At 68.5% G+C, this 115,343-nt stretch carries 97 protein-coding genes, 6 tRNA genes and 2 pseudogenes (2 of these 105 running past the window's edge); 54 read left to right on the forward strand and 51 right to left on the reverse strand.

What is annotated here, in order from left to right; all coding sequences use genetic code 11:
* A protein-coding gene (locus BCM27_RS10115) for a coiled-coil domain-containing protein (protein WP_004019510.1) crosses the window boundary here: on the reverse strand, nucleotides 1-266 show its 5' portion. It extends 703 nt beyond the left edge of the window; the window shows 266 of its 969 coding nt (coding positions 1-266); it begins with the start codon at nucleotides 264-266; the stop codon falls past the left edge of the window.
* A gap of 152 nt (nucleotides 267-418) precedes the next feature.
* Nucleotides 419-889 (reverse strand): methylmalonyl-CoA epimerase, encoded by a 471-nt coding sequence (mce, locus tag BCM27_RS10120; protein WP_004019511.1) that lies wholly within the window; start codon nucleotides 887-889, stop codon nucleotides 419-421.
* Between the two features lie 83 nt (nucleotides 890-972).
* Between mce and BCM27_RS10125 the strand changes: the two genes are divergently transcribed.
* The 4 genes from BCM27_RS10125 to BCM27_RS10140 all read left to right on the forward strand — a co-directional run bounded on the left by BCM27_RS10125 (nucleotide 973) and on the right by BCM27_RS10140 (nucleotide 4,916).
* Entirely contained in the window at nucleotides 973-2,175 is a 1,203-nt protein-coding gene (locus BCM27_RS10125) for an acetyl-CoA C-acetyltransferase (protein ID WP_004019512.1), read from the forward strand.
* A gap of 61 nt (nucleotides 2,176-2,236) precedes the next feature.
* On the forward strand, nucleotides 2,237-2,632 hold the full coding sequence (locus BCM27_RS10130; protein ID WP_004019513.1) for a DUF3817 domain-containing protein: 396 nt from the start codon (nucleotides 2,237-2,239) through the stop codon (nucleotides 2,630-2,632).
* Nucleotides 2,633-2,724: 92 nt separating this feature from the next.
* Complete coding sequence (locus tag BCM27_RS10135) at nucleotides 2,725-3,876, forward strand: MFS transporter (protein ID WP_004019514.1); 1,152 nt, start codon at nucleotides 2,725-2,727, stop codon at nucleotides 3,874-3,876.
* Nucleotides 3,877-3,971: 95 nt separating this feature from the next.
* Complete coding sequence (locus BCM27_RS10140) at nucleotides 3,972-4,916, forward strand: tetratricopeptide repeat protein (protein ID WP_004019515.1); 945 nt, start codon at nucleotides 3,972-3,974, stop codon at nucleotides 4,914-4,916.
* Here the strand turns inward: BCM27_RS10140 and glgB are convergent.
* The 5 genes from glgB to BCM27_RS10165 all read right to left on the reverse strand — a co-directional run bounded on the left by glgB (nucleotide 4,910) and on the right by BCM27_RS10165 (nucleotide 13,525).
* Entirely contained in the window at nucleotides 4,910-7,168 is a 2,259-nt protein-coding gene (glgB, locus tag BCM27_RS10145; RefSeq protein ID WP_004019516.1) for a 1,4-alpha-glucan branching protein GlgB, read from the reverse strand. The genes BCM27_RS10140 and glgB overlap by 7 nt on opposite strands.
* Nucleotides 7,169-7,175: 7 nt before the next feature.
* Nucleotides 7,176-9,176: a maltotransferase domain-containing protein gene (locus BCM27_RS10150; RefSeq protein WP_004019517.1), complete on the reverse strand. Its 2,001-nt coding sequence runs from the start codon at nucleotides 9,174-9,176 to the stop codon at nucleotides 7,176-7,178.
* Between the two features lie 165 nt (nucleotides 9,177-9,341).
* A complete protein-coding gene (locus tag BCM27_RS10155; RefSeq protein ID WP_004019518.1) occupies nucleotides 9,342-11,420 on the reverse strand; it encodes an ATP-dependent DNA helicase in 2,079 nt (692 codons plus the stop codon).
* 139 nt (nucleotides 11,421-11,559) lie between these two features.
* Complete coding sequence (locus BCM27_RS10160) at nucleotides 11,560-12,171, reverse strand: isochorismatase family protein (protein ID WP_004019519.1); 612 nt, start codon at nucleotides 12,169-12,171, stop codon at nucleotides 11,560-11,562.
* A gap of 49 nt (nucleotides 12,172-12,220) precedes the next feature.
* A complete protein-coding gene (locus tag BCM27_RS10165) occupies nucleotides 12,221-13,525 on the reverse strand; it encodes a nicotinate phosphoribosyltransferase (protein ID WP_004019520.1) in 1,305 nt (434 codons plus the stop codon).
* A gap of 19 nt (nucleotides 13,526-13,544) precedes the next feature.
* Between BCM27_RS10165 and clpS the strand changes: the two genes are divergently transcribed.
* Genes clpS through BCM27_RS10180 form a run of 3 tightly spaced genes read left to right on the forward strand, consistent with a single transcriptional unit; the run spans nucleotide 13,545 to nucleotide 15,639 of the window.
* The gene (gene clpS, locus BCM27_RS10170) at nucleotides 13,545-13,868 is read left to right on the forward strand and encodes an ATP-dependent Clp protease adapter ClpS (RefSeq protein WP_033203522.1); all 324 of its coding nucleotides are present in this window, start codon (nucleotides 13,545-13,547) and stop codon (nucleotides 13,866-13,868) included.
* Nucleotides 13,869-13,910: 42 nt separating this feature from the next.
* Nucleotides 13,911-14,486 (forward strand): oxidative stress transcriptional regulator AosR, encoded by a 576-nt coding sequence (gene aosR, locus BCM27_RS10175; RefSeq protein WP_004019522.1) that lies wholly within the window; start codon nucleotides 13,911-13,913, stop codon nucleotides 14,484-14,486.
* A gap of 52 nt (nucleotides 14,487-14,538) precedes the next feature.
* The gene (locus tag BCM27_RS10180; protein ID WP_004019523.1) at nucleotides 14,539-15,639 is read left to right on the forward strand and encodes a P1 family peptidase; all 1,101 of its coding nucleotides are present in this window, start codon (nucleotides 14,539-14,541) and stop codon (nucleotides 15,637-15,639) included.
* A gap of 28 nt (nucleotides 15,640-15,667) precedes the next feature.
* Here BCM27_RS10180 and BCM27_RS10185 read toward each other — a convergent pair whose 3' ends face one another.
* Together BCM27_RS10185 and BCM27_RS10190 are read right to left on the reverse strand one after the other, a co-directional pair.
* Nucleotides 15,668-16,075 (reverse strand): DUF4189 domain-containing protein, encoded by a 408-nt coding sequence (locus BCM27_RS10185; protein WP_004019524.1) that lies wholly within the window; start codon nucleotides 16,073-16,075, stop codon nucleotides 15,668-15,670.
* A 42-nt stretch (nucleotides 16,076-16,117) separates the two neighbouring features.
* A complete protein-coding gene (locus BCM27_RS10190) occupies nucleotides 16,118-16,948 on the reverse strand; it encodes an LppX_LprAFG lipoprotein (protein ID WP_004019525.1) in 831 nt (276 codons plus the stop codon).
* Between the two features lie 298 nt (nucleotides 16,949-17,246).
* Here BCM27_RS10190 and BCM27_RS10195 point away from each other — a divergent pair, with 298 nt between their 5' ends.
* The 8 genes from BCM27_RS10195 to rdgB all read left to right on the forward strand — a co-directional run bounded on the left by BCM27_RS10195 (nucleotide 17,247) and on the right by rdgB (nucleotide 22,645).
* Entirely contained in the window at nucleotides 17,247-17,654 is a 408-nt protein-coding gene (locus BCM27_RS10195; protein ID WP_004019526.1) for a M67 family metallopeptidase, read from the forward strand.
* 2 nt (nucleotides 17,655-17,656) lie between these two features.
* Nucleotides 17,657-17,944, forward strand: a complete 288-nt coding sequence (locus BCM27_RS10200) for a MoaD/ThiS family protein (RefSeq protein WP_004019527.1) — start codon at nucleotides 17,657-17,659, stop codon at nucleotides 17,942-17,944.
* A 2-nt stretch (nucleotides 17,945-17,946) separates the two neighbouring features.
* Nucleotides 17,947-18,918, forward strand: coding sequence for a PLP-dependent cysteine synthase family protein (locus tag BCM27_RS10205; protein ID WP_004019528.1), 972 nt, complete (start codon nucleotides 17,947-17,949; stop codon nucleotides 18,916-18,918).
* A 43-nt stretch (nucleotides 18,919-18,961) separates the two neighbouring features.
* A complete protein-coding gene (locus BCM27_RS10210; protein ID WP_004019529.1) occupies nucleotides 18,962-19,591 on the forward strand; it encodes a rhomboid family intramembrane serine protease in 630 nt (209 codons plus the stop codon).
* Nucleotides 19,591-20,397 (forward strand): glutamate racemase, encoded by an 807-nt coding sequence (murI, locus tag BCM27_RS10215; RefSeq protein ID WP_174316842.1) that lies wholly within the window; start codon nucleotides 19,591-19,593, stop codon nucleotides 20,395-20,397. The genes BCM27_RS10210 and murI overlap by 1 nt, the downstream gene beginning before the upstream one ends.
* 78 nt (nucleotides 20,398-20,475) lie before the next feature.
* Nucleotides 20,476-21,240, forward strand: coding sequence for a cyclic nucleotide-degrading phosphodiesterase (locus tag BCM27_RS10220; RefSeq protein WP_004019531.1), 765 nt, complete (start codon nucleotides 20,476-20,478; stop codon nucleotides 21,238-21,240).
* 35 nt (nucleotides 21,241-21,275) lie between these two features.
* Nucleotides 21,276-22,031 carry a ribonuclease PH gene (gene rph / locus BCM27_RS10225; protein ID WP_004019532.1) on the forward strand — a complete coding sequence of 252 codons (756 nt, stop codon included), beginning with the start codon at nucleotides 21,276-21,278 and terminating at the stop codon, nucleotides 22,029-22,031.
* Entirely contained in the window at nucleotides 22,031-22,645 is a 615-nt protein-coding gene (gene rdgB / locus BCM27_RS10230; RefSeq protein WP_004019533.1) for an RdgB/HAM1 family non-canonical purine NTP pyrophosphatase, read from the forward strand. The genes rph and rdgB overlap by 1 nt, the downstream gene beginning before the upstream one ends.
* Nucleotides 22,646-22,673: 28 nt before the next feature.
* Here rdgB and BCM27_RS10235 read toward each other — a convergent pair whose 3' ends face one another.
* The 5 genes from BCM27_RS10235 to BCM27_RS10255 all read right to left on the reverse strand — a co-directional run bounded on the left by BCM27_RS10235 (nucleotide 22,674) and on the right by BCM27_RS10255 (nucleotide 26,060).
* Nucleotides 22,674-23,312: a GNAT family N-acetyltransferase gene (locus BCM27_RS10235; RefSeq protein ID WP_004019534.1), complete on the reverse strand. Its 639-nt coding sequence runs from the start codon at nucleotides 23,310-23,312 to the stop codon at nucleotides 22,674-22,676.
* The gene (locus tag BCM27_RS10240) at nucleotides 23,309-23,926 is read right to left on the reverse strand and encodes a TetR/AcrR family transcriptional regulator (RefSeq protein ID WP_004019536.1); all 618 of its coding nucleotides are present in this window, start codon (nucleotides 23,924-23,926) and stop codon (nucleotides 23,309-23,311) included. Before BCM27_RS10240 ends, BCM27_RS10235 begins: the two co-directional genes overlap by 4 nt.
* Before the next feature lie 193 nt (nucleotides 23,927-24,119).
* Complete coding sequence (locus tag BCM27_RS10245) at nucleotides 24,120-25,226, reverse strand: glycosyltransferase (protein ID WP_004019537.1); 1,107 nt, start codon at nucleotides 25,224-25,226, stop codon at nucleotides 24,120-24,122.
* 49 nt (nucleotides 25,227-25,275) lie between these two features.
* Nucleotides 25,276-25,626 (reverse strand): DUF3817 domain-containing protein, encoded by a 351-nt coding sequence (locus tag BCM27_RS10250; protein ID WP_004019538.1) that lies wholly within the window; start codon nucleotides 25,624-25,626, stop codon nucleotides 25,276-25,278.
* Entirely contained in the window at nucleotides 25,623-26,060 is a 438-nt protein-coding gene (locus BCM27_RS10255; protein WP_004019539.1) for a hypothetical protein, read from the reverse strand. The genes BCM27_RS10250 and BCM27_RS10255 overlap by 4 nt, the downstream gene beginning before the upstream one ends.
* 100 nt (nucleotides 26,061-26,160) lie before the next feature.
* On the opposite strand from BCM27_RS10255, the gene BCM27_RS10260 reads away from it, so the two are divergent.
* From BCM27_RS10260 to BCM27_RS10270, 3 genes are all read left to right on the forward strand, one after another.
* Nucleotides 26,161-26,242 (forward strand) — tRNA-Leu (locus BCM27_RS10260).
* Between the two features lie 64 nt (nucleotides 26,243-26,306).
* Nucleotides 26,307-27,656, forward strand: coding sequence for a hypothetical protein (locus BCM27_RS10265; RefSeq protein ID WP_004019541.1), 1,350 nt, complete (start codon nucleotides 26,307-26,309; stop codon nucleotides 27,654-27,656).
* 2 nt (nucleotides 27,657-27,658) lie between these two features.
* Nucleotides 27,659-29,041: an outer membrane protein assembly factor BamB family protein gene (locus tag BCM27_RS10270; RefSeq protein WP_004019542.1), complete on the forward strand. Its 1,383-nt coding sequence runs from the start codon at nucleotides 27,659-27,661 to the stop codon at nucleotides 29,039-29,041.
* A 1-nt stretch (nucleotide 29,042) separates the two neighbouring features.
* On the opposite strand, the gene BCM27_RS10275 is transcribed toward BCM27_RS10270, so the two are convergent.
* From BCM27_RS10275 to BCM27_RS10285, 3 genes are all read right to left on the reverse strand, one after another.
* Entirely contained in the window at nucleotides 29,043-29,327 is a 285-nt protein-coding gene (locus BCM27_RS10275) for a hypothetical protein (RefSeq protein ID WP_004019543.1), read from the reverse strand.
* A 308-nt stretch (nucleotides 29,328-29,635) separates the two neighbouring features.
* A complete protein-coding gene (locus tag BCM27_RS10280) occupies nucleotides 29,636-30,031 on the reverse strand; it encodes a histone-like nucleoid-structuring protein Lsr2 (protein WP_172622052.1) in 396 nt (131 codons plus the stop codon).
* 75 nt (nucleotides 30,032-30,106) lie between these two features.
* Nucleotides 30,107-31,714, reverse strand: a complete 1,608-nt coding sequence (locus BCM27_RS10285; RefSeq protein ID WP_004019545.1) for a hypothetical protein — start codon at nucleotides 31,712-31,714, stop codon at nucleotides 30,107-30,109.
* Nucleotides 31,715-31,983: 269 nt separating this feature from the next.
* Here BCM27_RS10285 and BCM27_RS10290 point away from each other — a divergent pair, with 269 nt between their 5' ends.
* Together BCM27_RS10290 and BCM27_RS10295 are read left to right on the forward strand one after the other, a co-directional pair.
* The gene (locus BCM27_RS10290) at nucleotides 31,984-32,733 is read left to right on the forward strand and encodes an HNH endonuclease family protein (protein WP_231896011.1); all 750 of its coding nucleotides are present in this window, start codon (nucleotides 31,984-31,986) and stop codon (nucleotides 32,731-32,733) included.
* 47 nt (nucleotides 32,734-32,780) lie between these two features.
* Nucleotides 32,781-34,331 (forward strand): DUF7782 domain-containing protein, encoded by a 1,551-nt coding sequence (locus BCM27_RS10295; protein WP_081486979.1) that lies wholly within the window; start codon nucleotides 32,781-32,783, stop codon nucleotides 34,329-34,331.
* A 177-nt stretch (nucleotides 34,332-34,508) separates the two neighbouring features.
* Here the strand turns inward: BCM27_RS10295 and BCM27_RS10300 are convergent, their stop codons facing one another.
* The 3 genes from BCM27_RS10300 to BCM27_RS10310 form a co-directional block, all read right to left on the reverse strand.
* The gene (locus BCM27_RS10300) at nucleotides 34,509-35,681 is read right to left on the reverse strand and encodes a trans-sulfuration enzyme family protein (protein WP_051987037.1); all 1,173 of its coding nucleotides are present in this window, start codon (nucleotides 35,679-35,681) and stop codon (nucleotides 34,509-34,511) included.
* 8 nt (nucleotides 35,682-35,689) lie between these two features.
* Nucleotides 35,690-36,973 carry an OpgC domain-containing protein gene (gene opgC, locus BCM27_RS10305; protein ID WP_004019551.1) on the reverse strand — a complete coding sequence of 428 codons (1,284 nt, stop codon included), beginning with the start codon at nucleotides 36,971-36,973 and terminating at the stop codon, nucleotides 35,690-35,692.
* Nucleotides 36,974-37,045: 72 nt separating this feature from the next.
* A complete protein-coding gene (locus BCM27_RS10310) occupies nucleotides 37,046-38,833 on the reverse strand; it encodes an AMP-dependent synthetase/ligase (RefSeq protein WP_004019552.1) in 1,788 nt (595 codons plus the stop codon).
* A gap of 236 nt (nucleotides 38,834-39,069) precedes the next feature.
* Between BCM27_RS10310 and BCM27_RS10315 the strand changes: the two genes are divergently transcribed.
* From BCM27_RS10315 to BCM27_RS10325, 3 genes are all read left to right on the forward strand, one after another.
* Nucleotides 39,070-40,842, forward strand: coding sequence for a DEAD/DEAH box helicase (locus BCM27_RS10315; RefSeq protein WP_004019553.1), 1,773 nt, complete (start codon nucleotides 39,070-39,072; stop codon nucleotides 40,840-40,842).
* A 214-nt stretch (nucleotides 40,843-41,056) separates the two neighbouring features.
* Nucleotides 41,057-41,389, forward strand: coding sequence for a rhodanese-like domain-containing protein (locus BCM27_RS10320; protein ID WP_033203518.1), 333 nt, complete (start codon nucleotides 41,057-41,059; stop codon nucleotides 41,387-41,389).
* A gap of 104 nt (nucleotides 41,390-41,493) precedes the next feature.
* Complete coding sequence (locus BCM27_RS10325) at nucleotides 41,494-45,678, forward strand: AAA domain-containing protein (RefSeq protein WP_004019555.1); 4,185 nt, start codon at nucleotides 41,494-41,496, stop codon at nucleotides 45,676-45,678.
* Between the two features lie 24 nt (nucleotides 45,679-45,702).
* Here BCM27_RS10325 and BCM27_RS10330 read toward each other — a convergent pair whose 3' ends face one another.
* Together BCM27_RS10330 and BCM27_RS10335 are read right to left on the reverse strand one after the other, a co-directional pair.
* Nucleotides 45,703-46,512: an SIR2 family NAD-dependent protein deacylase gene (locus BCM27_RS10330; protein WP_004019556.1), complete on the reverse strand. Its 810-nt coding sequence runs from the start codon at nucleotides 46,510-46,512 to the stop codon at nucleotides 45,703-45,705.
* Nucleotides 46,509-46,934: an HIT family protein gene (locus BCM27_RS10335; RefSeq protein ID WP_004019557.1), complete on the reverse strand. Its 426-nt coding sequence runs from the start codon at nucleotides 46,932-46,934 to the stop codon at nucleotides 46,509-46,511. Before BCM27_RS10335 ends, BCM27_RS10330 begins: the two co-directional genes overlap by 4 nt.
* Nucleotides 46,935-47,511: 577 nt before the next feature.
* Here BCM27_RS10335 and BCM27_RS10340 point away from each other — a divergent pair.
* Both BCM27_RS10340 and acpS read left to right on the forward strand, forming a co-directional pair.
* The gene (locus BCM27_RS10340) at nucleotides 47,512-56,763 is read left to right on the forward strand and encodes a type I polyketide synthase (protein WP_004019558.1); all 9,252 of its coding nucleotides are present in this window, start codon (nucleotides 47,512-47,514) and stop codon (nucleotides 56,761-56,763) included.
* Nucleotides 56,764-56,801: 38 nt separating this feature from the next.
* Nucleotides 56,802-57,194 carry a holo-ACP synthase AcpS gene (gene acpS / locus BCM27_RS10345; RefSeq protein WP_033203568.1) on the forward strand — a complete coding sequence of 131 codons (393 nt, stop codon included), beginning with the start codon at nucleotides 56,802-56,804 and terminating at the stop codon, nucleotides 57,192-57,194.
* 12 nt (nucleotides 57,195-57,206) lie between these two features.
* Here acpS and BCM27_RS10350 read toward each other — a convergent pair whose 3' ends face one another.
* Together BCM27_RS10350 and bcp are read right to left on the reverse strand one after the other, a co-directional pair.
* Nucleotides 57,207-57,833, reverse strand: a complete 627-nt coding sequence (locus BCM27_RS10350; protein ID WP_033203516.1) for a TetR/AcrR family transcriptional regulator — start codon at nucleotides 57,831-57,833, stop codon at nucleotides 57,207-57,209.
* Nucleotides 57,834-57,841: 8 nt separating this feature from the next.
* Nucleotides 57,842-58,318, reverse strand: coding sequence for a thioredoxin-dependent thiol peroxidase (gene bcp / locus BCM27_RS10355; protein WP_004019561.1), 477 nt, complete (start codon nucleotides 58,316-58,318; stop codon nucleotides 57,842-57,844).
* A gap of 152 nt (nucleotides 58,319-58,470) precedes the next feature.
* On the opposite strand from bcp, the gene BCM27_RS10360 reads away from it, so the two are divergent.
* The 3 genes from BCM27_RS10360 (at nucleotide 58,471) to BCM27_RS10370 (ending at nucleotide 60,405) form a co-directional block, all read left to right on the forward strand.
* A complete protein-coding gene (locus tag BCM27_RS10360) occupies nucleotides 58,471-58,695 on the forward strand; it encodes a DUF3618 domain-containing protein (protein WP_004019562.1) in 225 nt (74 codons plus the stop codon).
* A 127-nt stretch (nucleotides 58,696-58,822) separates the two neighbouring features.
* A tRNA-Lys gene (locus BCM27_RS10365) sits at nucleotides 58,823-58,895 on the forward strand.
* 319 nt (nucleotides 58,896-59,214) lie between these two features.
* The gene (locus BCM27_RS10370) at nucleotides 59,215-60,405 is read left to right on the forward strand and encodes a L,D-transpeptidase (protein WP_004019563.1); all 1,191 of its coding nucleotides are present in this window, start codon (nucleotides 59,215-59,217) and stop codon (nucleotides 60,403-60,405) included.
* 3 nt (nucleotides 60,406-60,408) lie between these two features.
* On the opposite strand, the gene BCM27_RS10375 is transcribed toward BCM27_RS10370, so the two are convergent.
* The 5 genes from BCM27_RS10375 to orn all read right to left on the reverse strand — a co-directional run bounded on the left by BCM27_RS10375 (nucleotide 60,409) and on the right by orn (nucleotide 65,429).
* A complete protein-coding gene (locus tag BCM27_RS10375; RefSeq protein WP_004019564.1) occupies nucleotides 60,409-62,463 on the reverse strand; it encodes a neutral/alkaline ceramidase in 2,055 nt (684 codons plus the stop codon).
* A gap of 353 nt (nucleotides 62,464-62,816) precedes the next feature.
* Entirely contained in the window at nucleotides 62,817-64,085 is a 1,269-nt protein-coding gene (locus BCM27_RS10380) for an RNA polymerase sigma factor (RefSeq protein WP_004019566.1), read from the reverse strand.
* A 51-nt stretch (nucleotides 64,086-64,136) separates the two neighbouring features.
* Nucleotides 64,137-64,481, reverse strand: a complete 345-nt coding sequence (locus BCM27_RS10385; RefSeq protein ID WP_004019567.1) for a YciI family protein — start codon at nucleotides 64,479-64,481, stop codon at nucleotides 64,137-64,139.
* A gap of 173 nt (nucleotides 64,482-64,654) precedes the next feature.
* Nucleotides 64,655-64,727, reverse strand: a tRNA-His gene (locus tag BCM27_RS10390).
* A gap of 102 nt (nucleotides 64,728-64,829) precedes the next feature.
* A complete protein-coding gene (gene orn, locus BCM27_RS10395; RefSeq protein WP_004019568.1) occupies nucleotides 64,830-65,429 on the reverse strand; it encodes an oligoribonuclease in 600 nt (199 codons plus the stop codon).
* 61 nt (nucleotides 65,430-65,490) lie between these two features.
* On the opposite strand from orn, the gene BCM27_RS10400 reads away from it, so the two are divergent.
* Nucleotides 65,491-67,047 carry a helicase HerA-like domain-containing protein gene (locus BCM27_RS10400; RefSeq protein ID WP_004019569.1) on the forward strand — a complete coding sequence of 519 codons (1,557 nt, stop codon included), beginning with the start codon at nucleotides 65,491-65,493 and terminating at the stop codon, nucleotides 67,045-67,047.
* Nucleotides 67,048-67,062: 15 nt separating this feature from the next.
* Here BCM27_RS10400 and cmrA read toward each other — a convergent pair whose 3' ends face one another.
* From cmrA to BCM27_RS10415, 3 genes are all read right to left on the reverse strand, one after another.
* Nucleotides 67,063-67,869 (reverse strand): mycolate reductase, encoded by an 807-nt coding sequence (cmrA, locus tag BCM27_RS10405; RefSeq protein WP_033203513.1) that lies wholly within the window; start codon nucleotides 67,867-67,869, stop codon nucleotides 67,063-67,065.
* A 41-nt stretch (nucleotides 67,870-67,910) separates the two neighbouring features.
* The gene (locus BCM27_RS10410; RefSeq protein WP_004019571.1) at nucleotides 67,911-69,974 is read right to left on the reverse strand and encodes an NADPH-dependent 2,4-dienoyl-CoA reductase; all 2,064 of its coding nucleotides are present in this window, start codon (nucleotides 69,972-69,974) and stop codon (nucleotides 67,911-67,913) included.
* 65 nt (nucleotides 69,975-70,039) lie between these two features.
* A complete protein-coding gene (locus tag BCM27_RS10415; RefSeq protein WP_004019572.1) occupies nucleotides 70,040-70,588 on the reverse strand; it encodes a PadR family transcriptional regulator in 549 nt (182 codons plus the stop codon).
* A gap of 136 nt (nucleotides 70,589-70,724) precedes the next feature.
* Here BCM27_RS10415 and BCM27_RS10420 point away from each other — a divergent pair, with 136 nt between their 5' ends.
* Nucleotides 70,725-72,044 (forward strand): uracil-xanthine permease family protein, encoded by a 1,320-nt coding sequence (locus BCM27_RS10420; RefSeq protein ID WP_004019573.1) that lies wholly within the window; start codon nucleotides 70,725-70,727, stop codon nucleotides 72,042-72,044.
* Here BCM27_RS10420 and BCM27_RS10425 read toward each other — a convergent pair.
* The 3 genes from BCM27_RS10425 to BCM27_RS10435 form a co-directional block, all read right to left on the reverse strand.
* On the reverse strand, nucleotides 72,027-73,760 hold the full coding sequence (locus tag BCM27_RS10425; RefSeq protein WP_004019574.1) for a hypothetical protein: 1,734 nt from the start codon (nucleotides 73,758-73,760) through the stop codon (nucleotides 72,027-72,029). The two genes, BCM27_RS10420 and BCM27_RS10425, sit on opposite strands and share 18 nt — an antisense overlap.
* A complete protein-coding gene (locus BCM27_RS10430; protein ID WP_004019575.1) occupies nucleotides 73,760-74,119 on the reverse strand; it encodes a hypothetical protein in 360 nt (119 codons plus the stop codon). Before BCM27_RS10430 ends, BCM27_RS10425 begins: the two co-directional genes overlap by 1 nt.
* Nucleotides 74,120-74,232: 113 nt before the next feature.
* A tRNA-Arg gene (locus BCM27_RS10435) sits at nucleotides 74,233-74,306 on the reverse strand.
* A 133-nt stretch (nucleotides 74,307-74,439) separates the two neighbouring features.
* Between BCM27_RS10435 and BCM27_RS10440 the strand changes: the two genes are divergently transcribed.
* Nucleotides 74,440-76,464: a bifunctional copper resistance protein CopD/cytochrome c oxidase assembly protein gene (locus tag BCM27_RS10440; RefSeq protein WP_004019576.1), complete on the forward strand. Its 2,025-nt coding sequence runs from the start codon at nucleotides 74,440-74,442 to the stop codon at nucleotides 76,462-76,464.
* A gap of 12 nt (nucleotides 76,465-76,476) precedes the next feature.
* Here BCM27_RS10440 and aroQ read toward each other — a convergent pair whose 3' ends face one another.
* Complete coding sequence (gene aroQ, locus BCM27_RS10445; protein WP_004019577.1) at nucleotides 76,477-77,061, reverse strand: gamma subclass chorismate mutase AroQ; 585 nt, start codon at nucleotides 77,059-77,061, stop codon at nucleotides 76,477-76,479.
* A 157-nt stretch (nucleotides 77,062-77,218) separates the two neighbouring features.
* Here aroQ and BCM27_RS10450 point away from each other — a divergent pair, with 157 nt between their 5' ends.
* Nucleotides 77,219-77,647: a single-stranded DNA-binding protein gene (locus tag BCM27_RS10450; protein WP_004019578.1), complete on the forward strand. Its 429-nt coding sequence runs from the start codon at nucleotides 77,219-77,221 to the stop codon at nucleotides 77,645-77,647.
* A gap of 42 nt (nucleotides 77,648-77,689) precedes the next feature.
* On the opposite strand, the pseudogene BCM27_RS26300 reads toward BCM27_RS10450, so the two are convergent.
* The 6 genes and pseudogenes from BCM27_RS26300 to BCM27_RS10475 all read right to left on the reverse strand — a co-directional run.
* Nucleotides 77,690-77,863: pseudogene (locus tag BCM27_RS26300) on the reverse strand (three-helix bundle dimerization domain-containing protein); the annotation flags it as partial.
* A gap of 96 nt (nucleotides 77,864-77,959) precedes the next feature.
* Nucleotides 77,960-78,373: an ATP-binding protein gene (locus tag BCM27_RS10455; protein WP_004019579.1), complete on the reverse strand. Its 414-nt coding sequence runs from the start codon at nucleotides 78,371-78,373 to the stop codon at nucleotides 77,960-77,962.
* Between the two features lie 39 nt (nucleotides 78,374-78,412).
* Entirely contained in the window at nucleotides 78,413-78,751 is a 339-nt protein-coding gene (locus tag BCM27_RS10460) for an STAS domain-containing protein (protein ID WP_004019580.1), read from the reverse strand.
* Nucleotides 78,751-80,727, reverse strand: a complete 1,977-nt coding sequence (locus BCM27_RS10465) for a glycosyltransferase family 2 protein (protein WP_004019581.1) — start codon at nucleotides 80,725-80,727, stop codon at nucleotides 78,751-78,753. Before BCM27_RS10465 ends, BCM27_RS10460 begins: the two co-directional genes overlap by 1 nt.
* A complete protein-coding gene (locus tag BCM27_RS10470) occupies nucleotides 80,724-81,956 on the reverse strand; it encodes a PP2C family protein-serine/threonine phosphatase (protein ID WP_004019583.1) in 1,233 nt (410 codons plus the stop codon). The genes BCM27_RS10465 and BCM27_RS10470 overlap by 4 nt, the downstream gene beginning before the upstream one ends.
* Nucleotides 81,953-82,945: a glycoside hydrolase family 26 protein gene (locus tag BCM27_RS10475; protein ID WP_004019584.1), complete on the reverse strand. Its 993-nt coding sequence runs from the start codon at nucleotides 82,943-82,945 to the stop codon at nucleotides 81,953-81,955. The genes BCM27_RS10470 and BCM27_RS10475 overlap by 4 nt, the downstream gene beginning before the upstream one ends.
* A 274-nt stretch (nucleotides 82,946-83,219) precedes the next feature.
* On the opposite strand from BCM27_RS10475, the gene ettA reads away from it, so the two are divergent.
* The 5 genes from ettA to BCM27_RS10500 all read left to right on the forward strand — a co-directional run bounded on the left by ettA (nucleotide 83,220) and on the right by BCM27_RS10500 (nucleotide 93,260).
* On the forward strand, nucleotides 83,220-84,893 hold the full coding sequence (ettA, locus tag BCM27_RS10480; RefSeq protein WP_004019585.1) for an energy-dependent translational throttle protein EttA: 1,674 nt from the start codon (nucleotides 83,220-83,222) through the stop codon (nucleotides 84,891-84,893).
* A 40-nt stretch (nucleotides 84,894-84,933) separates the two neighbouring features.
* The gene (locus tag BCM27_RS10485; protein WP_004019586.1) at nucleotides 84,934-89,664 is read left to right on the forward strand and encodes an NAD-glutamate dehydrogenase; all 4,731 of its coding nucleotides are present in this window, start codon (nucleotides 84,934-84,936) and stop codon (nucleotides 89,662-89,664) included.
* Nucleotides 89,665-89,734: 70 nt separating this feature from the next.
* Nucleotides 89,735-92,005: a molybdopterin-dependent oxidoreductase gene (locus BCM27_RS10490; RefSeq protein WP_004019587.1), complete on the forward strand. Its 2,271-nt coding sequence runs from the start codon at nucleotides 89,735-89,737 to the stop codon at nucleotides 92,003-92,005.
* A 74-nt stretch (nucleotides 92,006-92,079) separates the two neighbouring features.
* The gene (locus BCM27_RS10495) at nucleotides 92,080-92,571 is read left to right on the forward strand and encodes an acyl-CoA thioesterase (protein WP_004019588.1); all 492 of its coding nucleotides are present in this window, start codon (nucleotides 92,080-92,082) and stop codon (nucleotides 92,569-92,571) included.
* The gene (locus BCM27_RS10500; RefSeq protein ID WP_004019589.1) at nucleotides 92,571-93,260 is read left to right on the forward strand and encodes a DUF8010 domain-containing protein; all 690 of its coding nucleotides are present in this window, start codon (nucleotides 92,571-92,573) and stop codon (nucleotides 93,258-93,260) included. Before BCM27_RS10495 ends, BCM27_RS10500 begins: the two co-directional genes overlap by 1 nt.
* Nucleotides 93,261-93,273: 13 nt before the next feature.
* Here BCM27_RS10500 and BCM27_RS10505 read toward each other — a convergent pair whose 3' ends face one another.
* Nucleotides 93,274-95,079 (reverse strand): glycoside hydrolase family 13 protein, encoded by a 1,806-nt coding sequence (locus BCM27_RS10505; protein ID WP_004019590.1) that lies wholly within the window; start codon nucleotides 95,077-95,079, stop codon nucleotides 93,274-93,276.
* 77 nt (nucleotides 95,080-95,156) lie between these two features.
* Nucleotides 95,157-95,603 (reverse strand): globin, encoded by a 447-nt coding sequence (locus BCM27_RS10510; RefSeq protein ID WP_004019591.1) that lies wholly within the window; start codon nucleotides 95,601-95,603, stop codon nucleotides 95,157-95,159.
* A gap of 133 nt (nucleotides 95,604-95,736) precedes the next feature.
* On the opposite strand from BCM27_RS10510, the pseudogene BCM27_RS10515 reads away from it, so the two are divergent.
* From BCM27_RS10515 to BCM27_RS10525, 3 genes and pseudogenes are all read left to right on the forward strand, one after another.
* Nucleotides 95,737-96,343: pseudogene (locus BCM27_RS10515) on the forward strand (HNH endonuclease).
* Nucleotides 96,344-96,491: 148 nt separating this feature from the next.
* Nucleotides 96,492-96,746 (forward strand): aa3-type cytochrome oxidase subunit CtaJ, encoded by a 255-nt coding sequence (gene ctaJ, locus BCM27_RS10520; protein WP_004019594.1) that lies wholly within the window; start codon nucleotides 96,492-96,494, stop codon nucleotides 96,744-96,746.
* Nucleotides 96,733-97,227, forward strand: a complete 495-nt coding sequence (locus BCM27_RS10525; protein WP_167550897.1) for a DUF5130 family protein — start codon at nucleotides 96,733-96,735, stop codon at nucleotides 97,225-97,227. Before ctaJ ends, BCM27_RS10525 begins: the two co-directional genes overlap by 14 nt.
* Before the next feature lie 91 nt (nucleotides 97,228-97,318).
* On the opposite strand, the gene BCM27_RS10530 is transcribed toward BCM27_RS10525, so the two are convergent.
* Nucleotides 97,319-98,752, reverse strand: coding sequence for a C4-dicarboxylate transporter DctA (locus tag BCM27_RS10530; protein WP_004019596.1), 1,434 nt, complete (start codon nucleotides 98,750-98,752; stop codon nucleotides 97,319-97,321).
* Nucleotides 98,753-98,867: 115 nt separating this feature from the next.
* On the opposite strand from BCM27_RS10530, the gene BCM27_RS10535 reads away from it, so the two are divergent.
* Both BCM27_RS10535 and BCM27_RS10540 read left to right on the forward strand, forming a co-directional pair.
* Nucleotides 98,868-100,427 (forward strand): sensor histidine kinase, encoded by a 1,560-nt coding sequence (locus tag BCM27_RS10535; protein ID WP_004019597.1) that lies wholly within the window; start codon nucleotides 98,868-98,870, stop codon nucleotides 100,425-100,427.
* Complete coding sequence (locus BCM27_RS10540; protein ID WP_004019598.1) at nucleotides 100,424-101,104, forward strand: response regulator; 681 nt, start codon at nucleotides 100,424-100,426, stop codon at nucleotides 101,102-101,104. The genes BCM27_RS10535 and BCM27_RS10540 overlap by 4 nt, the downstream gene beginning before the upstream one ends.
* Before the next feature lie 12 nt (nucleotides 101,105-101,116).
* Here BCM27_RS10540 and BCM27_RS10545 read toward each other — a convergent pair whose 3' ends face one another.
* Nucleotides 101,117-102,181, reverse strand: coding sequence for a fatty acid desaturase family protein (locus tag BCM27_RS10545; protein ID WP_004019599.1), 1,065 nt, complete (start codon nucleotides 102,179-102,181; stop codon nucleotides 101,117-101,119).
* A 304-nt stretch (nucleotides 102,182-102,485) separates the two neighbouring features.
* On the opposite strand from BCM27_RS10545, the gene BCM27_RS25765 reads away from it, so the two are divergent.
* Genes BCM27_RS25765 through BCM27_RS10555 form a run of 3 tightly spaced genes read left to right on the forward strand, consistent with a single transcriptional unit; the run spans nucleotide 102,486 to nucleotide 103,600 of the window.
* The gene (locus BCM27_RS25765) at nucleotides 102,486-102,671 is read left to right on the forward strand and encodes a hypothetical protein (protein ID WP_004019600.1); all 186 of its coding nucleotides are present in this window, start codon (nucleotides 102,486-102,488) and stop codon (nucleotides 102,669-102,671) included.
* A 60-nt stretch (nucleotides 102,672-102,731) separates the two neighbouring features.
* The gene (locus BCM27_RS10550) at nucleotides 102,732-103,136 is read left to right on the forward strand and encodes a hypothetical protein (protein WP_004019601.1); all 405 of its coding nucleotides are present in this window, start codon (nucleotides 102,732-102,734) and stop codon (nucleotides 103,134-103,136) included.
* Entirely contained in the window at nucleotides 103,133-103,600 is a 468-nt protein-coding gene (locus tag BCM27_RS10555) for a DUF5994 family protein (protein ID WP_004019602.1), read from the forward strand. Before BCM27_RS10550 ends, BCM27_RS10555 begins: the two co-directional genes overlap by 4 nt.
* A 3-nt stretch (nucleotides 103,601-103,603) precedes the next feature.
* On the opposite strand, the gene pepN is transcribed toward BCM27_RS10555, so the two are convergent.
* Nucleotides 103,604-106,204: an aminopeptidase N gene (gene pepN, locus BCM27_RS10560; protein WP_004019603.1), complete on the reverse strand. Its 2,601-nt coding sequence runs from the start codon at nucleotides 106,202-106,204 to the stop codon at nucleotides 103,604-103,606.
* A 198-nt stretch (nucleotides 106,205-106,402) separates the two neighbouring features.
* Between pepN and BCM27_RS10565 the strand changes: the two genes are divergently transcribed.
* Nucleotides 106,403-107,023 (forward strand): mycothiol-dependent nitroreductase Rv2466c family protein, encoded by a 621-nt coding sequence (locus tag BCM27_RS10565; RefSeq protein WP_004019604.1) that lies wholly within the window; start codon nucleotides 106,403-106,405, stop codon nucleotides 107,021-107,023.
* Nucleotides 107,024-107,056: 33 nt separating this feature from the next.
* On the opposite strand, the gene BCM27_RS10570 is transcribed toward BCM27_RS10565, so the two are convergent.
* Nucleotides 107,057-108,103: a M48 family metallopeptidase gene (locus tag BCM27_RS10570; protein ID WP_004019605.1), complete on the reverse strand. Its 1,047-nt coding sequence runs from the start codon at nucleotides 108,101-108,103 to the stop codon at nucleotides 107,057-107,059.
* A 22-nt stretch (nucleotides 108,104-108,125) separates the two neighbouring features.
* Between BCM27_RS10570 and BCM27_RS10575 the strand changes: the two genes are divergently transcribed.
* From BCM27_RS10575 to BCM27_RS10590, 4 genes are all read left to right on the forward strand, one after another.
* Entirely contained in the window at nucleotides 108,126-108,608 is a 483-nt protein-coding gene (locus BCM27_RS10575) for a ribose-5-phosphate isomerase (protein ID WP_004019606.1), read from the forward strand.
* 15 nt (nucleotides 108,609-108,623) lie between these two features.
* Nucleotides 108,624-109,427: an Fpg/Nei family DNA glycosylase gene (locus BCM27_RS10580; RefSeq protein WP_004019607.1), complete on the forward strand. Its 804-nt coding sequence runs from the start codon at nucleotides 108,624-108,626 to the stop codon at nucleotides 109,425-109,427.
* Nucleotides 109,428-109,514: 87 nt separating this feature from the next.
* Nucleotides 109,515-109,970 carry a cupin domain-containing protein gene (locus BCM27_RS10585; protein WP_275447830.1) on the forward strand — a complete coding sequence of 152 codons (456 nt, stop codon included), beginning with the start codon at nucleotides 109,515-109,517 and terminating at the stop codon, nucleotides 109,968-109,970.
* 77 nt (nucleotides 109,971-110,047) lie between these two features.
* Nucleotides 110,048-110,965: a PE-PPE domain-containing protein gene (locus tag BCM27_RS10590; protein WP_004019609.1), complete on the forward strand. Its 918-nt coding sequence runs from the start codon at nucleotides 110,048-110,050 to the stop codon at nucleotides 110,963-110,965.
* Nucleotides 110,966-111,025: 60 nt separating this feature from the next.
* Here BCM27_RS10590 and BCM27_RS10595 read toward each other — a convergent pair whose 3' ends face one another.
* Both BCM27_RS10595 and BCM27_RS10600 read right to left on the reverse strand, forming a co-directional pair.
* Nucleotides 111,026-111,787, reverse strand: coding sequence for a L,D-transpeptidase family protein (locus BCM27_RS10595; protein WP_081486976.1), 762 nt, complete (start codon nucleotides 111,785-111,787; stop codon nucleotides 111,026-111,028).
* A 254-nt stretch (nucleotides 111,788-112,041) separates the two neighbouring features.
* Nucleotides 112,042-112,227 carry a hypothetical protein gene (locus BCM27_RS10600; protein ID WP_039865834.1) on the reverse strand — a complete coding sequence of 62 codons (186 nt, stop codon included), beginning with the start codon at nucleotides 112,225-112,227 and terminating at the stop codon, nucleotides 112,042-112,044.
* A gap of 248 nt (nucleotides 112,228-112,475) precedes the next feature.
* Here BCM27_RS10600 and BCM27_RS10605 point away from each other — a divergent pair, with 248 nt between their 5' ends.
* Complete coding sequence (locus BCM27_RS10605; protein ID WP_004019612.1) at nucleotides 112,476-112,742, forward strand: hypothetical protein; 267 nt, start codon at nucleotides 112,476-112,478, stop codon at nucleotides 112,740-112,742.
* A gap of 39 nt (nucleotides 112,743-112,781) precedes the next feature.
* Here the strand turns inward: BCM27_RS10605 and BCM27_RS10610 are convergent.
* Nucleotides 112,782-112,855: transfer RNA gene (locus BCM27_RS10610), tRNA-Gly, on the reverse strand.
* A 231-nt stretch (nucleotides 112,856-113,086) separates the two neighbouring features.
* Here BCM27_RS10610 and BCM27_RS10615 point away from each other — a divergent pair.
* The 3 genes from BCM27_RS10615 to BCM27_RS10625 form a co-directional block, all read left to right on the forward strand.
* A tRNA-Pro gene (locus BCM27_RS10615) sits at nucleotides 113,087-113,160 on the forward strand.
* Between the two features lie 87 nt (nucleotides 113,161-113,247).
* Nucleotides 113,248-114,615, forward strand: a complete 1,368-nt coding sequence (gene tig / locus BCM27_RS10620; protein ID WP_004019613.1) for a trigger factor — start codon at nucleotides 113,248-113,250, stop codon at nucleotides 114,613-114,615.
* A gap of 329 nt (nucleotides 114,616-114,944) precedes the next feature.
* Nucleotides 114,945-115,343: the 5' portion of an ATP-dependent Clp protease proteolytic subunit gene (locus BCM27_RS10625; protein ID WP_004019614.1), read on the forward strand. 201 nt of this gene lie beyond the right edge of the window; only the first 399 of its 600 coding nucleotides appear in the window; its start codon is at nucleotides 114,945-114,947; the stop codon falls past the right edge of the window.

The following is a 115,343-nucleotide window of genomic DNA, read 5'->3' on the forward strand; positions in this document are numbered from 1 at the left end:
AGCATCCGGGACAGTCGCTCGCTCATGCCCTGCGCGGTGGTCGGCGGGACCGAGAGCTTGTCGACCTCGCGACGGAGCTCGGCGATCTCGTCGCGGGCGTCCTCGAGATGCGCGGCGAGTTCGTGCGCGTTGGCGGTGGCGGCGTCGCGATCCGCGGCGAGGACGCGCAGATCGGCGTCGAGCCGCTGGAGGTGGTCGGCGACCTGCTCACGGTCATAACCGCGCATCACGATCGCGAAGGGCAATTGCCGTGCGGGACCTGGCATGGCGGCCAGTGTATCGGAGAGCGCGCGGGATCTCCCCGGCCTCGGCGACGCCGCACGCGGACGTGCCGAGCGGGTCGGGCCGCCGGCGGGCCCGACCGGCTCGGCACGGTGAGTCGGTCAGTGACGCAACGGTTTTCGACCGTTGCGGGATATCAGTGCGCGGTGGCGGCGGGCTCCACGAGTTCGAGCAGGACGCCACCGGCGTCCTTGGGGTGGACGAAGTTGATCCGCGAGTCGGCGGTGCCTCGCTTGGCTGCCGGGTAGAGGACCCGGACGCCGGCTTCGGTGAGCCGCGCCGTCACCGCGTCGACGTCGGTGACGCGCACGGCGAGCTGCTGCAGACCCGGGCCGTTCCGGTCGATGAACTTGGCGATCGTCGAGGACTCGTCGAGCGGCGCGAGCAACTGGATCACCGCGCCGGTGCCGCCGGCCGGCCCGACCATGGCCTCTTCGACACCCTGTTCGGCATTCGTCTCCTGGTGCAGCGTCTCGAACCCGAGGTGGGTGGCGTACCACTCCTTGGCGGCCTCGAGATCGGGGACGGCGATGCCGACGTGATCGATGGCGATGATCAGGTCGGAGATCAGTGCGGTGGTGCTGGGGTCCGTTGCAGAGGAAGACATGGGACAACGGTAGCGTTGAGGTGTTGAGCGCACAGAGCGGGCGCTCGGTTGGCCCCCTTTTCGACACCCCCGGAGGTTCCTTCATGACTTCGACTGCCGACACGACAACGGTCATCGTCGCCGGTGCACGCACACCCTTCGGCCGCCTGCTGGGCTCGCTGAAGGACTTCAGCGGAGTGGACCTCGGCGCAGTCGCCATCAAGGGCGCGCTGGAGCGGTCCGGCGTACCCGCCTCGGAGGTCCAGTACGTGATCATGGGCCAGGTGCTGACCGCGGGGGCCGGTCAGATGCCTGCTCGCCAGGCGGCGATCAAGGCGGGCATCGGCTGGGACGTCCCGACCCTGACCATCAACAAGATGTGCCTGTCGGGCGTCGACGCGATCGCGCTGGCCGATCAGCTCATCCGGGCCGGGGAGTTCGACGTCGTCGTCGCCGGTGGCCAGGAGTCGATGACGCAGGCACCGCACCTCCTGCCCAACAGCCGCGGCGGCTTCAAGTACGGCAACACCGAACTCGTCGACCACATGGCCTTCGACGGACTGTTCGACGCCTTCACCGATCAGCCGATGGGGGCGCTGACCGAGCAGGGCAACGACGCCGACGGCTTCACCCGTGAGCAGCAGGACGAGTTCGCCGCGCGCAGCCACCGGCTCGCCGCCGCCGCATGGAAGAACGGTGTCTTCGACGACGAGGTCGTCCCGGTGTCCATCCCGCAGCGCAAGGGCGACCCGATCGAGTTCGCCGAGGACGAGGGCATCCGGGCCAACACGACCACCGAGTCGCTGTCCGGCCTGCGGCCGGCCTTCCGCAAGGACGGCACCATCACCGCGGGCAACTCGTCGCAGATCTCGGACGGCGCGGCCGCCGTGGTCGTGATGAGCAAGGCCAAGGCCGAGGAGCTCGGTGTCACGTGGCTGGCCGAGATCGGCGCCCACGGGGTCGTCGCCGGACCGGACTCGAGCCTGCAGGCGCAGCCGGCCAACGCCATCGTCAAGGCCTGTGACCGCGAGGGCATCGCGCCGGCGGACCTCGACCTCATCGAGATCAACGAGGCGTTCGCGGCCGTCGGACTCTCCTCGACCAAGCAACTCGGCATCGACCCCGAGATCGTCAACGTCAACGGCGGCGCGATCGCGGTCGGGCACCCGATCGGCACCTCCGGCGCGCGGATCGCGCTGCATGTGGCGCTCGAGCTGAAGCGACGCGGCGGTGGTGTCGGGGCGGCTGCGCTGTGCGGAGCCGGCGGCCAGGGCGACGCCCTGATCATCCGGGTTCCGAAGGCGTGAGGAACGAGACGTCTACGACACCTTGTAGTAGTTTTCTGTCCGATTCGGCACAATGAGGGCCATGCTGTCATTCTTCGACCTGACCACACCCGCCAAGCGCTTCCGGTTCGTCGCCGTCGCCGAGGCGATCACCTGGGCGATACTGCTGGTCGCCATGGTCGTCAAGCGGGTGAACGACGACGACGAGGCGATCGCCAAGCCGGGAATGATCCACGGGATCGTCTTCGTGCTCTTCGTGGTCGTCGCCCTCGTCACGGCTGTCCAGCTCAAGTGGAACTCCGTGAAGTGGGAGCTGCCTGTGGGCTCGCGCCGGATCGGGATCCCGATCGTGACCCTGCTCGCGCTGGTGTCGAGCCTGCCGCCGTTCGGCACGATCGTGTTCGAGTGGTGGGCGCGCCGAAACGGCCATCTCGCCGAGCTGTCCACCGATCGCGCACCGAGGCAGGCCACAGCCTGACCGCCCCGACCGCACCTTCGATCGCCCCGACGCTACGCCGGTCACGCCGCAGCGTCGGGGCGATCTTTGCGCTCAACGGGTTCCTCGCGGCGATGTGGGTGGCGCACATCCCGGTCATCAGCGAGCACACCGGAGTCGGCCACGATCAACTCGGCGGGCTGCTCCTGCTGCTCGGCGCCTCGGCGTTCGTGGGCATGCAGGTCTGCGGCCGCCTGATCGACCGTCGGGGTTCCCGCCCGGTGACCATCGGGGCCGCCGTGTTGCTGTCGGCGGTGATCATCGCGCCGGTGCTCGCCGTCGACGCACTGACCCTCGCCGCCGCACTCGTCGCCTTCGGCTTCGCCAACGGTTGTCTCGATGTGTCGATGAACGCGCAGGCAGTCGTGGTGGAACGGGCCTACCGCCGTCCCATCATGTCGTCGTTCCACGGCTTCTTCTCCGCGGGCAGCCTGGTGGGATCCGGAGTGGTCGCCGCGACGCTGTGGGCCGACGTCGGAGTCATCCTCACGGTAGCCTGCGCCGCGGTGGCCGGTGTCGGCGTCGTCGCGTGGAACGCCCGTGGACTGGCCGGCCGCGAGGTCGGCTCCGACGAGACGGGCGCACGAGGCGGTCGGACCGCGGACACCGAGTCCGCGAAGTGGTGGCACACCGTGGACCGGCGGCGCCTCGTGCTCCTGGCGGTGGTCGCCTTCGCGCTGATGCTGGCCGAGGGAACCGCCTACGACTGGAGTGCACTGCACGTGGTGGAGACCTTCGGCTCCGCCGAGGCGGTCGGCGCCATCGCGTTCGGCGCATTCAGCGCGACGATGACCGTGACGCGGTTCGTGATCGACCCGGTGGTCGCGTCGGTGGGCCCGGTGGCCGTCGTTCGCTACGGCGGTCTGCTCGGCACCGCCGGCATCGTGATCGCGGTGCTCTCGCCCGTACCCGCGCTCGCGATCGTCGGGTGGGGCGTGTTCGGGCTCGGCCTGGCGGGCCTGATCCCGCAGATCTTCACCGCGGCGGGCAATCTGTCGGGTGAGTCGAGCGGTCGGACGATCTCCGCGGTCGTCGGATGCGGATACCTCGGCATGCTCGCCGGCCCCGCGGTCGTCGGCTTCATCAGCAGCCGGACCTCGCTGAACACCGGACTGCTCGCCGCGGTGGTGGCGCTCGCACTCGCCGTCGCACTCGCGCCCGTCGTTCGTCCCGACGGTGCCCGCGCGGCAACCCCGGACGGGGCCGGTTCACGCGACGCCGACTGATTCCGCGTCGCGGGTCGTGACACACTGGAGGGGTGACGCGACCAACCAATCGTCAGCAGGCCGCCGCCGCGGCCCGACAGCAGGCGGCAGCAGCCATGGCCATGTCCGGCGCGGTGGATCTCGGCGGCCTCAAGGAGCGCGCCGAAGCCGAACGCGCGCAGGCACAACGGGCACAGTCCCAGGCGGCCCAGCCCGGTCAGGCGCCTGCCCCGGGCGGACAACCGGCGGCCGCCGGCGCGGGACCCGCGTCGGCGGCGGTCCTCGACGTCACCGAGGAGACGTTCGAGGCAGAGGTCCTCAACCGGTCGATGCAGCAGCTCGTCGTCATCGACCTGTGGGCGGAGTGGTGCGGTCCGTGTAAGCAGCTGTCGCCGGTCCTGGAGCGTCTGGCCGCCGAGTCGGGCGGGCGCTGGATGCTGGCGAAAGTCGACGTCGATGCGAATCCGCGTATCGCACAGGCGTTCCGGGTGCAGTCGATCCCCATGGTCGTCGCGATCGTGCAGGGTCAGCCGGTGACCGCCTTCAACGGTGTCCGCTCCGAGGCCGAGATCACCCAGTGGATCGACGACATCTTCGCTCAGGTCGGCGACGTCCTGCCCGGTGTGCCGGACGGGCCCGCTCCCGAACCGGAACCCGAGGACCCGAGGTTGGTCGCGGCCGAGGCGAAGCTGAACGACGGTGACTTCGACGGTGCCCTCGCAGACTATCGGGCCATCGCCGAGGCGGAGCCGGAGAACCTCGAAGCGGCATCTGCCGCACGCAATCTCGAGTTCATCCTGCGTGCGCAGGCGCACGATCCCGCGATCGTGGAGACGGCCTCCCCGCGTGACGTCGACGCGCAACTCGCGGCCGCGGATGTCCTGCTGCTGTCGCAGCAACCCGAGGCCGCGTTCGACCGCATCATCGACGTGGTCCGGGTGACCGCGGGCGAGGAGCGCACCCGTGCGCGCACGCGACTGCTCGAGCTGTTCGAACTCTTCGATCCCGCCGAACAGTTCGTCGTGAGCGCCCGTCGCAAGCTCGCCAGCGCGCTCTACTGACGGGGTGAGGCGGCGGGCTGGTCCCGCCGCGGCACCAGCCAGATCGCCGAGTTGGCGGGCAGCATGACCCGCGCCGACACGGGACGTCCGTGATATGACGGACCGTCCGCCGTGACCGACCCCATGTTGCCGCGTCCGGCGCCGCTGTAGGCGTCGGCGTCGGTGTTGAGGATCTCGTCCCAGACGCCCGCCGACGGCAGCCCGACCTGATAGTCGGAGCGATCGGAACCGCTGAGGTTGAACAGGCAGGCGACGACCGAGCCGTCGGTGCCGTATCGCAGGAAGCTGATCACGTTGTTCGCGGTGTCGTTGGCGTCGATCCACTCGTAGCCGAGTGGGTCGGTGTCCTGCGAGTACAGCGCGGGTCGCGAGCGGTAGATTCGGTTCAGGTCGGTGACGAGAGCCGAGATGCCGGAATGCAGTTCGCCCTCCCAGCCCTCCAGCTGATGCCAGTCCAGACTGCGGTTGTCGGCCCACTCGCCGGTCTGCCCGAACTCTTGTCCCATGAACAGCAACTGCTTACCCGGGTGCGACCACATGTAGGCGAGGTACACCCGCACACCCGCGGCCTTGGCGAACGAGTCGCCCGGCATCCGCGTCCACAGCGTGCCCTTGCCGTGCACGACCTCGTCGTGGGAGAGGGGCAGCACGAAGTTCTCGCTCCACGCGTACACCAGCGAGAAGGTGATCTCGTGGTGGTGGAAGCTCCGGTGGATCTGGTCGCGCGACAGATAGTCGAGGGTGTCGTGCATCCAGCCCATGTTCCATTTGAAGCTGAAACCCAACCCGCCGAGATCGGTCATGCGGGTCACGCCCGGCCAGGCGGTCGACTCCTCGGCGACCGTGATCACGCCCGGAAAGTGTTTGTGGACGGTCGCATTCGTCTCCTGGAGGAACTGCACGGCCTCCAGGTTCTCGCGGCCGCCGTGGACGTTGGGGCGCCACTGCCCGGCCGGGCGCGAGTAGTCCAGGTACAGCATCGAGGCGACGGCGTCGACGCGCAGACCGTCGATGTGGAATTCGCTGAACCAGAACAGGGCGTTCGCGACGAGGAAGTTGCGGACCTCATGGCGACCGAAGTCGAAGACGTAGGTGCCCCAGTCGAGCTGCTCACCGCGCATCGGATCGGCGTGCTCGTAGAGCGGGGTGCCGTCGAAACGGGCCAGCGCCCAGTCGTCCTTGGGGAAGTGGGCCGGCACCCAGTCGACGATGACGGCGATGTCGCGGGAGTGGAGATGGTCGACCAGGTAGCGGAAGTCGTCGGGCGTCCCGAAGCGGGCCGTCGGCGCGTAGTAGGACGTGACCTGATAGCCCCACGAGCCGCCGAACGGATGCTCGGCGACGGGTAGGAACTCGACGTGGGTGAAGCCCTTCTCGACCGCGTACTCGGCCAGTTCGTGGGCGAGTTCGCGGTACCCGAGGCCCTGACGCCACGACGCGAGGTGGACCTCGTAGACGCTCATCGGCTCACGTTCGGGTGCCGACCGCTCCCGGCGCGCGATCCAGGCGTCGTCGGACCACACGTGTTCGGACACGGTGACCCGCGACGCGGTCGCCGGCGGGGTACTGGTGCGGAAGGCCATGGGATCGGCCTTGTCGCGGATGACGCCGTCGGCTCCGTGGACGCGGAACTTGTAGTGGGTGCCGTCGCCGACGTCGGGGACGAAGACCTCCCACACGCCGCTGACCCCGACCTTGCGCATGGGCGCGACCCGTCCGGTCCAGGCGTCGAAGTCGCCGATCACGGTGACGCCGTGGGCATTCGGTGCCCACACGGAGAAGGCGGTGCCGTTCACCTCGCCGTCGGTGGTCGTGTACGACGTCACGCGCGCACCGAGGGCGTTCCACAGTGACTCGTGACGGCCCTCGCTGAACAGGTGGATGTCGATCTCGCCGAGGCTCGGCAGGAAGCGGTAGCCGTCGGCGACGACGAATTCCGCGGTGCCGCCGGCGGAATCGGGATAGACGACGCGGTACCGGTAGTCCATCAGGTCGGCCATCGGCACGGTGACCACCCAGAGGTCGTCGGTCTGGCGGGTCATCGGGTGATCGACGCCGCCGATGACCGCGGACACCGAGAGTGCGTCCGGGCGCAACGTACGCAGGATGGTGGTGCCGCCGGGGGCGTCGTGGGCACCGAGGAACGCGTGCGGGTCGGGATGGGTCTGCGCGGCCAACCGACGGAGGTCGTGGTCGGTGGCATCGGGGTCCGGCAGGTCCGGCAGGCCCGGCGGATCAGGGCGATCGGTCACGAATACCTCACTGGATCCGAAGGGCGAGTTGCTGTGCGACGGCGGGGTCGAGGGGCGGCAGGGCGAGGATGTGCGCCACCGCGCGCCAGGGCTCGAGGCGGACGTAGTTGTCCTGGCCCCACCAATACTCCTCGCCCGAGACCTCGTCCCGGACGGAGAAGTGGTCGTACCACTCGAAACCGAGCTTCGGCAGGTCGAGCCAGACCGTGGAGTCCTCCGCGCCGAACGGATTCAGGTTGATGATCACGACCACGCGGTCGCCCGAGACGGGATCGATCTTCGAGTAGGCGATGAGCGACGGGTTGTCGACGTGGTGGAAGTGGATGTTGCGAAGTTGCTGCAGCGCCGGGTGGCGTCGGCGGATCTCGTTGAGCGAGGTGATCCACGGCTCGAGTGACTCGCCACGACTCGCCGCGGCCTTGTAGTCGCGGGGCCGCAGCTCGTACTTCTCCGAGTTCAGGTATTCCTCGCTGCCCTCGGTGACGGCGACGTGCTCGTAGAGTTCGTACCCGCTGTAGACGCCCCACGTCGGGGCGAGGGTGGCGGCGAGGGCAGCGCGTAGGGCGAACATGCCCGGTCCGCCGTGCTGCAAGCTCGCGTGGAGGATGTCGGGGGTGTTCACGAACAGATTGGGACGGGCCTCGTCGGCGTGGTCGGCGATCTCCCGGCCGAACTGTTCGAGCTCCCACTTCAGCGTCTTCCAGGTGAAGTAGGTGTAGCTCTGGGTGAAGCCGAGTCGTGCGAGGCCGTAGAGCCGGGCCGGCCGGGTGAACGACTCGGACAGGAACAGCACGTCCGGGTGCCTCTTCTTGACCTCGCTGATCAGCCATTCCCAGAAGTTCGGCGGTTTGGTGTGGGGATTGTCGACGCGGAAGATGTCGACGCCGAGCCCGACCCAGTGCAGGACGACCTTCAGCACCGCGCGGTAGATGCCGTTGCGGTCGTTGTCGAAGTTCAGCGGGTAGATGTCCTGGTACTTCTTCGGCGGGTTCTCCGCGAACGCGATGGTGCCGTCGGGCTGGGTGGTGAACCACTCGGGGTGTTCGATCGCCCACGGATGGTCCGGCGCGCACTGCAGTGCCAGATCGAGCGCGACCTCCAATCCGAGTTCCCGAGCCCGGCCGACGAAATACTCGAAGTCCTCCTCGCTGCCGAGGAGGGGATGGATCGCGTCGTGACCGCCGTCCGCCGACCCGATGGCCCACGGCGAACCGACGTCGTCGGGTCCCGCGACGAGCGTGTTGTTGGGGCCCTTGCGGTTGACCTCGCCGATGGGGTGGATCGGCGGCAGGTAGACGACGTCGAATCCCATGTCGGCCACGCGCGGCAGGTCCTGGGCGGCGGTGAGGAACGTGCCGTGGACGGGATTGCCCTCGCCGTCCCAGCCGCCGGTGGAGCGGGGGAACAGCTCGTACCACGAGCCGAACAGCGCCCGGGTGCGGTCGACCCACACCCGGTAGGTGCGGCTCTTGGTGACGAGTTCGCGAACGGGGTGCGCGGAGAGCAACTCGACCACCTCGTCGGAGATGGCCAGACCCACCCGGTTCTCGACGCGGCGCCGGCGCGCCCGGAGCTGACGAGCGGCGTCGAGCAGCAACTCGCGGTCCTCGCCGGAGACGAGCCCGGCGGCTGTGTCGAGCACCCGCGCGCCGGTCTCGATGTCGTTGGCGAGGTCGGCCGCGCCCTGTCCGGCGTCGAGTTTCTTGATGACGGCCGACCGCCACGTGGCGTAGGGGTCGCTCCAGGCCTCGATGCGGTAGGACCAGAACCCGACGGCGTCGGGCACGAAGGCCGCGTTGAAGGTGTCCGGTTCCGGGGCCGGGACCATCCGGATGTCGAATGCCTCGCGGCGGGGCGCTTCGACGTGCAGTGTGACACCCAGGGCGTCGTGCCCCTCGCGCCAGGCCGTGGTGCTGACCGGGAAGTACTCTCCCACAACGGCTTTGGCTGGCTGCTGGCCCGCCGACACCAGGGGTGCGATGTCGTCGATACCCATGCGCCCGATCACGTGGAGCCTCCTGTCGTCAGCTCCCGTGACTGGCCGGGGTGCGCTGTCGGTCTCGCCTTCGTTGGTATCACCGGTACCCAACCTAGTGCCCCGCGGACGGGATTGTCTTGTCCTGGACCGCGCGGCCGTGTCGGCCCCGTCGGGTGCTCTCCGGGTCGGTCGAGGTCAGCCCACCGAACGAGCGGGATCGGTCAGCCGGGCGAGCGCCGACCGGACCACCGCGGGATCGGTGGTGCGCCACATCGGTGGCAACGACGCGAGCAGATAGCCGCCGTAACCGGCCGTCGCCAGCCGGGAGTCGAGGACCGCCACGACACCGCGGTCGTCGACCGAACGCAGCAACCGGCCGGCGCCCTGGGCGAGGAGCAGGGCGGCGTGGTTGGCCGCCACCGACAGGAACCCGTTGCCGCCGCGGGCGTCGACCGCGCGCTGTCGAGCGGTCAGCAACGGGTCGTCGGGACGCGGGAAGGGGATGCGGTCGATCAGGACCAGGCTCAGCGACGGGCCGGGCACGTCGACCCCCTGCCACAGGGACAGCGTGCCGAACAGGCAGGTCGCGGGATCGTCCGCGAACCGCCGGACCAGGGTCGAGGTGGTGTCGTCGCCCTGACACAGCACGGGATGGTCGGTGCGGTCGCGGATCGCGTCGGTGGCTTCGCGGGCCGCGCGCATGGAGGAGAACAGGCCCAGCGTGCGACCGCCGGCGGAGTTCACGAGTTCGGCGATCTCGTCCATCGTCCGCGACGCGATGCCCGAGCGGTCGGGCCGGGGGAGGTGGCGCGCGACGTAGAGGATCGCCGACCGCGGATAGTCGAAGGGCGAGCCGGCGTCGAGACCGGTCCAGCGGGCCGAACCCGAATCCGAGGGGACCGCCTTCCCGCTCGCGGTGACGTCGGAGACGTTCGTCTCGTCCGTCACCGGACGGTCGGTCCCGCGCCCGGACGCCGGGAGTCCCCAGGTCGCGGCGAGGGCGTCGAAGGAGCCGCCGATGGTGAGAGTCGCCGACGTGAGGATGACCGTGGCGTCGGCGAACAGCGAGGCCCGCAGGAGGCCGCCGACCGACAGTGGCGCGATGTGCAGGATCGGCCGGGGTTCGGCGCCGCGGCGCGAGGTGTCCAGCGACGCCCACACGACGTCGCGTCGTTTGGCCTCGTCGGGTTCGTCGAACGCACCCAGGATCCGCACGACGGTGTCGTGCATGTCCTCCAGTGAGGTCAGCGCGGCCGATCGGGCGGCCGCCGCACCGTCGTCGGCGCCGGCCATCCGGACGGGACCGATGGCGGTACGGGCCTGCCACAGTCGGTCGCGGAGCATGACCAGCACCGCGGTGGCGTCGGCCGGCAGGCCGGTCCACTGGCGCATCGGTGCGGAGTCGAGCAGCTCACCCAGCTGCTCACCGGCGCCGAGCAGGGCATCGGCGGTCTCCTCGTCGACGAGCTTCCCGCACCGGCGGGCGACGAGCGCCACCGAGGCGGCCGACAGCTCGTCGGTGGCCACCGAGGTCATCCGGTCGACGAGTTCGTGGGCCTCGTCGATGATGACGACGTCGTGCTCGGGCAGGACGTTCGCCGGGCTCGTCGCGTGGATGGCCAGCAGGGCGTGGTTGGTGACCACGACGTCGACCTTGCCGGACCGGCGGCGCGACTGCTCGGCGAAGCAGTCCTCGCCGTAGGAACAGTTGGCCGCGCCGAGACACTCGCGTGCGGTGACGCTGACCTGCCGCCACGACCGGTCGGACACGCCGGGGACCAGGTCGTCGCGGTCACCGGTCTCGGTGTCGCTGCTCCACTCTCGCAGGCGCGTCACCTCCCGGCCGGTCCGCGACAACTCGAACGGGTCGAACAGCTCGGTGTCCGGTTCCTCCGCGGTTCCGGAATGAATCTTGTTCAGGCACAGGTAGTTTCCGCGACCTTTGAGGATCGCGAAGGTGGGCTCGCGGCCGATCGGCTTCTTCAGCGCCTTGGCCAGGCGGGGGAGATCGCGCTCGATGAGCTGACGCTGCAACGCGATCGTCGCGGTGGACACCACGACGGTGCGGCCGCTCTCGACGGCGTGGCGGATGGCCGGCACGAGGTAGGCCAGCGACTTGCCGGTGCCGGTGCCGGCCTGGACGGCCAGGTGCTCACCGGTGTCGATGGCGTGCGCGACCGCCGAGGCCATCGCGACCTGGCCGTCGCGGCGACGGCCGCCGAGTGCGGTGACCGCAGCGTCGAGCAGGTCGGTCACCGGGGGTGTGTTGGGCATGAGGTGGGTTCCGGTTGTCCTTGCTGTGGTCGCGGTGAGCTCGCGTACGGGTAAGGGCGTGTTGTCTCAGACGTGTCGCGGCGCCGGTCGGTTCCCTCGATCGACGCCAGGATCGAGAATCGCGAGGTCGGCGGGCCGGTTATCCGGTCCGGCTCGACCCGTCGTAGAGCAGGTCGCCCACGAGTTCCACGCCCGCCTCCCGCAACGCCGACAGCGCCGTCGAGGTCGTCTCCGGCGCGACGCCGGCGGTGAAGTTGAGCAGCACCCGGGTGCGGAACCCGGCCTCGACCGCGTCGAGGGCGGTCGCCCGCACGCAGTGGTCGGTGGCGATGCCGACGACGTCGACCGACTTCACCTTGCGTTCGCGCAGCCACGCGGCGAGGGTCGAGCCGTCCTCCGCCGCACCCTCGAAGCCGGAGTACGCGGCGCTGTACTCGCCCTTGGAGAAGACCTCGTGCGCGGCGCCGGCGTCGAACTCGCGATGGAACGCCACCCCGTCGGTGCCGACGCGGCAGTGGGGCGGCCAGGTGTCGACGAAGTCGGGTTCGTCGGAGAAATGCGCACCGGGATCGATGTGGTAGTCGCGGGTCGCTACGACGGTCCGATACTCGTTGAGGATCGACGTGACCGCCCGCGCCACCGCGGCGCCCCCGTTCACCCCGAGGGCTCCGCCCTCGCAGAAGTCGTTCTGCACGTCGACGACGATCAGCGCGTCGGCGGGACGGGTGCCGTCGCTGCGTTCGGCGCTCATCCATGTCTCCTGTCGTCGGGGGTCATCGGGTCCGGGCGTGTGGGGCGGTTCAGCCGAGTTCGTAGCGGGTCGGCACCGCGGGATCTCCATGGGACAGGCCCAGACCCTCCCACGGCAAACTGACCAGGCCGGCCGCCAGATGGGCGCGGGCATCGGCGAGTGTCGGCAGCGCCTCGACGGGCGTGCCGCCGCGGACGAGCGGGATCTGCAGGTCCCGGAAGCCGAGCCCGTTCGGCGCGGGGCGGGTGCCGTCGGCGCGATAGACGATCTCCTCGACGATCGTGCCGCTCGATCGGGCCGCACGCACGGCCGATTTGGCCCCGCCGCGTGACTCCTTGTGGCTCGCCCGTTTGGCCACCGGCAGACCGTCGACCTCGACGAGCTTGTAGACCATCCCCGCCGTCGGAGCCCCGCTACCGGTGACCAGCGAGGTCCCGACACCGTAGGTGTCGACGGGCTCGGCGCGGAGCGAGGCGATCGCGTACTCGTCCAGATCGCCGGAGACCACGATCTTGGTCTCCGTCGCACCGAGGTCGTCGAGCTGTGCGCGTACCTGTCGGGCGAGCACACCGAGGTCGCCGGAGTCGATGCGCACGGCACCGAGCCCGGGCCCGGCCACCTCGATGGCGTTGCGCACGCCCTGGGTGATGTCGTAGGTGTCGACCAGCAGTGTGGTGCCGACGCCGAGCGCCTCGATCTGTGCGGCGAACGCGGCCTTCTCATCCGGGCCGTCGGGTCCGGTGAAGCCGAGGGTGAACGCGTGGGCGGCGGTGCCGGCGCTGGGCACGCCGAAGCGGCGCGCCGCCTCCAGATTCGAGGTGGCGGCGACGCCCGCGATGTAGGCGGCACGCGCGCTGGCGACGGCCGCGCGCTCATGGGTGCGCCGCGATCCCATCTCGATGATCGGCCGCGACCCGGCGGCGCTGACCATGCGCGCCGCGGCCGAGGCGATCGCACTGTCGTGGTTGAGGATCGACAGGATCAGGGTCTCGAGCAGGACCGCCTCGGCAAACGTCGCTCGGACGGTGAGGATCGGCGACCCGGGGAAGTAGAGCTCGCCCTCGCGGTAGCCGTCGATGTCACCGGAGAACCGATAGTCCCGCAGCCAGGCCACCGTGTCGGGATCGAGGAATCGTTCGACGACGGCGATCTCCTCGTCGCCGAACCGGAACGCCGCGAGCTCGTCGAGGACGCGGCCGGTCCCGGCCACGACGCCGTAGCGCCGACCGTCCGGGAGGCGGCGCGCGAAGACCTCGAATACGCACTGGCGGTGCGCAACCGGGTGGCGAAGCGCTGCCGCGACCATCGTCAGTTCGTACTGATCGGTCAGCAGCGCGGTGTTGTCGATGCTCACAATCGCTTACCCTGTCCCTATGGCGCCTGACGAAACTCGTGCGCACGAGGCTACCCCCGGCGGTACGGCGGTTGCCGAACCAGAGGTCGCCGACGGCGCGGCGGGACTCGACAAGCCCTGGATGACGATCGTGTGGGACGACCCGGTCAACCTGATGCGGTACGTCACCTTCGTCTTCCAGAAGATCTTCGGCTATTCCGAGTCCCGGGCCAATGAACTGATGATGCAGGTCCACACCGAGGGCCGGGCCGTCGTGTCCTCCGGCGACCGCGACAAGGTCGAGGCCGACGTCGCGAAGCTGCACGCCGCCGGTCTGTGGGCCACGATGCAGCGGGATTCGTGACCGGCCGGTCCGCTTCGCGCACACTCCGGGCACACTGAACGCGTGCGCACCTGGAAACGCAAAGGGCGCGGCGACACGATGCGGATCGCATCGCAGCTCGACGCGCACGAAGCAGAACTGCTCGCATCCATGGTCACCTCGATGTGCGAACTGCTCACCGAGCGGGCCGATTCCGCGCCCCACGACGACCTGGCGACGCTCACCGGCATCAGTGTCGGTCACTCGGAGGCACCCGACGACGTCACCCTCGGGCGCCTCCTCCCGGACTTCCATCGCCCCGACCAGGACGACGAGCTCTCCGCCGAGGTCGTCAACGGAAAACTGAACTCGGCGCTGCGCAGCGTGCACGAGCCGCAGATCATCGACGCCAAGCTCGGTGCGGCCCGGGTGCTGCTCGACACGCTCCCGGCGGGTGGCGGGGACCTCGTCCTCACGCCCGAAGAGGCCGCGGCCTGGCTCACCGCGCTCAACGACGTCCGGCTCGCGCTCGGCGCGATGCTCGGCATCTCCGAGGACACCCCCGACCAGCTGCCGCCGGATCACCCGCACGCCGCGCATCTCGACGTCTACCACTGGCTCACGGTGATGCAGGATCTGCTCGTCGAAGCGCTGATGTGAACCGACGTCCAGGGAGTTCGAGGTCTGTGTCCGCATCGACGTCAGGAGTTCTGTGAGCACACCCGGTCGACCGGCCCGCGCCGGCAACCGCATCACCGACATCGCAGGCATCTCCGTGGGGCATGCGCATCGCGTCGACGACGATGCGCGGGTGGCCGGGTCCCCAGCGGCGCCCGACGGCCACGGATGGGCCACCGGCACCACGGTCGTGCGGGTGTCGGCACCGGGCGCGATCGCCGCGGTGGACGTCCGCGGCGGCGGTCCCGGTACGCGCGAGACCGACCTGCTCGACCCGTCGAACACGGTGCAGACCGCGCACGCGATCGTGCTCGGCGGGGGGAGCGCCTACGGGCTGGCCGCCGCCGACGGCGTCATGCGCGCGCTCGAGGCCGACGGTGTGGGCCTACCGCTCGACGATCGGGGCCATGTGGTGCCCATCGTCCCCGCCGCGGTGATCTTCGACCTGCCGGTGGGTGCGTGGGATCACAGGCCTGACGCGGACTTCGGAGCGGAGGCGGTCCGGTCGGCGCACACCGAGTTCGCCGTCGGATGCGTCGGCGCAGGTGTCGGTGCCCGGGCCGGCGCGCTCAAGGGCGGGGTCGGGACGGCATCGGTGACGATCGACGCCGGCCCCGCGGCCGGGATCACCGTCGGTGCACTGATGGTCGCCAATCCGGTCGGTGCGGTCATCGACCCGCAGACCGGGTTGCCGTGGGATCTGGGCGAGGCCGAACTCGCCGATCTCGGATTGTCCCGTCCGTCGGCCACCGACCTCGACCGGCTCGCCGACCTTGCCGCGAAGCAGACCGTGCTCAACACGACGATCGGTGTCGTGGCGACCGACGCCGTCCTCGACGCCCCGATGACCAAGCGGTTGGCGATGGCCGGGCACGACGGTCTCGGGCGCGCGATCCGGCCGGCGCACTCGCCGCTGGACGGAGACACGGTCTTCGGCATCGCGACCGGCGCGGTCCGGCCGGCGACGCCCGTGCCGGCGCCCGCGGGCATGCACGCCGACGTCGCGGTGGTCGCCGAGGTGTGCCGGGTCGCGGCCGACGTCGTCCAGCGGGCGATCGTCGACGCGGTCCTCGCGGCGGAACCGATCGCATCGATCCCCACCTACGCGCAGGCGGCGCCGTCGGCGTTCCGATGACCGCTCCGCGGGCCGGGCTCCGACGCCCTCAGCCGTGCCCGCTGGTGCAGCCCCAGTAGTAGATCGAGCCGCCGCCCGCGTAGTAGAGCGCGTTGGCCTGGGCGGTGTAGAGCCGTGATCCCGTGCCGTATCCCCAGTAACTCGGCGACGACGCGATCGCGCCGCACCCGTTGACGAACTGCGCGACGACGCGGCAGTCGTCGGCCGGGCAGACCCGCGTCGCGGCGGCGGAGGCCGCGGCGTACGACCCGTAGTCGAGGGCGCGGCCGACCGAACCGGTCGACGGCGACAGCGCCAGCGCGCCGTAATAGTCGTAGTACGCGTGCGCCGGAGCCGGGTCGGCGACCGCGGTGCCGACGAGGGCGGAGGCAGTCGCCGCCACGGAGGCGGCGAACACGGTGACACGTCGGGTCAGGCCCGGGCGGGTGGATCTCACGGAAGCTCCTCGGTGTGCAGTGGCAGAGGTGGGCATGGCGTTCTAACCTCCGGCCGGTTCACGGGTGGGCTGGCCGGGAGTCGGGGTGCCGGAGGGGGTCTCGGTCGGCGTCTGGATCACGTCGGGCTTCTCCACGTCGACGGTCTCGTTCCACTTGGTCAGGTCGACGGTGATCGTGGTGTCCGGGTCCGCGGGGTTCGGGCTGAAGACGAGCCGGGCGAGCTGGTTGGTCCCGGTGGTCAGCCAGACAGTGGTCGGAACCGGCGCGTCCTGCGGCCCGACGACCTGACGCGCGCCGGTCAGCGCGGCGAGGGCACCCGCCGGCACGGTGCCGTTGATCTGTGCCGTCTCCACGCCGTCGACGGTCTCCGAGCCGACCTTGGTCGGGTTCTGGAATTCGCTCAGCACGTTGGCCAGGCCGTTCTCCGGGTCGAGGAACACCGAGACGTCGTAGATGGACTTCCCGTCCCCGTAGCTCAGGTATCCGTCCCCGGCGATGTCGGCATAGAGCACTCCGTCGACGTAGACGAACGGGGCCGAGGCCTCCTGTGGGTCCTTGGTGCCGAAGACCACGGTGGCCTCACCCTTGGCGGCGTCCGCCGGGGTGGTCACCAGATCCGCGGTGACCTTCTTCGCGTTCAGGTTCGGGACCGTGCCGTCGACCACGAGGTCGAGGTGGGCGCCGGTCAGGGCCTCGGTGTTCGTGGCCGCGGCGGCGAGCTGGGCCGCCGGGTCGACGATCACCGTGGTCGAGGCCGACGCGCTGGTCGCGGTCGGCGAACCCGTCTGGGAGGTGGAACATCCGGTCAGAACGATCGCGGCGACGATCCCCGTCGACAGTGCGGCCGCGGCCACCCGTTGGGCTCGTTGCATGAGAAGTGCCTCCTCCGTTGACTTTTCGATACACCCCCGGTGCCGTTGGGACGAAACACTAGCGGCGTCTCGCGTCGGATCGGGGGTACGTACGGCTGCCGAATGACGTCTCGTCGGATGACGGCCGATCCGCTCATGCAGCCCCGCGCGTCGAGGTGGAGGGACCTCGTGGCGGAATAGGTGCCGCGACGCCGACGTTGCACGTCGGCGAGATCCGCCACAATGGGGACACCCGCGAGGAGACCTTCGAAAATGACCTCGGGGTGCATACACGTCTGGACAGGAGAACGGGACACCGATGCTCACGATCGGGCAGGAGCTGGTCGACGCCATGGTCGCGCACGCACGCGCCGACCATCCCGACGAGGCGTGTGGGGTGATCGCCGGTCCCGAGGGGTCCGACGACCCGCAGCGCTTCATCGCGATGGTCAACGCCGAGCGATCGCCGACGTTCTACCGCTTCGACTCGGCCGAACAGCTCGCCGTCTGGCGCGAGATGGACCGCCGCGACGAGGAGCCGGTGGTCATCTACCACTCGCACACCGCCACCGAGGCGTATCCGAGCCGCACCGACATCTCCTACGCGGGAGAGCCCGGCGCGCATTACGTGCTGGTGTCCACACGCGATCCGGAGACCACCGAGATCCGTAGCTATCGCATCGTCGATGGTGCGGTCACCGAAGAAGAGATCGAGATCAGGAGCTGAGAATGTCTGTCACCGTATCCATCCCGACGATCCTGCGCACCCACACCGGCGGGGAGAAGCGCGTCGAGGGGTCGGGTTCGACGCTGGCCGCGCTGATCGACGACCTCGATTCGGGCAACGCCGGCCTGAAGGAACGTCTCGTCGCGCCCGACGAGAACGGCATCGCCAAGCTGCACCGCTTCGTCAACATCTACGTCAACGACGAGGACGTGCGCTTCTCCGGCGGCCTGGACACCCCGATTGACGACGGCGACGAGGTGACCATCCTGCCCGCGGTCGCCGGCGGCTGAGCGTGGCACGTTATGACTCCCTGATCGACTCGGTCGGCAACACGCCGCTCATCGGTCTGCAGCGGCTCTCGCCGCGCTGGCACGACTCCGACGACGGCCCGCACGTCCGCCTCTGGGCCAAGCTCGAGGACCGTAACCCCACCGGGTCGATCAAAGACCGTCCCGCCCTGCGCATGATCGAGCAGGCCGAACGGGACGGGTTGCTGCAGGCGGGGTCGACCATTCTCGAGCCGACCAGCGGCAACACCGGCATCTCGCTCGCGATGGCGGCGAAACTCAAAGGCTACGAGCTGATCTGCGTGATGCCGGAGAACACCTCGGAGGAACGCCGTTCGCTGTTGCGGATGTTCGGGGCCCAGGTCATCTCCTCGCCCGCGGCGGGCGGGTCCAACACCGCGGTCGCCGTGGCCAAGGAACTGGCCGCGGCGAACCCCGACTGGGTGATGCTGTACCAGTACGGCAATGCGGCGAACGTCGCGGCGCACTACGAGGGCACCGGACCCGAGCTGTTCGCGGATCTGCCCGAGATCACGCACTTCGTGGCCGGTCTCGGGACGACCGGCACCCTGATGGGCGTCGGGCGGTTCCTCCGCGAACGCAATCCCGACATCGAGATCGTCGCCGCCGAACCGCGGTACGGCGACGAGGTCTACGGTCTGCGCAACATCGACGAGGGGTTCATCCCCGAGCTCTACGACGACTCGGTGCTGACCCGGCGTTTCTCGGTGACCGGCGTCGACGCGGTCGCGCGCGTCCGCGAACTGATCGATCTCGAGGGCATCTTCGCGGGGATCTCCACCGGAGCGATCCTGCAGGCGGCGCGTGGCATCGGCCGTCGCGCCCTGAAAGCGGGTACCCGTGCCGACATCGGGTTCGTCGTCCCCGACGCGGGATGGAAGTATCTGTCGACCGGGGCCTACGAAGGTAGTCTCGACGACGCGGAGCAGGCACTCGACGGCCAGCTCTGGGCATGATCCCGCTACCGAGGAACTCCGCTACCCGAGGAACCACCAGGCCATGAGCTCGTACACCCCGCCGGTCGGGCAGCAGCCCACCCGGCGCACCCGCCCGCTGTGGTTGCGATCGGCGATCATCACCGCCTGCATCGTCGCGGTGCTGTTCGTGATCGAGGCGATCGACGTGGCGACGAGCGTCGATCTCGACCAGAACGGCATCGAACCACGACAGGTCGACGGACTGGACGGCATCGTGTGGGCGCCGTTCCTCCACGGCGACTGGCAGCACCTGTTCGCCAACCTGATGCCCGGCGCGGTGTTGTGTTTCCTCGTGCTCATGACGCAGCGGTTCCTGATCGTCACCGGCATCACCTGGGTGGTGTCGGGGGTCGGCGTCTGGCTGTTCGCCGCGCCGTACTCGGTGACCGTCGGGGCGTCGGGCATCGTGTTCGGCTGGCTCACCTTCCTCATCGTCCGCGGTCTGTTCAACCGCGATCTGTGGCAGATCCTCGGCGGCCTCGTGCTGTTCCTGGTGTACGGATCGATCCTCTGGGGCGTCCTGCCCTCGGATCCGCTGGTCTCCTGGCAGGCCCACTTGTTCGGCGCGATCGCCGGTGTGTTCGCGGCGTGGGCGCTGGCGGCTCGCGATCGGCGCAAGCCGGCGGCCACCAACCCGGGGGTGGCGCCATAATCGCGGCGGGCGGCCAGGACGCACCCATCGGTATCTTCGATTCGGGCGTCGGCGGGCTGACGGTGGCACGCGCCATCATCGACCTGCTGCCGGACGAGGACATCGTCTACATCGGCGACACGGCCAACGGGCCGTACGGACCTCTGACCATCCCGGAGATCCGCCGGCACGCCCTCGCGATCGGGGACGATCTCGCCGATCGAGGGGTGAAGGCCATCGTCATCGCCTGCAACACCGCGTCGGCCGCCTGCCTGCGCGATGCTCGCGAGCGGTACGCGCCCATCCCGGTCATCGAAGTCGTGCTGCCCGCGGTGCGTCGTGCGGTGGTCGCCACCAAGACGGGCCGGATCGGCGTCCTCGGCACCGAGGCCACGATCTCCTCACGGGCGTACCAGGATTCATTCGCGGCGGCGCGGGACGCCGTGATCACCGCGGTGCCGTGTCCGCGATTCGTCGACTTCGTCGAACGCGGGATCACCAGCGGCCGGCAGATCCTCGGGCTCGCCCAGGGATACCTGGAGCCACTGCAGCAGGCCGGGGTGGACACCGTGGTTCTCGGCTGCACGCACTATCCGTTGCTGTCGGGGGTCATCCAGCTCGCGATGGGCGACGAGGTGACCCTGGTGTCGAGCGCGGAGGAAACCGCGAAGGACCTCTTCCGGGTCCTCACCGAGGCCGACCTTCTGCATCCGCACACGGGCCGCGACGCGACCCGCGTCTTCCAGGCGACGGGCGATCCGGACCTCTTCGCGAAGCTCTCGAACCGATTCCTCGGTCCGGTCATCGGAGCCGTGCAGCACGTCTGAGGTACCCACCGCGCTTCGCCGCGCAGTTGTGACCCGTATGCCGACGCCCGGGCGCGGAATCGTGGCACAGTGGGGCCTATGCGTCTCACGGTCCTCGGGTGCTCGGGCAGTGTGGGCGGGCCGGGCGCCGCGTGCTCCGGTTATCTGCTCTCCGTTCCCGGTGAACAACCGGTACTGGTGGACTGCGGCCCGGGAGTCTTCGGTGAGCTGCAGCGCGTTGCCGACCCCAGCAACGTCGCCGTCGTCCTCAGCCACCTCCACGCCGATCACTGTCTCGATCTCCCCGCGATGCTCGTCTGGCGGCGGTACGCGCCCGAGCCGGCCAGCCGGCGGGCACCGTTGTACGGGCCGCACGGCACCGCGCTGCGGATCGGCTACGGGTCATCGGAGTTCCCCGGCCAGCTCGACGACATCACCGACACGTTCGACGTCCACGAATGGAGCGACGATCAGGAGATCACGCTGGGCGGGATGCGGATCCGGGCGATGAACGTCAACCACCCGCCCGACACCTTCGGCTTGCGGATCACCGGACCCGAGGGGCAGGTCATCGCCTACAGCGGGGACACGGCGCCCTGCGACGAACTCATCGATCTCGCGGCCGACGCGGACCTGTTCCTGTGTGAGGCGTCGTGGACACACGCGCCGTCGGAACGCCCACCGGATCTGCACATGTCGGGGATCGAGGCGGGGGAGGCCGCGACCAAGGCCAACGTCCGTGCGCTCGCCATCACCCACGTCGCGCCGTGGTCGGATTCCGCGGAGATCCTCGCCGAGGCCCGCAGTACGTTCTCCGGCCCGACCGAGCTCGTCAGCCAGGGACAGGTCATCGACCTCACCTAGATATCGTGCGCGCGCCGGTCGTTACAGTGAGACCCGTGACCACACGAGCTGACGGCAGAGCCGACGACGAACTCCGTCCCATCACGTTCACCCGCGGGTTCACCAGCCACCCGGCGGGTTCGGTCCTGGTGGAGTTCGGCAAGACCCGGGTGATGTGCACCGCGAGTGTCACCGACGGCGTACCGCCCTGGCGTCGTGGTTCCGGGCTCGGGTGGCTGACCGCGGAGTACGCGATGCTGCCGGCCGCCACCCACGATCGGTCGTCGCGTGAGTCGGTCAAGGGGCGGGTCGGCGGACGCACCCACGAGATCAGTCGGTTGATCGGTCGCTCGCTGCGCGCGTGCATCGATCTCGGCGCGCTGGGCGAGAACACCATCGCCCTCGACTGCGACGTCCTGCAGGCCGACGGCGGTACCCGCACCGCGGCCATCACCGGCGCCTATGTCGCGCTGGCAGATGCGGTCACCTACCTGCGCGCGGCGGGCAAACTGTCCGACCCGCAACCTCTTTCGTGCGCGATCGCCGCGGTGAGCGTCGGTGTCGTCGACGGCCGTGTCCGACTCGACCTTCCCTACGAGGAGGATTCGCGGGCCGAGGTGGACATGAACGTCGTGGCCACCGATGCCGGCACCCTCGTCGAGGTGCAGGGCACCGGCGAGGGAGCGACCTTCCCGCGTTCGACGCTCGATGCGCTGCTCGACGTCGCCGCCGTCGGTACGGAGAAGCTGTTCGAGGCTCAGCGCGCGGTGCTCGCCGAACCGTACCCGGGCGAACTCCCCGGACGGGCCTGATGTCCTCGGTGCTCCTGGCGAGCCGCAATGCCAAGAAGCTCGCCGAACTCCAGCGCGTCGTCGATGCCGCGGGCATCACCGGGGTCGAGATCGTCGGCCTCGACGCGGTGCCCGACTACCCGGAGGAGCCCGAGACCGGCGCCACCTTCGAGGACAACGCGCTGATCAAGGCTCACGCAGGTGCTCGAGCGACCGGATTGCCCTGTCTCGCCGATGATTCCGGTATCGCGGTCGATGCCCTGAACGGAATGCCGGGCGTGCTGTCGGCGCGCTGGTCGGGCCGGCACGGCGACGACCCGGCCAACAACGCGCTCCTGCTGGCCCAGTTGTCGGACACCCCGGACGAACGCCGTGGCGCGGCGTTCGTGTCGGCGTGCGCCCTCGTGCTGCCGGACGGGACCGAGACGGTGGTGCGCGGCGAGTGGCGTGGACGCGTCCTGCGGGAAGAACGCGGGCCGCACGGATTCGGCTACGACCCGCTGTTCGCCCCCGAGGACGAGATCGCCGCCGGCCGGTCCGCGGCGGAATTGTCGCCGGCGGAGAAGGACAGGCTGAGTCACCGCGGAAAAGCGCTGGCGCAGTTGGTCCCGGCGCTGCGCGCGCTCGCGGGCTGACGCCCGTCGCGTCGACGCGCGGACGAGATCAGCTCGCCGTGCCGGTGTACATGTAGACGCCCAACGTATGGGGCCGGCCGTCGAGCAGGATGTTCATGTCGTCGGCGCCGGCACGCGACATCCCTTGTCGCTCATAGAATCCGAATGTGCACAGCGAGTCCGTGTACAGATGGAAGTCCGAGCGGCCGCGGCCTCGGAGATGGTCCAGGAACGCTCGGTAGAGTGCGGCTCCGACACCGTGTCCCCGGGTGGTGGAGGCGACGGCGAAGAGGGTCAGTTCGTCGTCGAGCGGCCTGCCGGTGCGGGCGCCGAGCCGGTGGGCTACCGATTCGTACGCGAAGAAGCCGCGCAGCGACTTCAGCTGGGGCAGTCCGAGAACGGCGGCTCGGGCGGTGTGCGCCCAGAGCAGTGCCCTGTTCTTCGCCCGCTCGGGCAGGTGTGGCTCACCGTCGACCCGTCCCAGGATGATCCCGACCACGTGACCGTCCTTCTCGGCGACGCGGCTCCAGGTGCTCGCCACCAGTTGCTCACGCAGATAGACCTCGAGTGCGCTGTCGAGAACGCGACGACCGCGGACGTACCGGTGGATGAAGAACGCCTCGTCGATGATCTTCTTGACGTCCTCGGCGTCGGTGGAACGGTATGGGCGATAAGTGATGTCGGTCATGATCCCTTCTTTTCGTAGGTGTTGTCGAGTGTGGTTGTCGGGTTGGGGGCGACCGGACCCGAGCCGTGGGTGAGTGCGATGAGGTCTGCTTCGAGTGCGGCCCGGTCGCCGTCGTCGAGGACCGCTCCCCAGAGCGGGGCGGTGTTCGAGCCATCGGCGGCCGCGATGATGAGTCGTGTGATCGCCGGGTCGAGGCCGTCGTCGGCCAGCGTGGTTCGCCAGTGATCGGCGTCCTGCTGGGCGAGTTCGGCCGGGCCCGGTTCGTACATCAGGCTCGCGGCCAAAGCGATCTGGTCGCGCAGGCCGGCGGAGTCCCGGGCGTCGGCGAAACTCACCCGGATGTAGGCCCTGGTGAGTCGTCCCGGTGTCTCGGCCTCCTCGCCGGCGACTCGTTCGACCTCGGCCCGGAACTTGGCCATCAGGTCGGCGGCGAGTTCTTCGAGCAGTCCGTCTTTGGCGGGAAAGTGATAGAGCAACCCGCCCTTCGACACCCCGGCCGCGGCGGCGATCTCGGACACCGATACCGCGGCACCCTGGCGCGCGACGAGACGGGCCGCGGCGTCGAGGATGGACCGTCGCGTATCGGCGGCGGTGCGTCCGGATGTGCGTCCCATGTCGTCCTCCTTCTGATCGATTCCGGGGGTCTCCTGACGTCATCTATAACTGTACCGTCCAGACGGTATAGTTTCAATCCCCGAGGGAATCCGAGGGTCCCGGCGGTCTCGCCCGGTCCGTCGACCGTGCGTCCGATCCCGTCGAGAGCGCGTCGACATTCATCGACCGTGCACGGGAGAGGTGCGAGGGTGATCAGCTGCCGGCGTGGACACCCAGCATCCGCGCGACCGAATCGGGCCAGCGGTACTGGGTGGCCCGGTGCCGGGCCGCTCGTTCGCGATCGAGCCGAGGGAGGCTGAGCACCTGCCGGATCGCGCTGGCGAAACCCGACCCGGAATCCTCGGCAGCAGCGCCGCACGTGTCGTCGACGAGGCTCGCGACGGCCGACGAGCGCGATCCGATGACCGGTGTACCGGCGGCCAGTGATTCCAGCGCGGAGAGGCAGAACGTCTCGTGCGGCCCGGGGGAGAGCGAGAGGTCGGCGCTCGCGAGGAGTGCGGCGACCTGCCGCCGGTCCGTGAGGTGCCCCAGAAACGTCACCGGTAGTCCGCGCGCCAGGTGTTGCAGCGGGCCTCGCATCGGCCCGTCGCCCGCGACCACCAGATGTGCGGGCGTCCCGGAACGGTGGAGCCTGTTGAGTGCCGCGATGCTTCGGTCGGCGCGCTTCTCCACCGAGAGGCGTCCGCAGTGGGCGATGAGCGCGCCGGTGCCGTCGGACCATTGCTCGCCCAGATTGGGATCGAGGTGCCGCGGGTCGAAGACGTCGAGGTCGACACCCAGCGGAGCACGGACGACGTTGGGCGCCGCGACGCGATCGAACTCCGCGGCGGCGAAGTCGGTGGTGCAGACGACGGTGTCGTAGTCGCGGGCGGTGGCCGCGTTGGCTCGATCGGCGAGCGCCCGCGCCGTCGGGCCGGGCATGATCTGACCGAGTAGGCGGTCGAGGCGCTCGTGGGACACCATCGTCGAATGGATGTCCCGGGCGCGCGCCCACCGGCCGAAACCGCGGAGGGTCAGGCGGTCAGAGACCTCGAGGGCGTCGGGGTGGAGATGGGCGAGGACGTCGGCGACGCGACGCGCAGACGCCAGGCGGTAGCCGCCCGAGGCCGGGATGCGTGGTGCTGCGACGGTGATCCGGGTGACACCGGAGGGAAGTGCCTCCTCGCCGGGGTCGGCGCCGGGGACGATCAGGACGACGTCGTGACCTGCCTCCACGTAGCCGGCGCCCCAGCGGTCCACCGCGGTGCGCAGACCGCCGGAGCGTCCGCCGTAGAAGTTCGCGAGCTGGACGATCCGCACGGAGTCCAGTGAGCCGGACCCGGGTGAACGGACGTCCAGCGTGACCTGATCAGAGGTTGAACTGCGCCTTCACTTCCTGGGTGCGCTTGTGCTCGAACCAGAAGGACAGGAAGGGAATCGTGCCGGCGATGGCGGTGATGACGGTCTTGCCCACACTCCAGCGCACCTTGATCGCCAGGTCGATGGCCATGATCAGGTAGACGAAGTAGACCCAGCCGTGCACGAACGGCACGAAGTCGAGTGCGTGATTGTCGAAGCCGTACGTCAGCACGAGCTCGACGACGAGCAGCAGCAACCACACGCCGGTGATCCAGGCGAGGACGCGATACCGCAACAACGCGCCGCGGACCTTCTCCACCGGGGCGGCGAGGGCGGGGGCGGTGGAATCGGTCTCGGTCACTGCTGGCCTTTCGATGAGGGTGCGGGTTTCGTGTCGGTCGGACGGGCGTCGGCGTCGCGGAGCTCGGCCAGATAGCGGTTGTACTCGGCGAGGGCGACGTCGTTCGCGGGGTCCGACGAGGTCAGCGACGACGCACTGGGAGTCGTCGGACGTTCGGGGAGGATTCCCTCGGGGATCTGGTCCGTGGACTTTCCGGCGCCGACCCTGCGTGCCTCGTCGGGATCGCTCTCCAGGATGACGAACTTTCGGTAGGCGTAGATCACCGCCGCCGCGAACGCCGGCCACTGCAGGGCGTAACCGAGGTTCAATCCGGAACCAGACGCCGACTCGTACCGCGACCACTGCCACCACGCAAGCGCCAGGCACACCACGGCGGCGGAGACGGCGAGCACCGTGAGCGCGGGCCGGTGGGCGCGGCGACGGGTGGAGGACATGCCTACGACGGTACCTGGCCTGCGATGATCAGAACGCGGCCGGTAGGGTGGTCGCCGTTACACTGCGTGACTCCCCGCCTTCCTGGGGCGTCGCGCCCACGCGCGAGTGGCGGAATTGGCAGACGCGCTGGATTTAGGTTCCAGTGTCTCAGGACGTGGGGGTTCAAGTCCCCCCTCGCGCACTCTGAATTGTGTTCGGCGCGGTCCGGCGTGACGCGTCCGTCGACGGAAGCGGGGTCGGCAGAGATGCTGGACGACACGAGTTCGTCGCCGTCGACGCGGACCTGGACCACTGCGCTGGTGCTGGTGTCGATCGTCGCTCTCGCGTTCGTGGTGGTCGGGCTAGTGCTGCCGTCACCCGATCCCGAACTCACGACGACACCGCCGCCGGCCTCGTCCGGGACCGAGCAGTCCGCTCCCGCTGCCACCGAGGCACCGACGGTGGTCGACGAGCCGGTCGACCCGAAAGCACCGATCCCCGGATGCGACATCGTGGAGGTGCCCGAGGAGTCGGGCTACACCGCGTTCACCGGAATGGGGCCGCCGCCGACATACGACAATCCGGAGTTCCCGTGGTTCAACGGACCGAAGGCGACCGCGATGTCCACCGCGCTGGCGAGAGCGCTCCCGGCCCGGGCCGAAATCGCCTTCGCGAGCCCGCGGCAATCGTTCATCTTCCAACCGATCACGTCTTTCAAGGCCCCGGCCCCGGAGCCCGGCGGGTCGACGTACGCCGGGGGTGAGCTGCTCAACGGAGATGCGAGGGGCTCGGTGTCTGTCGATGTACAACGCTCGTCGCTACCGATTCCGCCCTGTGTGGCAGGGCAACTCGATGAACGCCGCACTCTGCGCGACGGCGTGGTGGTCGACGTCCACGACACTTGGCAGGAAGTGGACGGCGTTCGCACCCTCAGCAGGACGGCCCGCGCCTACGTGGCCGACGGATCCTGGATCGCCGCGCGGGCCAGTGACGCGACCGGTGCGAACCAGCAAGACCGCAGCGGCTCGGTGCCGTTGTCCATCGACGACCTGGTGCGCATCGTCGACGACCCGGGGCTTCGTGTCAGCACCCCGGTTGCCCCGGGTACGCCGACGCCGATCGAACACTGTGAGAGCCCTTTCGAGTCGTACAAGGGCACCCCGGTGACGCGTGAGGAGGCACGCGAACTCGACGCGGTTCTCGCCACCGTCGATCTCGGCGGCGCGCGGTTGGCGCCCATGGTGCCGGTGGGTTCGCCCGCGGAGGGCATGCTGTGCACCGGTGTCGCGGATCTCGGGGATGGTGTGGCCATAGACATCACGATCATCGGTGGCCAGCCGAGGCCGTCCGCAGAACGCCCGGTTCCGGGCCGGGGTAGCCCGAAGACGCTGCGAGCCCTTCCCGATGGGACCCTGGTGCAGACCGACGTCATGTGGCAGTCGAGGTCGTCGACGACCGACCCACGGGATCAGATCCGAGAGACGACCCATTCCGTGGTGGTGACCCGCCCGACGGGCACCCGCGTCTCGGCCAGTTCCACGGCAGCCTCGCCGACCGAGCCGCTGTCGGTGAACGAGCTCGAGAACATCGCGTTGACACCAGGATTGGAGCTCTGACGATGCCGGCCCGGAGTAGGTGGACACTGGTCGCCGCCGCGGTGGCCGCGGTCGTGACGGTCTCCGCGGCGACTGTGGTGTGGGTGGACCGTGTTCCGACGACGGTCAAGAAGATCACCGGAACCACCGCGGCGACACCGGGTCTGGCGTGGTCGCTCGATCCTGCCGACCGGTTGGGTCGTCCCTTCGCGGCCTTCGCCGACCCGCGCGAGGGTACTGCGTTCACGGTCGGCGAGCCCGGGATGATCCGGGCAGGCGACACGCTGGTCACCATCGTCGGTACCCCGAACGAGGGAACGACACTCGGCGATCCCGTGATGATCGGCATCGACGCGAGAAGCGGAGAGGTGCGCTGGCAGGCCCCGGCGCACGATCTCGTCAGCTGCAGTGACGTTCCGCTCCACGGCAAGATCTACTGCCACGCCCTTCAGAAGGGCCACGAACTCGTCAGCTACGACATCGACTCGGGTGACTCGACACGACGCACGGTGTCCGAGAGCATCTTCGCCATCGCGACCACGTCTGATGTCCTGTACGTCGCCGAGGGCAGCGTCGAGGAGAACGACGTGCGAGTCCACTCGGGGACCTTCGACGACGTGTCAGCCCACTGGACCCGCCAATTCGACGTCGGTGCCTCCTATGAGGAGGTGTACAGCAGCGAGGCGCTCACCGTGATCGATGGTGTCGGGCTCGTGCGCACCGGTGGCGACCTCGCCCTGTTCGATGCCGAATCGGGCGCCGAATTGTGGAGTAACGGAACACAATGCGTCGGAACCTCGTCGCTGCTGCCGGGCGGGTTCCTCGTCCACGCCGACACCGGCTGCGAGTCGGCCGGCAATGCGTCCGAGCAACTGCTCAGGGGGCCGGACGGGAAGGTGGTCGCGTCGAACTCGAATCCCACCGTCCAACGGCCGGGGTACGAGTCCACGACCGACTCCGACCCCGTCCTACTCGGCGACTCGGCCTACGACCGCGCCACCGGCGACCGATTGTGGACGAACAGCGACCTCATATCGCGCGACACCAACGCAACCGGAGCCGTGACAGCGGTCGCCGGCGGCGTTGTGTACGTGACGGACAGCACCGCCCGCAGCGACGGTGGTGTCGACCTCAGAACCGGTGAACGTTTGTGGCACCGAGCGTGGCGCGACGATGCTTCCGCCGGCGTGAACCCAGATGGCTACCGCGACCGTCTGTTGGCCGGCAGTGATGGCGTCATCCTCACCGCTGTCGACGTGACCACCGGCGAGATCGCGTGGACGGCACCGTTCCTCGCCATCGATTCCGACCCGGATGCGTTCGTCACCGGCACAGCACTCGAGCCCTACGGCGACGGGTGGATCTTCTCGTCGGACCGTCGAATGATCAGGCTCGCGCCCCTCTGAGTCACATCTGGGCCGAGATGACCTCGACCGCGTCGTCGTCGGCGAAGACGATGTCGTGATCGTCGGTCGAGATCGCCCAGCGGCGTAGGCGCGCGGTGCGCTCGTCGTCGATGCGGGTTTCGATGGTGGCGTCGCCGGCCAGGTCCGCGAAGTCGTCGACGACCTCGCCCTCCCTGGTCGAACCGTCGTCGAGTGTGACCCTGACCCGGGCCGCCACGGCGACCTCGTCCGGGGCCTCACTGTCAGCGCCGTCGTGGTCGACCGGCTCGTTCTCCGTTGTGCTCATCCGATTGTCCTGCCCCCTCGGGGTGGCCTCCGACGGTGAACTGCTCCGCACGCCGGTGGCACACCGTTCGTGCGCATCAGCTTATCAAATGAGTCCATTGACAGCGTGAATGTTGCGGAAGATGCTGCTCGTGCGACGGGGCCGGCCCAGCGTCTTGATTCGACGCCCCGGCAGTGAGTGTCCGTCGTGTGTACCGAATCGTCTGCGGCGCAGCGCGATCGGGGTGTACGTGACGGCCGGCCAAAAGGCGGATCGCCAGAGTCCGCGGTATCGGACTCTGGCGATCGATCAGGCAGTCGTCGACTGGATCAGTGGGCGGCGTTGTACGCCTCGACAATGTCGTTCGGAATCCGGCCGCGAGCGGAGACCTCGTAACCGTTGTCGGCCGCCCATTCCCGAATTGAGGCATTCACCGACGAACCGGCCCCGCCGGAATTGGTCTTCGTTCGTGCGGATGGTGACCGCCGACGCCCACCGACTCGGGTCGACGCCTTGAGCAATTTCGCGACGGTCACTTTCCCCTGCTCGATCTTGTCGAGATTGGTCGAGGACACGTCTAGTTCGTAGTCGACGCCGAGCCACGACCACGAAACCGTCTGTGCGTCTTGGGGATCGAGTTCGCGACCGTCAAGATCGTCGACAAAGGTCACTGTCTGTATTTTCGACACACTGACCACGGTAGTCGAAAGGCGAGGCGGATTCATGGACGTCTGCATTCCCGGTGTCGGGAGTCACTTCGGATATAGAGCGACAAGTCCGTCGAATGCGGACTCGTCCGCTCAATTCAGGCCGGGAATGCTGAATCGAGGTGCTTCGGGACGCGGAATCGTGGAGGTGGCTCGCGACGGCTCCGCAGTTCTCGACGCCGACGGCCGGGTTGATTCGCGTTTCCGGGTCACGCCGACTCGCGGAGTGGGGTCGGTTGTCTTCCGTCGGTTCGCCTCGGCGCCCAACCCGCTACCGGTGGTGTCGTCGACGCGCAGGCACATCGACCGGATCACATGGTGCGCGGTCACCAGCCCATAGGTCATCGGCAGTCCCAATACGGTCACCAGCAGGCGGGTCGGACGCAGTGGGCTGTCTCCGAGGATGGACGGCTCGACGACATTGCCGACCTCACGGATCAGGTGCAGCGCGAGTTTGTACGCGTAGTGCGCCGCGGTGATCGGTTTACTGACGGTGAGCTCGTCGAGCGACACGGTTTCCCAGGGATCCGCGCCGTGGCCGAGGTTGTGTCCGATGCCGAGCAGGATGTCGAGCGGGGCGCCGCCGAAGATCGGGATCAGGGAACCGAAGAGCGAGACGCCCAGTTCCCCGACGGAGCGATCCTCCGCCGGGTCGAGCGGGATCAGGTTGTGGTGGATGCGGATTCCGCGCATGACGCTCAGGATTCGCGTCGTCTCGGCGCGAATCCTGGCTGCATCGGCGGGGTTGTTCTCCTGCGCCTGCGCGGACACGTAGCGGACCAACCGGCCGAGCGTGAGGGAGCCGATCGGCGTGCAGGTCTCGACATCGGCCAGTGCGAGGTGGTCGGCGATCTCGGCCACCATCGGCGGGATGGGGATGTCGAAGCGGACGGTGTCACTCGGGCGTCCCGCCTGGGCGCGCTGCTCGTCGGTCACTCGTGCGACGCATTGGTCGAGAACGGTCTTCGCCGTAGCGCGCAAGAGGGCCTTCACCGCGAATTCGGACGAGAAGACGAAGGCGGACAGCAGCCAGTTGTACGTGACGAACTGCGCGAGGCCGTCGGCGTCGGTGCCGGCGAACGGACTGCCGAAGTCCGGTGCCGACCCGACGAGGAGCCGGGCCGGGATCAGGACGGTGGTGAACATGTACAGCCACACCGTTTCGACGGCCTGGATCACGGTGATGTTCCCGAGCGGGATCGCCTCGGTGTGCCGGCCGTCGCGGATCTTGAGGAGGTTCGAGACGAGAAGCTGCGAGATCGGGTCGCGGTAGTCGAGGGCGGGATCGTCGTCGTCGGCACCGAGGGTGAGCGGATGCTCGGTCACGGCGAGGGTCGAGATGTGCAGCCTGCGCATGTCGCGATGCGCCCCAGCCCGGCTTGCGCGCGCGGACGCCTGCAACGAGGGCGGCAGGATGTCGTAGACGGCCTCGAAGATCGACTCGTACACGACCGACAGGGTGGTGAAATCGCCACTCGCGCAGCGTGTCTCGGCGCCCTCGAGCGACTTCGGCGTCGGCAGCAGCGGGCGGGTCAGAGTCTCGACGCGTTCGAGGCGTTCCGGATAGGTCTCGGTTTCCGGGTCGACGGTCGGGGTGAGCTCGTGGACCGGCGTCGCGCGCAGCGGAGCTGCCGAGAACGGTGCCGTGCTACCGACGATCGCGGCAGTGCTCGTCCCGGCCGCCAGAGTGGGCAGCGACATCGTCAATGTGAACACCGCGACGAGTCGCAGTACCCATGGCTGTACGCGCCGTGCTGCATTGCCCCGACCTGAACTCATGCACCCACTACCCGAATAGTCGTCTGGTACCCCGGCGAGGAGTGTCGGCGCCCGCCGCCATCACGGCGTCGTGCGCGACCAGAGCAATCCGCGAAGGGGAAGTTAGTCGAACGAATCTTAAGGTGCGCAGCGCCGGTCCGCGCACCGGGTGGACCGGAAGCACTGTCGGTGCGTCGTGCAACGATTTCGAGGTGAGACGTCGAGCGGCATGGTTGTCGGTGATGATCGCCGCGGTGTCGGTCGTCGTGGGACTCGGTGCCCTGTTCGTATCCGGGACCGACACCGGATCGGGAGAGGTGCTCCGCCCGTCGGCTCCGCCCGTCGGCTCGTCGACATCTGCGCTGCCGTCACCAGGGGTCCAGACGTCGGCACCCGGCGTCGGTCAGGCCCTCGCCGACCTGATAACTCTCCAGGTGAAGGGGCGTGCCCCCAAGACCGGTTATGCCCGGGCGCGGTTCGGCAAGGCGTGGGACGACGCGGTCGACGTGCAGTTCGGCCGCAACGGTTGCCGGACGCGAGAGGACATCCTCCGCCGAGACCTCACCGGGATCACGGTCCACGACGACGGGTGTCGAGTTCTCGCCGGCACGCTGGCCGACCCGTACACCGGTACGACCATCCCGTTCACCCGAGGACAGGAGACGTCGGCTCTCGTTCAGATAGATCACGTCGTCGCGTTGTCGGACGCCTGGCAGAAGGGCGCGGCGGGCTGGGCCGCGGGCAAGCGCATCGAGTTCGCGAACGATCCGCGGAATCTGCAGGCCGTCTCCGGGACCGTGAACCAACGGAAGAGCGACGGCGACGCCGCCACGTGGCTCCCGCCGAACAAGGCGTACCGATGTACTTACGTCGGCCGGCAGATCGAGGTCAAGAAGTCGTACGGACTGTGGGTGACCCCGGCCGAACGCGACGCCATGCGGCGGGTCCTCGCATCGTGCTGAACCCGTCGGGCCGGCGGTCGGCGGCCTCGTCGGTAGCCTTGGCGACCGTGACCGCCGACCAGGGACGACCCCAGCCATCCGACGACGCCGCCGGCCATCCGCTGACCGACGACACCGTCGTCGCGGCGCTCGGTGCCGATCTGCGGTCGGCGGGGTACACGAACGACGGCGTCACCGGCCTGCTCGGCGCCGACGCGCACGAAGCGCTCGTGCGGGGTGTGTGGTGGCCTGCGCTCGCCGCCACGCGCGACGCCGCAGGCGAGGACGGTCGGCTGGCCACTCTGATCCGCTTGTTCCTGTTGGGTTCGGACGAGCCCGAAGACGCTGTCGCCGCGTCGTTCCCGACGGCCGGAATCGACGCGCTGATCGCCCAGGGGGTATTGGTCCGGGTCGATGGGTCGCGGGTTCGCGCGAACCTCGACATCCGGCCGCACGCCGACGACACCCGCGACTACCTCGTCGTCGCCGATCAGGACGCCGCGATGCGGCCCGGACCCGTTGCCCGCGACCACGTCCTGGGGATCGGCGGTGCGTCGATCTCGCTGGCCCGAGCGGTCATCCGTGAGCCCGTCCGTCGCGCGCTCGACATCGGTACCGGGTGCGGCATCCAGGCTCTGCATCTCGACGCCCACTGCGAGCAGATCGTGGCCACCGACACCAACGACCGAGCGCTGGCGCTGGCCGCGGCAACGGCCCGCCTCAACGGGATGTCGTGGGATCTGCGCTCGGGCAGCATGTTCGAGCCCGTCGGCGGGGAACGCTTCGATCTCATCGTGTCGAATCCGCCGTTCGTCGTCGGCGCCGGTGGCCAGGACTACATCTACCGCGATTCCGGGGTCGTCGGGGACGGGCTCTGCGAACAACTCGTGCGCGAGCTGCCTGCGCATCTGAATCCTGGTGGCACCGGCCAGATCCTGGCCAACTGGATCATCCGCGACGGCGAACCGTGGGAGGAGCGCGTCCGGTCGTGGCTCGCCGGCACCGGACTCGACGCGTGGGTCGTGCAGCGCGAGGTCGCCGACCCCATCAGCTACATCTCCCTGTGGCTGTCCGACGCCGGTGAGGACGAGTCCGACGCCGCGCAGCGGGGAGCGGAGTGGCTCGAATGGTTCGAGACCAACGGCATCGCGGCGATCGGGATGGGCTCCATCACCGCCCGGCTTCCGATGCCGGACGAGAACCGCGCTCCCGACGTCGTGGTCGAGGAGATCACCGGCGCCGGTGAAGAGGTGACCGGGTACGAGGCGCAGGCCTTTCTCGCGCGACGGCGCTACCTGCGGGAGACCTCCGACGGCCGGCTGCTCGCTCAGCGGCTGTCGGTGGCGCCGGTCATGCTCGAGGAGCACTCGCTCCCGGGTGACGAGGGCTGGCAACAGGTGTCGGCCGCGGTTCGCCGGCCCGGGGGTCCCGGCGCAGTTCTCGGTGTCGACGAGATCTCGCGCGCCCTGCTCGCCGGTTGCCGGGGACAGGTGCCGCTGGGTGTCCTGCTCGAACTCCTCGCCGACTTCCACGGCGTCGATGCCGACGCCCTGGCCGAGGCCGCGCTGCCCGTCGTCCGTGAGGCGATCGGCCGGGGGATTCTGTACGAAGCGACCTGAGAGTGGTTGCGGGGGAGGTGGTTTCGACTCGGCGCCTCGCTGCGCTCGGTGCCGGCTCAACCAGCGGGGGAAGCTCCTCGCTGCGCTCGGTGCCGGCTCAACCAGCAGGGGAAGCGCCTCGACCTCGATGCGCTCCTTCGTCGCTTGCTCGGCCCGGCGGCTGCGCTCGGTGCCGGCTCAACCACCTGGGGTGGCCGGGAACGTCGCGTCGAGCGCGGCGGCGAGGTCGGCGATGAGGTCGTCGGCGTCCTCGAGGCCCACCGAGAATCGCAGATGGCCCCACTCGCGGAAGGGTTCCGGGTACGCGGCGACCCGGGGCCCGTCGGCACCGACGTGGACGATGAGCGATTCGTCGTGACCGAGTGACACCGCCGAGGTGATCGTCGTCAGCGCCGAGACGAAGCGATTCTGGGTGGCCGGATCGCCGCGGACCGCGAAGGCCATCATGCCTCCGAAGCCGCGACCGCCGAACTGCCGCGCGGCCAGGTCGTGTTCGGGATGCGACGACAGTCCCGGGTAGCGCACGTAGGCGATGCGCGGGTCGTCGTCGAGGAAGGCCGCGACCCGCTCGGCATTGCGTTGGTGCTGAGCGAATCGCAGTGGCAGGGTGATCGCACCGCGGGCGATCAACCACGCGTTGAACGGCGAGATCACGCCGCCGACGTCGACCATCGCCTGCTCCCGGATCTGCGCGATCAGGTCCGGTCGGCCGAGCACGGCGCCACCCATCGCGTCACCGTGACCGTTGATGTACTTGGTCAGCGAGTGCACGACCAGATCGGCGCCGTCGGCGAGCGGGCGGTACAACACCGGTGGGGTGAAGGTCGAGTCGACGAGCAGCAGCGCTCCGGTGTCGGCGGCGATCTGTGCGAGAGCGCCGATGTCGGCGACCTTGGTGGTCGGGTTGGCGATCGTCTCGGCGATCAGCATGCGGGTGGTGCCGGGCCGCACGGCGGCGCGGGTGGCATCCAGATCCCCGACATCGACGAAGGTCGCCTCGATCCCGTATTTCGTCGGCAACAGGTCCGACCACAGTTTCCACGTGGCCTCGTACGTCGTGTCCGACACGACGACGTGGTCACCGGCGGACAGGAGGGTGAAGAACACGGCGTGCAATGCGGCCACCCCGGACGCGAGGACGACGGCGTCGTCGGCATTTTCGAGTGCGGCGAGCTTGTCCTGCAATGCGACCTCGTTGGCGCCCGTGTTGCGCGTGTAGAACAGTTGCTCGGTGCCCGACCAGCTCATCGCCTCGGGTTCGGGCGGCAGGTGATACGAATTCGCCATCGTGATGGGAGTCCGCACCGACGGACCCGACGCGTCGTTCCCGGCGTGGACGCTGCGTGTCATCTCACCTGTCACGGATGAACTCCCATCGGTTCGTCGATGCGTGACCCGGCCGGGTCCATCACGTCCCGATCCATTCCGGACAGGTCGTCGGACACCACATCGGCCGACAGGTCGTCGACGACCGGTCCCGCAGACCGAGTGGCGTCCGGTTTCTCGTACGTGGGTACGCCGGGTCCGGATCCGGGGGCGACCTCGGCTCGGCGTGGGCGGACGAGGTCGACCACCCGTACCGGGAGCTTGTGCAGTTTGTCGATGTGGGCGACGTGGCGGAACTCGGCCCAGCCCCAGCAGGCGGCGAACACCAGCAGCGCCACGGCGTCCATCGTGACCGAGTTCCACGGGCGGTGCGCGATGTGGATGGGGACCACGACGAGGGCGATCGCCTGGATCACGTAGGAGTCGAGGCTGCGGGTCCCGGTCATGACCAGGGGTCGCAGCCAGTCGTGGTGCCACCACTTGAGCAACAGCCGGAAGAGCCCGTAGACGGCCGGGATCGCGAGATACGCGCCGATGGCCCGGGCCGGTCGGAAGTCCAGCTTGTCGGCGACGTAGGGCTCGAGATGCGCCCAGGGGCCGTGGTCGATGCCGAAGTGGAAGAACAACGCCACCGCGAGGGCGACGACGACGATCGCGACCAGCCACCGGTCGACGAACTCCGGGACCTTCCAGGTCGACCAGTTCCAGCCGATGACGAGCGCGGGGACGAACATGATCTGCCAGCCCGCGACGTTCTGGATGTGCGGGGCGGCCTGGTAGGCGCTGAGGTAGAACCAGCCGGGGGAGTAGATCAGCGAGAACACATAGAGACCCAGCGAGGCGGCGAGGACCCAGATCCACCAGCCTCGGCGCAGCAGCGGGAAGAGTCCGAACGCCGAGATCAGCAGGACCATGTACAGGAGCAGGATGTTGCCGCCGCTCGGCAGGTACTGCATCGTCAGCGCGAGCCGGATGCCGTCGGCCCAGCCGTCGACCGGCAGCAAGAGCGTCAGCCAGCGATGACCGGCCAGGGCCGCGGCGACCGCGACGAGCGCGATGACCAGCTGGCACAGATAGAGCACGACTATCCGCTTGGCCAGCCGCCGGTAGGCGAAGGCGAGTCCGTGACGCGCGACCCACCGCTGATAGACGAGGCCGAGGACGATTCCCGACAGCATCACGAACGCGGACATGCCGTCGACGTAGGGATAGGCGTGCGTCGGGGTGGCCAGCGTGGACTCATGCGCGAAGTGCGCCGTGATCATGCTCCAGATCGCCACCCCGCGGGTGGCATCGATGGCCAGGTCTCGTTTCATTGACTTGCACGATAGACAGCGCCGCGGCCCGGGGTCATCCTGGGCCGCGGCGAGTCGTGCTGAGAGATTCGCTCAGGTGTAGAGGTCGGCGATCGCTTCCTTGTGCGCGTCGTGGATGACGTTGCGCTTGAGCTTCATCGTCGGGGTGAGCTCTCCGGTGTCGATGGTGAAGTCGGTCTCGAGGATGGAGAACTTCTTGATCGCCTCGGCGTTGGAGACCTTGGTGTTGGCCTCCTTCACCGCGGCGTCGATCTCCGCCTTGAGATCGGCATTGTCGACCAGGTCCGAGGTCGGGGTGTCGGCCGGCAGCCCGTGGCGCTCGAGCCATCCGGGAACGGCCTCGGCATCGATGGTGATGAGTGCCGCGATGAACGGCTTGTTGTCGCCGACGACGAGACACTGGCTCACCAGGGGATGCGCCCGAATGGTGTCCTCGAGTTGGGCCGGGGAGACGTTCTTGCCGCCGGCGGTGACGATCAGTTCCTTCTTGCGGCCGGTGATGAACAGATAGCCGTCGTCGAGCGTGCCGATGTCACCGGTGTGGAACCAGCCGTCGCGGATGGCGTCGTCGGTGGCGGCCTGGTTCTTCCAGTACCCACCGAACACGACGGGTCCCTTGAGCAGGACCTCGCCGTCCTCGGCGATGGCGACGGTGACGCCGGGGATTGGTCGGCCGACCGAGCCGACTTTCTGGTTGTCCTCGTTGTTGGCCGTGACCGCCGCGGTGGTCTCCGACAGCCCGTAGCCCTCGTACACCGGGATGCCGACGCCGCGGAAGAAGTGGCCGAGACGCGCGCCGAGCGGGGCGCCGCCGGAGATGGCGCCTTCGCACTGGCCGCCCAGGGCGTCGCGCAGCTTGCCGTAGACCAGCTTGTCGAAGACGGCGTGGCGGAGCTTGAGGCCCAGTCCGACCTTGCCGGCCTCGGTGGCCTTGCTGAACTCGATCGCGGTGTCGGTCGCCTTGTCGAAGATCGAGCCCTTGCCGCCGTCGTAGGCCTTCTGCTTGGCGGAGTTGTACACCTTCTCGAACACGCGGGGCACCGACAGCACGTAGTTCGGTTTGAACACACCCAGGTCGGCCACGAGGTTCGTCAGGTCGTTGGTGTGTCCGAGGATCACGCCGTTCTCCACGCACCCGACGGTGACGACCCGGGCGAAGATGTGGGCCAGCGGCAGGAAGAGCAGCGTCGACTTGCCCTCCCGCATCCCCGCGCCGACCGCGTCACGGGTCGCCGCGGTCTCGGCGAGGAAGTTCGCGTGCGTCAGGACGACGCCCTTCGGACGACCGGTGGTGCCCGACGTGTAGATCAGCGTGGCGGCGTCGGATGACAACGCGTTCGCCTGACGCTGGTCGAGGTCGGCATCGGCGATCTTCGCGCCGCGCTTGGTGACCGTGGGAAGCGCGTGGTCGTCGATGACCAGGGTTTCCTTGAGGGTCGCTGTCTCGTCGATCACCCGGAGGTGGCGGGTGTAGTGCTCGTGGTTCTCGACGAACAGCAGTGTGGCGCCGGAGTCCTCGAGGATCCACTGGACCTGGTCAGGGGCCGAGGTCTCGTAGATCGCGACGGTGCAGGCGCCGGCGCGCCAGATCGCGTAGTCCAGGACGGTCCACTCGTAACGGGTCGAGCAGAGGATGGCGACGCGGTCCCCGGCCTGCACGCCCGAGGCGATGAGTCCCTTGGCGACCGCGTCCACCTCGTCGGTGAAGTGCTTGGCGGTGACGTTGACCCATTGATTGTGTGAGCGCTTGCGGAAGAGCGGCATCGTGGGGCGCTCGGCGCGGTAACGCAGGATCGTGTCGACGGTCGTCGCCTTGTCGTCGATCGTCAGATCAGACGGGGTGGCGTACTGCTGCTGCATGGCACTCCTGAGACGGGAGAACAAATGGACATTCCGGACATCGGTATGCGTGTGACCGGGACCGATGGCCGGATGAGTGGCACCGACAGTACCAGTATTCGTGGGATGCATCACACCGGTCGGCGATCGTGGTCCGTGCCCTGCTCAGGGGCCTGATGCGACCCCGGCAAGCCGCGATGCCGACATTCTGGAGCAGGGCCATTACAGTTGAGGGCGATGAATGAGACTTCCGCCGCATGAGTACTTCCGATCACGGCGAGCACGACGCCCCGACCGACCCCTCCGTGGGCACGTTCGACGACCTCGAGATCGATCCGCGCGTTCGCGCCGCCGTCACCGACGTGGGCTACGAGACGCCCTCGCCGATTCAGGCGGCCACCATCCCGACGCTCCTGTCGGGGCGCGACGTGGTGGGTCTGGCGCAGACCGGTACGGGTAAGACCGCAGCCTTCGCCATCCCCATCCTGTCCCGGCTCGACACGTCTGCGCGGACTCCGCAGGCGCTGATCCTGGCGCCGACTCGTGAGCTCGCCCTGCAGGTCTCCGAGGCGTTCGGCCGTTACTCGGCCCATATGCCCGAGGTGAAGGTCCTGCCGATCTACGGCGGGCAGTCCTATGGCGTCCAACTCGCCGGGCTGCGTCGTGGCGCGCAGGTCATCGTCGGTACCCCGGGTCGTGTGATCGACCACCTCGACAAGAAGACGCTCGACATCTCGGGGCTGGAGTTCCTCGTCCTCGACGAGGCCGACGAGATGCTGACGATGGGCTTCGCCGAGGACGTCGAACGCATCCTGGCCGAGACCCCGGACACCAAGCAGGTCGCCTTGTTCTCGGCGACGATGCCCAGCGCAATCCGACGTCTCGCACAGCGCTACCTGAACTCGCCGCAGGAGATCACGGTCAAGGCGAAGACCGCGACCGCGCAGAACATCACGCAGCGCTACCTCCAGGTCTCCCACCAGCGCAAGCTGGATGCGCTGACGCGGTTCCTCGAGGTCGAGACCTTCGACGCGATGATCGTGTTCGTCCGTACCAAGCAGGCGACCGAAGAGCTGGCCGAGAAGTTGCGGTCTCGCGGATTCTCCGCGGTGGCCATCAACGGCGACCTCGCGCAGGCGCAGCGTGAACGGACCATCAACCAGCTCAAGAACGGTTCGATCGACATCCTGGTCGCGACCGACGTCGCCGCGCGCGGACTCGACGTCGATCGCATCTCGCACGTCGTCAACTACGACATCCCGCACGACACCGAGTCGTACGTGCACCGCATCGGCCGCACGGGTCGCGCCGGTCGTTCGGGCAACGCGCTGCTGTTCGTCTCGCCGCGCGAGCGCCACCTGCTGCGCGCCATCGAGCGCGCCACGCGACAGACGCTCACCGAGATCGGTCTGCCCAGTGTCGACGACGTCAACGCGCAGCGAGTGGCGAAGTTCGCCGACTCCATCACGCAGAACCTGTCGTCGGACAATCTCGATCTGTTCCGCGGGCTGATCGAGAACTATGCGCGGGACAACGACGTCGCGATGGCCGACATCGCCGCCGCGCTGGCACTCGAGACGCGGGACGGCGGATTCCTGATGACCCCGGATCCGCCGCAGTCGGAGAAGCGCTCCGAGCGCGAGCGTGCACCGCGTCGCCCGGGCGCGAGCTTCGCGACGTACCGGATCGCCGTCGGCCGGAAGCACAAGGTGTCGCCCGGCGCGATCGTCGGTGCCATCGCCAACGAAGGCGGCCTGACCCGAGCCGACTTCGGCAACATCAGCATCCGCGACGACTTCAGCCTCGTGGAACTGCCCGACGACCTCGACAGCGAGACCCTGTCCAATCTGCGGCACACGAAGATCGGCAAGAACCCGATCGACATCCGCAAGGACATGGGGTCACCGCGTACGCGTGGCGGCGGCAAGCGCGGAGCGGGTGGTCATGGTGGCGGACGCGACGGTCGCCGCGGCGACAGCTGGGGTAAGCGTCCGTCACCGCGCGTGGCCGGTCGCGGTCGCCACTCCTGAACCGACCCCGGACTGTCCCGCCGCCGGCGGGCTCCCAGTACCAGAAACTGCGTACAACGGCGCACTTCTGAGAGCTGCGTGAGAAAACTTGTCAATTCGAGATCGTTCCGTAACCTGGTCGACGGGGGTCATCCCGCGGGGTCACCATGCGGTGGTCACCGCGAAACACGATGTACACGGACAAAATTCGAGCAACAGGGTTGGTGAGTCACCGGTGTCAGTGGTGAATTCGATTTCGGCAGCAGAGGCAATGAATCACAGCCGCGAGGGGCACGCAGTGGTCGTCGATGCACGTCCGCAGGTGGTGCGACATCAGGGCAGCCTGCCCGGTGCGCTCGTGGTCGATCCGACCGAGGTGCCGAGGCGGTTCACGCCCACTCCCTCGGGCACCTTCCCGGTCATCCGCGATCGCGACACCGAGATCGCCGTCGTGTCGGTCCGCTCGGAGGCGCCGCGCATCGCCGAACAGATCGCCGACTGCGGCTACACCAACGTGCGTTACGTCGACGGGGGTTACCGCGCGCTGCGTTCGCGCACCGTCGGCTGAAGCACCCGCGAGAGAATCCGGCGCCGTCCCGCGCGACTGCGCGGGTCCCTCTGACCAGCGTCTTGTAGCGTAAGAGTCGCCGGCGACGAGAGGAACACATCGGTATGCAGGATGACACTCGCGAAGTGCTGCGCGATCAGGTCACCCGGCTGATGTCGTTTCTGGCTGATCTCGTCCGGTCCCGCTCCGGGGACGTGCTCGACATCGCCGATCATCCCGGTCACGTCTGGCTCGGCCCTTCCACCTCCATCTCCGCACGCACGAACGCGGTCCCGGGGCAGGTCGTCGTGGAGCTGCGACCGGAGGACGCCGGACGGAACGACTCGGGCCACGCCGACCTCGGCGAGCTGGTCGACGACCTCCTCGACAATCCCGAAGACCTCGAGCTCGTCGTCGCGTCGGCGCTGGTCACGGTCCGGCAGGTCGCGAACGACGACGCGGCGCCGCTCGTCCGGGAACACCTTCTCACCCAGGCGCTCGTCGCCGAACGCGACGCCGACGACACGATCCGGTTGTCCCTGGCTGCCGGGTCGTCCCCGGCCCTGCACGACACGCATCTCCTGGCGGCGCTGGACGGTCTCGATCTCGCGGGTGCGGTCAAGATCCGCGGCAAGCTGGCCGCGCAGGCGTCGGTGCTGACGGCGAAGACCACCGAGCTGATGGCCGAGTGGCGCGACGCGATCGACGTCGACACCGAGCGCGTGACCCTGTCGGTCGAGACCCGTCCGGCAGTCGTGCTCCGCCGGCGTGGCGTGGAGAACTCGCTCGCGTTCTACGACGCGATCATCGACGACCTGCGGGACGAGGGTTCGGACGTGCCGTTCGGACTGGCACAGCTCGTCCGGCCGATCGAGGCCGCCGACCGACTCGCCGCCCTTCGGGGTGACGGCGTTCTCGATCCCGCGGAGCTGGTCGCCGATGCGCTGTTCCCGCTGCCGTCCAACGTCGAACAACGCGACGTCCTCGCCCGGCTCGGCGCCGACACCGGTGTGGTGGTCGAGGGTCCGCCCGGCACGGGAAAGACCCACACCATCGCCAACGTCACCTCGGCACTGCTGGCAAAAGGTCAGCGGGTCCTGGTGGTGAGCGAGAAAGCTCATGCGCTCCACGTCCTGCACGACATGCTGCCGCCCGCGCTGCGGGCGCTCACGGTGTCGATCGCCGATGTCTCCCAGGACAGTGCCGAGGGGATAGTGGACGCGGTGACCGAGCTCGCCGAACGCAAGGCGTCGTTTACTCCTGGGGTCGCCGACGCCGAGATCGCCGATCTGGCTGCTAGGCGGGAACATGCTCTGCGGCAACGGGATCAGACGCTCCGCGAACTGTGGGATCTGCGCGCCGGGGAGACCGAGACATACGAATGGGTCGCGGGGGACTACCGCGGCTCCCCGGCGCAGATCGTCCGGCGGGTACGGGCCGACGCCGCCGCGTTCGACTGGCTGCCGGGCCCTGTGCACGGCGCCGTGCCGCCGCTGGACTCGGCCGAGTTCGTCCGGCTCGCGGAGTTGCTCGCGAGCACCGGGGGCTCCACCTCGCGCATCGCACAGCGCTTCGTCGACCTCGATGAGCACCTGCCCGACCCGGGGCAGATGGATGCGATCTGCGAGCGGATCGCGTCCCGGCCCCGCGGACCGATGGCCGGTGCCGAGACCCTGCTGTCTGTGCTCGACGGGGTCGACAGTGCTCGCTTGGTCCGGATCAAGGACATCTGCGATGACCTGGCCGTGGCGTCCGGCGAAGTGTCCTCTTACCCGCGTCCGATGATCGACATGGCCGACCGGTTGCTCGCCGGTCGGGCCGCGCACCTCTGGTCGCGGGTGACGACGCTGTCGCCGGTCATCGCCGAAGCTGCTCGCCGGGACCGCGATCTGGGCGGGCACGCGGTCGTCGTCGACGGCAACCGGCCCGGGGACGCCGCGCTGTTCGATGCCGCCGCCGACTTCCTGCGGGACGGCGGTCAGTGGCGGGGACGGCTGCGCCGCTCGCCCGAGCAGCGCGCCGTGGAGGACGCGCCGGTGCGGGCGACGGTGGACGGTCGTCCGCCCCGGGACGAGGCGTCGCTGCGGCGGGTCGCCGATCACCTCACCGTCGTCGACGCGACGCACCAGGTGCATCGCATCCTCGCGGACCTGCACGTCCCGGTCGACGCCTCGGGGTCACGGTCGGCTCAGCTGGACCACCTCGTGCGCCTCGACACCCAGCTGTCATGGATCTCCCGGTTGCTCTCCGGGCGTGAGCATCTGGTGCGCGAACTCGAGGCGATCAGCCCCGGCGGTCCGCGCCCGCGCACCGTCGCCGAGGTGGCCGAGGTGGCGCATCAGGCCCGGTCGGTCGCCGTTGCCAACGACGCGGTCCTGGCCGAGCAGGAACTCGCCGATCGCGTGTACGGGCTGACGACCGAACTCGAGAAGGGGCCGTCGCCGGAGGGTGACGCGCTGCTCTCGGCGCTGGGTACGGCCGATCCGGCTTCGATCCGCGATGCTCGTCGTGCCTTCACCGCGGCCGCGGCCGACGCCGACGAGCAGAACGCCCTCGAGCTCCTCGGACTCCGATTGCGTGGCCGCGCACCCGAACTCGCCAAGATCATGTGGGCCGGTGCGCAGGATCCGGTCTGGACCGAACGCGCTCGGGACATGGGCGCGGCATGGGCGTGGCGATTCGCCCACACCTGGGCGCAGGACCGTAGCGATCCGCTCGCCGAGGACCGGTTGCAGTCGGCACTCGACGCCATCGACGTGGACATCGCGTCCCTGACCACTCGTCTCGCGTCTGCGCAGGCCATCCGGGAGCTGCTGACACGCACCACATCCGGCGAGCTGCAGGCCGTCCAGTCCTACCGCGACCACATGATCAACCTGGGCAAGGGATCGGGCAAGCACGCCAATCGTTTCCGGCGCGCGGCGCGCGAGGCCATGGTCGAGGCGCAGAATGCCGTCCCCGCCTGGATCATGTCGATCAGCCAGGTGGCCGAGACGTTGCCGCCGCGCCGCAACTCCTTCGATGTCGTCATCGTCGACGAGGCGTCGCAGGCCGACATCACCAGTGCCTTCTTGCTGTGGCTGGCTCCCCGGGTGATCGTGGTGGGCGACGACAAGCAATGTGCGCCCGCCGGTCTGAACGGCACGACACTCGACTCGGCGTTCGCCGAACTCGACGCCGCGCTGCCGGATCTGCCGACGTATCTCCGCGACGGGCTGACGCCGCGGTCGAGTCTGTTCTCGTTGCTGCGCAGTCGGTTCGGCAACGTCATCGGCCTTCGCGAACACTTCCGGTCGATGCCCGAGATCATCGAGTTCTCGTCTCGCCAGTTCTACGGGTCCGCACCACTGATCCCCGTGCGCCAGTACGGTTCCGACCGGCTCGAACCGTTGCGGGCGGTCGCGGTCGACGGGACGGCGACGGGAACCGGCAACGGTGTCGTCAACGACGCCGAGGTGGGCGCGATCGTCGACGCACTGCGGGGCTGCCTGGCGGATCCGGCCTATGACGGACTGGACTTCGGCGTGATCGCATTGCAGGGCGTCAAGCAGGTCGAGGCGATCGAGAAGGCGCTGCACACCGAGTTCGATCCCGACACCTGGCGTTCCCGCCGGATCCGGGTCGGGTCCCCGCCCGATTTCCAGGGCGACGAGCGACGCGTGATCTTCCTGTCGATGGTCGTCTCGGATGCCGGTGCGATCTCGGCGCTGACCCGGGCGGAGTCGCAACGCCGATTCAACGTGGCGGCGACTCGTGCCATGGACCAGCTGTGGCTGTTCCATTCGATCGGCCTCGACGAGTTGCGCCCCAACGACCTTCGCCATTCATTGCTGTCCTATGTCACGGCGAACGAGGGGCCGTCGATCGGGGTCATGCCCATCGACGTCCCGGATGACCGTCGCGTGCCTCCGTTCGACAACCTGCTCGAACAGCGGGTGTTCAACCGCCTCGTCGCCCTCGGCTACCACGTCACCCCGAAGGTCACGGTCAACAACCGCGTCGTCGACCTGGTCGTGCTGGGTGCCGATGCCCGGATGGCCGTCGAGTGCGACGCCGACGAGTTCGCCGGAACCGGACAGCAGGCGCGCTCGGATCTCGAGCGTGAGCGTGAGTTGCGTCGTTGCGGTTGGCGATTCGTGCGGGTGCGCGAGTCGGAGTTCGAACTCGATCCCGATCGCGTCCTGGAGTACGTCGCGACCGCGCTCGACGAACGTGGATGCAAGCCGGGCTCCCTCGTCGCTGTTCCGACCGCGGACACCGCCGGCGACGCGGTGAGGTGGCAACCGATCGATCTCACCGCGGGGGAGTGACGCCGGCCGCGCCGGGGCCGCCGGTCAGCGCACTGATCTGAGCAGCGCGGGCAGGCCGACCGCGGCGGGCATCCGCAGGCTGTGGGTCACGACGTCGGACAGCGCCGACGGCGCCGGGTTGAACTCGATGACCGGGATGCCCGCGCGCACCGCTCGCTCCGGCAACGCGGCTGCCGGGTAGACGATCCCGCTGGTACCCACGACGAGCACCACCTCCGCCGCGCGAAACGCCTGATCTGCACGCTGCCAATCCGATTCGGGCAGCGCTTCGCCGAACCAGACGATGCCGGGCCGCACGACACCACCGCAGCGCGGGCAGGTGGGCGGGTCGACGCGTGGGTCGTCCGCCGGCGTCGCATCGGGGCGGTCAGCGGGGTCGGGATATGCGCCGGGGCCGTCGTACGGGGTGCCGCAGACCGAACACCGGGGGGCGAACAGGCTGCCGTGCAGATGGCTGACGACGTCGCTGCCCGCCCGCTCGTGAAGATCGTCGACATTCTGCGTCACGACCATGACGGTGCGCGAGGTGGCGAGCTCGGCGAGTGCGAGGTGGCCGGCATTCGGCTGCGCGGCAAGCACTTCGCGAGCGCGCCACCGGTACCACCCCCAGACCAGGGCCGGGTCGCGCGCCCACGCCTCGGGGGTGGCGAGTTCGGCGGGGTCGAACTTCTCCCACAACCCGGTCTGGGCGTCCCGGAAGGTCGCGATCCCGCTCTCGGCCGACATGCCTGCGCCGCTGAACACCGTGATCCACTCCGCGCGACGCACGAGGTCGGCGACCGCGTCCGGAATCGGTTCGCCGGAGTCCGGGTCCGGTGTCCCGGCGAGGGTCATCCGGCCGACCCGATGCAGGCGCGTACCAGGGCGGCGGTCTCGTCGGGGTCGGGATCGCGGCGGACCAGGAAGCCCTTGGCGAAGCTGAGCTTGTCGCCGTCGTGCCGTGGCACGACGTGCAGATGGGTGTGGAAGACGGTCTGGAAGGCCGCGCGGCCGTCGTTCAGTGCCAGGTTCACGCCGTCGGCCGACATCGGTCCGGTCTTCATCGCGGTGGCCAGTCGCTGGCCGGCGCGGAAGAGCGAGGCGCCGATCGCCGGGTCCAGGTCGTCGAGCCCGGACGAATGGACGCGCGGCACGAGGAGGATGTGTCCGCGGGTGACGGGGCGGATGTCGAGGAAACCGAGCACGTCGTCGTCGGAGTACACGATGCGCCCGGGGGATGTGCCGTCGACGATGCCGCAGAAGATGCAACTGCTCATATGCGCGACTCTAGGGCACCGGGGTCGGCGGGCACTCCGGCTCGTGACGCGCGGCCGTGCTCCACATCACATCACGTTTTGATAACGGTTGACCGAGCGGATGCTCGGCCGTTGGCGTACCCCTGGGTATGTTGCCTGGCCTGGCGGTTTTCCGACCCTTCCCATGGCGGTTGGCACGGTGGCCCAAGTTACCCGCGGGGTTACTCGTCGGTATACCCGTAGGTCACCGACAAACATGAGGGTTCCCTCACTTTCGTGTGTCATCATAGGAGTCACGTTCACGCCGACACCGGCTCCCCATGAGTCGGTGCTCGTCAATGTTGTTGTGCAGCAGGCGTGTTCCTTTGTAGTACCAGCTAGCTCGACCCGGCATTGTCGCCTCGGCGGCCGGTTGTGCGCGCGACGTCGACGAGACCGTTCACGGCAGCGCACGCCATACGCCGCTGCTGACAGCGTTTCTCGCGGCCACAGCGACCGCGCACCCGCCGCCCGCACAACACCCACAGACATCTACCGCACCGCACCTACGCACTCCGCAAATCCACACTCTGAGACCGACCACCACAGAGGAGTATCCGTGACCGTCGACCAGTTCCGCTCCGGCTCGCAGGGCGCCGCCAACGCAGAACGCCCCACCGCCACGCTCATCGAGCGACTCACGCAGGGCGAGCCCTACGCGATCAGCTTCGGCGGGCAGGGCGGCGCATGGCTGCCCACGCTGACCGAGCTGGTCGTCGACGCCGACCTCGAACACCGGGTCGCCACGATCGTCGATTCCGCCGAACGGCTCGTCGAGCCGGTCGCCGACGAACTCGTCGTGGCACGTGTGTCCGAGTTCCACCCCCTCACCTGGGTCCACGCCCACGACGCGGGAGACGACGTCCCCGCCGAGGCCACTCTCGCCGACTTCACCCTCTCCGGCCCGGGCGTCCTGCTCACCCAGCTCGCCGCTGTGGAAGCCCTCCGCAAACAGGGTCTGGACACTGCCGCGCTGCCGCCGAACGCGGTGGTCGGGCATTCCCAGGGGTCGCTGGCCACCGATGCGGTCGGTGCCGACGGTCGGGTCGCGGAATCCGGTCAGGGTCTGTTGCTGGCGGTTGCGCACCTCATCGGCGCAGCCGGTTCGCTGACCGCGCGTCGCCGCGGGCTGGGCGTCACCACCGACGGCACGCCGATGCTCGCCCTGACCAACATCAGCCCGGCTCGCGTCGACGAGATCCTGGCGCAGTACCGCGACGGCCTGCCCGAGAGCGATCTGACGACGGCGCCGGTCGTCGCCATCAGGAACAGCCGTACCGCGGTGGTGCTGTCCGGTGCGCCGCGGCACCTCGCCGCCTTCGCCGCCCTCTGCGAGCGGATCGCCGCGACCGAGGCCGACGAGCGTAAGCGCAAGGTCACCGGTGGGGCACCCTTCGCGCCGAAGTTCGACCACCTGCAGGTGTCGGTCGCCTTCCACCACCCGGCGATGGCCGAGGCCGTCGAACTGGTCGGCCAGTGGGCCGATCGGTGCGGCATCGACCGTGACCTCGCCACCCGCCACGCCCACGACATCCTCGTCGGGCACGTCGACTGGGTCGCGTCGGTGGACGCGATCGTCACCGGTGGCGCCAAATGGGTCCTGGACTTCGGACCCGGAGACATCGCCACCCGCCTCACCGCCTCACTCGTCCGCGGACAGGGCGTCGGACTGGTTCCGGCCGCCCTGCGCGTCGGACAGCGCAACCTGTTCAGCCCGGGTGGCGTCCCCGAGGTCGCCACGCCGTGGTCTCAGTTCGCGCCGACCCTCGTCGAACTGCCCGACGGGCGCACCGTCGTCGAGACCTCCTTCACCCGGCTCACGGGACGGTCGCCGATGCTGCTCGCCGGCATGACGCCGACCACCGTCGATCCCGCGATCGTCGCCGCTGCGGCCAATGCCGGGCACTGGGCGGAACTGGCCGGCGGTGGCCAGGTCACCGAAGAGATCTTCGCGCGCAACATCGCCACGCTCACCGACCTGCTCGAGCCCGGCCGCGAGGCACAGTTCAACGCGCTGTTCCTCGACCCCTACCTGTGGAAGCTGCAGCTCGGCGGCAAGCGCATCGTGCAGAAGGCGCGTGCGCAGGGCGCCCCGCTCGACGGCGTGATCGTCTCCGCGGGCATCCCCGAGCTCGAGGACGCCGTTGCACTCGTCGACGAGTTCGTCGAAGCCGGACTCCGATTCGTGGCCTTCAAGCCCGGCACGGTCGAGCAGATCCGGTCCGTGGTGCGCATCGCGGCCGAAGTGCCGCACCACCCCATCATCGTCCAGATCGAGGGCGGTCGCGCCGGCGGTCACCACTCGTGGGAGGACCTCGACGACCTGCTGGTCGCCACCTACGGCGAGCTTCGTGCCCGCCCCAATGTCGTGATCTGCGTCGGCGGCGGCATCGGCACCCCCGAACGCGCCAGCGAGTACCTCACCGGCACCTGGTCGGCCGCCCACGGCTACCCGGCCATGCCACTGGATGGCATCCTCATCGGCACCGCGGCCATGGCGGCGAAGGAAGCGACAACCACCCCTGAGGTCAAGCAGCTCCTCGTCGACACCGCCGGTATCGACGAGTGGATCGGAGCCGGTCACGCCACCGCCGGAATGGCCTCCGGCCGGTCCCAGCTCGGCGCCGACATCCACGAGGTCGACAACACCGCCTCACGGTGCGGTCGACTGCTCGACGAGGTCGCCGGTGACGCCGAGGCCGTCGCCGCCCGCCGCGACGAGATCATCGCCGCGATGGCCGACACCGCGAAGCCCTACTTCGGCGACGTCGCCACCATGACCTACCGCGAGTGGCTCGACCGATACGCCGCCCTGGCCGTCGGCGACGCCCGTGGTGAACAGGTCCCGTGGGCCGACATCACCTGGCAGCAGCGCTTCGTGGAGATGTTGCAGCGCACCGAGGCGCGCATGCACCCCCAGGACTCCGGGCCCATCCCGACGATGTTCGCCGAGGCCACCGCCGCCGCCGATCCGCATGCCGCGATCGACGCGCTCGGCAGCGTGTACCCCGAGATCGACACCGACATCCTGCATCCCGCGGACGTCGCCTTCTTCCTCGAGCTCTGCCGCACTCCCGGCAAGCCCGTCAACTTCGTGCCGGTCATCGACAAGGACGTGCGCCGGTGGTGGCGCAGTGACTCCCTGTGGCAGGCCCACGATCCCCGCTACGGCGCCGACGCCGTGTGCGTCATCCCGGGGCCGGTTGCCGTCGCGGGCATCACCCGCGTCGACGAGCCCGTCGGTGAGTTGCTCGACCGATTCGAGGCGCGCGTCGCCGCCGACCTACAGGCCGCAGGGGAGCGTCCGGCCGCCGTCGCCTCCCGGCACCGCGCCGGGCTGGCCGACGAGGCCGGCGTGCTGACCTCGGTGCTGGAGTCCGACGACGTCAGCTGGGCGGGCCGGATCGTGGCGAGTCCGATCGCATTGCTCGGTGATCGTGACGCCTGGACCGTGGTCGGACCCGAGCGGGCCGAGCACGCCGTGAGCGGAGCGGTCCTGGAACAGGTCGCCGCCGATGCCGTCACCCGTTTCGACCTCGTCGTCCCGATCTCGGGTGCGTCCGTGCGCATCCCGCTGCTGGCCGGCGAGAGCCTGCGCGACGGAGGTTCGCCGCTGGTCGGCCTCGACGACGCGTCGAACGCGATGCGCGAGATCCTCACCGTGGCCGCCGGCGGCAGCCTCGCCGAGGTGAACGACGGTGTGTCGGTCACGACTGTCTCCTGGCAGCCGGACTCGGTCGCCGACCACGCGGCGGTGACCGGTTTCTCCCTGCCGCCACACCTGCGTCCGACCACCCCGACCGACCCGTTCGGGTTCGCCGTGCCCGACACCCTGGTCGGCGCCTGCTGGCCGAGCGTCTTCAGCGTCATCGGCGCCGCCCGCACCGAGTCCGGTGACCCGGTGGTCGAGGGACTGCTCGATCTGGTCCACCTCGATCATGCGATCGCGCTGACCGGCGAGATCCCCTCCGCGGCTGCCGAACTCACCGTCACCGCGCGCGCCGGCGCGGTCCGTGACGCCGACGTGGGCCGAGTTGTCGAGGTGTCGGTGGAAGTCGCCGGGCCGGACGGCCCGATCGCGACGCTCGACGAGCGTTTCGCGATCCGTGGACGCCTGGGCGCCGCTGAGCTCACCGACCCGGCCCGGGCCGGAGGTGCGCCTGCCGCCGAGCAGTCGGCCACCCGGAAGCTGATCCGGACGGCCACCATCACCGCGCCGAACCGGATGAACGGCTTCGCCGTCGTGTCCGGTGACCGCAACCCCATCCACACCGACGCGTCCGCGGCCAAGCTCGCCGGTCTCGGTGACCCGATCGTGCACGGGATGTGGTTGTCCGCGGCCGCCCAGCAGGTCGTCACGGCGACCGACGCGAAGAACCCGACGCCGTCGCCCCGTCCGCTGATCGGCTGGACCGCACGCTATCTCGGCATGGTCCGGCTCGGCGACCGCATCACCGTGCGCGTCGACCGCGTGGGCCTCGACAACGGCCGCGAGGTCGTCGAGGTGAGCGCCAAGGTCGGCGACAACCTGGTGATGAGCGCGACCGGCCTGCTCGCCGCCCCGCGCACCGTCTACGCATTCCCCGGCCAGGGCATCCAGAGCAAGGGCATGGGACTCGACGCCCGGTCCCGGTCGAAGGCCGCCCGGAAGATCTGGGACCGCGCCGACAAGCACACCCGTGCGGCACTCGGCTTCTCGATCCTGGCTGTCGTCCGCGACAATCCGACGACGCTCGTCGCCAACGGGACCACCTACAACCACCCCGACGGCGTGCTGTACCTGACGCAGTTCACCCAGGTGGCCATGGCGACGCTCGGTGTCGCCCAGATCGCCGAACTCAAGGAATCCGGCGGGTTCGTCGAGGGCGCCATCACCTGTGGTCACTCCGTGGGCGAGTACAACGCGCTGGCCGCGTGCGCCGGAGTGCTGCCGCTCGAAGCCGTCCTGGAGGTCGTGTTCCAGCGCGGCGAGGCCATGCACCACCTCGTCCCGCGGGATGAGCAGGGACGCAGCGACTATCGGATGGCGGCCATCCGGCCGAGTCAGTTCGGTCTGGCCGATGCCGAGGTCACCGCGTTCGTGTCCGGCGTCGGTGCCGAGGCGGGCGAGTTCCTCGAGGTCGTCAACCTCAACCTGCTCGGCTCGCAGTACGCGATCGCCGGCACGGTTCGTGGCCTCGAACTCCTCGAAGCCGAGATCGACCGGCGCCGCGCCGAATTCGGCGGGAAGCGGGCCTTCATCCTGATCCCGGGCATCGACGTCCCGTTCCACTCCAGTGTGCTGCGTGCCGGCGTCCCGGAGTTCCGCGGCAAGCTCGCCGAACTGCTGCCGGCCGACATCGACATCGACATCCTCATCGGTCGTTACATCCCGAACCTGGTGCCCCGTCTGTTCAATCTCGGGCGCGACTTCGTCGAGGAGATCGCGGCACTGGTGCCGTCGGATCCGCTGAACGAGGTCCTCGCCGACTGGGATGCCTGGGAGGCGACCCCGAACGAACTCGCCCGCGTGGTCCTGATCGAGCTGCTCGCCTGGCAGTTCGCCAGTCCGGTGCGGTGGATCGAGACCCAGGAACTGCTGTTCAGCGGACCCGAGCGGAACGGGCTGGCGGTACAGCGCTTCGTCGAGATCGGTCTGAAGGGAGCCCCGACGCTGTCGGGTCTGGCCACCAACACGCTCAAGCTCGAGGACTACGCCGCGGCCACCACCGAGGTCCTCAACGTCGAGCGGGACACCGACACGATCCTGGCCAAGGATGCCGGTCACGAGCCCGACGAGGACGAACTCGACGTTCCCGCGGCGGCCGAGACGTCGGCGGCGGACGCCGCCCCGGCGCCCGCGGCCGCGCCCGCCCCGGCCGCTCCTGCGGCTCCCGCGGGTGGTCCGCGGCCCGATGACATCGCCTTCACCCCCTCGGACGCGGTGAAGTCCGTCATCGCACTGTGGACCAAGATGCGCGTCGATCAGATCGGCTCCGCGGACACGATCGAGGCGCTGTGCGACGGCGTGTCGTCGCGGCGCAACCAGCTGCTGCTCGACATCGGCGGCGAACTCGGCCTCGGTGCCATCGACGGTGCCGCCGAAGCCGACATGACCGCGCTGTCGTCCACGGTCGAGACCCTCGCCCGCGGATACCGCCCGCTGGGCGCGGTGCTCACCGACGCGGTGAGCGATCAGGTGCGCAAGGTGCTCGGTCCGCTGGGCAAGCGCCAGAACTACATCACCGACCGCGTGTCGAGTGTCTGGCAGCTGGGACAGGGGTGGGGTCTGCACACCACCGTCGCGCTGGCGCTGGGCACCCGCGACGGTGCGTCCGTCCGCGGTGAGGCCCTGGGCAACCTGCTCGACGGGCCGCTGACGAACACCGACTCCCTCGATGCGCTCATCGACAAGGCCGTGTCCGCGGTGGGTGCGGTCAAGGGCATCCCGGTCGGCAAGCCGGCGGCCGAATCCGGCGGTGGCGCAACGGTCGACGCCGCGGCGCTGGGTGAGTTCACCGAACAGATCACCGGTCGCTCCGGCGCGCTGGCGTCGGCTGCGTACACCCTGCTGGACAAGCTCGGACTCGCCGAGGTCGCCGATCTCGCCGAGGCGGCTGCGGACCCGAACGCCGAGCTCGCCGAGCTCGTCAGCGCCGAACTCGGTTCGGACTGGGCCCGGACCGTCGCGCCGTCCTTCGACGCGGCCAAGGTCGTCCTCATCGACGACCGGTGGGCAACCGCCCGTGAGGATCTCGTCCGGTTGTGGCTGACCGACGAGCACGATCTCGACGCCGACTTCGACACGATCGTCGGCGGGTTCGCCGGAGCCGGTGACACCGTCGCCGACCACGCCACCTGGTGGCAGGGCAAGGCGCTCGCGAACGGAAGTGCCGTGCACGGCCGCGTCTTCGGCGCGATCGCGCACGCCGCGGAGAATCCCGAGAAGGGTGCCCACAGCCGCGAGATCGCCGTGGTGACCGGCGCGAGCAAGGGTTCCATCGCCGCCGGCGTGGTCGCCGGGCTGCTGGCCGGCGGTGCGACCGTGATCGCGACGACGTCGCGCCTGAACTCCGACCGTCTCGCGTTCTACAAGAAGCTGTACCGCGAGAACGCCCGGGCCGGTGCCGCGCTGTGGATCGCCCCGGCGAACATGGCCTCCTACGCCGACGTCGACGACCTCGTCGACTGGATCGCGGCCGAGCAGACCGAGAACCTCGGTGGCACAACGGCAGTGGTGAAGCCGGCGATGAAGCCGACGCTGCTCTTCCCGTTCGCCGCACCGCGGGTCGCCGGTGACCTCACCGACGCCGGTGGTCGTGCCGAGCTGGAGATGAAGGTGCTCCTCTGGTCGGTGGAGCGGCTCATCGGCGGGCTCGCCGACGTCCATTCCGACCACGACATCGCTTCGCGCGTGCACATCGTGCTCCCCGGTTCGCCGAACCGCGGCATGTTCGGTGGCGACGGCGCCTACGGCGAGAGCAAGGCCTCGCTCGATGCGCTGGTGCAGCGCTGGTCGGCCGAGGAGTCCTGGGGTTCCAAGACGACGCTCGCCCATGCCCTGATCGGCTGGGTGCGCGGCACCGGACTGATGGGTCACAACGACGGAATGGTCGACGCGGTCGAGGCGGCGGGTGTGCGCACCTGGAGCACGGCGGAGATGGCGGCGAACCTGCTGACCCTGTGCACGCCCGAGCAGCGTTCGAGCGCCGCGAGCGCACCGGTGCTCGCCGACTTCACCGGCGGCCTGGACAGCTCGACCGACCTGAAGGCGCTCGCGGCCACCGCGGCGGCGGCCGCCGAGGAGTCCACGGACACCGACGAAGAGCCGGCGACAACCGTCGCGGCGTTGCCCGCACCGGCGCGCGCGCCGAAGGCGATGCGTCCCGAGTGGCCCGCGATCGACGCCCGACCCGAGGACCTCGTGGTCATCGTGGGCGCCGGTGAGCTCGGCCCGTTCGGTTCGGCCCGCACTCGCTTCGAGATGGAGGTCGACGAGAAACTCTCGGCCGCAGGTGTTCTCGAGCTCGCCTGGAACACCGGACTGGTGCACTGGGATTCGGCGCCGAAGCCGGGCTGGTACGACACCGAGTCCGGAGACCCGGTGCCGGAGAGCGAGATCGCCGATCGGTACCACGACGAGGTCGTCGCGCGCTGCGGCATCCGCCGCTACGCCGACGACGGCGCGATGGTCGACAACACCTCGCCGCTGCTCACCTCGGTCTTCGTCGACGAGGACCTGACCTTCACGGTCAACTCCGAGGCCGAGGCGCGGGCGTTCGCCAGTGCCAACCCGGAGAAGACCCGCGTCGCGCAGAACGCCGACGGCGACTGGCAGGTCACCCGCCTGGCGGGCACCGAGATCCGCGTCCCGCGTCAGTTCGCGCTGACCCGGACCGTGGGCGGTCAGATCCCGACCGGCTTCGACCCGACCCGCTGGGGCGTCAGCCCCGACATGGTGGAGTCGATCGACCGGGTCGCACTGTGGAACCTGGTGGCCACGGTCGACGCGTTCCTGTCGTCGGGCTTCACCCCGAGCGAGCTGATGCGCTGGGTGCACCCCGGTCTGGTGGCCAACACGCAGGGCACCGGCATGGGCGGCATGACCTCGATGCGCGACCTGTACGTCAACACCCTGCTGGGCGAGGCCAACGCGAACGACATCCTGCAGGAGGCGCTGCCGAACATCGTTGCGGCACACGTGGTCCAGTCGTATGTCGGTAGCTACGGCGCGATGATCCACCCGGTGGCGGCGTGCGCAACGGCCGCGGTGTCGGTCGAGGAGGGCGTCGACAAGATCCGCCTCGGCAAGGCGCTGTTCGCGGTCGCGGGCGGCTTCGACGACCTGGGTATCGAGGGCATCGTCGGCTTCGGTTCGATGTCGGCGACCGCGGACTCGGCGAAGATGACCGCGCGCGGCATCGACGACCGCCGGTTCTCGCGGGCCAACGACCGTCGACGCGGCGGGTTCGTCGAATCGGCCGGCGGCGGCACGATCCTGCTCGCCCGCGGCGACGTCGCGGCCGAGATGGGGCTGCCGGTGCTCGGTGTGGTCGCATGGGCACAGAGCTTCGGCGACGGCGTGCACACCTCGATCCCGGCTCCGGGGCTCGGTGCCCTGGGCGCGGCTCGCGGGTCGCTGTCCTCGCCGCTGGCCCGCGCGCTGGGCTCGCTCGGTGTCAGTGCCGACGACGTGGCGGTCGTGTCGAAGCACGACACCTCCACCAAGGCCAACGATCCGAACGAGTCGGAGCTGCACGAGCGGCTCGCGGCGGCGATCGGCCGCGGCAAGGGCGCACCGCTGTTCGTGGTGTCGCAGAAGTCGCTGACCGGTCACGCCAAGGGTGGCGCGGCCGCCTTCCAGCTCATCGGCCTGTGCCAGATCCTGCGCGACGGCGTCATCCCGCCGAACCGCAGCCTCGACTGCGTCGACGACAAGATGGCGGAATACCCGCACCTGGTGTGGCCGCGCGAGACGCTGCAGCTCGGCGAGCGGTTCCCGCTCAAGGCCGGCCTGCTGACCAGCCTCGGCTTCGGCCACGTGTCCGGGCTCATCGCGGTGGTGCACCCGGAGGCGTTCATCGCCGCGCTGAACCCGGCGGAGCGCGACGCCTACCGTCAGCGCGCCGACGAGCGCACGCGTCAGGGCAGCCAGCGCTTCCTGCAGTCGATCTGTGGTGGCGAGCCCGCCTACCAGCGTCCGCCGAACCGTCGCTTCGACGAGTCGGTCGACGAGCACGACGCCGAGGCGGGCATGCTGCTCGATCCGCAGACCCGTCTGGATGGCGCCGACGTCTACGTCGCCGGTGAGCCGGTGGCGGGAAGCCGGTGACACCCGGTGAGTCCGACGGTGCAGGCGAACCCGCGGGGATGAGCGTTCTCGGGGTGGGGATCGACATCGTGTCGATCCCGGAGTTCGGCGAGCAACTCCGGCAGCCGGGTACGACGTTCGCCGACCGGTTCACGGTCGGCGAGCGTCGGGACTCGGCCGCCGGGACCGGTGACGACGCCCGGCATCTGGCCGCCCGCTGGGCGGCCAAGGAGGCCGTCGTGAAGGCGTGGTCGGTGAGCCGCTTCTCGCGTTCGCCGCTGCTGCCGCTCATCCGGCACAGCGACATCGAGGTCGTGACCGACACCTGGGGCCGCCCGGCCATCCGGCTGTCCGGCGAGATCGGTGAACACTTGCGCGACACGAACGTTCACGTGTCGCTGACCCATGACGGCGACACCGCCGCCGCCGTGGCGATCCTCGAGGGCAGGTGACCCCGCCCACGCTCAGACCGTCGTCGACTCCTCCAGGAGCAGGTAGCCCGCGAGCATCCGCTTCAGTTCGGCGACGGTCTCGTCGTGGTCGTGGCCGTCCTGTACGGAGAAGCTCAGCAGCGAGTAGGCCGTGTGGACGAGCACCTGGGACATCATCTCGCGTCGCTCGCGTTGAGACGGCGTGAGCGGCGCGATGATCCGCGCGACCTGTTCGGCGAGGACGCGTTCGTTCAGTGACGCGGTCGCACGGGTCGCCGGGGTGGATTGAACGGCGAGCCACACCGCTCGCCGCGACGGGTCGGTGCGCCACAGCGCGGCGAGGTGGTCGAGGAACTTCTCGAGCAGACTCGGCCACTCGAGGGACGGCACCTCGGACGAGAACGCGGTGAGCTCCTCGCGGACGTCGACGGTGTCCTGGCGGTCCAACTCGCACACGATGACGTACTTGTTCGCGAAGTACTGGTAGAGCGTCCCGATGGGGACCTCGGCTCGGGTCGCGATCTCCTCACACGTCAGCGACTCGAACCCGACGTCGATCAGGAGCTCCCGGGCCGATTCGAGCATCGCCTGGAACTTGCGCTTGCTGCGCTCCTGCGTGGGCCGCTTGCGCGGCACCAGCGGTTCGGCGGACTCGGGCATCGGGTGGCTCAGACAGACAGGTCGCGGCGCAGTTTGGCGACGTGCCCGGTGGCGCGGACGTTGTACTGGGCCAGTTCGATCGTGCCGTCGGCATCGACCAGGAACGTCGACCGGATGACGCCGGTGACGGTCTTCCCGTACATCTTCTTCTCCCCGAACGCGCCCCACTCGGTGAGCACCTTCTTCTCCGGGTCGCTGAGCAACGGGAACGTGAGCCCCTCGGCCTCGACGAACTTCGCGAGCTTGGCCGGCTTGTCGGGGGAGATGCCGAGCACGGCGATACCCGCCTCGTTCAGCTCGCCCAGATTGTCGCGGAAGTCGCAGGCCTGCTTGGTGCAACCCGGGGTGGATGCCGCGGGATAGAAGTAGACGACGACTTTGCGTCCGGCGTAGTCCGACAGCGAGACCGGGTCGCCGTCGGCGTCGGGCAGCGTGAACGGCGGGGCCTTGTCGCCCACGGACAGTCGGGTGGTGGTCTCTGCCATGAGAGCCAGGCTAATGCATGGCCACATGCCCGGATGCCGGGATGTCGTAGCATCGAGGCGCTGCCATCTGGCGGTTCATCCCCGGCCCCGAGAGGTTGTTCGGCCGGTCGGGGAAGCGGAAAGACAAACGAGAAGCGCCGGAAGGATGCAACGTGGCCGGAGATACCGAACGTATCGAGCAGGACATCGCCAAGGCCCGTGAGGACCTCGCCAGCACGCTCGACGCGCTGGCCGAACGCACCAGCCCGCAGCGGCTCGCCGACGACGCCAAGTCCAAGGCCCTCGCGACCCTGCAGACACCCGCGGTCAAGTACGCGATCGCCGGCGTCGGTGCGCTGGTGCTGCTCATCGTCGTGCGCAAGGTCGCGTCGAAATGATCTGCTGACTCCGCCGGGGGCGGGGCGAGTTCGCCCCTGCGGGCCCGTCGTGCGGCAGAAACCGCGCCGACCAGGCGATTTCACTTCTGCCGCGAGGGTCCTGTAAGGTTCCTTCTCGCAACGCCAAGCGCCATTAGCTCAATTGGCAGAGCAGCTGACTCTTAATCAGCGGGTTCGGGGTTCGAGTCCCTGATGGCGCACAGAGTCCACAAGACGCCTCGCATCGAGCGGGGCGTCTTGTGGCATCTCAGCGGGTTTCGGTCGCCGGCGGCGGTCGATGAACAACAGGTGAACGTTCGGCGTTTCGGGTGCGCAACACGCCACTCGAACGGATGACGGGCGAAGTGTTCGGTCCGATTTCTCGTACACTGGTCCGCGACATCGGGTTCGGAATGTCCGGTTCGGCGGTTCGGGGTCGAGATGTCAGGTTTTCACAGGTTGCGGGGCAGCGTGACCGACCGGTTCGGGGTCGGGACGCCGACAGGCGGGAGTGAGATGGGGATCGGTCGTACTCGGCGGATGCCGCTGATCATCAGCGGTGTGATGTTGGCAATCGTCGCGCTGGTGACGTCGTGCACGCAGGAAGCGTCGTACTCCGACAACGTCAGCAGTTCCAGTCTTTTCGACGACCTGCTCAAGCCCGGTCTCGAGATCACCGAGTGGGCCGAACGTCCCCTGAACGACAACGCGGTCGGCGTGCAGCCCGGCGCACCCATCAAGGTGAAGACCAGTGAGGGCACGATCAGCCGGGTGCTGATCAAGAAGTCCGACGGCACTCCCGTCAAGGGCACCCTCGCCGACAACGACACCGTCTGGGTCAGCGACGAGGCCCTCGGCTACAACCGCACCTACACACTGGAGACCGACGCCGTCGGCATCGGTGGCGCGGTCACCAAGAAGGTCACCTTCACGACCAGCAGCCCCAACAACCTGACGCAGGCGTACCTGACACCGAGTCCCGGCGAGACCGTCGGCATCGGGCAGCCGGTCGCGGTGAAGTTCGACGAGCCGATCGCGGATCGTCGTGCGGCGCAGCGCGCCATCCGGATCACCACCGACCCGCCGGTCGAGGGTGCCTTCTACTGGATCAGCCCGAGCGAGGTCCGGTGGCGGCCGGCGGAGTACTGGAAGCCGGGCACCAAGGTGCGCGTCGCGGTCAACACCTACGGCATCGACCTCGGTGACGGGCTGTTCGGCCAGGAGAACGTGCGCACCAACTTCACCGTGGGACGCTCGATGGTCATCACGGCCGACGACAACACCAAGCAGGTCGTCTTCGAACGCGACGGCAAGGTCATCCGGACCATGCCGACGTCGATGGGCAAGGCCGGCGACGAGACCGACAACGGCATCTACCTGGTCTCGGACAAGCACGACCACATCATCATGGACTCCTCGACCTACGGTGTGCCGGTCAACTCGTCGAACGGCTACCGCACGCCGGTCGACTACGCGACGCGGATGTCCTACAGCGGTATCTTCTTCCACTCCGCACCGTGGTCGGTGTGGGCGCAGGGCAACACCAACACGAGTCACGGCTGCCTGAACCTGAGCCCGGAGAACGCGCTGTGGGTCATGGAGAACACCCTCCGCGGCGACCCGGTCGTCGTGAAGAACACGACGGGCGGAACCCTGTCGGGCACCGACGGACTCGGTGACTGGAACATCCCGTGGTCCGTCTGGCGTAAGGGCAACGCCGACAACACCTGACGCTCAGCGTGCGGTGGCGACGCGGAACGTCCGGCTCGTGCCGGTGACGGGTCTCGTCGACCCGCTCGCGTCGCGTCGGTCCCCGAAGTAGCGGATGCGGTACACCCCGGACGCATTCGCGGGTGACTTCCAGGTGATGGTGATGCGCGACGTGTCCGGACTGCCGGCTGGTCGCGCCCACCGGAACTCCGTCGACCAGTCATTGTCGTCGGCGACCGTCGTCCACTCGCCCCCGGTGCGCCGGTGCACCTCGAGGTAGGTCCGGCCGTGCCGGAAATCGTTGTTGGGGTGGGCTCCGACGAACTGCACGGTCACCGTCGAACCGGGGTGGTAGGTGGCGTCGGGCTGGCGCAGGACGTCGCCGAAGCGACGTCCTTCGATGGGACGGTCGGCGGGCACCGGTGGCACCAGATCGGGTTGTAGGCCCGACTTGTCGACCGGCGCCGGACCGCGGCCGAGCCCGCGCCCCGACGCCATGGCCGCTGCGAGCGCGGCGAATTCCTGGAGATAGGCGGACAGGGTGTACCGGCCGTACTGGGTCTCGCCGCCCTCATAGTGCTGCAGGTCGTATTCCTCCGGCGTCGTGACGTACTGGGTGTAGGCGTTCGCGAAACCCTGCACGAGAACGTTGTCGAGGTCGGTGCGCAGTTCGTCGGCGACGACCTGTCGAAGCCGCAGACCGGCGACGACGGTCACCTCGGCCGGCACGCCGACGAGCACGATCTCGCCGATCCGCATCAGCTGCAGCGGCACCACCGACGGAATCCAGCCCGACGGCGGGAGCAGACCGAGCGGGAACGCGATCAACTTGGGCGCCTGCATGTCTCGCATCCAGGGGGCGATCGGCGGGACGCGGTCACCACCGAGAGCGGTGACCAGGGGGTTGGTCATGCCCTCGACGAGAAAGGGGAGCGGCTGCTCGTAGTTGTCCTCGCTGCTGGTCGCCACCGCGCCCGCACCCATCATCGCGGGAGTGGTCGAGGCCGGACGCCCGTCGGGTGTGTAGGTACCCGAGATCGAGACCGACGACATATCGACGTACCGCACGATCGAGTCGACGCCGCCCTGCGTCATCGGGCGGGCGGCCTCGAAAGCGCGCCGGCCCGCGATGTACTGACGCTCACCGATGAGTTCGCAGTTCCGGCGGTTGTCCGAGGTCGGTCCGCTCGGATCGAACTGCGCCAGGGCGAGGTTCGGTGTCATGTCACCGGAGTTCGTCTGCGGGAACGCGGCGACGAATCCTGGTTGCGCACGTTCCCACAGGTGGCTCGCGTACCCCTTGTTGTCGCCGGCGATGAGGACGTTGCGGTCGGTGAGGGACGTGCCATGGGTCGGGAACCACGTGATCGCGCCGATGTCCCGGCCCCCGGAACGGTCGTGCTGACGCAGTCGGAGGACCGTGACCTGCGGGTCGATCGCGTTGGGGAAGTGGCGCCTGTCCGACGACGGGTTCGCGTCGAAGGCGACCCGGGATCGGTTGCGGCTGGCGTCGTGCAGCTCCTCTCGGCCGACCGTCAGGGTTCCGGGCGCGAGGTTCTCGTGTGCGCGGACGATGGCCGCGAACATGCCATCGACCTCGGCGTCATAGGAGTTCTTCTTGAACCCGAACGCTGCGAGGGAGTATGCGTAGTCCCAGGACGTGCCACCACACGAGGCGTGCGTGTGCTGCGCGTTCAGGTTCACGTTCGATTCGGTGTAGAGCGACCCGAACCGCTTGCGCAGCTTGGCCATCAGACCCATGTGATGCGATTGGAACAGGCAGGCGAGGTCGGCGGTGAGGAAGACGATGCGCTTGCCGGTGGCGCGGTCGACCACGATGTAGGCCCGCGCCCAGCAGCGCTGGAGAAGTCCGGCCGCGATCTGCTCGGGATTGGAGTACCCCATCATGCCCTGCCCGGCGACCGCGCCGGTGACGTCCGCGATCCCGCAGCCGACGAGATGGCCCGTCGATTCGGCAGGGGACGCGGTGGTCCGGCCCGCGGCGAGGGTGCTGCCGAGCGCCGCACCGGCGGCGGTCGTGGCGGCACCGGCCAGCCACTGTCTGCGTGTCAGGTCCACGTGGCGTCCTTCCGGGCGTCGGACGACACCGCCAGACGTCCGGTGTCATCGCGGCACGCACCCCGACGGTACGGCCGTGTGATCGTGCCTCGTCCGAGGCGTCGACCTCAGTCCTTGTCGCTGTGGTCCCGGTCGCCGGGGATTCCGACGATGAAGCCGATCCCGATGATGATGCACGAGATCAGCGCGACAGCAGGCATGACCCAGTAGGAAGGCATGGGGTGGACGTTACTGTGCCCCATGCTCATGCGCCGGGGTTCGGGAACTTTTGAGGTCGAAGGTCCCCGGTCGGGTGCGACCACCGAGACGACGGGCCAGATGTAGCTCTTCGTTGCGCCAGGAGCAACGACGCACTACATCTGCATGCCCGACCGGAGTCCGGCCAGTGCATCGGCCAGGTAGTCGTCCTCGGCCTCGTTGCCGGGCAGGTCGAGTGCTCGGCGGTAGGCGTCAGCCGCGCCGACGTCGTCGCCCAGTTCCGAGAGCGTGAGCGCCCGCGCGATGTGGAACGGCCGGAAGCGGTCGAGCTGTGGATCCGACCGCAACTCGTCGAGCATCGCGATGCCACGCGCCGGGCCGTAGGCGCGACCCACGGCGACAGCGCGGCCGACGCGCACCACGGGACCGGGATCATGTGCCTCGAGCAGCCGGTACAGGACCGCGATCTGTGCCCAGTCGGTCTCCGTCGCGGTCGGTGCCTCGGCGTGCACCGCGGCGATTGCCGCCTGGATCGTGTACGGACCCGCATCTGGTTGTGCGGCCGCATTTTCGGCGAGAGCGATGCCCTCGTCGGTGAGACCTCGGTCCCAGCGACGGCGATCCTGGTTGCCCAGCGGTACCGGCCTTCCGTTCCCGTCGAGTCGCGCCGGACGGCGGGCCTGGGTGAGGAGCAGCAAGGCGAGCAGTCCGGTCGTCTCGGCGCGAGGGAGCAGAGACCGCAGGGTTCGTGCGAGGGTGATGGCCTCGCCGGTGAGATCGTCGCGGATGTGCGCGTCGCCGCTCGAGCGGGCGAATCCCTCGGAGAACATCAGGTAGACCACGCGCAGAACCCCGCCGAGCCGGGCGGGGAGGTCGTCGTCGCGCGGTGGGGTGAACGGAACCCCCAGCGCGCCGATTCGCTTCTTGGCGCGCACGATTCGCTGCTGAGCCGTCGGAACGCCGATCAGCAATGCGTGCGCGACCTCCGCGGTGGTCAGCCCGGCGACGAACCGCAGGGTGAGCGCGATCCGGTCCTCGGCGCGAAGCACGGGGTGGGTGCAGGCGAAGAACATGCCGAGTCGCTCGTCGGGGAGCTGCGGCGGCGGCGCATCGGCCGGATCCGCGAAACCCGCAGGTGCCGGGGCGCGTTCGATCTCGGCGTGCAACCGGGCGAGCTTGTCGGCCAGGACCGATTCACGTCGCACCACATCGAGTGCCTTGCGTTTGGCCGTCGTCGTCAGCCAGGCCTCCGGCGAGTCCGGGACGCCGCTCCGGGGCCACGTGGTCAACGCCTGGGCGATCGCGTCCTGAACCGCGTCTTCCGCGAGGTCGAGGTCGCCGAATTTCCGAGTCAGAGTGGCGAGTACACGCGCGCGGACATCTCGGTCGATGCCGGACACCGCCCGGCGGGTCACGGACCCCATGGACCTCATGGACTCCGTGGCCGCCGGACGATGCGGAGGACTCGTCATCGCTCAGTAGGGTGCGAGCGGTCGGATCTCGACGTGGCCGCCGGGCGCCGAACCGGGGCTGCGCCGGGCCCACTCGATCGCCTCGTCCACGTTCGCGACGTCGATGACGTAGACCCCGCCGACAAACTCCCGCACCTCCGCGAACGGTCCGCTCGACGCCACGACACGTTCGCCGCTGTCGTCGGTGTGCACCACCGCGCGCTCGTCCTCCAGGGCGAAGGAGCTGACCACGACACCGGCCTTGGTGATCTCTTCGTCGAAGGCGAAGAACTCCTCGGGACTGGCGCCCCCGTCCTCACCACACGCCGGATCGTTGACGTGTCCCATGAGCAGCAATGCGTACTTCATCGTTCCTCCAGTTCTCGGCCGGACGCACCTCGGTGCGGATGTGGCCATCATGCCGAACCGGATCGGTCCGACACCATGGTGACGTACGGGGAACACAGGTATCGACAGCGCTGCGAAAAAAGATTCGGGGACGAGAAAGCCCCGCCTGCGGATCGCAGGCGGGGCTTCGTCGGGGTGGATGACGGGACTCGAACCCGCGACAGCCAGGATCACAACCTGGTGCTCTACCAACTGAACTACATCCACCATCGGCGTCGGAAACCTGGGCGTCAGCGCCGGGTCTCAGAGCCATCAACACTCTAGCGGGTCGGTGCCGCAGAACTCCAATCGGTTACCCGACCAGCGTGTTCACGCGGGGCCGAGGTCCTTGACGATCTCGGCGAGGGCGTCGGTGTCGGGTCCGGGAGGCGGCACGAACGCCGCTGCGCGGTAGTAGCGCAGCTCGCGGATCGACTCGCGGATGTCGGCGAGCGCCCGGTGCGCGAGGCCCTTCTCCGGCTGGCCGAAGTAGACCTTCGGATACCAGCGTCGGCACAGCTCCTTGATCGAGCTGACGTCCACCATGCGGTAGTGCAGGTAGGCGTCGAGTTCGGGCATGTCCCGGGTGATGAATCCGCGGTCGGTGGCGATCGAGTTGCCCGCGAGCGGAACCGCTCCGGCGGTGGTCACGTGCTTGCGGATGTAGTCCAGGACCAGCTTCTCCGCCTCGGCGAGGGTCACGGTGGATGCCCGTACCTCCTCGGTGAGACCCGACGCCGCATGCATCTTGGTCACCACGTCCGGCATCGACGCCAGGGCGGCATCGTCGGCGTGGATCACGACGTCGACGCCGTCGCCGAGGATGTTGAGGTCGCCGTCGGTCACCAGGGCCGCGATCTCGATGAGTTTGTCCGACTCGAGTCGGAGTCCGGTCATCTCGCAGTCGATCCACACCAGTTTGTCCTGCACCCGACAACCTTAGCCAACCCAGCGCGCAGAACCGCGGGAGATCGCCCTCGAGGGCTATCGTGTGCTCGTGACCGAAGCCTCCAGTCCCGCGCAGGGCGGTTCAGCCCAGGGCATCGCCGCCGGATACGCGTTCACCTCCACCGCACTCGAGCTGGGCGCCGTCTCGGTGTCGGGGCACGTGGATCCCGAGGCGAAGGTCCGTATCCCGCTGTCGATGATGAACCGACACGGTCTCGTCGCAGGTGCGACCGGGACCGGAAAGACCAAGACGCTGCAACTGATCGCCGAACAGCTGTCGAGCAACGGCGTCCCCGTCGTGATGGCCGACATCAAGGGTGACCTGTCGGGAATCAGCCGGGCGGGCGTGAGCAACGACAAGATCGCCGATCGTTCCCGGCAGACCGGTGACGACTGGCAACCGGCCGCGCACCCGGTCGAGTTCGTCTCGCTGGGGTCGGAGGGGATCGGGGTGCCGGTCCGCGCCACGATCACCTCCTTCGGGCCCATCCTGCTCAGTAAGGTGTTGGGACTCAACGCCACTCAGGAGTCGACACTCGGCCTCATCTGCCACTGGGCGGACAAGAAGGGTCTGCCGCTCCTGGATCTCAAGGACCTGCGGTCGGTCATCGCCTTCCTCACCGGTGACGAGGGCAAGGCCGAACTGAAGGGGATCGGCGGGGTGTCACGTCAGACGGCGGGCGTGATCCTGCGTGCACTATCGAATCTCGAGGCCGACGGCGGTGACACGTTCTTCGGCGAGCCCGAGATCGATCCCGCCGACCTCATCCGGATGGCGCCCGACGGGCGCGGCATCATCACGCTGTTCGAGCTCGGTACCCAGGCGGCCCGCCCCGCTCTGTTCTCGACGTTCCTCATGTGGATCCTGGCCGACCTGTTCGAATTCCTGCCCGAGGTCGGCGACCTCGACAAACCCAAGCTGGTCTTCATCTTCGACGAGTCGCACCTGCTGTTCGACGACGCGTCGAAGGCCTTTGTGGACCAGGTCGTCCAGACCGTCAAACTCATCCGGTCGAAGGGCGTCGGCGTCTTCTTCTGCTCTCAGCTGCCGACCGACATTCCCAAGGAGGTGCTCTCGCAGCTCGGTGCGCGAGTCCAACACGCGCTGCGGGCCTTCACCCCCGACGACCAGAAGGCGCTGCGCACGACCGTCAAGACGTATCCGGTGTCGGAGGTCTACGACCTCGAACAGGCGCTGACCTCCCTCGGTACCGGCGAGGCGATCGTGACGGTGCTGTCCGAGCGCGGCGCGCCGACGCCGGTCGCCTGGACGGTGATCCGTGCGCCGCGGTCGTCGATGGAGGCAATCGGTGCCGACGCGATCACGGCCGCTGCGAAAACCGGACCGCTTTATACGAAGTACGGCACCTCGGTCGATCGGGAGTCGGCCTACGAGATGCTCGCCGCCAACACCCTGGCGCCGGGCGAGTCCGCCGATGCGCCGGCTCCGACACCGGGTCCCGCATCGGAGGAGCCGGGGCTGCTGACCGAGGTGCTGACCAGCAAGCCGATGCAGAGTTTCCTGCGCTCGGCGGCCAGTGCGGCCGGACGTGAGTTCAGCCGCGCGATTTTCGGTACCGGGCGTCGCCGGCGGCGCTGAACGCTGCCGCGAGGGCTACTCGGCGCCGAACTTGCGGTAGAAGCCGCCGACGATGGGCGCCACCACGGAGCGCGGTGTGTAACCGCCCGCCACCGACATCGCCTTCGACAGGGTGCCGGGAACGACCCGCATCTTGTTGTGCGCCAATGCATCCAGACTCATCTCGGCGACCTTGGCCGAGGAGTGCCACAGGAAATCCGGGACGACCTTGTCGACGATGGACGCTTCGTCGGGGGTGGGGGTGTGCGTGCGCACCGGTCCGGGCGCGAGCAGGGTGACGTGCACGCCCTGCGCGGACACCTCGCCGCGCAGGGACTCACTGAAGCTGTTCACGAACGCCTTCGACGCCGCGTAGGTCGCGTTGTTGGGGATCGGCATGTTGCCGGCCGCCGACCCTACCATCAGGATGCCGCCGGAGCCGCGCTTCACCATCTGGGGCAGTACCGCCAGGGTGAGGTCGTGAACGGCGTTGACATTCAACCGGACCTGCGCGCGTTCGTAGTCGGCGTCGAGCTCGGCGACCGGACCGAATGTTGCGATGCCCGCGTTGTTGCAGAGGATCGAGATGTCGCGCCCGGCGAACTCGGCGGCGAGCACCTCGACCTTCGTCGGGTCGGACAGGTCGACAGCACGCACCTCGACCGAGACCTCATGGGCCGTCCGCAGTTCGCCCGCGAGCTCTTCGAGCAGTTCACCGCGACGGGCGACGAGGATCACCGAGTGGCCCCGAGCGGCCAACGCACGGGCGAGTTCTCGTCCGATCCCGGACGAGGCGCCGGTGACGACGGCGCGGGCGGTGGCGGAGGGCGGCGGTACCGGCATGTCGCAATGGTAGCCGCCGCCTCTCACGCCGAGGCCGACCGTCAGTCGATACCCGCGGCCACCTCGGTGCCCTGACGGATCGCGCGCTTGGCGTCGAGCTCACCCGCGTAATCGGCCCCGCCGATGACGTGTGTGGTGACACCGGCCAGCGTCAGCGGGTCGACGAGATCCCGGACCGATTCCTGGCCCGCGCAGATGACCACGTTGTCGACCTCGAGAACGCGGGTGTCGGTGACCTTGCCCTCGTCGTCGCGGAAGCTCAGATGCAGTCCCTGATCGTCGATCTTGTCGTAGGTCGCGCCGGTGATCTGCTCGACGCCCTTCATCTTCATCGTCGCGCGATGCACCCAGCCGGTGGTCTTGCCGAGCGACTTGCCCTGCTTGCCGGCCTTGCGCTGGACCAGGTAGACCTGGCGCACCGGGGGGAGGGGCCGCGGCTTGGTGACGAATCCGGGCTTCTCCGGGTCGTCGGTGACACCCCACTCCTGTTCCCATTCTTTGAGATTCAGGGTTGGCGACTCATCGGTCGTGAGGAACTCGCTGACGTCGAAACCGATACCGCCGGCGCCGATCACAGCCACCCGCTTGCCGATCTCCCGATGCCCGAGCACGGCCTCGGCGTACGACATCGCCATCGGATGATCGACGCCGGGGAAGCTCGGGATGCGCGGCACGACGCCGGTCGCGACGATCACGTCGTCGAACTTCTCGGCGATGATCGCCTCGGCGTCGGCTCGGGTGTTGAGCCGGACCTCGATACCGAGCACCTCGATCTGGCGGGTGAAGTAGCGGATCGTCTCCTTGAACTCCTCCTTGCCCGGAATGCGTGCGGCGATGGAGAACTGGCCGCCGATCGAGTCGCCACCCTCGAACAGGGTGACCTTGTGGCCGCGTTGCGCACCGGCCACGGCTGCCGACAGGCCGGCCGGCCCCGCACCGATAACGGCCACGCGCTTGGCCTTTCGCGTCGGACCCAGGATCAGGGTGGTCTCGCGGCCCGCGATCGGGTTCACCAGGCACGACACGTGTTTGCCGACGAAGGCGTGGTCGAGGCAGGCCTGGTTGCAGCCGATGCAGGTGTTGATCTCGTCGGACCGGCCCTCGCGGGCCTTGTTCGCCAGGTGGGGGTCGGCGAGGAACGGGCGCGCCATCTGGATGGCGTCGACGCGGCCGTTGGCGAGGATCTCCTCGCCGAGCTCCGGGGTGTTGATGCGGTTGGCCGCGATGAGGGGGATCGAGACCTCGTCGCGGAGGCGTTCGGTGAACTTCACGAACGCGCCGCGCGGCACCGAGGTGACGATCGTCGGGACCTGCGCCTCGTGCCAGCCGATGTCGGTGTTGATCGCGTCGACGCCGTACTGCTCGGCCTTGCGGGCCATCAGCGCGACCTCGTCCCAGGTCTGGCCCTTGCGGATCAGGTCGGCGATCGACTGGCGCAGGATCACCGGGTAGTCGCGCGGGACCTGACGGCGGATCTCCTTGATGACCTCGACGAGGAAGCGCTGGCGGTTCTCGGTGTTGCCGCCCCATTTGTCGGTGCGGTCGTTGGTGTGGGGGCAGAGGAACTGGTTGATGAGATAGCCCTCGCCGCCCATGATCTCGATGGCGTCATAACCCGCCTTGCGTGCGAGCTTGGCGGACTGGCCGAACGACCGGATGACGTGGCGGATGATCGGCTCGGTCATCTTCAGGTGCTTGAACGGGTGGATCGGCGACGGATCGGTGCCCGGTGCGACCTTGAACGGTGTGTAGCCGTATCGGCCGGCGTGGATCAGCTGCATCGCGATCTTGCCGCCCTCGTCGTGCACGGCCTTGGTCACGCGCTTGTGGCGGGTCATGTCGACGACGTTGGTCATCTTGCCGCCGGCGAACGCGAGCAGACCTGTCCGGCTGGTGCCGAACCCGCCGGTGATGATGAGTCCCGCACCACCTTTCGCTCGTTCGGCGAAGTAAGCGGCCAACTTGTCGGTGTCCCAGAACCGATCTTCGAGACCGGTGTGCATCGACCCCATGACCAATCGGTTCTCGATGGTCATGCCGCCGATCTGCAGGGGCGTGAACAGGTGCGGATAGTGCTGATTCGGTTGTGCCGTCGGGGCTGACATGGCGCGACCTTTCATCTCGGTGGGACCTGGGTGGGCGGTGTTCGTGGTCTGGGGGACTGGCGAATTCAGCTCTCGGCCAGTTCGCGTTCGAGGCCGTGGATGACCTCGTCGCACCATTCGATGTATCCCTGCTCCTGGCGAATGCCACCGCGGAGGACGAGGTATTGGTGCAGTTTGCGGCCGATCAGCGCGTCGGGATCGGGGTAGTAGTCGGCCTGGAAGCCGGTGTAGAGCTTGAGCTGTGCGAGATGTTCGTCGCGGTGTGCCTTGAGTTCACCGATGATGGCGGCGAGGTCACCGAACTCCGCGGCCCGTAGCTTCACGCCGATGTCGCTGCGAAGCGGTTGCAGCGGAGTCGGACTCATGGCCCACTCGGCGAGGGCGTCGCGACCGGCATCGGAGATCGTGTAGACCTTCTTGTCCGGGCGGCCATCCTGGCTGAACGATTCGACGCTGACGAGGTCGTCGTCGAGGAGCTTCTTGAGTGTCCGGTAGATCTGCTGGTGCGTGGCCGACCAGAAGTAGCCGATGCTGCGGTCGAACTGCTGACCGATCTCGTAGCCCGTTCCGGGTCGCTCGGCCAGCGACACCAGAATCGCATGTTCGAGCGCCATGAGAGCAAGCTAACACTGCAACAATGCACTATGCAACAAGGTGTATATGAGTCTAGTTGCATATCGAGCGGCGTACCGAGGTGGCAGCGGACCCGAAGTGAGGCGTCGGTGAGGTCTGTGCCGCACACTGTTCGGCATGAGTGAACCGGAGACGAGGTCTCTGAAGCTGCTGTCGTGGAGGCTGACCGACAACGCGGTGGTCGCGCCCGAGGAACGATTGACCTGGCCTCGCACGGTCAGCATCGGTCTGCAACATGTGGTCGCCATGTTCGGGGCGACGTTCCTGGTGCCGGTGCTGACCGGGTTCCCGCCGTCGACGACGCTGTTCTTCTCCGGTATCGGCACGATCCTGTTCCTGCTGATCACCCGCAACCGACTGCCCAGTTACCTGGGTTCGAGCTTCGCCATCATCGCGCCGGTGACGGCCGCCGTCGCCTCCGACGGCGCGTCGTCGGCGCTGGGCGGACTCGTGGCGGTCGGCGCGATGCTCGTCGTCATCGGACTCATCAGCCATTTCGCCGGTGTCCGATGGATCGAGACCCTCATGCCACCGGTGGTGACCGGCGCGATCGTCGCGCTGATCGGCCTCAATCTCGCACCGGCGGCGAAGAACAACTTCGTCGAGGATCCTGTTCTCGCGACGATCGTGCTGGTGTTGCTGGTGGCTTCGGCAGTGCTGTTCCGCGGCCTGCTGGGACGACTCGCGATCTTCGTGAGCGTCGTGGTCGGTTATGTCCTCGCGTTGATCCTGGACCGGATCGACAGCGGCAAGGACTACATCGACACCTCCGGCATCGGCGACGCCGCGTGGATCGGTCTGCCCGACTTCCAGACGCCAACGTTCGAGCTGGGTGTGCTGCCGTTGTTCCTCCCGGTCGTGCTGGTCCTCGTCGTCGAGAACATCGGCCACGTGAAGTCGGTGGCGATGATGACCGGTAAGGACTACGACGCCACCATGGGTCGTGCGCTGGCCGCGGACGGAGTGGCCACCATGCTCGCGGGCAGCGGCGGCGGTTCGGCCACGACGACCTATGCCGAGAACATCGGCGTGATGTCGGCGACCAAGGTGTACTCGACCGCGGCCTACTGGGTGGCGGGCGGCGCCGCGATCCTGTTGGGGCTCTCGCCCAAGGTCGGTGCCGTGATCGCCGCGATCCCGCCGGGTGTGCTCGGCGGTGTCACGACGGCGCTCTACGGTCTGGTCGGCGTCATCGGCGTACAGATCTGGGTGCGGAACAAGGTCGATTTCTCCAAGCCCATCAACCAGTTCACCGCGGCGATCCCGCTCATCATCGGCATCGCCGACTACACCTGGCAGGTCGGCGACCTCGTCTTCGCCGGCATCTCGCTGGGATCGGTCGCGGCACTGGTCATCTACCACTCCATGCGGCTCATCGGCGGATGGCGGGGGACGGTCGACGTCGACCGGGAGGAGCACTCACCACGGCAGCCGTAGCGGGATGTCGGGAAACGGCCCCGGTAGGTCGATGTCCCCATCGGCACGATCGTTGAAGAGATAGAGCCACCACAGGGGAGCGGGTGCGCCGACCGGCGGTGGGAGTTCGGCGACATCGGGTTTGCGTGGCACGTAGAGATCGGGCTCGGCGCCGGTGATGACCTTCACCATGTTCTGGAAGGCCGTCGACTCCGGATCGTTCCAGTAGGCGCCGTGGGTGACGAGCCCCCCGTCGACTGTGCGTCGGTTTTCGTTCACTGTGCGTCCGTCTGCATCGACTGTGCGTTCATGCACCTCGACGGTGCCGGTGTCGAGCCTGATCACGCCGGGTGCGGTGTCGGGGTCGTGCCCGTGGGGGGTGCCGGGGAGTGACTGCACATAGTGGATGGGGTCGCCGGGGAAGGTCAGCGAGTAGCGATCGACGCCCTGGGGATGCGGGGTGTCGTAGATTCCGGTGCCCGCCGACGACGCATAGATGACGCGGTCGGGGGCCAGACCGAGCTGTTCGGCCGAGCCCACGATTGATCCGCCGTAGCTGTGGCCGATGTAGGTGGTGGTCGCCGCGGGCGCGTGACGCGCGATCTCGACGTCCAACTCCGAGCCGAACAGTTCCAGGCGGTGCGCCATGGCGGCAGCGAAACTCGGGCTCGCCGCCGCGCGTAGGTCCGGGGGCAGGTCGCCGTCGAGGTAGAGAAAGACGGGCCCGCCCGTGCGGGTCGCGAGTTCGGTTGCCGCCGTGCGGTTGCGGCCGACCGCGGTGTCGAGGTTCGTGCCGGTGCCCGGAACGTAGGTCGCGGCGTTCGTGGTGCCGGGCCGCAACGATCCGATCATCTCGACCAGGCGGCCCCGGGGTGTGTTGACGAAGGTGAGGAAGGTCCGCTCGACGAGCCCGTCGTCACCGCGGGGTGTTCCCGCCGTGGTCGGCTCGGGTGTCGGCTCGAGAAGCCCACGGAGAGTCCGGGCCCGGAGTCCCTCTGCACGGCCGGCCTGGATCTCGTCCACGAGAGCGTTCCGGATGTTGATTTCGTTGGCCTGCGCCCGGATGGCGAACGGGACACCAGGCAGGTTTCCGACGACGTGCGGGTCGGCCTGCATCAGGCGGCGCACCTCGTCCGGGTCCATCTGTTCGACGATGTCCCGCACCTGGGTCGGCGTGAGCGCTTCCAACATGCGGACGACAGCATCGGCATCCATGGCTGTTCCGCCCGGTAGTCGGACATCGGGCTGACCGGTGATCATCGACGCGAGGTCGGCAGTCAGATCTTCGAGTCGTTCGCCGTACCGCTCGTCGAGTGTGTCGACGGTGTCGAGCGCATCGGAGACGGAGTCCGCGAGAAGGGCGGCCTGGCCGGCGCGGTCGGTGTCGGGATGGGTGACCGTGCCGTCGTCGAAGACGGTGAAGCCCAGCCCCTCGGCTCCCCGGACCACGCCCAGCGCGAAGTCGCGGGCGTGACAGAGGTCGGCGCCCGCGTCGGTCGCCTCGTCGGCGACCATGTGCAGCACATTGCGTATCTCGCCGACATGATCGTGTTCCGCCCAGATGGCCAGGTTCGCGGCATCATGAGTGACACCCGACCACGACGACACGCTGTCGACGGCGCGTACCGCGGTGTCCACGCCGGTGTCGAGGGACTCGGCGACCGCGACCGCGGCGGACCCGGCGTCGGTGAACGACTGCGGATTCCACGCACGCAACTGCGAGATGGTCGGCCGCATCAGCGGTCCGCCAGGTCGCGGAAGAGCGCGCCCGATCGCGCGTCGGTGGCGGCCACCGTCGAGTCGAAGGTCCGCAGCATCCCGCTCATCGAGGTGAGTCGTTCGCCGATGGAGTCGACCGCCAGGCGCGCGGGACGGGTGACCGCAGCGAGGGCTCGAGCCACCCGACTCGACGGCGCGAACGCCGCACCGATGGCCTCGACATCCGCGGCGTGGATCGCGATCCCGGAGGCCCGCCAGGTACGCGCGATCTCCTGGACCTCGGCGGGATCGATGCCGAACAGTGAAGTCGTCGAACGATTTCCGTCCCGTCGCCCGCGGGACAGCGGCGGAAACCCGGACAGTGGGGCTGGGAGCATCAGGATCCTCCAGGAAGTCGCGACCCACCGACGTGGTGGTGCAGACTTTGACGCACGGCGTGCCCCGGTCGGTTCCCGATTTGTTGCGAAGAGTTGGCGGCCGGCACGCGAAGTGCCCCCGGCAGGACTCGAACCTGCGACCTAGGGATTAGAAGGCCCTTGCTCTATCCACCTGAGCTACGGAGGCTGACCGGCAGGCGTGACATCGCACACCAGTTGCCGGGCAGAGAGAGTCTACGACACGGCCGCGGGTATGCCGTGCGCCACGGCGGGCCAGGTCGAATTGGGATCGCGTCAGCTGCCGGTCCTACAGTTGAGGGATGACCCGCACGTCGACGCCCGCCTCCGCGGAGCAGCATCGCGACGCGATGAACGAACCGCGCGGCGTCGTCACCGCGATCCTGTGGGCATCGGGTTGGCTCGCCGCGATCGTCGCAGTCGCCGTCACCGCGATCTCCGCGGCGTCGGCGCTGCGGCTGACCGGCGTACCCGATCCGGGGCCCCTCACCACCTACGGCGCGCCGGCGCTGACCGCGGTCGGCGAGTTCGCCGCGGCCATCGCGCTCGGTTCGGCCGTGTTCGCCGCGTTCTTCGTCCCGCCCCAGGCGAGTGGTGTCCTCGACGTCGGGGGTTATCGCGCCATCCGCATCGCCGCGGCGAGTGCGTTGACATGGTCGGTCTGCGCCCTCCTCCTGATGCCGTTCTCGGCGTCGGAGGTCAGCGGGGCGCCGCTCGACGAAGCGATCCGACCCGCCAATCTACTCACGGCGTACAGCCAGGTCGCAGAGGTGCGCACGTGGTTCTGGACCGCAGTGTTCGCGCTGGTGGCGGCCATCATCGCGCGGATCACCCTGCACTGGGGCCCGACGATCGCGGTGATCGCGTTCGCCGTGTTCAGCCTGATGCCCTCGGCGCTGGCAGGCCACTCGTCGTCGGGCGGCAACCACGACGTGGCCACCAACAGCCTGATCCTGCACATCATCGGAGCGACCCTGTGGCTCGGTGGGCTGGCCGCCGTCGTGGTCTACGCCCTCGCCGACGGACGGTGGCGTGCGCTCGCGGTTCGACGGTTCTCTCGCGTCGCGTTCTGGTGCATTCTCGTCGTCGGCGCCAGCGGCGTCGTCAACGCCTTGGTGCGGGTACCGGTGGGGGACCTGTTCACCGACACGTACGGCCGCCTCGTCGTGGCCAAGGTGGTGGCCCTCGTCGTGCTCGGCGGATTGGGTGCCTGGCATCGGCGGGTGACCATCGCGCAACTGGATTCCGACGCCAAGCCGTCACTGTTCGTCCGGTTCGGCCTGGTCGAGTTGGCGGTGTTCGCGGCGACCTTCGGGCTCGCCGTCGGTCTGGGCCGTACTCCGCCGCCCCTCGTCGACACCGCGGAGATCTCGGCGACCGAGAACGCGATCGGATACGACCTCGACGGACCGCCGACGTTCGTCCGCCTTCTCACCGAGTGGCGCTTCGATCTGATCTTCGGTCTCGCCGCCATCGTCCTGGCCGTCGTGTATCTGCGCGGCGTCATCCGCCTGAAGCGCCGGGGCGACGCCTGGCCGGTCGGCCGTACCGTGGCATGGGTTCTCGGGTGTCTGCTGCTGTTGCTGGCGACGTCCTCGGGATTAGGCCGCTATGCGCCGGCGATGTTCAGCATCCACATGATCGCGCACATGCTGATGTCGATGATGGTGCCGGTGCTGCTCGTGCTCGGCGGCCCGGTGACGCTTGCGTTGCGGGCGCTGCCGCCGGCAGGACGGGGCAATCCGCCGGGACCACGCGAATGGATTCAGCTGGGCGTGCACTCGGCGCCGTCCCGGATTCTGACCCACCCGCTGATCGCCGCGGTCATGTTCGTCGGCAGCTTCTACGTGCTGTATCTGGGCGGTCTGTACGAGGCCGTGGTCCAGTATCACGCGGCTCATCTGCTGATGAATCTCCACTTCCTGATCAGCGGCTACCTGTTCTACTGGCTGGTGATCGGCATCGACCCGGCTCCGCGTCAGGTGTCACCGGTGGCCAAGCTCGGCCTCGTGATGGCCTCGATACCGTTCCACGCGTTCTTCGGCATCGCGCTGATGATGACCACCGCGGTCATCGCCGAGACCTACTACCGTGGACTGAATCTCCCGTGGAACTACGACCTGTTCGACGATCAGCGCGTCGGCGGCGGAATCGCCTGGGCTGCAGGTGAGATCCCGCTCGTGGTGGTCTTGCTCTCGCTGTTCGTGCAGTGGCAGCGAAGCGACACCAGGCAGGCGCGACGCTACGACCGCAATGCCGTGCGCGACCACGACGCCGACCTCGGCAGCTACAACGAGATGCTCAAGGAGCTCAACAAGCGCGGTTGAGCCGTGTCCGCCTCAGCTGGATCCCGTCGACACCGCGCAGACCGACGACCCGGCCTGGATCAGGGCACCGATGTGCAGCGGATCGAAGCCGAGGCCGACAGCGGTGGATCCCGTCGCGGCGACAAGCTCCGGTGGGCACCGAAGGCTTGTCACGAGTCCCCGTGCAGCGGCCAGCTCGTCGACGATCGCCACGGTGAACGCGTTGATCGCCGTCCGGACCGGGCCGAGATCCGGCGTCGCGGGCGGAGCCGTCTGACCGGGCAACTGCCATCGGGCGAACAACCCGCGCTGCACGGTCTTGCTCGCCTCGATCTGGTCGCGGAAGACGCTGCGGACGTAGGCCGGATCGAGGTCGCGGTCGAGCGCCAACTGCGACACCGTGTCCAGGACCACCTGTTCGCGGGCCGGGTCGTCGATGGCTGCGCCGGAGGCCCACTTGGTCGCGGCGACGGAGTCGGCCAGTGCGAGTCGGCCTGCCATCGCCTCGGTCAGGCCGGTCAACCCGATCTGTGTGCTCGGCGCCGCGCCCGCGAGGGGCGGGGCCAGCAGCATCATGACCGTCGCGATCAGACCGACCAGAAACCCGCGCATCCGCATTCCGCGATCCTAGGGCGGGAACGCCCGGTGCGCCGGTGATCTGTGGGTAACCCGTTCGATTCTCCACAGCCGGCGAAGGTGGGCGTTTTCTCATGCCGTCGCGGGTGATCCTGAGTCGGCCACACCTTCCCGTGGCCGACACCCGTAGGAGACGACCATGTTTGAGACGTACACGACCGTCATCGGAACCGTAGTGTCCGATCCCCGCCGGCGTCAGACGACCACCGGCGAGGATGTGATCTCGTTTCGCGTGGCATGCACGTCGCGCCGCATCGACAAGAGCACCGGCGAATGGACGGACGGTCCCACGCTGTATCTCACGGTCAGCTGTTGGCGGCGGCTGCTCACCGGCGTCGGCCTGGCGATCGCCAAGGGGCGGCCGGTGATGGCACACGGCCAGATCAAGACCAACGAGTACCCATCGGCGGACGGGTCACGCCGCTCCGATCTCGAGATGACGGCGGTGGCCGTCGGGCTCGATCTGAGCCGCTGCGTCGTCACCTATCGGGGCACGCCCGCGCAGGGACGCGCGGTCGACGCGCCGACCGTCGCGCCGGCGCCGGCAGCCCAGGAGTCGGCGGCGTGACCTGACGGGGCAGATCTCCGCCGGTGCACGCAGTGATTCGACGACGCGGCGCTCGACGAGCAAGGGGACGAAGTCTCGTACCCGGACGTCCCGGAAATGACGGTAGGCCTCGTCGACCGTCCGGTCGATCTCCACGGGGGGCCGCCCGGGATTCGATGCCCGGACGCGGGATCGGACCTGTTCGATGGATTGCTGCTCGGGGGTGCTCGCGTGCATGAGGCAACGGTATGGCCCGGACGTCGTGGGAACAGTGACGTGGCTCTCGAATGAAACCGAAATCAATGAACAGAATCCCGGCCTCGTGAAAGTGGTTCAGGCCGAACGGTTCCGGACCAGACGCCAGTGGTTCTTCCCGTCGGCGCGGCGGTATCCCAGTTCGTCGAGCACGTTGATCGCGATCGCCAGGCCACGACCGCGCTCGGCGAAGTCGTCGGGCAGGCTGATCGCGTCGAGATCGACGCGAGCGGGGTTCCCGTCGTCGGAGTAGCGGGCCTCGACCCGATCCGGTGCGACCTCGAGTTCGAGGCGCAGCGTGACCGTGGAGCCCTCGCCGGCGTGTTCGACGACGTTCGCGCCGATCTCGGCGACCGCGAGCTCGAACTGCATGGCATCCATGTCGTCGATCGGGCACTCGGCGAGAAGGTCGGCGAGCAGGGCGTGGATGTGATCCATCGTCTCGAGGGAGGTGATCTCCTCGAGGATGCGGGTCGCGGTGTTCTCGGTCATCGCCGGGTCCTCGATCTCTGGATGAGCGGGCGGTCCCCGTCAGGCTCCGTCGAACGCGGAGTCGGCGGATGGGTGAACGCGGAGAACGCGATTGAGGTTCGTCAACTCGAGCACGGTGACCACCTGCGGTGTGGGAGCAGCGATCCGGAGGTCGCCGCCGGCCTGACGCGCCACCTTGAGGCCGGAGACCAGCGCACCCAACCCCGACGAATCGATGAAGTCGGTACCGGACAGATCGACGACGATCCGAGACGACCCCGATCCGACCAACTCGTGCAACTGGTCGCGGAGCCGTGGGGCGGCAACCATGTTGAGCCGACCCTCGGGCCGGATCACCACCGCACCTCCATCAACGCTGCGGGTCGCGAAATTCGCCATCACTGCCTTTCCTCATCGGGACCGCGGTACCGCACCGCGGTGATGACAACACTCAGGATCACCAGATCGAACAGTACCCAGAACAGGTTCACGCCCACCCCGAGAACGGAGATGGCCCCCCGATACAACTGCACGATGCCGATCACCGACGCCACCACGAGCAGCGCCATCGCGATCAGCTGCGGCCGGACGATGTGCCACGGCAGGGCATCCTGCGACTGTTTGGTCTTCGGGGTCACCGCGAAACCGAGCGGGCGATTCATGTAGACGTTGCGGAATGCGGTGGTACAGGCCTTGATCCACACCGGGAACAGGGCAAGGCTGTACTGCTGGCCGCGCCAGGTCGGCGTGCCCCGCGCGACGACCAGGAACAGCAGTTGGTTGATCACCAGGAACGGGATGAGCCGCAGGAAGAAGTCCCAGCTGTAGGCCTGCACGGGCAGGATGCCCAACACCAGGTAGACGACCGGCGCCGCGATGTAGGCGATGGCCGCGAACCCGGCGAGATAGCTCCACATGGTCGCCCAGTACATGAGTCGCTGCGTGATCGTGAGACCCTTCTGGGCCAGCGGGTTCTCCCGCAGCATCACCTGGATGGTGCCCTGCGCCCACCGGAGTCGTTGCGTGACCATGGTTTTCAGGTCTTCCGGGGCCAGGCCGAAGGCGAGGTTCTCGTGATGATAGGCCGAGTTCCAGCCGAGGGCGTGGAGTCGCATGCAGGTGGCCATGTCCTCGGTCACCGAGATGGTCGCGAGGGGGAGCATCGGCTGGGCCTCGTCGGATCTCCCGACGTCGACGGCCTCGACCATCGCCCGGATCGATTCGATCGCGCCCAGCGGAGACCATTCGCGCTCGGCGAGGACCGCGAGCGCGTCGTAGTCGACGGCGCCGGCGCCCGCTTCCCGCTCGCTCAGCTCGGTGAGCGCCTCGATCGCCTCCAGGTCGGCGCGCATCGCCTCGACGTCGGCGTCGGCGAGACCGCGCGCCGCCTCGTCGACCCGGGCCTGGAAACGGTAGGTGATGTCGGCGAGCGGCTCCTTCTTCTTCAGTTGTGCCCGTGCGTCTCTGACCGCCGCGTCGACGGCATCGAGGGCGGCCGAGGCGGTGGGGTTGTCGCGGCCCACCTGCTTGCGAGTCGACTTGAGCACCGATCGCGCGGTGCGCAGGGCGCGGTCGATGCCGTCGGAGACGGCCGAGACGTACTGGGTGATCCCGAGCTGCATCAACGCCTCCCGGCGCAGCACGGCATTGGAACCGCAGAAGAAGGCTGCGTTCCACCCGTCCTTGCCCTGCTGGATCGGGCCGTAGAACAGCGGCGCCTGGCTGCCGAGCGGGTCCGAGGGTGGCACGTTCACGAAGTACTGCGGGGTCTGGACCAGGGCCATCTTCTCGTCGTGGAAGTACCCGAGGGTACGGTCGAGGATCTGCGGTTCGGGGATCTGGTCGGCATCGAGGATGAGCAGGAACTCGCCCTCGGTCTGCATCAGCGCGTTGTTGAGATTGCCCGCCTTGGCATGGCGGGGTTTGTCCAGCCAGTTCGACGATCTCGTGATGTACCCGATGCCCGCCTGCGCCGCGGCCTCGGCCATCTCCGCGCGATCACCGTCGTCGAGGATCCACGTGGTGTGCGGATACGTGATCGCCTTCGCCGCGATCGCGGTCGTCATCACCAGGTCCAGCGGCTCGTTGTAGGTGGTGATGAAGACGTCGACCGTGGCGCCCTCGGGCGGGGGAGGAGGCTCGGGACGGTGCTGCAGCCGCCACATCGTCAGACCGAACAGCAGCGAGTCGATGAGACTGTAGGTCTCCGCGACGACGAGCGGTACCGCGATCCACCACGCGTCCCAGTTCACCGAGGCGAGCCACCGCCACACGATGTAGTTGATGCCCAGGACCGCGGCGACGACGATCAGCAGTCGCAACCACGGCGACGGGGCAGTCCGCGCCAGGGTGGCCTCCTCGACGCTCTCGCTCATCCGGTGTCGTCTCGACGGATGGCCACGACGGTCACATCGTCGATCGGCGGTTGTGCGGCCACGAGTTCGCGCACCATCGAGCACACGTCCGACGGTGTGGCGGTGCCGTCGAAGAGCGCGCGCAGCGCCGCGTCGTCGCCGGTGGGCAGGAGGTCCAGCAGCCCGTCGGAGGTGATGACCAGCATGTCGCCCGGAGCCAGGTCGACCTGTGCGGTGTCCCAGGTCTCGTCGCGCAGGATGCCGATCGGCAGACCGCCGCCGTTGAGCGACTCGACGCGTCCGGTGCTGCGGCGGACCACCGACAGGCCGTGGCCGGCGTCCACGTACTCGAGCCGGCCGTCATCGGTGTGCAGCCGCGCGTGGAATGCGGTCGCGAACGTCTCGGTGCCGGCGAAGTCGTCGGCGAGCTGATCGGCGACCGTGCCCACCACCTGACCGAGGTCGGCGTCGGTCGAGTCCCGGGCCGCGGCGTCGAGGGCGCGGGAGGCCGCGCGGATCGCGGAGCGGACCGTCGCGGTGAGGATCGCCGCGCCGAGACCCTTGCCCATCACGTCGGCGACCGTGAACACCAGGCCGTCGGTCCAGGGGTAGTGGTCATAGAAGTCTCCGCCGACGGCGAAGGCAGGCAGGCACATCGCGGCGATCGACCAGCCCGGGACGACGTCGAGCGGCGGCGGCAACAGCTGGCGCTGCACGAGCGCGGCACGTTCCAGGTCGTCGGTGTTCGCGATCTCCCGCTGCGCCCACGCGGCGAGTTCCCGGAACGCCGCCTGCTGGTCGGCGGTCAGTTCCCGCGGTTGCGTGTCGTACAGACAGAACGTTCCCACCGGATGCCCGCCCGGGCCGTACAGCGGATAGCCGGCGTAGAAGCGGATTCCGCCCTCGGCGGCGATCTGGGGGATCGCGGCGAAGGCCTCGACCTTGGAGACGTCGGGGATGATGAGGGCGGGATCCTCGGGATGATCGTAGGCGCGGGCCACGGTCACCTGGCACACCGTCTGTTCGCGCGGCAGATTCTGCAGATCGATGCCGTCGACCGCCTTGAACCACTGCCGGTCCCGGTCGAGCAGCGACACCGTCGACATCGGTACGCCGAAAACGGCTTTCGCCATCCTCGTGATCTGCGCGAACCGGTCTTCCGGCGGTGAGTCGAGCACGTTCAGCTGCTGCACGGAGTGCAGGCGTGCCTCTTCGAGGTCAGCATCGATGTACGCGTCCACCAGGGTCACCTCAGTCCCGCTTTCTCGAGTGCGCGCGCCATCGCGGCGCCTGCTGCCGCCGTGCTGCCCAAGCCCCAGTCCGCTTCCTTGTCGTGGTCGAACCAGACGAAGCCGGTGACGTTGTCGGCCTCGTCGAGGTAGGTCACCAGGTCGGCGATCCACTCGGCCTTCGACCCACCGACCTCCGCCGACCCGACCTCGGTGACGAGTATCGGTTTCTGCGGTGACAGGGCACGGAGCTGCTCCAGGGAGCCGGCGAACAGCTCTTTCGGGGAGGTCCATCGATGGCCGGGTACCGCGCCCCAGTTGTAGCCGTCGATCCCGAGGACGTCGACGTACTCGTCACCCGGGTACCAGCGGGACAGGGGAGCGTCGTCGGCGAGTGGAACATTCGGGGCCCACACCCATTTCACGTTGCGCGCGTTCTTGGTGGCGAAGAGATCGTGGACGTGCCGCCATGCGGCGATGTACAGCTCGGGAGGTGTCCCTCCCGCGGGACTCCACGGATACCAGTCGCCGTTCGGCTCGTGCGCGAACCGCAGGTAGACGACCTGGCCCCAGGCGACGAGTTCATCGGCCCAGCGGTACAGGTAATCGTCGTGGACGCCGGCGACGATCGAGGACATCGAGAACGCACCCCGGTCGTAGGCGGCGCCACCGAGATGACGCCACGGCTCCCAGGTGACCACGGGCTCGGCGCCCGCGGCGACCACCGCATCGAGTGCGGCGATCGGCGGGATGGCGGTGAAGTCCTCGAAGAACAGATTGACGGTCGGCCGGACCCCGACCAGTTCGGTGACCGATGCGACCTCGGCCGGTCGGAGCGGGCCGCTCGGGGTGCTGACACCGAACCGCAGACAGTCCCCGGCCGGGCCGGACAGGGGCGAGATCGTCGGCGGACACTCCCGTGGCGGCGGGGTGCAGGCGACAACGCCCATCGAGCCGACCATCACGCCCAGAACCACGGACACGACCGTCCATCTGGGTAACCCACCCATCGATCGCTCCCATCGCCACGCCACCGTGCACCCGCACGGCCGCCTCACCCGATTCCCCCTTCTGTGCCCCACGACATTGTCCCGGTAAACCCTCGCCACCGCGAGCCAACGTGGAAATGTCGGCTCACGGCGAGGCGGGTGCAAGCGCACCGGACCGTCGCCCGGCATCCGGCGGCGACTAGGCTGGATTCCATGTGTGTGCGCTCTGGGCGCCCACCCCCGCGTCCGCGGCTGACAATCACACGGCATCGAGCAGGTCCGAAGGAGTTTTCACGTGGCTGAGTTCATCTACACGATGAAGAAGGTTCGCAAGGCGCACGGCGACAAGGTCATCCTCGACGACGTCACCATGTCCTTCTACCCGGGCGCCAAGATCGGCGTGGTGGGTCCCAACGGCGCCGGCAAGTCGTCGATCCTGAAGATCATGGCCGGCCTGGACCAGCCGTCGAACGGCGAGGCCTTCCTCGACCCCGACGCGACGGTCGGCATCCTGCTCCAGGAACCGCCTCTGAACGAGGAGAAGACGGTCAAGGAGAACGTCGAAGAGGGCATGGGCGAGATCAAGGTCAAGCTCGACCGCTTCAACGAGATCGCCGAGCAGCTCGCCACCGACTACTCCGACGAGCTGATGGAGGAGATGGGCAAACTCCAGGAAGACCTGGACAATAACGACGCCTGGGACCTCGACTCGCAGCTCGAGCAGGCCATGGACGCCCTGCGGTGTCCGCCGGCCGACTCGCCGGTCACCCACCTCTCCGGCGGTGAGCGGCGCCGCGTCGCGCTGTGCAAGCTGCTGCTGCAGAAGCCCGACCTCCTCCTGCTCGACGAGCCGACCAACCACCTCGACGCCGAGTCGGTGCTCTGGCTCGAGCAGTTCCTGGCGAGCTACCCCGGCGCCGTGCTGGCCGTGACCCACGACCGGTACTTCCTCGACCATGTCGCGCAGTGGATCTGCGAGGTCGACCGCGGCAAGCTGCACCCGTACGAGGGCAACTACTCGACCTACTTGGAGAAGAAGGCCGAGCGTCTCGAGGTCCAGGGCAAGAAGGACCAGAAGCTCCAGAAGCGGCTGAAGGAAGAGCTGGCCTGGGTTCGTTCGGGCGCCAAGGCCCGTCAGACCAAGAACAAGGCCCGTCTGGCCCGGTACGAGGAGATGGCCGCCGAGGCGGAGAAGACCCGCAAGCTCGACTTCGAGGAGATCCAGATCCCGACGCCGCCTCGTCTGGGCGACGTCGTGGTCGAGGTCTCCCACCTGGACAAGGGCTTCGAAGGCCGGGTTCTCATCAAGGATCTGTCGTTCACGCTGCCGCGCAACGGCATCGTCGGCGTGATCGGACCCAACGGCGTCGGCAAGACGACCCTGTTCAAGACCATCGTCGGGCTCGAGCAGCCGGATTCGGGCACCGTCAAGGTGGGCGAGACGGTCAAGCTGAGCTATGTCGACCAGAGCCGCGCCAACATCGACCCCAAGAAGACGGTGTGGGAGGTCGTGTCCGACGGACTCGACTACATCGAGGTCGGTCAGAACGAGATGCCCTCGCGCGCGTACGTCAGCGCCTTCGGGTTCAAGGGGCCCGACCAGCAGAAGCGCTCCGAGGTGCTCTCCGGCGGTGAGCGCAACCGACTGAACCTCGCGCTCACCCTGAAAGAGGGCGGCAACCTGATCCTGCTCGACGAGCCCACCAACGACCTCGACGTCGAGACCCTGGGCTCACTGGAGAACGCGCTCGAGCAGTTCCCGGGTTGTGCCGTGGTGATCAGCCACGACCGCTGGTTCCTCGACCGGACCTGTACCCACATCCTGGCGTGGGAGGGCAACGTCGAAGAGGGGCAGTGGTTCTGGTTCGAGGGCAACTTCGAGGCCTACGAGGCGAACAAGATCGACCGTCTCGGCGCCGACGCCGCCCGCCCCCACCGCGTCACACACCGCAAACTCACTCGCGATTAATCCCGACCCCGTCCGGCGCGGGTGACTAGCATCGGCAGATGTGACGTCACTCGTTCCGGACGCGGTGAACCACTACTTCAGGTCGCGGACCGACGGGTCGGCAGGCGAGTCGGCCGCTGACCAGGTCATCAGGCATCTCGATGCCGCTCGCGTCCGCCGTCGCGGGCAGGCGCTCGTCGAGGTGACCGCGGGTGAGGGCGGAACGGTCGAGATCCTCGTCGTCAACGACGACATGCCGATGCTCGTCGAAGCCGTCCTGGCCACGGTCGAGGCACATGACCTCACCGTCGACCGGATGGATCATCCGGTGATGCCGGTACGACGCGACTCCGAGGGCACACTCGTCGCCGTCGACGCCGGCGAGACGACGTCTGAGTCGTGGATCGTCGTCAGCGGTCTCGCGCGTCATCCGGGGATCGACCCGGAGCCGTTGCGCGAAGATCTCCGCGAAGTCGTCTCGCGGGTCATCGACGTCGATGCCGACGCATCGGACATGCGTGCGCGCATGGTGGCGTGTGCCGGCGAGATGGCCGACGCGCCGCTCGCACGGACCGGCGTCGGCGATGCCGAGCGCGGTGAATACGCAGCTCTTCTCGAGTGGTTCGCGGGTAATCACTTCCATCCACTGGGCTATGCGCGGGTGGGTGTGGACGGCTCCGTGGCGGACGCCGAACGTCTCGGCGTGTGGCGAACCGACTCCATTGACCGCGATTTCCCGTCGATGTCCGACCGCCGACTGATGCCCAGGGTGAGCCGGGTGTTCGTTGCGACCGGCATCCAGCGGACGAATTTCCCTGTGCTGCTCCAGGTTCCGACGTTCGACGGGAGCGGTGAACACAACGGTGAGCACCGGTTCCTCGGCACCCTCACCTCGGCGGGCAACCACCAGGCCGTTCTCGACGTCCCGGTGCTGCGGGGCAAGGTGCACGATGTCCTCGCGCACGCCGGTGTCGAGGAGGACTCCTTTGCCGGGCAGTCGATGATCGAACTGTTGCAGAACTACCCGCTGGTGGAGATGTTCTCGTCGACCGAAGACGAGCTCGAACGTCGGCTCACCGAGATGCTCGACGCGGTGGCGACGCGGTCGTTGCGCCTCTTCGTGCGCACCAACTTCGACGGACGCACCGCGGTCGCGCTCATCTACCTTCCCCGGGACCGCTACAACACCGACAGCCGGCTGGCACTCGAACGTGCGCTGGTCGCCGAAGTCGACGGGACGGCACTGGAATACACGGCGCGCGTCAGTGAGATGCCGCTGGCGCTGTTGCAGGTGCTGGTCTGCATCGACCCGACGACCGCTGCCGAGCTCGGGTCCGTCGACACGGGATCGCCGGCCCACGCGCGGATGCAGGCCTCGCTGGCGGCCGCGATCCGCGGTTGGGACGAGCGGGTTCGCGAACTGGCTGCCGCCGAGGACATCCCCGGGCTCGGGGGCGGCCCGGACGTGCTGCTGCGCCAGTTGTCCTCGTTGTCGGAGGATTACAAGGAGCTTCGTGAACCGCGCGCGGCGCTCGCCGACCTGATTCGCGTCGTGGGTCTGCAGCCGGGCGAGATCGACGTGACCCTCGACGCCGCCGAGTCGGGAGGAGACGCGCCGCAGGACCGGTGGATCTTCACGCTCTACCTCTGCGGAGCGTCGGCAACACTCACCGACGTCCTGCCGGTGCTGCACAGTCTCGGCCTCGACGTCTTGGAGGAACATCCCTACGAGATCCATCGACTGGATGAAACAGTCTGCTGGGCATACGAATTCAGTGTCCAGCTCGCGGCCGGGATGACCGTGGACCTGGATCACGCCGACGACCTCGCCGACCGGTTCACCGAGGCCTTCCGGCGCATCTGGCTGGCCGGCGCGGACGTCGACGCCTACAACGAACTCGTCATCCGGTCGGGTCTGGACTGGCGGTCGGCGGCGATGCTGCGGGCCTACGGCCAGTACCTGCGCCAGTGCGGATTCTCCTACAGCTCGGCCCACGTGGCCGCCGTACTCGGGCAGCATCTCGCCATCACCCGCGGGCTGGTGGATCTTTTCGTGGCGTCCTTCGACCCCGAGACCGCCGACGAGAAGCGCCGAGAACGACTGCGCGAACGGCTCGCCGAGGAGATCGGGCTCGTGCTGAGCCTCGACGCCGACCGCATCGTCTCCGCGTTCGCCGCGGTCCTCAGCGCGACCGATCGCACGAACTACTTCGTCGGCGGCCGGTACCCCGACACCGACCACTGTCCGGTCATCTCGTTCAAACTCCGTCCGCGCGACATCCCGCAGACCCCGAAACCCCGTCCGCTGCACGAGATCTTCGTCTACTCACCGCGTGTCGAGGGGGTCCACCTCCGATTCGGTTCGGTCGCCCGCGGCGGCCTGCGGTGGTCGGACCGTCGCGAGGACTTCCGAACCGAGATCCTCGGACTCGCGAAGGCGCAGGCGGTGAAGAACGCCGTGATCGTTCCGCTCGGTGCGAAGGGCGGTTTCGTCGTCAAGCGACCGCCGCCGCCCTCCGGGGACGCCGCGCGGGACCGGGAGGCGCAGCGGGCCGAGGGAATCGCGTGCTACCGGCAGTTCATCGCCGGGTTGCTCGACGTCACCGACAACATCGATCTCACGACCGGCGAGGTGATCCCCGCCCGCGGGGTCGTCCGGCTCGACTCCGACGACACCTACCTGGTGGTCGCGGCCGACAAGGGCACCGCCTCCTTCTCCGACATCGCCAACGAGGTGTCCACGTCGTACGGGTTCTGGCTCGGCGACGCCTTCGCCTCCGGCGGATCCGCCGGCTACGACCACAAGGCCATGGGTATCACCGCACGCGGGGCCTGGGAGTCGGTCAAGCGCCACTTCCGCGAAATGGGGAAAGACACCCAGTCCGAGGATTTCACCGTCGTCGGGATCGGCGACATGAGCGGAGACGTCTTCGGCAACGGCATGTTGCTCAGCGAGCACATCCGACTCGTCGCCGCCTTCGACCACCGGCACATCTTCGTCGACCCCGATCCGCAGGCGGCGGAGTCGTTCACCGAACGGGCACGGCTCTTCGGACTGTCCCGGTCCTCGTGGGCCGACTACGACACGGGCCTGCTCAGCGCGGGCGGCGGCGTCTGGGCGCGTGATCGCAAGTCCATCCCGATCAGTCCGGAGATGGCGAGCGCGCTGGGGATCGACGACGGCGTCGAGGAACTCTCGCCGCCCGAGTTGATCCGCGCGATCCTTCTCGCACCGGTCGACCTGCTGTGGAACGGCGGCATCGGGACCTACGTCAAGGCCTCGACCGAAGCGCACGGGAGCGTCGGCGACAAGTCCAACGACCCGATCCGCGTCGACGGAAACGAGGTGCGGGCGAAAGTGATCGGGGAGGGCGGCAACCTCGGGGTCACCGAGCGGGGGCGGATCGAATTCGACCTCGCCGGCGGCCGGATCAACACCGATGCCCTGGACAACTCGGCCGGTGTCGACTGTTCCGACCACGAGGTCAACATCAAGATCCTGCTCGACTCGGCGGTGTCCGCCGGTGACCTCGACGCCGGCGATCGGGATCCGCTGCTGGAGTCGATGACCGACGAGGTCGCCGAACTGGTTCTCGCGGACAACATCTCGCAGAACTCCGAACTCGGCTTCTGCCGTACGTTCGAGCTGACACGGGTCGAGGTCCACGCCCGCATGCTCGAACACCTCGCGGCCAAGCGGGGCGTCGACCTGCGTCTGGAAGCGCTGCCCGATGCGCGTGAGTTGCGTCGCCGCGTCGGCGGCGAACTCCACCGCGGTCTCACCTCACCGGAGTTCGCCACGCTCATGGCGCACGTCAAACTCGAGTCCAAATCCGACCTGCTCGCCACCGACCTGCCCGACAACGACGTCTTCGCACCCCGCGTCGCCCGCTACTTTCCGGACGCCTTGCGCGCCGAGTACCCCGACGCGATCAGCGGGCACCGGCTGCGCCGCCAGATCGTCGCGACGACCCTTGTCAACGACGTCATCGACCACGCCGGGATGACGCACCTGTTCCGGTTGAGTGAGGGGAGTAGCTGCACCACGGAAGAAGGCGTACGCGCATACGTGGTGTCCAACAAGGTGTTCGGCATGAACGAGGTCATCGAGGGCATCCGGCACGCGCCCGCCCCGGTCGAGGCGGTCGACGAGATGATGCTCTACGCGCGCCGACTGCTGTTCCGGGCCTCCCGGTGGCTGCTCGCCTTTCGGCCGCAGCCGCTGGCCATGGCCGCCGAGATCACCCGGTACGGCGAGCGGGTGGCGGCGCTGTCCACCGTCGCCGACGACTGGTACGGCCCGACCTCGGTACGCGACGTCGCCGAGCGGGCCCAGAAGTATGTCGACCTCGGTGTGCCCGAGGACCTCGCGCACACCGTGGCGGTGAGCCTGCACCGGTTCTGTCTGCTCGACATCATCGACGCCGCCGAGATCGCCGACCGTGACGACGGCGAGGTCGGCGAACTGTACTTCGCGGTGATGGAACATTTCGGACTGGAGCAGCTGCTCACGGCGGTGTCGGATCTCGACTACGGCGACCGGTGGCACGCGCTCGCACGGCTGGCCGTACGAGACGACATGCACGGTGCGCTACGGGCGCTGACCCTGAAGATCCTCGAGGTCAGCGAACCCGAGGAGAGCACGGCGGAGAAGATCGCCGAGTGGGAGTCGTCCCAGTCGTACCGGCTGAGTCGCGTGCGCAGCGTGCTCCGGGAGATCGACGAGACCGGCGCCGCGGATCTGGCCACCCTCTCGGTCGCCGCGCGCCAGTTGCGGAGTGTGATCCGCTGACCGAGTCCACGCCCGCGATCGGCCTGCCTGATCCGCCGCCGGCGAGGGGCATTCGGCCTAGCCTGGGCCTATGACCCGAACCGCACCGCGCATCTGCCCGCTCTGCGAGGCCACCTGCGGTCTGACGCTCAGCATCGACCGGGACCGCTCGACGGGCCGGGAGATCGTCACCGCGGCGCGCGGTGACGCGCACGATGTGTTCAGCGCCGGCTATCTCTGCCCGAAGGGCGCGAGTTTCGCCCAGCTCGACAACGACCCGGATCGTCTCGACCGGCCGATGATCCGGCGCGACGGGCGGCTCGTCGACACCGATTGGGACACAGCGCTCGCGGCCGCCGTCGACGGGCTGACCGAGGTGATCGCGACCTCCGGCGGCGAATCGATCGGCTTCTATCTCGGCAACCCGTCCGCGCACACCGTCGCCGGCACGATGTACGCGCCGTTGCTCATTCGGGCCCTCGGCACCCGCAATGTGTTCAGCGCCAGCACACTCGACCAGATGCCGAAGCAGGCGGCGACCGGTCATCTGGTGGGACACGCGGGGACCTTCGCGGTCCCGGATCTCGATCGCACGGACCACCTCGTGATCATCGGGGCGAATCCGGTGGTCTCCAACGGCAGCGTCACCACGGCCGCGGACTTCCCCGGAAAACTCACCGCGTTGCGCCGGCGTGGCGGACGGCTCACCGTCATCGACCCGGCCCGTACCCGTACGGCCAAACTCGCCGACACCCATCTCGCTCCGCGTCCGGGCACCGACGCGGCCCTGTTGTCCGCGGTCGTGCACTGCCTGTTCGACGATGATCTCGTCGCCGACGACCTCGGCGGAATCGCCACACACGTCATCGGCGTCGATGCCCTGCGCCGGGAGATGGCCGCCTTCACGCCCGAACGTGTGGAGGCGTACTGCGGGGTGTCGGCGGCCGACATCCGAGCGCTCGCGCGATCGATCGCCACGTCCCCCTCGGCTGCCGTGTACGGCCGGATGGGGACCACCACAGTGCGATTCGGCACGCTGGGCAGCTGGCTCATCGACGTGATCAACATCCTCACCGGCAACTTCGACCGGCCGGGCGGAGTGATGTTCCCGCTCGCTCCGACCGCGCCGGCCCCTCGCCCGGCCCGCGCGGGACGGGGATTCCGCACCGGACGGTGGCGCAGCCGGGTGTCCGGTCATGCGGAGGTCGGCGGCGAACTGCCCGCCGTCGCGATGGCCGAGGAATTCGAGACCCCCGGGGACGGACGGCTGCGCGCGCTGGTGACGGTGTCGGGCAACCCGGTGCTCTCCGCGCCCAACGGTGGGCGCCTGGGGCGCGCACTCGACGACGCGCGATTCGTGGTCTGCGTCGACCCGTACCTGAACGAGACGACACGGCACGCACACGTTCTGCTGCCGCCGCCGCGTCCATCGCAGAGCCCGCATTTCGACGCCATCCTGAACAATCTGGCCGTCCGGGCCACCGCTCGCTACTCGCCGCCCGTACTGCCGCTCCCGCCGGGCCGTCCCGACGAGATCGAGATCGTCGCCCGGCTGATCCTCGGTCTCTCGGGCGCCGGCGTCGATGCCGATCCCGGGCTCGTCGACGAGCAGGTCATCGCAGCGACACTGGCCAAGGAGGTCGCCGACCCGCATTCACCGGTCGCGGGTCGCGACGTCGAGTCACTGGTCGCGATGCTGCCCGACGCGCCGGGACACCGGCGTCGCCTGGACATGCTGCTGCGCGTCGGCGCGTACGGCGACGCCTTCGGAGCCCGCGCGGGACTGACGTTCGCGGATCTGCTGGCCGCACCCCACGGCATCGACCTGGGGCCGATGCGACCACGGCTGCCCGGGGTCCTGCGGACGGCGTCCGGGAAGGTCGAGCTCGCTCCCGACCCGCTCATCGGCGACCTCGCCCGTCTCTGGGCCGAGGTGTCCGCGGACCACGACGCGGTTCCCGTCGCCGACGGCGGCGTGTTGCTGGTCGGTCGTCGTCATCTGCGGTCCAACAACAGCTGGATGCACAACGTGCCGGCACTCACCGGCGGTACCAACCGCTGCACCCTGCAGATACATCCCGACGACGCCGACCGGCTCGGGATCTCCGACGTCGCCAAGATCCGCGGCTCGGGCGGCTCGGGCGGGTCGCTGACGGTACCCGTCGAGATCACCACCGACATCCGGCCCGGCGTCGCGTCCCTGCCGCACGGATGGGGCCACGATGTCGAGGGCGTCCGACTGAGTGTCGCCGCCACCGAACCGGGGGTCAACGTGAACGAGCTCAACGACGGCACCCTGTTGGACCCGCTGTCGGGAACCGTCGTCCTCAACGGGCTCCCGGTGGACATCGCGCCTGCCTGACCTGGTGGCCCGGTGCGTAGGGTGGCACCCGGGCGGCCGCGAGGGCCACCCCGGGGACACCGATCTGACAGGGGATGACGTACGTGCTGAACGAGGACGCCGGGACCGCGACCGCCGCCGGATATGTGGTCAAGGTGCCGGTCCGGTGGTCGGACATGGATGTCTACGCGCACATCAACCATGCCCGGATGGTGACGTTGCTCGAAGAGGCTCGTATCCCGTGGCTGTTCTACGACGGCCGGCCGACCGCTCCGCTGCGGGACGGTTGTCTGGTCGCCGATCTACACGTGAGATATCAAGCGCAGCTGCGTCATTCCGAGGGGCCCATCGAGGTCACGATGTACGTGGAGCGACTGCGCGCTGTCGATTTCACCGTCGGTTACGAGGTGCGGGCGGCGGGCGCCGACCCCGCCTCGCGCCCGGCCGTCGTCGCGAGCACCCAGCTCGTCGCCTTCGACGTCGAGGCGCAACGCATCGCGCGGTTGACCCCGGAGCAGAAGGACTACCTCGCCGGATTCCGCCGGGTGAGAGACGAATCCAGCACTCGATCCGCCGGACCCAGCTGATGGAGCGGTTCATCGAGATCGCGTCGTCCGACCGATCCAATGCTCTCGCGTTCCTGGCACATGCCGTGCGTCTCGACGACGCCGCGGTCGTCCGGGTGGTGGCGCGATCGGATGGGCTGGTGGCCCTGTGGGCACACACCGGATTCGATGTCCTCGCCACGCGTTCGGTGACCGGACGGGTCGCGCCGACCGACGTCGTGTGCGACGCGTCGACCCTGCGATCCACGGTCGAGGCGGCCGGCCCCGGCGACGCGGTCGACCCCGGTTTCTCGCTCGACAGTGCCTGGCGCGGAGCGCTTCCCGCCGCGGTCGGCTTCCGGCACATCGACGACGTCCCCGCCCGTAGCATCGTCGAACTGTCCAGGGAGGGCGCCCGTGTCGCGCGCGAGGACGGCAGCGGGCACGGTCCCGCAACCGGTCTGCTCGACCAGGATGTCCTGGAGGTCACTTCCGACGACGGTGCACTGCGGGCCGCGGTGAGCATGAGGTCGGTCTTCGCCCTCACCGGTATGGGGTTCATCCGCGACGCGGCCGGGCGCGCGGTCACCGAGACCTCCGACACCGGCGCGATCGCCGCCGACGAACCGGTGCGAATCCGGATGTCTGCGGCATGGATTCGGATCGACGCGCGTTTCGGGTCGGTCTACCAGCGCCGCCATCGCGATCTCGCGGTCACCGTCCTGAATTAGGCGGCCGGGCCCGTCACACGAGCCAGGCCGCCGCGTCCGGCGGGAGCATCCCGTCGACGAGAGGCGAACTGACGAGCAGCAATTCACCGGGCGGGAGCGGAACCGGCACCTCGCCGGCGTTCAGTGCACAGACCAGCCGGCCCTCGGAACGGCGGAACGCCAGGCACCCCTCGGGTGCGCCGTACCATTCGATGTGCTCGCCGGCGAACTCCGGTCGCGTCACGCGCAGGTCGATGGCGGCGCGGTAGAGCGACAACATCGAACCCACGTCCTCGAGCTGGGCTTCGACGCTGAGGGCCTGCCACGAGGCGGGCATCGGTAACCAGGTGTCGGTCGACGTGCTGAATCCGAATGGGGGCTCGGTCCCTTCCCAGGGGATCGGGACGCGGCATCCGTCGCGGCCGCGTTCGGTGCGTCCCGAACGCTCCCACACCGGGTCCTGCAGGGCGTCGTCCGGGAGGTCGTCGACGTTGGGCAACCCCAGTTCGGACCCGTTGTAGAGGAAAATCGTTCCGGGCAGCGCCATCTCGACGACGAGCATCGCACGCGCGCGCCTCGTTCCCCGTTCGACGTCGAGCGAGCCGGTCCCCGGATCGACCACCGCGTAGCGGGTGACCTCGCGGGCCACATCATGATTCGACAGTGTCCACGTGGGCGTGCCCGACACCGACAGGACCGCGTCGAGAGAGTTCTCGATGGCCTCTCTGATCGCACCGGAGTCGAACGGCGCCTTGGCGAGCCGGAAGTTGAAACCGAGATGCAGTTCGTCGGGGCGCAGGTACTCGGCGAAACGCTCGTTGTCGCTGACCCAGATCTCGCCGACATTGGCCGCACCGGGGTACTCGTCGAGAACCTTGCGGATCTTGCGGTGGATCTCGTGCACCGCATAGTTGTTGAAGCGCGGATCGTCGTCCGAGTTCTGCAGGAGTTTGGTCGCCGACAGATCCATGTCCGGCAGATCGGCGGGCTTGGCCATCCCGTGGGCGACGTCGATGCGGAAACCGTCGACGCCGCGGTCGAGCCAGAAGCGCAGGGTCTCCTCCAGATCGGCGAAGACGTCGGGGTTCTCCCAGTTCAGGTCCGGCTGTTCTCTCGCGAAGATGTGCAGGTACCACTGTCCGGGCGAACCGTCGGCCTCCGTCACCCGGGTCCAGGCCGGTCCGCCGAAGATGCTGTGCCAGTTGTTCGGCGGCTCGTCGCCGTCGTCGCCACGGCCGTCGCGGAAGATGTATCGCGCCCGCTCGGGACTGCCGGGTGCCGCCGCGAGCGCGGCGACGAACCACTCGTGCTGATCGCTCGTGTGATTGGGGACGAGGTCCATCGTGACGCGGATGTCGCGCTCATGGGCCTCGGCGATGAGGTCGTCGAACACGTCGAGATCGCCGAACAGGGGATCGATGTCGCGCGGATCGGAGACGTCGTAACCGTGATCGGCCATGGGGGAGGCCATGATCGGACTGAGCCAGATCGCATCGATCCCGAGCAGTTCGAGGTAGCCGAGTTTGTCGATGACCCCGGCGAGGTCGCCGACGCCGTCGCCGTTCAGATCGGAGAACGAGCGAGGGTAGATCTGGTAGAAGACCGCGGACTTCCACCACGAGGTGTCCGACGGATCCAACTGGGACACAACGGGCGGCGCGGCCGGTGTGTCCGCGGCCCCGAGTGCCGCCTCTGTCGCCGACTCATCCGGCGCCGGCTCGTCGCGCGCATCGACATCCGATTCGATCGCGCCGTCGTCGTACGGCGCATCCTCGGGCTGACCCCCGCCAGTTGGCTCGGCGGGGACAACATCTGGTGTCTCGTCGCTCACCGTGGTCATTGTGCCCTACCTGAGTTTTCTCGGAGAAATCCAGGTCAGTCGGCGAGTCGGGCGGCGTGTCGGGAGCGAAACCGCTCTCAGATGGGCGAATTCATCATCGATTGCGCCGCCATCTCCATGTAGTCGATCAACGCCCGGCGATGCGGGGCGTCGAGCGTCTCGTCGTCGATGGACGCGATCGCGGTGTGCATGCAGCGGAGCCATGCGTCGCGCTCGATCGGGCCGACACGGAACGGATTGTGGCGCATGCGGAGCCGGGGATGACCGCGCTCATCGGAGTAGGTCCGGGGCCCGCCCCAGTACTGCTCGAGGAACATCCGCATCCGACGCTCGGCGGGGCCGAGGTCCTCCTCGGGATACAGCGGCCGCAACACCTCGTCGCGGGCCACCTCGTCGTAGAACACGGCGGTGAGGCGCCGGAACGTCTCGGCACCACCGACCTCGTCGTAGAAGGTCCGCGCCGGGGTCTCCGGTGCCGGTGTGCTCGGAGGGGATGTGTTGGGTTCGCCGGTCACCTCCGCCATTGTCCTCACCCGGGCCCGAGGTCTCAACGTGGCGCCCGGGTCGGGCCCGTGAGCTGGCCCGACACCATGAATCGGCCTCCGCGTGGAGCACGACCGTGATGGACTTGTGCTCGACGGGGCGGCAGGAGGCGACATGACGTGCAGATCACACGCGAAGTCGGCACACGCGACGGCACCGCACGGGGCCGTCGAGACCGAGGCAAACCCGACCGGGAGCCCGACGTGGACCCGTCGCCGGGTGCTGCTGCTCAACGCCACCTATGAACCACTGACGGCCGTCACGGTCCGGCGGGCGATCGTCCTCGTCTTACGTGGTCGCGCGGACATGGTGCACGCCGACGAACGGGGCGATGCGGTCCACTCGGTGGGAACCGCGGTTCCGGTGCCGACCGTGATCCGGCTCCGTAACCTACGTCCACGTGCCCTACCGGGCGACCGTCCCGATGACCCGGGCCGCGCTGATGCGCCGTGACCGGATGCGGTGCGGCTACTGCGGTGCGCGGGCGACGACGATCGACCACGTGATCCCACGAAGCCGGGGCGGGGCGCACACGTGGGAGAACTGCGTCGCCTGCTGCGCGTCGTGCAATCACCGCAAGGCGGACCGCCTGACCGGGGAACTCGGGTGGACCCTGCGGACGGTTCCGGCGGCACCGAAGGGCAGACATTGGCGCCTGCTCGCGACGATCAAGGACATCGATCCGGCCTGGCTCCGGTACATCGACGCGGGCGCCGCGTGAGCTGTGTTCCGGCCACGCGAGGTCACCTCGCGCGTCTACGACGCGCTGTAGGCCCCGGTGCGCCCGGTGGTGTCCGGTGGGCTAGATTGATGAACGATGACCTGCGCCGACAACCGGGCGGGTCCGGCGCGACCATCGAAAGGGTGACATGGACGTCGACAGCCTGATCGTCCCCATCGGAGTGCCAGTCACGATCGTGACGGTGCTCTTCGTGCTGCTCTGTGTTGTCGCGATGGTGTTCTCCTCGGGGGTCAAGTACCCGAAGGTCAAGGAGTACACCCTCGACCAGCAGTGGGAGCATGCACCGCTTCTCTTCAGTGCCACCGACATCGAACCGATGGCACTTCCGCGGCACGCGGAGCCCAGCGACGTTGACGGGAGTTCGGCCAGTGGCAAGTGGTGAGGTTACGCACGCGAATGTGAGCGCCGAGGTCGCAGCCCGCTCGGCTGCCGAACTGCCCGTGGGAGCGGTGTTCACCAACAGCGGCCGCATCTCCGCGGCGCGCTACCCCGGTGACTCGCCCACGACGCCGCCCTTCAGCAAGCGTGACCTGATCGCGCTCGACGACACGTTGAAGGCCGCGAGCGAGAAGGCCCTCGTCCGTTTCTCGGTGTACATCGGTGATCTGGACGGCGATGTGGAGGCCAGTGCGCGCGAGCTCCTCGCGAAGTCGCCCGAGCCCGCATACGGCACCCTGATCGCCGTCTCGCCGAACTCGCGCGACGTGGTCATCGTCTCCGGCAGTCTGGTGTCGAGCCGCGTGAACGATCGTGTGGCAGCCCTCGGCGTCACCGCCGCGGTCACCGGTTTCCGTCAGGGCAACCTGATCGACGGGCTGATCGCGTCGCTGCGCGTGATGGCCACCGCGGCCGCCGCCGGCTGACCGCCTGCACCTGCACAGACCACGAGGCCGCCCCACCTTCCGGTGGGGCGGCCTCGTCGTTGTCGTGGCGTCTCGCCCTGGTGGGTGAGAACTAGTGGGCGAGGACCTTCTCGTGCGCCCCACGTGCAGTGGTGGCGTCCGATTCGAGTTCGTCGTCGACCATGTTGGACTCGTCGAACGGGTCCCGACCCGACAGCACATCGTCGACGCGCTGCTTGTCGACGGTGCTGGTCCACGAGCCGACGAGCAGGGTGGCGACCGCGTTGCCGGAGAAATTCGTGACCGCACGTGCCTCGGACATGAACCGGTCGATACCGACGATGAGGCCGACGCCGTCGAGCATCTCCGGCCGGTGGGCCTGCAGTCCGCCGGCGAGTGTGGCCAGTCCCGCTCCGCTGACGCCGGCGGCGCCCTTGGAGGCGATGATCATGAAGGCGAGCAGGCCGATCTGCTCGCCGACCGACAACGGGTCGCCCATCGCATCGGCGATGAAGATCGACGCCATCGTGAGGTAGATCGCGGTGCCGTCGAGGTTGAACGAGTAGCCGGTCGGCACCACGACGCCGACGGTCGTCTTCTCGACGCCGAGATGCTCCATCTTGGCGATGAGGCGGGGGAGCGCCGACTCCGACGACGAGGTGGCGAAGATCAGCAGGTACTCGCGGGCGAGGTAGCGCACCAGGCGGAAGATCGAGACCCCGGAGACCGTGCGCAGCAGCACGCCGAGCACGCCGAAGACGAAGACAAGGCAGGTGAGGTAGAACGCGAGCATCAGGGTCAGCAATTGCTGGACCGCGGCCCAACCGGTCTGGCCGACCACGTTGGCGATCGCGCCGAACGCGCCGATCGGTGCGACCCAGAGCACCATCGTCAACACTTTGAAGACGAGCTTCTGGAAGTACGAGACCGCGGTGAGGATCGGTTCCCCGGTGCGGCCCATGGCCTGGATCGCAAAGCCCACGAGCAGGGCGACGAACAAGGCCTGCAGGACACTTCCCTCGGTCAGCGCGGACAACATGGACTCGGGGATGATGCCCTGGATGAAGTCGAGGGTTCCGCCCGATTCGTGTGCGTCCTCGGCCAGCTCGGCTCCCTTGCCCGACATCGCGTCGACGTTGAGGCCGTCGCCGGGCTGGATGATGTTGCCGACGACCAGGCCGATCGCCAGTGCGACCGTCGACATCGCCAGGAAGTAGACGAACGCGAGGCCGCCGACCTTGCCGACCGTCGCGGCCTTGCGAACCGAGCCGATGCCCAGCACGATCGTGCAGAAGATGACCGGCGCGATCATCATCTTGATCAGGCTGACGAACATGGTGCCGAGCACACCGAGGTCCTTGCCGACGCCGGGCGCGACGAGCCCGACCACGACGCCCGCGACCACCGCGATGATGACGGCGATGTAGAGCCAATGGGTGCGGTCCCGCTTCTTCGCGGGCGCGCCGGACGTATCGTCGGGCGTGGTCGCGATCGGGTCGGAATCTTCTCCGGCCGGTGAGCCACCGGACCTGCCTCGAATGTTCATCGGTGATTCTCTCCTCATCCACCTCGGACAACTGTGATTAGGATTGTGGCCCGGTGGGGTGACGCGGGTCACGATTGTGTTCATTACGTTCAGAGTGGGAACGAGGTCGGCTGGGATGCGGTGGTACCCGCGAACGCTCGCCGGGCAGGTGGCGGCCCTCGCGCTGTCGGTCTTCGCGGTGGTCGTCGTCGCCGAGAGCGTCCTCGCGGCCGTGGACGCCCGGATCGACGGAAATCGCGCGGCGCGCGCGGAGGTCACCGCGGTGGCGGTCAGCCTCGCGGAGTCGCCGTCGACCGTCGCCGCGCTGACGTCCTCGGATCCGAGCGCGATTCTCCAGCCGGTGACCGAACGCGTGCGCGCTGCGACCGGGATCGCCTTCATCACCATCCTGGCGCCGGACCGGACCCGCTACACCCATACCGACCCCACCCGGATCGGGGAGCCATATCTGGGGAGCATCGATGCGGCCCTTCGCGGGCAGACCGTGACCGAGAACTACACGGGCACCCTCGGGCCCTCCATCCGCACGATCGCACCCGTTCGCACCACGGACGGGCGGGTGGTGGGGATGGTCGCCGCCGGCATCACACAGAGCACCCTGACCTCGGCGTGGCGTGGCCAGTTGCCGCTGATCGCCCTCGCCGCCTTCGCGGCCCTGGCCACCGCCGTCGGCGGTGTGTGGTGGATACGGCGACGCCTGCTGCGGCAGACCGGCGGCCTGGCGCCCGCGGAACTGCGGTTGATGTACGACCATCACGACGCCGTGCTCCGGTCGGTGCGGGAGGGATTGGTGGTCGTGGAGGACGGACGACCCGCCCTCGTCAACTCCGAAGCGCGACGGCTTCTCGGCATCGAGGCCGACACGTCTCCCGACGAACTGCCCGCGTTCCTCACCGACGGCGACGAGGAGACGGACGTGACCTACGCCGAGCGGGGCCGGGTGCTGCTCGTGAGCCGGTCCCCGGTGTCCGGCCGCCGACGGTCCTCGGTCGTGACCATCCGTGACCGCACCGAACTCGAGGACGCGATGGGTGAGCTCGACTCGATGACGCGGTTCGCCGAGGCACTCCGGTCCCAGGCACACGAGGCCGCCAACCGGTTGCACACGATCGTCGCGCTCGTCGAGATGGGCCGGCCCGACGAGGCGGTCCGACTCGCGACCACCGAGTTCGAGCTGTCCCAACAGCTCATCGACCGGATGACCCAGGCGGTCGCCGAACCCGCACTGGTCGCCCTGCTGCTGGGCAAGACCGCGCAGGCCGCCGAGCGCGGCATCCCGCTGTCGCTGACCGAGGAGTCGCAGGTGAGCGACGCCGCCACCCGGGTGCTCACACCCGGCGAGATGATCACGGTCGTGGGCAACCTCATCGACAACGCACTGGACGCCTGCGACCCGGCCGATCCATGGGTCGAGGTGACCGTCGTCGGCGACGACCGCATGCTCGACATCGTGGTCGCCGACAGCGGAGCCGGCATGAACGCCGAACTGTTCGAGCGCGCGACCACCCGGGGTTATTCGACCAAGGCGGGCGGTGACGCCGCCGGCCGCGGGCTAGGCCTCGCGCTGGTCTCGCAGGTCGTCGCACGCCGGCACGGGACGATCAGCGCCGAGAACACCTACGGTTCGGTCATCTCGGTACACATGCGTGTCGACGAGCAGGCGGGCACACCGTGATCCGCGTCTTGATCGTCGAAGACGAACCGGTCATCGCCGAGGCGCACCGGGACTATCTCGTCCGGTTGGGCGGCTTCGAGGTCGTGGGTGCCGTGTCCACGGCGCAGGAGGCGCTGCGGATGGCCGCCGCCGGTTCGGTGGACCTGGTTCTGCTCGATCTGGGTCTGCCCGACGCCCGCGGGGTCGACCTCGCGTCTGCGCTGTCGGGTGTGCGTCCGGCCCCCGACGTCATCGCGATCACCGCTCAGCGTGATCTGGCGACCGTCCGCAGCGCGATGTCCCGCGGGGTGCTGCTCTACCTGCTGAAGCCGTTCACGTTCGCGGCGTTCCGCGAGAAGATCGAACAGTACCTGCGGTACCGCGAGGCGCTCACCGGCGATGCCGACGCGGTCAGTCAACGGGATGTGGACCGGGCGCTGGCCGAACTGCGGACGAGCGACACGCGACGCTCGGCGAAGAAGGGGGCCGCTCCGCAGACCGAGGACGCCGTGAGCCGCGCCGTCCGCGACAGTCCCGACGGGCTCACCGCATCGGAGGTGGCCCGCGCGCTCGGTTCCTCGCGGGTCACGGCGTGGCGATACCTGGAGCGTCTCGCCGACGACCGAGTCCTCGAACGCGACACCCAGTACGGCTCGGCGGGCAGGCCGCAGGTGCGCTATCGGTGGCGGCGGCGCTGACGACTTCGACGGTCAGCGGTAGGTGCGCACCAGGGGGCAGGTGAACGGATCGCGGTGGCCGAGACCCACCTGGTTCAGATAGCGGATGACGATGCCGTACGAGGCGACCAGGGAGGTCTCGGTGTAGGTCACGCCGTGCAGTGCGCAGTGGGCGCGCACCAGTGGCTGGACCTTTCGCAGGTTGGGTCGCGGCATGCTCGGGAACAGGTGGTGCTCGATCTGGTAATTGAGGCCGCCCATCATCACATCGGTGAACAGGCCGCCCCTGACATTGCGCGACATGAGCACCTGGCGACGCAGGAAGTCGACACGTAAGTCCTTGGGCACCAGCGGCATTCCCTTGTGGTTCGGCGCAAACGCGCCGCCGAGCAGCGTTCCGAAGACGCCGAGCGCGACAGCGATGAAGCACACCGCCTGAACCGGCGTCATCACGAGGAACGGCACCGCGAAACCGAGACCGAGGCGGAGTACGATGAGACCGATCTCCAGGGCGCGGTGGGGTATCGGCGTCCGCGCGGTCAGACCCTGGATGCTGGCGATGTGCAGGGACACTCCCTCCAGCGTCAGCAACGGGATGAAGAGCCAGCCCTGACGGCGTGCGAACCAGCGACGGAAACCGGTGCGGGCGGCCGCGTATTCGGGCACGAATGCGATGGGACCGTCCGCGATGTCGGGGTCGACGCCGATCTGATTGGGGGCCCGGTGATGCCGGTTGTGCTTGTTGCGCCACCAGTGCAGCGACAGGCCCGCTCCCGCGGCCGCGAGCAGTCGGGCCGCCCAGTCGTTCGCACGGGGAGAGGAGAACATCTGCCGGTGGGCTCCGTCATGGCCCAGGAACCCGAACTGGGCGCTGATCACCGCGGCCACGACCGCGAGCGCGAGTTGCCACCACGTCTCGCCGAGGACGACGACGAGCGCCCACACAGCCAGGAACGCGAGGACGGTGAGAGTGATCCGGTAGGCGTAGAAACCGCGCCGGCGGTCGAGGAGGCCGGACTCGCGGACCTCCGCGGCCAGATCCGTATAGGAACTCACGAATTTCGTGCTGCCGGCGGTGGAGGCGTCGGTGGGGGACATCGGGGGCCTCATGGCCTTCTGTCGGTGCCGATTACGCCGTCAGTCGTCGGAGACCGGGGCGTGTCACGAAAGTCATGAACCGGACGTCGAGGGTCACGGTGGCACCTCCAGTATGCCAGAGATGGCCGCATCCCATCCGGCGCCGGCTTCGCGATCTCGAAGGAGGCGTACACTCGAGAGACGGGACCGGGACGACTAGTCCGGCGGAATCACCGCCCACAGCACCGGCCCTCCGACCGCACCCGTTTGCGGCGGAGTCAGGCAGTCACATGATCAATCCGTCCCCACAGTCGCGAGCACGCTGATGTCCGCGCGTATGGATCTCCCGCCGATCGCCCGCCGGCTCAACGAACGTCTGACCGAGGGCGTCGGCGACAGTGGGCTCGACGCGCAACTCGTCGCCATGCTCCACGAGGTGCGCGCGCTCGTCGTGAACGCCGTCACCGAACTCGAGAACGACCAGATCATCAGCAGCTCGCTATCGCGTTGAGCGCCAGCACAATTCTCCCGACGACGAACGGTGCCGCCGGGGCAACCGAAAGGGGCCGTCATGACGGTCATCATCGGGGTCGTCATCCTCGTCGCGGCAGTGATCGCGACCGTGGTGGGGTTCCTCGCCAACAACGGAAGTGCACACGCATTGCCGTCCGACAGTTTCGCCGTCTTCGGCTATCACGTCACCGGAACCACCGGGACCCTGCTCCTCCACGGAGTCGTCCTGGGGGCCGTGGGCATGCTCGGTCTCGCCCTGATCCTGGCCGGGGCCCGACGGTCCTCGCGCCGCGGACGAGCGGCCCGGCGCGACCTGAAACGCTCCGAACAGCGCGTGGCCGCATACGACAGCGACGAGAGTGAACGGACCCACCATCAGTCGGCAGTTCCCGCGGCATCGTCCGGGGCGCCGCACCGGGCCGGATCTGCACGCAACTGGCGACACCCGCTGGCCAGCCGATGAACGCCGAAGCCGCAACCGCGACCGTCGAATCCCCGGAGAACCAACGCTTCTCACTCAAACCCGAGGGTTCGGCCCGTGGCTCGGTCGATGGTGCGTGGTGGCCGGAGACGCACGATCTCGCCACGGAACTGCCGACAATCGCCCGCTCCGTCGGCCGCCGACTGACGCGACTCGAACGCGTCGGCTATCACCTCGTCGACTGGGATGCGCCCGCCGCGGGCAAGACCACCTGCAACGGGGACACGGTGCGCTTGGAGGGTTTCGGGGCATGGACACCGGGCATCGTCCGCTTCATGGGCCCGGGTGGAACGCTGTCGGTCACCCTGATCGGTGCGGACACCGACCCCGAGACGGCGCGCGCCGTGATGGCGCGCGCCGCGTCGCCGGACAACATCGAGTCGTCGGCGACTCTCGCCGGCAGCCACGCCGACGCCGGTCCCGCCCCGGCCCCGACGCCGCGGTAGGGCTCAGCCCTCGGCGTCGAAGGCGCGTGCCCGCAGCGACCTCGCCACACCGTCGCGGCCCTCGGAGATCAGTCTCTTGAGGGCGGGCGGGTGGTCCGCGGCGAGGAACTCCTCGGCCAGGTCCAGAGCTCGCTGCGACATCGCCCAGCTGGGATACAGGCCGACGACAACCGTCTGTGCGACCTCGCTGGATCGACGCGCCCACACCTCGGGCACGGCGTCGAAGTACTTCTCGACGTACGGCTCGAGCAGTTCGGCCTGGCCAGGCCGGGCAAAGCCGCCGATCATGGTGCGGGTGTAGACGTTCGAGAGTGTGTCGTCCTCCACGGCGCGAGTCCACGTGTCCGCCTTCGCTTCCGCCAGCGGCCGCGCTGCGCGGGCCAGGGCCGCCGAACGGGTGCCGGTCGCGGTGTTGTCACGTTCGGCCTCGGCATCGATGACCGGGGTCGACGCCGGATCGGTGTCGATGGCCCCGGCCGTGGCGAGCGCGGTCACCAGTTTCCACCGCAGGTCGGTGTCCACGGCGAGACCATCGAGTCCGTGCTCGGCCGGGTCCGCGCCGTCGAGGAGCGCGCGGGCGACGTCGGTCTGGTCGTCGTTGATCCGGCCGGCGAGCCAGGTGTTGACGAACGCGAGCTGATGGTCGGAGCCGGCATCGGCGGCGCGGGCGAGTTCGAGCATGCGCGAACTGAACCCGGGACGGCCTGTCGTCGCCGCCCACTCGGGATCGGCGTAGGACTCGATGGCCGTCGTCGCCTGCAACAGGACTCGCTGCACCACACCGATTTCCGACTCGCCGGCGATGCCCCGGCGTACCAGCTCGACGAAGTCGCGGGCCCGCATCTCGGCCTGGCGGGTCATCTCCCACGCCGCCGACCACACCAGGGTGCGCGGCATCGGATCGCTGATGTCGCCGATCCGGGCGGTCGCGGTGGCCAGCGACTCCGGGTCGAGGCGGACCGAGGCGTAGGTCAGGTCGCCGTCGTTGAGCAGCACCAGATCTCCGCGGTGCACCCCGACGAGATCGGCGACATCGGTGCGTTCGCCCGCGATGTCGAGCTCGACGCTGTGCGTCTGTTCGATGGCGCCCGATCCGTTGTCGGCGTAGACGCCCACACGCAGGCGGTGGACCCTGGTCTCGCCGGCGCCCGGAGCGGCGCCGTCCTGGACGATGGTGAACCGGGTGAACGCGCCGGAGTCGTCGAGCTCGAAGTCGGGCCGGATGACGTTGATGCCCGTGGTGCGCAGCCATTGGGCGCCCCAGTCCGACAGGTCGCGTCCCGACGACTTCTCCAGCGCGCCCAGCAGATCGGCGAACGTCGCGTTGCCGAACTCGTGCGCGGCGAAGTAGCTGCGCAGCCCGGCGAGGAAGTCGTCGAGACCCACGTAGGCGACGAGTTGCTTCAGCACCGACGCGCCCTTGGCGTAGGTGATGCCGTCGAAGTTGACCTCGACAGCCGCGATGTCGGGGATGTCGGCGGCCACCGGGTGGGTCGAGGGCAGCTGGTCCTGGCGGTAGGCCCAGGACTTCTCGACGTTGGCGAAGGTCGTCCAGGCGCTGGTGTACTCGGTCGCCTCGGACTGGCACAGCACCGAGGCGAACGTGGCGAAGGACTCGTTGAGCCACAGGTCATCCCACCACTGCATGGTGACGAGGTCGCCGAACCACATGTGCGCCATCTCGTGCAGGACGGTCTCGGCGCGACGCTCGTAGAGGTATTTGGTCACGCGGGACCGGAAGACGTAGTCCTCGAGGAAGGTGACGGCGCCGGCGTTCTCCATCGCACCGGCGTTGAACTCGGGGACGAACAGCTGGTCGTACTTGCCGAAGGCGTAGGGGATGCCGAAGTTCTTGTGGTAGAACCCGAATCCCTGCTTGGTCTCGGTGAACAGTCGCTCGGCGTCCATGAACTCGGCGAGCGACGCGCGGCAGTAGATGCCCAGGGGGATGTCACCGTGCTCGTCGGAGTAGACGTCGGTCCACTCCGCGTAGGGCCCTGCGATGAGGGCGACGAGATAGGTGCTCATCGGGACGGTCTCCCGGAAGCGATGCACCACGGCGGAAGTGGCGCCGTCCGGGTCGGCCGGGGCCTCCGCGTGCGCCGCGTTGGAGATGACCTTCCAGTCCGCGGGCGCGGTGACCGTCACGGTGTAGGTCGCCTTGAGGTCGGGCTGGTCGAAGCACGCGAACATCCGCTTGGCGTCGGCGGTCTCGAACTGCGAGTAGAGGTAGACCGAGTCGTCGGACTGGTCGACGAACCGGTGGAGACCCTCCCCGGTGTTGGAGTAGGCGCAGTCGGCGACCACCGTCAGCGTGTTGTCGGCGGCGAGGCCGGTCAACGGGATGCCGACCGACTCGTCGAAGCCGGACACGTCGAGGTCGGTGCCGTTCAGGGTCGCCGAGATCAGGGCGGGAGCGACGAGGTCGATGAACGTCTCGCTGCCCTCCGTCGCCGTGAACCGCACCGTCGTCGTGGATCTGAACGTCTCGGACCCGGGCGCCCCGGAACCGTCGGTGAGGTCGAGCTCGATCTGATAGTTCGACACTTCGAGGATTGCTGCGCGGTCGCGGGCCTGGTCTCTGGTGAGGTTCGGAGCAGTCACGCAGGCCAGCTTATCCAGCTCAGGACGTGGGTGGTGTCCTCCGCAACCCGACGGGTCCGGGATCGCTCGGCCGGTTGCCGTGGGTCCGCCCGCGATCACGGGAACAGTTCGGTGCGCGGCGATGTTGAGGCGTCCGACGGCGCCGCCGGGCCGGACGCCCGGCACCAGCTGAACAGCAGACCCTCGAGAGGACGTTTCATGTCAGTGCAGGCACAGACCACCGACCGCGTCGATTTCTGGTTCGACCCGCTCTGCCCGTGGTGCTGGATCACCTCGCGCTGGATCCTGGAGGCCGAGCAGGTCCGGCCGATCGACGTCAACTTCCACATCATGAGTCTCGCCGTCCTCAACGAGGGCAAGGACATTCCCGATGAGTACCGCGAGGGACTCAAGCACGCGTGGCGCCCCGTCCGCGTCATCGCCGCTGCAGCCGCCCAGAAGGGCGACGAGATACTCGCGCCGCTGTACACCGCGATGGGTACCCGCATCCACAACCAGGGCATCAAGGATCTCGACGAGGTCATCGCCGGAGCGCTCGACGAACTCGGCCTCGACGCCTCGCTCGCGGAGGCGGCCGACGGCACCGACTTCGACGAGACGATTCGCACGAGTCATCACGCCGGGATGGACAAGGTCGGCGACGACGTCGGAACGCCCACCATTCACGTCAACGACGTGGCCTTCTTCGGCCCCGTGCTGTCGCGCATCCCGCGCGGTGAGGATGCCGGAACGGTGTGGGACGGTGCGCGCGCCCTGGCGTCCTACCCCCACTTCTTCGAACTCAAGCGGACGCGCGACGAAGACCCGCAGTTCGACTGACCGGGTCCGATTGCGTGACAACGGCTCCGCGCGTCAGAAACGCGGCGGGGGCTCGATGCCGTTGGGTAGTGCGCCCGGTGCGAGTGTCGCGGGATGCGGCGGCGGCGCCACCGCCACCACGTTGCCGCTCCCGACGCCTCGGACGATCTGGCGCGGGCGCAGCAGCATCGCCCCCGGCCGGGTCCGGTCGCGGAGAGCGGCCGCGCGCCAGGTCAGCACCGGATGCGAGGACATCGCGTTGGTCAGGAAGGTGAAGAAGCCGCGCTCGTGGGTCGCCCGGTCGGCGAACTGGTCGAAGTCCACCGCCGAGAGCATGTATTTGCCCGCGGCCAGGACCCCCATCGCCCCGGGCGACCCGCCGGGTCTGGCGTAGTACCCGTAGTTGTCGGCGCTGTACTCCTGCGCGCGCGACAACGCCGCGCCGAGGACCGGGATGTTCATCCCGACGATCGTCGAGAGCTGCCGCCAGTACGAGGTGTGCCCGGCCGCGATGTGGCCGACCTCATGCCCGATGATGAACTCGAGCGCCTGTGGGTCCCGGGCGGCGCCGCCCACCTCGAACAGGTCGGAGTAGACGACGACGAAACGCCGGAACCCATGCCCGGACGCGAACGCGTTGATCGCGCCGTTGCCGAGGACGACATAGGCGTCGGGCACGTACTCGAGTCCGAAGCGTGCGGCGGCCTCGACGACCATCCGGTGCCCGTCCGGGAACTGGGTCGGCGTCATCTGCACCCCGTTCACCCGCGGCGATGCATAGGTCAGGCCGCGGATCACGAAGAGCAGGAGCGGGAACAGCAACGCACCCAACAACAGCTGGTCGAGCGTGCCCAGCGCGACGAGCAGGATGATCGCCCCGTATCCCACCACCGTCGTGACGATCACCACGACGAGCGCCGGGATCTCCCAGGGGTGGAGACGGGGTCGCGCCGCGTAGTGGGCCGGCCGCAGCCACCGACGGGCCGGGTCGGCCGGAGCGGGTGGCGGCGGATCGGCGACACCGGGCACGTTCGGGATCGGCGCCCCGGCGGCGGGTGCGCGGCCGTTCGGCTGGTGGGGGATGGGCAGGGGCGTGTCCACGCCCTCAATCTATAGTGGCGCCATGCGTGTCTATCTCGGTGCCGACCATGCCGGATTCGAACTCAAGAACCAGATCGCCGACCATCTCGCGACGGCCGGTCACGAGGTCGTGGACTGCGGAGCCCATGTGATGGATCCCGCCGACGACTATCCGGCGTTCTGCATCGCCGCCGCGGCCCGGACCGTCGCCGACCCCGGCAGCCTGGGAATCGTGCTGGGCGGCAGCGGCAATGGTGAGCAGATCGCCGCCAACAAGGTCCCCGGCGCGCGCTGCGCCCTCGCCTGGAGCGTCGAGACCGCACAGCTCGCCCGGCAGCACAACAACGCGCAGCTGATCGGGATCGGCGGCCGGATGCACAGCACCGAGGAGGCGCTCGCCATCGTCGACGCCTTCCTCGCCACCCCGTGGTCGGAGGAGGCGCGGCACCAGCGCCGCATCGACATCCTCGCCGAGTACGAGCGCACCGGTCAGGCTCCCGAGGTGCCGGGGGCCCCGGCCGAGTAGTCGCGGGCCGAGCCCGTGCCCGAGGGCCACACGCTCCATCGACTCGCGCGCCGGCAGCAGCGTCTCTTCGGCGGGAAGCAAGTTCGTGTCAGCAGCCCGCAGGGACGGTTCGCCGACGGAGCGGCAGAAGTCGACGGATTGACCTTTCACGCCGCCGAGGCGTGGGGCAAGCACCTCGTCCATCGCTATCGAGACGGCCGCATCGAGCGCCTCGTGCACATCCATCTCGGGCTCTACGGTGCCTTCACCGAACTCACCGTGCCCCTGCCCGAACCCGTGGGTCAGGTTCGACTCCGCATCGAGGGTGAGACGGCCGGCACGGACCTTCGCGGTCCGACCGCCTGTGAGATCTACCACCCCGCCGACCTCGAGACGTTGATCGCCCGACTCGGGCCGGATCCCCTTCGGCGCGATGCCGACCCCGAGCGGGCATGGACCGCGATCTCGCGGTCCACGCGACCCGTCGGCGCTCTCCTGATGGACCAGAAGGTCATCGCCGGAATCGGCAACGTGTATCGGGCCGAAATCCTGTTCCGGGCGGGCATCGACCCGATGCGTCCCGGAAAGCGTGTTCTCCGTGGCGAATTCGATGCACTCTGGACCGACCTCGTGGCCCTCATGAAGATCGGGGTGCGACGTGGGCGCATCCATGTGATACGTCCGGAGGACGACTCCGGGGCGCCGGCGTACGCGCCGAATCGTCCGCGGACATACGTGTACCGGCGGGCCGGCGAGCCGTGCCGGATCTGTGGGACAACTGTCCTGATCGCCGAACTCGAGGGCCGCAAGCTCTATTGGTGCCCGGTCTGCCAGACCTGACAAGTTACTCCCCGGTCGGTGTGGATAGCCGAACCTTAGTAGCATCGTGCGGGACCGTGAGGTCGTTGCTCATGGGAAGGGTCGGGGATGACAAGAGGGGGCAGTGTGACAGTCAGCGAAAGCATCCGGTCTCATGCCGGACTGATCTCGCGGGGTGAGGTGTCTCCACTGAAGGACGTTCCTTTCCACGGCGCCGCCGACGCGCCGATCACCCGACGCGTGCTGGCCGGCGGGGACCTGTTCCCGGAAGCCGAGAAGCGGGTCGTGGCGCACGAGATGCGGGCCGTCTCGGCCGCTTCCCGTGACTACTGCGAACCGCACGTGCACGACTGCCCGGAGATCAACATCCTGCTGTCGCTCGACCGTCTCGTCTACGAGATCACGCTCGGGGACGAGGTCTATGAGGTCGAGGCGCCGGCGAGCATCTACATCCCCGCCGGACTGGTGCACAGCGCCAACGTGATCGAGGGCAGCGGATTCTTCGTGGCGATCATCGAGACCGCCGACTACGTCGCCAAGCCGCCGCCCGCCCAAGCATCCTGACCCGTTCGGTCGGCAGCGGAGGACTCTCAGCGAGCACTCAGCGCTCCTGCTGTCGGTTCACACCTGCCGTCGCCACCATGGGGGAGGTGCAGAAGAGTGTGGGGGTCCGCGCCGGACAGCCGGGCGGCGCGTCGTCGACGATCACCGTCTTCGTGGTGGGCGGGACAGGGGAGTCCTTCGAGGACGACGCCCGTACCGACGTGTCCGGTCTGCTGGCGGGCGTGGCGGACGAGCTCGACGACCGCTTTGTCTGCCGGTGGGTCGGGTACCCGGCGAGTTACGGGCCCGCGCCGGCTCCGGGCGGCATGAGTTTCGTCGACAGTGTGGCCATCGGAGCGCGCAGATTGCGCGCGGCCATCCAAACCTCGACAGGTTCGATCGCACTGGTGGGTTACTCGCAGGGTGCCGTGGTCATCCGGACGGCCCTCGCTGACCTGGACGCCGACGGCGCGCCCGACTCGGACCGGATCCTCGGTGTGGGTCTGGTCGCCGATCCACACCAGCCGCCCGGTGCGGTTCCCGGTTGTCGCGGATGGGGCGTGGCCGGACCGGGAGTTGATCTACCCGTGGGACTTCCGGTGTGCTGGGTGGGCGCAGCCGAGGACATGATCTGCAACGCGGCTGCCGATTCACTGGTCCGCGACATCGCCGACCTCACCGGGTCGATGACCTTCGCCGGGGTCGGCAGATGGGGTCGAAGTGCGTGGAAGGTCTTGCGCACCAACGACTTGCAGAATGCAAGACGTACTTCTGTCCGGCCGGCACAGTGGCGACGCGACCTCGCGCGTCTCACGGCTGCCTGGCGCGAGATCCGGTGGTACCTCCCGCCACGGATACGCATCAGCGGCCTGTGGGTCAGCAATGCCGCCGGCGGACGGCACACGTCCTACCGCAGCGAACCCTACCGGCGCACGTCGGTGACGGATCCCGCGTCGACCGGGTGTCAGGTGATCGCCCGGTGGCTCCAGGTGCAGGCGACCTTCGCGGCCGGGTAGCGACATGACGAGGGGCCGGTCACCTCTGGTGACCGGCCCCTCGCTACGTCTGTTCCGGACTCAGGTGTTCTGGTACTTCGGTCCGATGGTGTTACGCACCACGATCGGGGTGTTGCGGGGCACGTTGTCGTACACCCACTTGCCGTACTCGGTGGTCACGTTGATGCAGCCGTGGCTGACGTTGCTGCGGCCCTGCTGATTGACCGACCAGGGTGCGGCGTGGATGAAGATCCCGTCCCACGACATGCGGGTCGCGTACTCGACGTAGGTGCGGTAGCCCTCTGCGGAGTCCACCGGGACGCCGTACGTGGACGAATCCATGTACATGTCGCGGTACTTCTCCTTGGTGTAGTACACGCCGTGGGGGGTCGGGTTCTTGTCGGACCCCATCGAGATCGGCATCTTCTTGACGACCTCGCCGTTGTGCCACCAGGTGATGGTGTGGGTGTTGTCGTCGGCCAGCGCGATGTAGCCGGTCTCGGTCTTCACGTTCGGGATGGCCGGATCGGCCGGCTTCTCCTCGGTCGTCGTGGTCGACGACGGCGGCTGCGGGGCCTCGGGGGTGCTCGGCGCCGGCGGTGTCGGCAGGCCGGGAATCGCCGGGATCTCGACCGGCGGCAAGCCAGGGATCACGGTGACCGGTACGGCGTTCGCGACGCCGGGAAGTGCGAGGGCCATCGCCAGGACGCCGAAGACGACAGCCGTGAGGCGTCGAGCCGAGCGGCGACGCGAGGCGCGCGGGGTCGGCACAGGGGAGTTCAACACAGGTCGTACCTTCGGTTCGATGGGTCTTTCCGCGCATCGGCCTGAGCGCTGCACCATCGTTACACAACCGTTGTCATGGGTCCAAGGAGTCGGGCACCCTGAATGACCCCGCGATCGCGAACGGGCGATACGACGTGGCAAAACCCGAGGTGAGCGTGGCTACACACCTGATGTGTGACGGTTGTCACATTCACGAGTCATGATGGTCCGTCGGCGGCTGGTGCGACTCATCTTCGCCGACGTACCGACAATGTCAACAGGATCGTTTGTCCCAGTGTTACTTGGGCTTTGGAGACTGTTGGGTTTCGGGGTCAGACGGGCTGTGGGTGTTCGGTCCGAAGGTGGCGCGCGGGCTGCGAACACGCTTCGTCCCGGCAGACGAGCATCACATCGACGCGGCCGACGCCCGCCTCGGACTCGGTGACGTCGCGACGGAGGTACAGGGGCGCGCCGCAGGAGCCGCAGCGACGCTGGGTTTTCGTGTGGCTGGAGGACATGGATCAACGGTACGCCAGGTGTGGCGTGGATCACAGCCCGCTCTGCCGGCGGCGGCCGTCCGCAGGATTGTGGTCCGGTCGGGTGACTCTGGCTGGATTCTGAGACATTCAGCGTGAAACCGCAGGTGGGCGAAGGCGAGCGGAGGAACGTCGACCGTGGGGGCGGTGAGCGGTGCCCTCGGAAAGGAGTGCGTTCGCATCCTCGAAACCTCTCCGGCATGAGAGGTGATTCACCGTTAGGAACCTCGATGACCAGACTCATAGCAACACTAACATTCGCCGCGGCGGCATTCGTCGGAAGCGCTGGACTCGTGGCGGGCGCGGGACCCGCGGACGCCGAGCCGTGCAAGATGGCGGTCGGCAACGGTCAGTTCGCACCCTGCCCGCCGCCGATCATCTCGACCGGGCCCGGCGATCCATCGGCGCCCGGACATCCCGCCGAGGAGCCGACCCCGGAGATCGAGTACGAATATGTCCCGCTGCCGTTGCCGTGGGACGCGCCCCCGGAGCCCTGACACGTCGAAGGCCCGGAGGCGTTGCGCCTCCGGGCCCGGTGGAGCGGGTGACGGGAATCGAACCCGCGTAGCTAGTTTGGAAGACTAGGGCTCTACCATTGAGCTACACCCGCGTTGCCCACGCTGCCGTCGAATTCCGGCGTCGCGTGCGATGAGTGACTGTACCGGCAGGGTGGCCGGAACCCGAAATCGGGGTGGGTCCGAGGGTCGGCAACTGTCGGGGCCCGGGGATTCGTCGCCGCTGTGCGGTACCCGTCGGCGGGCTCGGCCATGGGGGCACGTACTATCTCTTGTTGGCCCTGATGCGCGGTCGCCCTCCGGGGTCCTCTCGCGTGTTCGGACCCCGGGATGTGGCGCAGCTTGGTAGCGCATCCGCTTTGGGAGCGGAGGGTCGCAGGTTCAAATCCTGTCATCCCGACTTGATCGATGTGGCCAACCGGTCACCCGGTGCACGGCCCGCGAACGACCGAACTTCCACCACCGTAGATATAAGGAGTATTCAGGCGTGAAGAGCACTGTCGAGCAACTCACCCCGACCCGGGTCAAGCTCAACGTCGAGGTCCCGTTCGAGGAGCTGTCGGCAGACTTCGACCGGGCCTACCAGTCGTTGGCCCAGCAGATCCGTATTCCCGGCTTCCGTCCGGGCAAGGCGCCCGCGAAGCTGATCGAGGCCCGCGTCGGTCGCGACTCGATCCTCGCGCAGGTCGTCAACGACGCGATTCCGGTCAAGTACTCCGAGGCCGTCGCCGAGACCGAGACCAAGGCCATCGGCCAGCCCGAGATCGACCTCTCGGAGCTGAAGTACGGCGAGTCGGTGACCTTCACCGCCGAGGTCGACGTCCGCCCGGAGATCACCCTGCCCGACTACTCGACCCTGTCGGTCGAGGTCGACGCGATCGAGGTCGACGAGGCAGCCGTGGACGAGCAGCTCGAAGGACTGCGCGCCCGCTTCGGCACCCTCAAGGGCGTCGAACGCGGTGTGGAGAACGGCGACTTCGTCTCCATCGACCTGGCTGCGACCGTCGACGGCGAGACCGTCGAGGAGGCCTCCACCGAGGGCCTGTCCCACGAGGTCGGTTCCGGCCAGCTGATCGACGGGCTCGACGAGGCACTCATCGGCTTGACGGCAGGCGAGGACAAGGAGTTCACGACCAAGCTCGTCGCCGGCGATCATGCCGGTGAGGAGGCGCTGGTGAAGGTGACCGTTCAGTCGGTCAAGGAGCGCGAGCTGCCCGAGGTCGACGACGAGTTCGCCCAGATGGCCAGCGAGTTCGACACCGTCGACGAGCTGCGCGCCAGCCTGGCCGAGCGCGTCGAGCAGTCGGCGAAGCTGGAGCAGGCCAACAAGATCCGCGACGCGGTCCTCGAGAAGCTGCTCGAGACCGTCGAGATCCCCGTGCCGGAGAAGGTCGTCGACGAAGAGGTCGAGGGCCAGCAGCACCAGGTCATCCACGCCCTGGGACACGATGACGAGCAGGTCGCCAAGTTCCTCGAGGCGCAGGGCAAGACCCGCGAGGAGTGGGACGCGGAGTCCCGCGACGAGGCCGAGAAGTCGGTCAAGCAGCAGCTGCTGCTCGACGCCATCGCCGACCAGCAGGACACCGAGGTCAGTCAGGACGAGCTGACCCAGCAGATCATCTTCACCGCCCAGCGCTACGGCATGCAGCCGCAGGAGTTCATCCAGCAGCTGACACAGGCCAACCAGGTCGGCGCCGTCTATGCCGACGTCCGTCGCGGCAAGTCGCTGGCCGCCATCGTCGGCGACGTGACCGTCACCGACACCAATGGAGCGACCGTCGACACCGCCGAGTTCTTCGGCGGCAAGGACGACGCCGAGGAGTCCGACGCGGAGACGTCCGACACCGACAACTGATCGACTCCGGCCGCGGCCCCGAGTGCCGCACCTGATCCGCGCCATCGCCGGTCCTCGTCCACGAGGACCGGCGATTGCCGTCGGTCCACCATGGCGCACGGTCCACCATGGCGCACGGTCCACCATGGCGCACGGTCCACCATGGCGCACAGATCGTTCACGGTGCCGAAGGTGGTTCTGCTCTCAGCGAAGTGGCGTGTCCTCGGGAGTGCCCGTGGGTCTCGATTGGTTAGTGTCGGTGAGGACGTCATCAGAGAAGTATTCGATGAGCGTGTGCGTCGCCCGCGGGTGACGCACAGGTCATGACAACAAGGCAAAGGTAGGAACCCGTGAGTGAGCCGACCATCCACACACCCACGATGAGTTCGGGTGTGGCTGGGTTGAACCTGACCGATTCGGTGTTCGAGCGTCTGCTGCGCGAGCGCATCATCTTCCTGGGCACCCAGGTCGACGACGACATCGCGAACCGTCTGTGCGCGCAGATCCTGCTGCTCGCGGCCGAGGACCCGCAGAAGGACATCCACCTCTACATCAACTCGCCCGGTGGATCGGTGACCGCCGGCATGGCGATCTTCGACACCATGCAGCTCGCCGAATGCGACGTCGCGACCTACGCGATGGGCATGGCGGCGTCGATGGGGCAATTCCTCCTCGCCTCCGGCACCAAGGGCAAGCGGCACGCACTGCCGCACGCGCGCATCATGATGCACCAGCCGTCCGCGGGTATC

The organism is Gordonia terrae, from assembly GCF_001698225.1.
Taxonomy (GTDB): Bacteria; Actinomycetota; Actinomycetes; order Mycobacteriales; family Mycobacteriaceae; genus Gordonia; species Gordonia terrae.

Coding starts and splice junctions, on each gene's coding strand:
- mce (WP_004019511.1), bottom strand. CDS start 889: ATGTCTTCCTCTGCAACGGACCCCAGCACCACCGCACTGATCTCCGAC.
- BCM27_RS10125 (WP_004019512.1), top strand. CDS start 973: ATGACTTCGACTGCCGACACGACAACGGTCATCGTCGCCGGTGCACGC.
- BCM27_RS10130 (WP_004019513.1), top strand. CDS start 2,237: ATGCTGTCATTCTTCGACCTGACCACACCCGCCAAGCGCTTCCGGTTC.
- BCM27_RS10135 (WP_004019514.1), top strand. CDS start 2,725: ATGTGGGTGGCGCACATCCCGGTCATCAGCGAGCACACCGGAGTCGGC.
- BCM27_RS10140 (WP_004019515.1), top strand. CDS start 3,972: ATGGCCATGTCCGGCGCGGTGGATCTCGGCGGCCTCAAGGAGCGCGCC.
- BCM27_RS10155 (WP_004019518.1), bottom strand. CDS start 11,420: ATGCCCAACACACCCCCGGTGACCGACCTGCTCGACGCTGCGGTCACC.
- BCM27_RS10160 (WP_004019519.1), bottom strand. CDS start 12,171: ATGAGCGCCGAACGCAGCGACGGCACCCGTCCCGCCGACGCGCTGATC.
- clpS (WP_033203522.1), top strand. CDS start 13,545: ATGGCGCCTGACGAAACTCGTGCGCACGAGGCTACCCCCGGCGGTACG.
- BCM27_RS10190 (WP_004019525.1), bottom strand. CDS start 16,948: ATGCAACGAGCCCAACGGGTGGCCGCGGCCGCACTGTCGACGGGGATC.
- BCM27_RS10195 (WP_004019526.1), top strand. CDS start 17,247: ATGCTCACGATCGGGCAGGAGCTGGTCGACGCCATGGTCGCGCACGCA.
- BCM27_RS10200 (WP_004019527.1), top strand. CDS start 17,657: ATGTCTGTCACCGTATCCATCCCGACGATCCTGCGCACCCACACCGGC.
- BCM27_RS10210 (WP_004019529.1), top strand. CDS start 18,962: ATGAGCTCGTACACCCCGCCGGTCGGGCAGCAGCCCACCCGGCGCACC.
- BCM27_RS10220 (WP_004019531.1), top strand. CDS start 20,476: ATGCGTCTCACGGTCCTCGGGTGCTCGGGCAGTGTGGGCGGGCCGGGC.
- rdgB (WP_004019533.1), top strand. CDS start 22,031: ATGTCCTCGGTGCTCCTGGCGAGCCGCAATGCCAAGAAGCTCGCCGAA.
- BCM27_RS10235 (WP_004019534.1), bottom strand. CDS start 23,312: ATGACCGACATCACTTATCGCCCATACCGTTCCACCGACGCCGAGGAC.
- BCM27_RS10240 (WP_004019536.1), bottom strand. CDS start 23,926: ATGGGACGCACATCCGGACGCACCGCCGCCGATACGCGACGGTCCATC.
- BCM27_RS10255 (WP_004019539.1), bottom strand. CDS start 26,060: ATGTCCTCCACCCGTCGCCGCGCCCACCGGCCCGCGCTCACGGTGCTC.
- BCM27_RS10265 (WP_004019541.1), top strand. CDS start 26,307: ATGCTGGACGACACGAGTTCGTCGCCGTCGACGCGGACCTGGACCACT.
- BCM27_RS10270 (WP_004019542.1), top strand. CDS start 27,659: ATGCCGGCCCGGAGTAGGTGGACACTGGTCGCCGCCGCGGTGGCCGCG.
- BCM27_RS10275 (WP_004019543.1), bottom strand. CDS start 29,327: ATGAGCACAACGGAGAACGAGCCGGTCGACCACGACGGCGCTGACAGT.
- BCM27_RS10280 (WP_172622052.1), bottom strand. CDS start 30,031: ATGAATCCGCCTCGCCTTTCGACTACCGTGGTCAGTGTGTCGAAAATA.
- BCM27_RS10285 (WP_004019545.1), bottom strand. CDS start 31,714: ATGTCGCTGCCCACTCTGGCGGCCGGGACGAGCACTGCCGCGATCGTC.
- BCM27_RS10300 (WP_051987037.1), bottom strand. CDS start 35,681: ATGACACGCAGCGTCCACGCCGGGAACGACGCGTCGGGTCCGTCGGTG.
- opgC (WP_004019551.1), bottom strand. CDS start 36,973: ATGAAACGAGACCTGGCCATCGATGCCACCCGCGGGGTGGCGATCTGG.
- BCM27_RS10310 (WP_004019552.1), bottom strand. CDS start 38,833: ATGCAGCAGCAGTACGCCACCCCGTCTGATCTGACGATCGACGACAAG.
- BCM27_RS10315 (WP_004019553.1), top strand. CDS start 39,070: ATGAGTACTTCCGATCACGGCGAGCACGACGCCCCGACCGACCCCTCC.
- BCM27_RS10325 (WP_004019555.1), top strand. CDS start 41,494: ATGCAGGATGACACTCGCGAAGTGCTGCGCGATCAGGTCACCCGGCTG.
- BCM27_RS10330 (WP_004019556.1), bottom strand. CDS start 46,512: ATGACCCTCGCCGGGACACCGGACCCGGACTCCGGCGAACCGATTCCG.
- BCM27_RS10335 (WP_004019557.1), bottom strand. CDS start 46,934: ATGAGCAGTTGCATCTTCTGCGGCATCGTCGACGGCACATCCCCCGGG.
- acpS (WP_033203568.1), top strand. CDS start 56,802: ATGAGCGTTCTCGGGGTGGGGATCGACATCGTGTCGATCCCGGAGTTC.
- BCM27_RS10350 (WP_033203516.1), bottom strand. CDS start 57,833: ATGCCCGAGTCCGCCGAACCGCTGGTGCCGCGCAAGCGGCCCACGCAG.
- bcp (WP_004019561.1), bottom strand. CDS start 58,318: ATGGCAGAGACCACCACCCGACTGTCCGTGGGCGACAAGGCCCCGCCG.
- BCM27_RS10370 (WP_004019563.1), top strand. CDS start 59,215: ATGCCGCTGATCATCAGCGGTGTGATGTTGGCAATCGTCGCGCTGGTG.
- BCM27_RS10380 (WP_004019566.1), bottom strand. CDS start 64,085: ATGGGGTCCGTGACCCGCCGGGCGGTGTCCGGCATCGACCGAGATGTC.
- BCM27_RS10385 (WP_004019567.1), bottom strand. CDS start 64,481: ATGAAGTACGCATTGCTGCTCATGGGACACGTCAACGATCCGGCGTGT.
- cmrA (WP_033203513.1), bottom strand. CDS start 67,869: ATGCCGGTACCGCCGCCCTCCGCCACCGCCCGCGCCGTCGTCACCGGC.
- BCM27_RS10410 (WP_004019571.1), bottom strand. CDS start 69,974: ATGTCAGCCCCGACGGCACAACCGAATCAGCACTATCCGCACCTGTTC.
- BCM27_RS10415 (WP_004019572.1), bottom strand. CDS start 70,588: ATGGCGCTCGAACATGCGATTCTGGTGTCGCTGGCCGAGCGACCCGGA.
- BCM27_RS10420 (WP_004019573.1), top strand. CDS start 70,725: ATGAGTGAACCGGAGACGAGGTCTCTGAAGCTGCTGTCGTGGAGGCTG.
- BCM27_RS10425 (WP_004019574.1), bottom strand. CDS start 73,760: ATGCGGCCGACCATCTCGCAGTTGCGTGCGTGGAATCCGCAGTCGTTC.
- BCM27_RS10430 (WP_004019575.1), bottom strand. CDS start 74,119: ATGCTCCCAGCCCCACTGTCCGGGTTTCCGCCGCTGTCCCGCGGGCGA.
- BCM27_RS10440 (WP_004019576.1), top strand. CDS start 74,440: ATGACCCGCACGTCGACGCCCGCCTCCGCGGAGCAGCATCGCGACGCG.
- aroQ (WP_004019577.1), bottom strand. CDS start 77,061: ATGCGGATGCGCGGGTTTCTGGTCGGTCTGATCGCGACGGTCATGATG.
- BCM27_RS10450 (WP_004019578.1), top strand. CDS start 77,219: ATGTTTGAGACGTACACGACCGTCATCGGAACCGTAGTGTCCGATCCC.
- BCM27_RS10455 (WP_004019579.1), bottom strand. CDS start 78,373: ATGACCGAGAACACCGCGACCCGCATCCTCGAGGAGATCACCTCCCTC.
- BCM27_RS10460 (WP_004019580.1), bottom strand. CDS start 78,751: ATGGCGAATTTCGCGACCCGCAGCGTTGATGGAGGTGCGGTGGTGATC.
- BCM27_RS10465 (WP_004019581.1), bottom strand. CDS start 80,727: ATGAGCGAGAGCGTCGAGGAGGCCACCCTGGCGCGGACTGCCCCGTCG.
- BCM27_RS10475 (WP_004019584.1), bottom strand. CDS start 82,945: ATGGGTGGGTTACCCAGATGGACGGTCGTGTCCGTGGTTCTGGGCGTG.
- BCM27_RS10490 (WP_004019587.1), top strand. CDS start 89,735: ATGACCCGAACCGCACCGCGCATCTGCCCGCTCTGCGAGGCCACCTGC.
- BCM27_RS10495 (WP_004019588.1), top strand. CDS start 92,080: ATGACGTACGTGCTGAACGAGGACGCCGGGACCGCGACCGCCGCCGGA.
- BCM27_RS10500 (WP_004019589.1), top strand. CDS start 92,571: ATGGAGCGGTTCATCGAGATCGCGTCGTCCGACCGATCCAATGCTCTC.
- BCM27_RS10505 (WP_004019590.1), bottom strand. CDS start 95,079: ATGACCACGGTGAGCGACGAGACACCAGATGTTGTCCCCGCCGAGCCA.
- BCM27_RS10510 (WP_004019591.1), bottom strand. CDS start 95,603: ATGGCGGAGGTGACCGGCGAACCCAACACATCCCCTCCGAGCACACCG.
- ctaJ (WP_004019594.1), top strand. CDS start 96,492: ATGGACGTCGACAGCCTGATCGTCCCCATCGGAGTGCCAGTCACGATC.
- BCM27_RS10530 (WP_004019596.1), bottom strand. CDS start 98,752: ATGAACATTCGAGGCAGGTCCGGTGGCTCACCGGCCGGAGAAGATTCC.
- BCM27_RS10535 (WP_004019597.1), top strand. CDS start 98,868: ATGCGGTGGTACCCGCGAACGCTCGCCGGGCAGGTGGCGGCCCTCGCG.
- BCM27_RS10545 (WP_004019599.1), bottom strand. CDS start 102,181: ATGTCCCCCACCGACGCCTCCACCGCCGGCAGCACGAAATTCGTGAGT.
- BCM27_RS25765 (WP_004019600.1), top strand. CDS start 102,486: ATGTCCGCGCGTATGGATCTCCCGCCGATCGCCCGCCGGCTCAACGAA.
- BCM27_RS10550 (WP_004019601.1), top strand. CDS start 102,732: ATGACGGTCATCATCGGGGTCGTCATCCTCGTCGCGGCAGTGATCGCG.
- BCM27_RS10555 (WP_004019602.1), top strand. CDS start 103,133: ATGAACGCCGAAGCCGCAACCGCGACCGTCGAATCCCCGGAGAACCAA.
- BCM27_RS10565 (WP_004019604.1), top strand. CDS start 106,403: ATGTCAGTGCAGGCACAGACCACCGACCGCGTCGATTTCTGGTTCGAC.
- BCM27_RS10575 (WP_004019606.1), top strand. CDS start 108,126: ATGCGTGTCTATCTCGGTGCCGACCATGCCGGATTCGAACTCAAGAAC.
- BCM27_RS10585 (WP_275447830.1), top strand. CDS start 109,515: ATGACAAGAGGGGGCAGTGTGACAGTCAGCGAAAGCATCCGGTCTCAT.
- BCM27_RS10590 (WP_004019609.1), top strand. CDS start 110,048: ATGGGGGAGGTGCAGAAGAGTGTGGGGGTCCGCGCCGGACAGCCGGGC.
- BCM27_RS10595 (WP_081486976.1), bottom strand. CDS start 111,787: ATGGTGCAGCGCTCAGGCCGATGCGCGGAAAGACCCATCGAACCGAAG.
- BCM27_RS10600 (WP_039865834.1), bottom strand. CDS start 112,227: ATGTCCTCCAGCCACACGAAAACCCAGCGTCGCTGCGGCTCCTGCGGC.
- BCM27_RS10605 (WP_004019612.1), top strand. CDS start 112,476: ATGACCAGACTCATAGCAACACTAACATTCGCCGCGGCGGCATTCGTC.